The organism is Massilia agrisoli, assembly GCF_020831365.1.
In the GTDB taxonomy this organism is placed as follows: Bacteria; Pseudomonadota; Gammaproteobacteria; order Burkholderiales; family Burkholderiaceae_D; genus Telluria_A; species Telluria_A agrisoli.
This window is the reverse complement of sequence record NZ_JAJHPV010000013.1, coordinates 788,101-901,141: the sequence shown is the minus strand read 5'-3', so window position 1 is coordinate 901,141 and position 113,041 is coordinate 788,101. Positions and strand designations below refer to the sequence as shown.

Genomic DNA, 113,041 nt, shown 5'->3' with positions numbered 1-113,041 from the left:
GTGTTCTATAACGACCTCGCCGCGGCGTTTAGCTGGTTGCAGGAACCGGACCGCACATAAAAAAACCGCGCCGTGGCTTTTCGCCAGGGCGCGGTCATTCAGCCACGGCCGCTTAGGCCGTTTCCATCTCCGTCGCGGCAGGCTCCTCGAACACCAGTTCGCCATGATCCACGCGCACGCGGACCGTATCCTTGGGCCCGAACTTGCCAGCCAGGATAGCCTTCGACAAGGGGTTTTCGATCTGCTGCTGGATCGCCCGCTTGAGCGGACGGGCGCCATACACCGGATCGTAGCCCGCCTCCGCGATCTTCTGCAGCGCGGCGTCGTCGATATCGAGCGCCATCTCCATCTTGCCCAGGCGTTCTTCCAGGTGCTTGAGCTGGATTTTCGCAATCGCGCCGATGTTCTTCTCGTCGAGCGCGTGGAACACCACGATCTCGTCGATACGGTTGATGAACTCCGGGCGGAAGTGCGAACGCACCTCGGCCATCACCGCCAGCTTCACCACGCCCGGGTCGTCGCTGTCCATCGACTGGATCTTGTGCGACCCAAGGTTCGAGGTCATCACGATGACGGTATTCTTGAAGTCGACCGTGCGCCCCTGCCCGTCCGTCATGCGGCCGTCGTCGAGCACCTGCAGCAGCACGTTGAACACGTCGTGGTGGGCCTTCTCGACTTCATCGAGCAGGATCACGCTGTACGGCTTGCGGCGCACCGCTTCAGTCAGGTAGCCGCCTTCGTCGTAACCCACGTAGCCCGGCGGCGCACCGATCAGGCGGGCCACCGAATGCTTCTCCATGAATTCGCTCATGTCGATGCGGATCATCGATTCCTCGGTATCGAACAGGAAGTTGGCCAGCGCCTTGCACAGCTCCGTCTTGCCCACGCCCGTCGGCCCGAGGAACATGAAGGAACCGTACGGACGGTTCGGATCGGCCAGGCCGGCGCGCGAGCGGCGGATCGCATCGGCCACGGCGACAATCGCCTCGTCCTGGCCCACCACGCGTTCGTGCAGCTTCTCTTCGATGTGCAGCAGCTTGTCACGCTCGCCCTGCATCATGCGCGACACGGGAATGCCGGTCGCGCGCGACACCACTTCGGCGATTTCCTCGGCGCCGACCTGGGTGCGCAGCAGCTTGGGCTTGTTCTCCTGCTGTTCGCGGCCGGCCGACATCTCGGCCTGTTTCAGCTCGGCTTCCAGCTGCGGCAGGCGGCCGTACTGGAGTTCGGACATGCGGCCATAATCGCTCTGGCGCCGCGCCTCTTCCATCTGGTGGCGCACCAGCTCGATTTCTTCCTTGATGTGGGTGGTCCCCTGCACCATCGCCTTTTCCGACTTGAGCACTTCTTCGAAGTCGTTGTACTCGCGTTCCAGGCGCGCGATCTCTTCGTTGATCAGCTCCAGCCGGCGGAACGAGGCTTCGTCCTTTTCCTTCTTGACCGCCTCGCGCTCGATCTTCAGCTGGATGATGCGGCGTTCCAGCCTGTCCATCACCTCCGGCTTCGAGTCGATCTCGATCTTGATCTTGGAAGCGGCTTCGTCGATCAGGTCGATCGCCTTGTCGGGCAGGAAGCGGTCGGTGATGTAGCGGTGCGACAGCTCGGCCGCGGCGATGATGGCCGCGTCGGTGATCTCCACCTTGTGGTGCAGCTCGTACTTGTCCTGCAAACCACGCAGGATGGCGATGGTCGCCTCCACGCTCGGCTCGTCGACCATGATCTTCTGGAAGCGGCGCTCCAGCGCGGCGTCCTTCTCGATGTACTTGCGGTACTCGTCGAGCGTGGTGGCGCCGACGCAATGCAGCTCGCCGCGCGCCAGCGCAGGCTTGAGCATGTTGCCCGCGTCCATCGCACCCTCGGCCTTGCCGGCGCCGACCATCGTGTGCATCTCGTCGATGAACACGATCGTCTGGCCCTCGTCCTGCGCCAGTTCCTTGAGCACGGACTTGAGGCGTTCCTCGAACTCGCCGCGGTATTTGGCGCCTGCCAGCAGCGCGGCCATGTCGAGCGACAGCACCCGCTTGCCCTTGAGCGAATCGGGCACCTCGCCGTTGATGATGCGCTGGGCCAGGCCCTCAACAATGGCGGTCTTGCCGACACCCGGCTCGCCGATCAGCACCGGGTTGTTCTTGGTGCGCCGCTGCAGCACCTGGATCGCGCGGCGGATCTCGTCGTCGCGGCCGATCACCGGGTCGAGCTTGCCCATGCGGGCGCGTTCGGTCAGGTCGAGCGTGTACTTTTTAAGCGCCTCGCGCTGTCCCTCGGCGTCTGCCGACTGGACGCCCTCGCCGCCGCGCACGGCATTGATGGCCGTTTCCAGCGACTTGCGCGCCAGGCCGTTTTCGCGCGCCAGGCGGCCGGCGTCGGACTTGTCCTCGGTCAGCGCCAGCAGCACCATTTCGCTGGACACGAACTGGTCGCCGCGCTTTTGCGCTTCCTTGTCGGCCAGGTTCAGCATCGAGACGAACTCGCGCCCGACCTGGACTTCGCCGCCGGTGCCAGTGACTTTCGGCAAGCGCTCCAGCGCGCCTTTCAGCGCACTGGTCAGCCCGCCGACGTTGACGCCCGCGCGCTGCAACAGCGAACGCGCGCCGCCGTCGTCCTGGTTCAACAGGGCCGTCAACAGGTGTACCGGTTCTATGTATTGGTTATCGTTTCCGACCGCCAGGCTTTGCGCGTCCGCGAGCGCTTCCTGGAGCTTGGTCGTCAGTTTGTCTTGCCGCATGATGATGCTCCCGCTAGTATTTAACTTGAAAGCAAGGTTGGGCCAGGCAGATGCCTTTTCAAGATGGCATCACCAGCAAACATCATGAATGAAATTGCGGCAAGACGGCGCGAGCTTGGCCGCGGCGCGCCGCTCAGCCGGCGCTATCGAAGGCCTGCCTGGCCCAGGCGATCAGCTCGGCGTCGACCTCGGCTGCGTCGGTCAAGCGGACCTTGTAGTTGCACATGCCGCCCGGGGCCTGTTCCAGCAGCCGGTCGGTGGCCGGAACGCCCTTCATATTGAGGCCGAGCTCGAAGCGGGTATTGGTAGCCGGCCCCAGCATGGCGAACTGCTTCTTGCGGCGCAGGCTCAGGTAGCCCTTCTTGGGGGCGATCTCGAACTCGCCAAATTGCCCAATGGCATCCATCAGCCTGTCATGGATGGGCCGCAGCGCCGCCTTCGGGCCGGCGTAGATCGCGTCGAGCACCTCGCCTGCCTCCTTGCCGGCAGACTCGGCGGCCCCGCCGGAGCCCATTACGTGGTGCACGGTCGTGTTGGCGTCGCCGTGGCCCATGCCGAGTTCGCGCTTGAGGTAGTCGCGCAGCTCGCCGTGCCTGGACAGGCCGCTGGCGCGCAGGATGTCGCCCAGTTCGGCCAGGGTCTTGCCGCTGCGTTTCTCGATGTTGGCGAGCTGCGTCGCCACTGCCTTGTCCAAATCCGCCACGGTGATCTCCTTGTTGTTGGTTTAATTAGACAGCATCCGCCATGTCGCGAAGCCGGCCATGCAGCAGCCGATCGAACCGGCCAGGTGCAGGACTGAATGCGCCGCGGCCCAGCCATAGTCGCCGCGCTGGAGCAGCACCATGGCCTCGCCCGAAAACGTCGAAAACGTGGTCAGGCCGCCCAGGAAGCCGGTGACCGCAAACAACCGCCACTCCGGCGACAGGTGCGGGAACGAGGCGAAAAAGCCCATCAGCAGCCCGATCAGGTAGCCGCCGCCAAGGTTCGCCACCACGGTACCGACCGGCAGCTTGCCGTGCAGACCGGCCAGCCACAGCGACAGGCCCCAGCGCAGCCAGGCGCCGATGGCGGCGCCCAGCCCGACCGCCACCCAGCTCAAGCGCTGCCCCATTTCGCGCGGGCGCTGTCGTCGGACTCGCGCGCGTCGACCCAGCGTGCGCCGTCCGGCGTCTGTTCCTTCTTCCAGAACGGGGCGTCGGTCTTCAGGTAGTCGATGATGAACTCGCAGGCGTCGAAGGCCTCGCCGCGGTGGGCGGACGCGCAGGCGACCAGCACGATCTGCTCGAGCGGCTTGAGGGGGCCGACCCGGTGGATCACGCGCGCGCCAAGCAGCGGCCAGCGCGCGCCGGCCTGTTCGACGATCTTCGCCAGCGCCTGTTCGGTCATGCCCGGATAGTGTTCAAGCTCCATTTCGCTGACCCTGGACCCGTCGTTCATGTCGCGCACGGTGCCGACAAAGCTGACCACCGCGCCAATGCGCGGGTCCTGCGCGCGCAGCGACGCCAGTTCGGCGCTGACGTCGAAATCGTCCGCCTGGACGCTTACCTGTTTCATTGATGCTCCTTGCCGAAGATGCGTACAAACAGGTGTTCGATGCGCGAGGAGGTGCGCGCATCGGCCAGCGCGGGCATCGCGCACAACTGGAGGAACTGTGCCGATTGCGTCAGCGGCTTCTGCCCGGACTTGAGCGAGGTTTGCAGCACTTCGACCTGCAGTTTCAGGCGCTCGCGCGCGAATTCCGGGCCGCTGTCGACGCCGGTGGCGATTTCCAGCCGCAGGATCTCGTGCAGCAGCTGGTCGCGATTCCGTTCGAGCACGCGAATGTACTCCTCGCGCCTGCCCGATGCGGCAGCGCCGAGCGCCGCGCGCAGGCGTGCTTCCAGCGCTTTTTCGTAGTCGGCGCTCAAAGGCGCCATGCTGTCCCAGCGCGTCGTCCACTGGACGGCGTCGATGTCCTTGCCCTGCGCCAGCGCCGCCTCAAGCGCCTGGCACAAGCGCAGCTTCTCGCGCAGCGCATTGGCCTGCGCCAGCCCGGCATTGCGCTTGGCGATATCGGCATGGTGCTGCACCGACGCCACCGCCGCGTGATAGCGCTTCTCGACCCTGGCCTCGTTTGCGCGCGGCACCGGGCCGATGGCATGCCATTCGGTGGCCGCCTCGCGCAGCAGCTTGCCGGCGGCGCCAGGCTCGATGCCCTCGGCCGCCGCTTCCAGCCGGGCGCTGATGGCTTCCTTGGCTTGCTGGTGGGCGCGCCGTTCGGCGTCGGCTGCGTGCGCGCTTTCCTTTCGGCTTGCGAACACCGCGTCGCAGGCGGCGCGGAAACGCTGCCACAGGGCCTGCTCGGTCTTGCGTTCGAGCGGGAGCGCCTTGGCGTGCTCCTGCCAGCGTTCCTGCAGCGCGCGCAGCAAGTCGAGGGCGTGGCGGTCGTGCGGGTTGATGGCCCTGGCCTGCTCGATCAGCTCTTCGCGCCCTGCCGCTTCCATCTTGCGGCGCTCTTCCAGCGGTCCCTGGAGCACGTTCAGCGCATCGGCAAACTCCTGGTCGAGCCGCTTCTTTTCCTTGCGGTCGATGGCGCCGAGATGGCTCCACGCCAGCCGCAGGCGCTGCACGGTGCCGGCCACGTGCTTCCAGTCGGCGCTGTCGGCATCACCCAGGCGCCCCGCTTCGGCCACCGCTTCGGCAACCAGCGCCTGGGCCCTGGCCGCATTGGCGTGGCGTTCACCGGCCAGCTGCTTGAAGTGGGCGGCGGCAGGTGCATAGGCTACCGTGCAGGCGCTGTCGAAGCGTTCCCACAGGGTTTTCGGCGCGGCGCCGGACAAGGCGTCGAGCGCCTTCCAGCGTTCGCGCATGCTGCCGACCTTTTTGGCCAGTTCGGCCATCGCCAGGTTTTGCGACGGCAGCTGTTCGACTGCCTTGATCAGTTCTTCGCGCGAGACGTTGCCGCCCCAGCGTGCCCAGTCGGACAGGCGCTTGAATTCGGCGCGCGCGTGGGCCAGCCGTTCGGCCTGCGGCGGCGTCAGGCGCACGCCCTTGCTGTCCTTGAGGGCCTTGTCGCAATCGGCCGCGGCGGCCAGCGAACCATGCTGCAGCGCCGCTTCCAGCGCGGCGAGCGTAGCGAGGAACTCGTCGCTGGCGCCGGCTGCCGGCGGCGGCGGGCGCAGTTCCTTCACCTTCGGCACCGGCTGCGGCAGCGCGGCGAGCAGCGCGTCGAAGCGCTCCTGCAGCGATGGCGAAGCACCGTCCGGCATCGGGCCGAACTGCTGCCAGCTGCGGCGCATGCGCTCGGCGTCGAGCGACTCGCGCGGCGCGGCTTCCCATTCGTCCAGCGCCGCTTCGCGCGCGGCCAGCGCAGCCTGGCCTTTTTCGATTGCGCCGAGCGAGGCTTTGACGCGCGCGCGCTCGATCTCGAATTCATTGACCAGGCTGCGCGGCAGCGAGGCATGCTCCGGCGCGGCCAGCGCCTCGGCCTGGGCCTGCACCAGCTGGTCCAGCTGCGCCGCCATTTCAGGGGCCGCGAGGCCTTGGCCGGCGAGCTGGCGCAGCGCGCCGAGGCGGTCGATCATCGCGCGCTGCAGCGCTACCTGGGCTTCGAGCCGCTGGCCCAGCCGGGCGCGGACCTCGTCGAATTCGGGGGACAGTTCAGGGGCCGCGATCACCGACCAGCGGCGGTCCAGCTCGGCAACCTGGTTTGGGCTGAGCTTGTCATCGGCAACAAGCGCATTGGCCTGGCCGATGCAGGCGCGTCCGCGTTCGAGCTCGGCCTGGTGGTGGCGGATGGCATCGAGGCGCGACTGCATCAGTTTTGCGACACGGCGGTCGGTATTGCGGATCGCCGCGTGCACTCTTTCGAGTTGTTCGCGCGAATGGACAAACTCCGCCGCGGCCAGGCGCAGCTCGGAGAACTCGCTGTTCAGGATGAAATCGGCTGCCGCAACTTCGTCGCCGGCCAGGACCGGGATTTTTTCGGCTTGCAGGGCGCGCGGCGAAGGCTGGCCGGTGTCTGGCGACTGGTCAGGCTGACCCTTCTGCTCAGCCTGTTCGGCCGGGGCCGCGCCCGCTTTGTCGCCGGACCGCTTGAAAAGAAATTCAAACATGACGTCGCATCAATCATTCAAAACCACCATCATAGCAAGAACACAGCCCCGGGGCGCGGGACTGGCGGCGGTTTTGCGTTGGCGGCGCCCGTCCGCCGCCCTAGCCTGCGGCCCAGGCCGCCTGGCGGCGCTCAGCTGCGCGCAGCGAGGCGGCCGGCATGGCATCGGCCATGTCGCCGGGCCCGCCATCTCGCGCCGGCCGGCTCTCTTGGCGGTAGGCGTCGTGGGCCAGCATCTGGTTGGCGACCGCGAACCAGTCCTCGCCGGAAATCATGGTGCGCGCCAGCGAAAACAGTTCGTGCTCCTCACGGTCGAGCCGGGTAAGCATGGCGTCGCAGAACGCGCCGATGCCTTTGCAGAACTGGCGCACCGCCGCTTCGCTGTCGATTGGCCCCGCATTGACCCTGGCAACCACGTCGGCGATCGCATGGCCGGCGGCGTCGCTCAGCGCATCGAGCTCGTCAAGCAGGCTGTTGGCCTGCGCGGTGGCGCGGCGCATGGCGGGGATCAGGAAAATATCGATTTTGCGCCAGTGGCAGTTGTGGAACAGGCGCTGCAACGCGTCGCATGCATACGTGACCTGGCCCGGCGTCAATGCCGCCTGGTTCCGGAAATTAGTGGGCAGTAACTTTTGAAGGGACTGCAGGCTGACACGAACGCTGGCTTGCTCGACCGACAGGGCTACAAGGGTGTATGTCGCCGTTAACATTCGCTCTCCTCAGGAATCGTTCGCCGGCAAGGAAGCCGGCACGCAACAGCGCGCCTGGCGAACCTGGCAGGGTGATTGTGTTTTGGAACGGCTGGACGAAGTGTATTTATGAATTCTGTTTTCGTCAGCCCGGAAGAACAAGTGTAAAGATCATCGACAACCCCGGTTTGATCTTGCGCAAGCCCGGGGTCATTGACGAAGCCTCGATTTGAGCGGCCTGGCAAGCATCGCGCGCGCCGGCCAGCGAGGTCAAGCCGCCTGCGGCTGGTCGCCCGCGCGCTCGCCGAGCGCCTGCGCCAGCACAGCCGCAAAAGCCTCCGGCAAGGCCTGGGTCACCCGGATCTCCGGGCAGCCATGCCAGCGCGCGCAGCGCAGCACCGCTGCCGCCACATCCGCGGCGAAGCGCTCGCTGATCCGCACGCCCGGCTCCAGCGCCACCGACTTAAGCTCGAACACCCCTTGGCGCCGGTGCGCCTTGGCGTCGATGCGCCCCGCCAGCACGCCGCGGCGCAGGATCGGCAGCGTGAAGTAGCCATAGCGCCGCTTGTCGGCCGGCGTATAGCATTCGAGCCGGTAGTCGAAATTGAACAGTTCGAGCGCGCGCCTGCGGTCCCACACGATCGGGTCGAACGGCGACAGCAGGGTCGTCACGGTCGGCGCCAGCAGCCCGGCCCCCGCGCGTTCGGCCAGCGCGCGGTGATCTGGGTGGATATAGACCGGCTCGTCCCAGCCGGCCACGCGGGCGCGCAGCAGCAGGCCTTCGTCCACCAGCGCATCCGGGTCGACATGGGGGCGGCGGGTGCGGTGGTAGTCCGGAATCCACGCGGCCTTGCAGGCCCCGATGGCTTTGACCGCGCGCAGCGCAAACTCGCGCCGGGTGTCCGCCATCGTGGGCATCTGGCTGTCGTCCCAGGCCGGGTGCACGCGTTCGGCCAGGTCGTACACCCGCTGGAAGTTGTGGCGCCGCGCGATCATCAGCGCGCCGGAGGTAAACAGCACCTCCAGCGAGCGCTTTTCGGGTTTCCACTCCCACCATCCGCCGGCCTTGCCGTCGCTGCGTTCAAAATCGGACGACCGGGTCGGCCCATGCTTGCGGATATGCGACAGCACCTGCTCGACCTCGCCGGCGCGCTCGCGCATCCAGGTCTCGGAGTACTTCCAGCCCATCGCGGCCGGATCGATCATCCGGTGCCGGTACAGGCGGTAGTCCTCGATCGGCACAAAGCACGCCTCATGCGCCCAGTACTCGAACAGCAAGCCTTCGGCCAGGTGCTGTTCCAGCCAGGCCGGGTCATAGTCGCCCAGCCGGCTCCACAGCACCAGGTAGGGGCTGCGCGCCACCACGCTGATGGTGTCGATCTGCAGCACGCCCATCCGGCGGATCGCCTCGATGACGTCCGCTTTGGACGCCTTGCGGCGGCGCGGCTGCAGCATGCCCTGTGCTGCCAGGTGGAGCGCGCGGGCGGCGGCGGGAGTCAGGTTCAGGTCACTCATCATTTCATTTTAGTTACTTGTAAACCCGTTTTACTTAATGCAGGGAATTATTTTTCTTCGTACCCAACAAAAGCGCAAAGTTTGAGGGCAGAATGTACGCAAGGGACGATCAGTTCACGAACCAGCAAGTTTAATCGTCTAAGGGGAAACTTGAGCACCTCATTCAGACTGTTTCGCCGCTGGGCCGCGCCGCGGCTTGGCGCCAGCCTGCTTCCCGTCTTTGCCATCCTGTTGCTGGCGGGGATGTGGGGCGCCATGCTCTACCAGGTTGAGCTGGAGCGACAGGTCGCGCACAGCAAGGCCGTCGGGCAGAGCCAGGCGCAGGCACGCGCGCTCTCTGATTACGTCGGCAACATCCTGCGCCAGGCCGGGCACGCCACCCATGTCTTCAAGCTGAGCTACGAGCAGACGGGCGGCGCTTATCCGCTTGCCGAATTTGCCACGCGCGGCGGCCTGCTTGACAGCGTGCTGCCGGTCAAACTGGCGATCCCGATGGCCGTGTACGACGCCAGCGGCAAGCTGGCCGACAGCCTGAATGCGCCCATGCCCACCAGCGCCGCCAGCACGCCCTATTTCCCCATCCTTGCACGCAGCGCGCGCGATGTGAATATCGTGACCTCGGCGCGCACCAGCCCGCACGGCAGCGCGTGGCAGATCCAGGTGGCGCGGCGCCTGTCGCGCCCTGACGGCAGCTTTGCCGGCGTGGTAGTGATGGTGATCGAGCCCTCGCTGTTCGTCGACGACTACGACCGCCTCGACATCGACGAGCGCTCCGCCGTCGTGCTGGTCAGCCGCGCTGCCGGCCTGTCGGCGGGACGCCTGGGCGAGTCGCTGTTTACCAGCGACACCCTGGAATTCAATCCGGTCGGGCCGCGCGGACGCCGGCTGGCCGAAGTCATCCCCGACGAAACGCTCGATGAGGTGCCGCGCATCTACGCCGCCAGCGAGCTGGGACGCGACGCGCTGGTCGCCGTGGTGGGCATCCCGCGCGACGTGGCGCTGGCCAGCTTCGAGCGCCAGCGCCTGGTCTACCTGGCCATTGCGCTGGCCGGCGGCGCGCTGATTATCGGTGTGTCGGTGATGCTGATGAAGCAAAGCGCGCGCCTGCGCGCCAGCATGTGCGCCGCCCGCGAAGCCCAGGCCATGCTGCGCGGCGCCGTTCACGGCAGTCTCGACGCCTTCATGCTGCTCAGGGCCGCGCGCGGCGAGGATGGCCAGGTGGTGGACTTCAGCATCGCCGACATCAATGAAATCGGCGCGGCGATACTGAAGCGCCCGCGTGAGCAGCTCATCGGCGAAAAGGCGTTTGCGCTGCTGCCGCGGCTCGCCAAAACCGGCTTGTTCGACAATTACGTCAAGGCGCTGGAGACCGGCCAGTCGCACTCCGAGGAATTCGAGATCCGCCTGGACGGCGAGGCGCCGATCTGGATTCATCACCAGGTGGTGCCGATCGAAGGCGGCGTGGCGGTGACCTCGCGCGACATCACGGAGCGCAAGCGCGAGGAAATCGAGATTCGCAGCAGCCGCAACTTCCTGCAATCGCTGATCAACAACCTGCCGCTCCTCATTTACGTCAAGAGCGCGCGCCTTGATAACTTCGGCCAGATCCTGATCTGGAACCAGGCCGCCGAGACGGTCACCGGCTACCGTCCCGACCAGGTGATCGGCAAGCGCGACGCCGAGGCCTTCCCGTCCGGGTTCGGGCTGACCACGCCGGCCGAAGACCTGGCCATGCTGGACACGCCAATGGTGGTCGACCTGCCGGAAAAGCCGGTGAGCCGTCCGGACGGCACCGTGCGCTACCTGCACACGATGTCGGTGCCGCTGTTCGACGCCGACGGCCATCTCGAATACATCCTGTGCATCGCCGAAGACGTGACGCGCCGCCGCGAGCAGGACCAGAACCTGCGCGAGGCGCTTGCCGCCCACCGCGAAAGCGAGGCGCGCCTGCGCACCATCGCCGACGCCCTGCCGGCCATGATTGCCTACATCGACGCCAGCGAGACCTACCGCTTCCACAACGCCGCGTTCCTGCGCGACTTCCTCGGCGGGCGCGACATGGTCGGCGCGACGGTTCGCGCCACCATTGGCGAACAGCGCTACCGCGTGCTCGAACCCTATATCAGGCGCGCGCTGGTCGGCGAGACCGTCGTGTTCGAAGAGGTCGACGAAAGCGGAGGACGCGACATCGCCTACCAGATCACCTATATTCCGCAAACCGGCGCTGACGGGCACACCATCGTCGGCTTCCACGTGATGAGGCAGGACATCACCTCGCACAAGCGCGAGAAGAAGCAGCTGATGATGCTGTCGCAGATCGACGCGCTGACCGGCCTGACCAACCGCGCCGGGTTCTTCCAGAAGCTCGATGCGGCGATGCAGAACAGTACCGCGAAAGGCGCGCTGATGGCCGTCATGTACATGGACATCGACCACTTCAAGCCGGTCAACGACACCTACGGCCACAACACCGGCGACGCGCTGCTCAAGGCGTTTTCGGGACGGCTGACGCACACGGTGCGCGCCAGCGACACCGTGGCGCGCCTGGGCGGCGACGAATTCACCATCGTCATGGAAAACCTGTCGCGCAACGAAGACGCCTCGGCCATCGCCGCCAAGATCGTCAGCGCGATGCAAAAGCCGTTCAAGCTGGGCGAGGTCAGCGTGTCGGTATCGACCAGCATCGGGCTGGCCTTCTTCCAGGGCGGCCTGCTGGAGCCGGAAGAACTGCTGAAACAGGCGGACATGCTGCTGTACCAGGCCAAGCAGGCGGGCCGCAACACCTTCCGCGCCGCGATCTGATCCCTGTCGTGGCGGCCGGACGGCCGGGTGCGCTATAGTAAGCGATTGAATTTCACCCAAGCGTATCCGATGCGGCTGTTGCATACCTCCGACTGGCATCTGGGCCAGGCCCTCCACAACTACGAACGCAGCTACGAGCACCAGCGCTTCCTCGACTGGCTGCTCGACACGATCGTGTCGGAGCAGGCCGACGCCCTCCTGATCGCCGGAGACATTTTTGACACCGCCAATCCGTCGGCCAGCGCCCAGAAGCAGCTTTACCGCTTCCTGCGGCAGGCGCGCGAGCGCGCCCCGCAGCTGGACATCGTCGTCATCGCAGGCAACCACGACTCGCCGGGCCGGCTGGAGGCGCCGGCGCCGCTGCTGGAAGCGCACGGCACCAGCGTTATCGGCAATGTCATCCGCAACGGGGACGGCGCCATCGAGCTCGATCGCCTGCTGGTGCCCTTGCATGGAAAGGACGGCGCCGTCGCGGCGTGGTGCCTCGCCGTGCCGTTCCTGCGCCCCGGCGACGTGCCGCGCAGCGAGGCGCTGGAAGAAGGCCTCGATCCTTACCTGCATGGCATCGGGCTGCTGTATGAACAGGCGTTCGCGCTGGCGCGCGCCAGGTGCGCGAACGGCGAAGCGATCGTCGCCATGGGCCACTGCCACATGGTCAACGGCGAATCGTCCAACGATTCCGAACGCCGCATCGTCATCGGCGGCACCGAAGCGCTGCCCGCCGGGATTTTCGACCCGGCGATCGCCTACGCCGCCCTCGGCCACCTGCACCTTGCCCAGCGCGTCGGGCAGAAAGAGCACATCCGTTATTGCGGCAGCCCGCTGCCGCTGTCGTTCGCCGAAACCGGCTACAAGCACCAGGTGCTGCGGGTCGACCTGGCCGGCGGCAACGCGGCCGAGGTCACGCCGCTGATGGTGCCGCGCGCCGTGGAGCTGCTGCGCGTGCCGCCGCAGCCCGCGCCGCTGGAAGAAGCGATTGCCGCGCTCGAAGCGCTGGAACTGGCCGACCTGCCGCATGAACTGCAACCCTTCCTTGAGGTCCGCGTGCTGCTCGACGCCCCGGAACCCGGCCTGCGCGGGCGCATCGAAGCGGCGCTCGCCGGCAAGCCGGTGCGGCTGGCGAAAATCGAGCCGACCCGCAAGCGCGATCCGTCCAGCGCCGACACCGCCGCCCTTTCGCTTGAGCAGCTGGCCGAGCTCCAGCCGGACGACATCTTCCGCCGCCTGTACCTGCAGCAGTACGGCGAAGAAGCGCACCCCGAACACCTGAGCGCATTCGCCGAACTGATGCTGGCCGCGCCTGCTGAGGCGGGCAAACCATGAGGATACTGAAGATCAGCGGCCGCAACCTCGCATCGCTGGCGGGTGAGTTCTGCGTCGACTTCGAGCAGGAGCCGCTCGCCTCGTCCGGCCTGTTTGCGATCAGCGGACCGACCGGCGCCGGCAAAAGCACCCTGCTCGACGCCATGTGCCTGGCGCTGTACGACGCCACGCCGCGCCTGCTCAAGCGCAAGAGCGCCAGCCTGCTGCCGGATGTCGGCGACGACACGGTGTCGGTGCACGACCCGCGCACCCTGCTGCGCCGCGGCGCCACCGACGCATGGGCCGAGGTCGACTTCGTCGGCAACGACGCCCTGCGTTACCGGGCGCGCTGGAGCGTCAAGCGCTCGCGCAACAAGGTCGCGGGGCCGCTGCAGAAGTCCTCGATGTCCCTGCACCAGCTGCCGGAGCTGGCGCCGCTGGGCAAAACCAATACCGAAGTGCTGTCCGAAATCGCGCAGCGGGTCGGCCTGTCGTTCGAACAGTTCACACGCGCGGTACTGCTGGCGCAAAACGAGTTCTCCGCCTTCCTCAAAACCGAGGAAAACGAACGCGGCGAGCTGCTGGAGACGCTGACCGGCAGCGCGATTTACAGCGCCATCTCCAGGCGTGCCTTCGAACGCTTCAAGGCGGAACAGGCGGCGTCGCAGCGGCTGGCGGCGCGCCTTGCGGACCAGACGCCGCTGCCTGCGGAGGCGCGCGCCGAACTCGATGCCCAGGCCGCGGCGGCCGACGCAGCCTTATCCCAGGCCGACGTCCGCAAAGCCGCACTGGAACAGCAGCTGCGCTGGCAGGAGGAGCTGGACAAGCTGGCCGGGCAGATCGGGCAGGCCGAGGCGTCGCTGGCGGAAAGCGTGCAATCCGTCGATGCCGCCAATGGCAGGAAGCGCCACCTGGCAGCCATCGAGGCGGTCCAGCCGGCCCGTCCGCTGGTCGCGGAGCGCGCCCGCCTTGCGGCGGAACGCGCCAACGTGCAGGCCTCTCTTACGGCCTGCGACGACGCGCTGGCGGCGGCCGTGGCCGCGCAGGAGCAGGCGGCGAAGGCACTGGCGGACATCAACAGCCGTGTACAAGCGGCGGAACAGGCGCAGCGCGCCGCAGGTCCGCAACTCGATGCCGCCAAGCGCCTTGACGCCACGATGTCGGCGCTGGCCCCCGCGCATTCGGCGGCCAGCGCAGCCCGCACAGCAGCGGCCAGCGAACTGAATGCGGCAACTGCCGCGGCGGCGCAGGCAGCAACGGCGCTCAATGCCAACCGCATTGCCCATCAGTCGGCAGGCGCCTGGCTTGAAGCGCACCGGCGCCTTGAACCACTCGCTGCGCAGTGGCCGCGCTGGGACAAGCTGTTTGCCCAGGCCAGCAAGGACATCGGGCGCGAACGCAGCCTTGCGGCCGAACTGGTGCAAGCGGACGCTGCGCTGCAGTCCGCCCGCGCCGCCGAGCAGGCCGCCGCAGTTGCGCTGTCCGAATCCGGCGCGCGTTTGCAGGCGCTGGAAGCGGCAAGGCAGCAGGCCATTGCTGCGCTCACCACGTTCAACGCGCGCGGTTTGCGCGCCGCCCGCCAGGCACTCGACCAGCGGCGCGACAGCCTGGCCGCGGGCGAAAAAGCGTGGACCGGTCTGGACGCGCTGCGCCTGCGTTTGAACCAGGCCACCGCCCGTGCGAGCGAACTGGCCCAGGCCACGGCAAGCGCGCAAGCCTTGCTCGCGGCGGCCACGGCTGACGCGGTGGCCATCGACGCGGCCCGTGTGCAGGCCGAGCGTTCGCACCATGCCGCCCAGCTGGCATGCGCCGGCAGTGTTGAGGACTTGCGCGAGACGCTTGAAGACGGCGAGCCCTGCCCTGTCTGCGGCAGCGCCGACCACCCATACCAGAACCAGGATGCAAGCCTGCGGGCGATGCTGGCAAGCCTGGACGCCGAAGTGATCCGCTGCCGCGCGGTGGCGGCCGAGAACCTGTCGGCACAAAGCGCGCAGCGCGCGATCATCGCGGCCAATGAGCAGCAGTCGGCCGCGTGCTTGCGCGAGCAGGCGGCGCTGGAGCCGGCGCTGGAACAGGCGCAAGCGCTGTGGGCATCAAGTCCGCTGGCTGCCGAAGTTCCGGATGAAGGACAGCGCAGCGAATGGTTCGCCGCGCAGATGGAGATCACGCGCGCAAGTTCGCGCGAGCTGGACGCGCAGGAGCAGGCGGAACGCGCCGCCGCCGATGCGCGCGACAAGGCCCAGGCCGCATGCGACCTGGGCGCGGCGGAACGCGACCGCTTGCAGGAAGCTGCCAGCACGTCGCGCGCCACGGCTGCGCAAGCCAGCGCCAATCACGCCTCGGTGGCGGAGCGCCATGCCCATGCGGCGGCCAGCCTGGCTGCGATCCTGGACGAACTGGACGACGTGATCGGCCCTTCGCCGTGGCGCGATGCGTGGCTGACGGACCCGGAAGGCTTCCGCGCCCACCGCGCCGGCGAAGCCGCGCAATGGAACGAACAAGCCGCCAGGCACGCGGCGCTGACGGTATCGATTTCAACGCAGACGGTCGAACACGCCGCCTTGCAGATGCGCTGCAGCCAGTGCGACCAGCTATCGAGCGAGGCGCAGGCGGCGTTCGAGCGCATCGACCGTGAACTGGACGGCAAGCGGCGCGAGCGCATGACGCTGTGGGACGGCAAGCCGGTGGCGGACGTCGAGGCGGCGCTGCTGCTGGCCATCGACAACGCACGCGCCCAGCTGGCAAGCCAGCAGGCTGCGCGCGAGCACGCCGCGCACGCGGAAACCCGTGCGCGTGAATCGCTGGCCCACAACAAGGAGCGGCTTGCCGCGATCGAGGCGCAGGCCACCGCTGCCGACGCCCGGCTCCATGCCTGGCTGGCGGGATTCGGCGAACAGCATCCGGGGCTCGACCCGGTCGATGGCGAAACGGTGGACAAGCTGCTCGCGCTCGCCCCGTCGTGGATCGCGCAGGAGCGCGCCGCCCTGGCCGCGCTGGAGACGGCGGCAGCCACTGCCGCCACCGTGCTGGCGGAACGGCGCGCGCGCCGTGAGCTGCACCTGCAAAGCCCGCTGGCTGGATCGTCCGGGCCCGCGGCGGCGCTGGCGCAGGCACTGGCGGCGCTGGAAGCCGAGCGCAAGGCCGCGCACGACGCCGCCACCGCATTCAGGCTGCAGGTGGCGCAGGATGAAGTCCGCCGCGAGAGCGCGAAATCGGTCATGGCCGACATCGAAGCGCAGCAGGCCGTGGAGCGGCGCTGGGGGCAGATGAACGAGTTGATCGGTTCAGCCGACGGCAAGAAATTCCGCAACTACGCCCAGCAGTTCACGCTTGACGTGCTGCTCGGTTACGCCAACAGCCACCTGTCGCACCTGGCGCGCCGCTACCGGCTCGAACGGGTGCTGACCAGCGGCGGCCCGTCGCTCAGCCTGCTGGTGCGCGACCAGGACATGGGCGGTGAAATCCGCTCCGTCAATTCGCTGTCCGGCGGCGAATCGTTCCTGGTGTCGCTGGCCCTCGCGCTGGGACTGGCGTCGCTGTCGTCGAACCGGGTGCGGGTCGAGTCGCTGTTTATCGACGAAGGCTTCGGCAGCCTCGACAGCGACACCCTGCGCGTCGCGATGGATGCCCTCGACGGCCTGCACGCCACCGGCCGCAAGGTCGGCGTGATCTCGCACGTTCAGGAGATGACCGAACGGATCTCGACAAAAATCCTGGTCCAGCCGTCAGGCGGCGGCACCAGCAGCGTCACGGTGCAGTGAGGCGCTCAGCGTTTATGGCAGGGCGGCACGGTGCGCACAAGCTCCCAACCCAGCTCGCGGCGGATCTGGGAAGGATCGGGAGGCGGCCGGCGGCGCTGCACTTCGGCGCGCAGCCACTCCCTGACGCTTTCCTTGGTGGGTTGCTTGTGCTTGTTCATGCTTGCCTGCTCCTGGAACGGCCACATGTGGCCTGCCCCGTAAACGCGGCGGCGCTGGTTCAGTTGACTGCCGTTCGCTGATTCAATGTGGGGTTCGCCATCGCCGTCCACAAGTTGGGCGGCGCGGCCCGGTGATAAAATGCGCGCTTTCCTGAACCTGCCTGAGCCACATCATGTCCAAGCCTGCCCGCGTGCTGACCTTCAAGTGCGACAAATGCACGAAGCCAGTCAAAGTTTTCCTGCAAAAAGTTTCCGCCTGCTCACACATCCAGCCTTACCAGGGCTTGTGCGCGTGCGGCGAGCTGAAGCGCCACGCGACCGGCAACCCGGACGCGGTCGCTTCCTACCTCCAGTCCAGCGATGGAAACTGGTCGCATCATCACTGACCTTCGATTGCCCTTCATGAACCCACACTCCCCTGCCCGCATCCACTGGACCGAATCCGACCAGGAGCGCTCGGCATTGTGGCGTTCCGAAAGCGGCATGCCAGCGCCAAAAAAGGTCGTCATCGCCGACGACAAGACACCGGCCGACGTGGCCTACCGCCTGGCCTGCGAAGGCACCGCGCTGCTGTGGCGCGGCGACTTCCAGAACGCGCGCCAGCTGCTGCAGGCGCTCGCGCGCCGCGCCGACCACAAGGGCGGCAAGCCGAAGCGCAGCAAGGAACCGAAGGCCGCGCCAACGCTGGCCGAATCCTTCCACCTGCACCGCCAGGCCCAGTCGCAGCGCGCGCGCACCCTCGCCATGCTGCTGATTCCGTTCGACGCCGACTACACGATCCCGCTGCGCCGCGCGCCCGACGTCAAGCTGGCGTGCAACGAAGCCTACGGCCGCGGCGAGGAGCCGTTCGTGGCGTCGCTGCGCGAACTGCTGGGCGTGATCGGCGCGCATGAATGGCGCAAGAACGGCGTCGACATTCCGGCGCTGGGCGCGCGCATCCATCCGCACTACGGCGTGTTCTCGCCGATCCGCGGCGAGTACGTGCAGCTGGTGGCCGACGCCCCGCTGCCTGCGGGCGCAACGCGCGCCTTCGACATCGGCGCCGGTACCGGCGTACTGGCGGCAGTGCTGGCGCAGCGCGGCATCAAGCAGGTCATCGCCACCGACATGGACCAGCGCGCGCTCAGCTGCGCGCGCGAAAACATCCAGCGCCTGGAGCTGCAGGAGCAGGTCCAGGTCGTGCAGGCCGACCTGTTCCCGGAAGGCCGCGCACCGCTGGTGGTATGTAATCCGCCGTGGCTGCCGGGCCGTCCCAGCTCATCGATCGAATACGCGATCTACGATCCCGAGAGCCGCATGCTGCGAGGTTTCCTTAGCGGGCTGGCCGCGCACCTGGAACCAGGCGGCGAAGGCTGGCTGATCCTGTCGGACCTGGCCGAGCACCTCGGCCTGCGCCCGCGCGAACAACTGCTGGGCTGGATCGAAGCGGCCGGTCTGAAAGTCCTCGGCCGCATCGACGTGCGCCCTACCCACCCGCGCGCCAGCGATGCCAGCGATCCGCTGCATGCGGCGCGCGCCGCTGAGGTAACGTCACTGTGGCGCCTCGCGGCGGCTTAAAAACACCAGGTCAAGATTGTTCATTGCTTCATCCCCCAATAGTCTGTACAATTCGCAGTGCGGGGTGGAGCAGTCTGGCAGCTCGTCGGGCTCATAACCCGAAGGTCACAGGTTCAAATCCTGTCCCCGCAACCAAATACCACTACAAAGCCCGACTCCCGCAGCCGGGCTTTTGTTTTTAAGAATGGGAATGGCTGCCTTAAGCCGTTCCAGCACCAGGCGTCGCGGTCAACGCGCGTGGTGGCAAGAGGTCGACATGAGAGACAAAAAAGATAATGCGACGTTTGACCTGCCGGGTTTCGAGGCAGCGCTCCCGCTGGTAGCGTCCACGATTGAAGTCAAGCGCGCGAGTGCACCGCGCCAGCGCAAATCCTCCCTCAAGCAAGAACAGCTCGAACTGCTCGATGAAACCGACGCCAGCGGCCTGCCCGTCTGGCGCCGCGACGACAATCTCGACCTGACCGGCCTGCCCATCTGGGCCTCGGCCTGACCATGATTTAAGCGGCCCACCGCCGCATGCGCTTACCCCTCGGCCCGGTCGCCTGATAAACTGGGCCTGTTCCCTATTTGCCGGCCAGCCCACATGAATCCAAACGCCTTTGCCACCCTGCCCCTGACGCCGACCTTCCTGGCCAACCTCGACACGCTCGGTTACCACGAAATGACGCCGATCCAGGCGCAAAGCCTGCCGCCGGTGCTGGAAGGCCGCGACCTGATCGCGCAGGCCAAGACCGGCAGCGGCAAGACCGCGGCCTTCGGCATCGGCATCCTGCACAAGCTCAATCCCGCATGGTTCGCGGTGCAGGGACTGGTGCTGTGCCCGACGCGCGAACTGGCCGACCAGGTGGCGAACGAACTGCGTCGCCTGGCGCGCGGCGAAGGCAATATCAAAGTGCTGACCCTGACCGGCGGCGCGCCGATGCGCCCGCAGATCGCGTCGCTCGAACACGGCGCCCACATCGTGGTCGGCACGCCCGGCCGCATCCGCGACCACCTCGGGCGCGGCACCATCAACCTGTCGCACGTGCAGACCCTGGTGCTCGACGAAGCGGACCGCATGACCGACATGGGCTTCTACGACGAAATCGCCGGCATCGTCAGCGCCTGCCCGCAGCGCCGCCAGACCTTGCTTTTCTCGGCGACCTACCCGGACGACATCCGCCGCGCCACCGAGCCGTTTCTAATCGATCCGGTCGAGATCAAGGTCGAAGCGCAGCATACCGGCGATGCGATCGAGCAGCGCTTCTATGAGGTCGGCTTCGATGAGCGCGACCACGCCGTCGGCCGCCTGTTGAAGCACTTCCAGCCGGCGTCCACCCTGGCCTTCTGCAACACCAAGGTGCACTGCCAGGAACTGGCCGACGAACTGCGTTCGCAAGGCTTCTCGGCGCTTGCGCTGTATGGCGACCTGGAACAGCGAGAACGCGACGAGATCCTGGTGCTGTTCGCCAATCGAAGCTGCTCGGTGCTGGTGGCAACTGACGTGGCCGCGCGCGGCCTCGACATCGCCAACCTTGGCGCGGTGATCAACGTCGACGTCTCGAAGGACACCGAGGTGCACATCCACCGCGTGGGCCGTACCGGCCGCGCCGGCGAATCTGGCCTGGCGCTGTCGCTGTGCGCGCCGAACGAAAAAAAGTGGGTGCGCCTGATCGAGGAATACCAGGGCGCGCCGGTCGAATGGCACGACCTGAAGGAGCTCGAGGACGAAGGCCGCGAAGCGGCGCCCGCCCCCATGGTCACGCTGGTCATCCACGGCGGCAAAAAGGACAAGCTGCGGCCCGGCGACGTGCTGGGCGCCCTGACCGGCGACGCCAAGCTGACCAAGGAACAGGTCGGCAAAATCAACGTCACCGAGTTCCAGACCTACGTCGCAATCGACCGCCATGTGGCCGAACTGGCATTCAAGCGCCTCAACGCCGGCAACAAGCTCGGCCCCGACTTCGGCAGCTTCAAGGGCCGCAGCTTCAAGATGCGCTTTATCGAGGCTTGATCACCTGGTAAGGCGCGCGGCGGGAGGCGGACGGCTGGTCCACGTCCGGCTCGCCCGCGCCGCCGGCTTCGAGCTTGACGACGCTGGTTGGGTACGCAAAATCGATTCCCGCAGCGCCGAACTGCTCGAACACTTTCAGGAAAATCGACTGCTGGGTGTCCATGAACACCATGTAATCGGCAGTCTTGATGTGATACACCACATCAAAATCCAGCGACGACGCCCCAAAGCGCGCAAAGTGCGCGCGGTCGAACGTGGCGTTGGGCTCCGCTTCGACAATCGCCTTTAGCATGCCTGGAATCGACTGCAACTGTTCGCGCGTTGTGTCATAGGTGACGCCAATGGAAAATGTCGCGCGCCGCGACACCATGCGCTGCTGGTTGTGGATGCGGCTTTTCAGCAGTTCTGCGTTGGAGAACACAATCTGCTCGCCGCTCAGGCTGCGCAGGCGCGTGGTCTTCACGCCGATATATTCCACCGTTCCCTGCGCATCGCCCACGATGATGGTGTCGCCCACGACAAACGGCTTGTCGAGAACGATCGACAGCGAGGCGAACAAGTCCCCGAGCACATTCTGCACCGCCAGCGCGACAGCGATACCGCCCACGCCAAGGCTGGCTACCAGGGTCGTGATGTTTACGCCGAGGTTGTCGAGCACCATGAGCGCGACCACCACCCACAGCACCATACGGGCCATGAAAAACAGTGTCCCGACCGACGACACGCCGCCATGGTTGCCAAGCAGGCCATGCTTGTCCTGCGAATGGTTGCGCCATGCGCGGATGCCGGCGTCGCCCCACATCGCCGCCTGGAACAGGAAGCCCGCCACCGCCAAGCGCGAGAGGATGAGCGCGGTCTTTGCCGGCAACGCGAGGGACAGGCTGCCGATGTACAGGGCCGCCAACAGGATGAATACAAAATACGTTGAGCCCAGCACCTCAAGCAAGATATCGTCGATCTTGGTCTCGGTGTGCTGCGCCAGCTTTCCCAGCCGGCATTTGATGAAATAGCGCAGTGCGTAAAGCGTCAGTGCTACTGCCGCTGCAATGCCAGCGGCCACAATCCAATCAGAAATGGTGTTGCCATAAAATACATCGTTCATGCGTCCTCCGTGCTTCAGCGCCTAAAGTTCAGTCCGTCCCTGGTCAATCTTTTAGTGTGAGAGAACTTTCTGTGGCTTTCTGTCCCACAGCGCACAGTTGAGTGCGTTTCGCTAATGCATACGGAAACCAAATCTGGCATTATTGCCGCACATAAACATTCTCTAGCGATAGAGTGGCCAAATGAGCAAGATTGCGGATTCCCCAGCAAACAGCGACGCGGGCGCACCCGATGCCCTTACCCAGGCGTTCCTGCGCGGCGCCGGCATTACCGCCGATGCGATGCCGTCGTCATTGACCCCGGAGCAGATGGAACTCGTCGGCAAGCTGCTGGCCGCGTCGCTGCAAGGTGCGATCGACCAGTTGGCCTTGCGCTCCCTGGTCAAGCAGGAAGCCAAGGCGGACCTCACGATGGTCGTGGTCCGCAATAATAATCCGCTCAAGTTTTTCCCCGACAGCCCGACCGTCATCACGCAAATGCTGCGCAAGAAAATGCCCGGCTTTATGGAACCGCTTGAATCGATCGAAGAAGCCGGCCACGCGCTGCGCGGGCACCAGCTTGGCGTGGTCGCCGGCTGCCGCGCCACCGTGGACAGTGTGGTCAAGCGGCTGTCCCCGGCAAATTTCGAATCCGCAGCAGCGGGCGGCATGCTCGATGCACTGGTTCCATCGCGCCGTCCGGCCGCGCAGTGGCACGAATACGTGCGCCAGTACAGCATGCTGGCTGGCGAGGTGAAAGACCAGTTCAAGGGCGCCTTCGGCCCCGCCTTCCTGGAAGCGTACGAACAGGAAGTCGACCGCTTCGACAAGGAAGCCTCGCATGGCTGACCGCGCGCCGGTGGCCCTGTCATGGGCCAGCATCAGCGCGCTCGGCATGCGCGAATCGAACCAGGACGCCATTGGCGACGCCCGCAAAGGCGGCGTGGCCTGCTTTGTCGTGGCTGACGGCGCAGGCGGGCACGCGGGCGGCGAAGTCGCCTCGCGCATCGCGGTCGAAACAATGATCGGCACGTTTGTGGCCGCACCGGCGTTCGGCGCGGCCGCCCTGCTTTCACGCGTGGAGCAGGCCAACGCCAGCGTGGCGCGCGACAAGCAGCATGCCTCCGAACGGCAGGACATGAGCACCACCCTCGCCGCCCTGCTGATCGACGAACAGGCGGCGCGCGCGGTGTGGGCGCATCTCGGCGACACCCGTATCTACCTGTTCCGCGACGGCCGCCTGCTTTACGTGAGCAAGGACCACAGCCTGACGCAGCAGCTGATCGAAGCCGGCTACGCCAGCACCGGCCAGCTGCGCACCCACCCGCAGCGGAACATCTTGTACGCTGCCCTTGGCGCAGGCGGAGATACGCCGCCCGTCGTCAGCGATGAAATCGGCGTGCAGCCCGGCGACGCCTTCCTGGTCTGCACTGACGGCCTGTGGGAATGGGTGGTCGAAGACGACATGGAACGCAGCCTGCGCGCCTCTGGCGGCCCGGAAGACTGGCTGGCGGCGCTGTGCGCCACCGCGCAGACCCACGCCACCGCCTCGCGCAAGGTACGCGACAACTATTCCGCCTACGCAGTGATGCTGGGCGCGGCCGGATGATGACCGCTGCCGACAAACTGGCAGGCTCCGAGAACTGCCTGCCTATCGGCACGCGGCTGGCCGACTTCGAGATCACCGGCGTGCTGGGCGAAGGCGGCTTCGGCATCGTCTACATGGCGTTCGACCATTCGCTCCAGCGCAGCGTCGCCATCAAGGAATACATGCCCGGGCCGCTGGCCTCGCGCGCCCACGACCACAGCGTGACGGTGCGCGCCGAGCGCCACCAGGACACCTTCGACCTCGGCCTGAAAAGTTTCATCAACGAAGCGCGCTTCCTGGCCCAGTTCGACCATCCGTCGCTGGTCAAGGTGTACCGCTTCTGGGAGCAGAACCAGACCGCCTACACGGCGATGCAGTATTACGAAGGCCGCACGATCAAGGACATCGTCGCCAACAGCCCGGAGGTGGTGACCGAAGCGTGGTGCATGCGCGTACTCAAGCAGATCCTCGGCGCGCTCGAGACGCTGTACACGATGCAGCTGCTGCACCGCGACGTCTCGCCCGACAACATCATCGTGCAGGACAACGGCGACGCCGTGCTGCTCGACTTCGGCTCGGCGCGCCAGATCATCGGCGACATGACGCGCGGCCTGACCGTCATCCTCAAGCCGGGCTACGCGCCGATCGAACAGTATGCGGGCGACGCGTCGCTGCCACAGGGACCGTTCACCGACATCTACGCGCTGGCCGCGGTCATGTACTTCGCCATCGTCAGGGAAGCGCCGCCGACGTCGATCGCGCGGATGATCAAGGACCCGATGACGCCGCTGGCGGGCCGCGGCCTGCCGGGCTTCGGCGAAGGCTTCCTGTGCGCGCTGGACAGCGCGCTGGCCGTGCCGGCCCAGGAGCGTCCGCAGACCATCGACGCTTTCCGCGCCCTGCTCGGCATCCACGAGCCCGGCATGCCGCGGCCACGGCCCGCTGGCCCCACCCAGCGCATCGCCACGGTCGACCATGTGCCGCGCCTGGCGCCGCTGGCCTCGGCCACGCCGCTGGTCGGCACGCCCCTGAAAATCATCAAGGCGCCACGCGCGCCTTTCCCGCGCTGGATGATCGCCACGCTGGTTGCCGGGGTGCTGCTGCCGGCCGCGCTGCTCTACACGCTCCCTGGCGGCGATGATGCCGTGATCGTCGCGCAGCCCGCTTCGCCTGCGCCTGCGCCTTCCGCTGCAGTCGTCGCGCCGCCGCTGGCTGTCGAGGCGCCAGCGCCAGACCTTGAAGCGCAGGCGTGGGACAAGCTCAAAGACTCTTCTGGCACGACGGCTGCCGCCCTCGAGGCCTTCCTGCGCGAGTATCCGCAGGGACGCTACGTTACGCCAGCGCGCAAGCGCCTGGCCGAGCTGGCCGCGCCTGCAGCCGAAGCCAGGCCGGCGCCGCCAAAGCCGGAGACCGCCAGCTACAAGTTAAGCGTCAAGCCGTGGGGCACCGTGTACGTGGATGGCAAGGAGCGCGGCGTCAGCCCGCCGCTGAAGAAGCTGACCTTGACCGCCGGCGTGCACATGGTGAAGGTCGCCAATCCTGGCTTCCCTGACCACGTGACCCGCATCGTCGTCAAAAAAGGCCAGCCAGGCACGATTGCGCACGATTTCACGGCAAAGTCGAAATAACCTAGAATCGCCGAATGAATCCACTACTTAAACTGATATCCGCAGGCTGCGTCGCGGCCTCCCTGGCCGGCTGCGCCGGCACGCAAGTCGCACCGAAGCCGGCGCCCGCCCCTGCGCAACCGGCGCCGCCGAGCGCCGACCAGGTCGCGCTCCAGGAAGGCATCGAGCTGTATAACAAGGGCGATTTCAATGGCGCCATCAAGCGCCTTGGCGCCGCCGAGATCAGCGCGGGCGGCAGCAAGGCGCGCCAGCTTGAAGCGCTGAAGTACCAGGCCTTCAGCTACTGCGTCACGTCGCGCAAGACCCTGTGCGGCAAGCAGTTCGAAAAAGCCCTCAAGCTCGATCCATCGTTCGACCTGGCGCCGGGTGAACATGGGCATCCGCTGTGGGGCCCCGTTTTCACGCGCCTTAAAAAAGCCAAATAAGCCTTACACGCTGGCCTTTGCTGCGAAGCGCGGCGCCTTGCGGTGCAAGGTCGCCTGCTCGTATGCGTATGCCATCCTGATCAGGGCCGCCTCGGTCCAGGCGCCTGCCACGAACGACAGTCCCACCGGCAGGCCGCGCACATAGCCCGCGGGCACAGTGACGTGCGGGTAGCCCGCCACCGCGGCCGGCGACGAGAAGCTGCCGCCGTAATGGTCGCCATTGATGTAGTCTGTCAGCCACGCCGGGCCGCCCGTTGGCGCCACCAGCGCATCGAGTTTGTGCTCCGCGATGACCTTGTCGATCCCCTCCTCGCGCGAGTAGCGCAGACTGTTCGCCAGCGCGTCGCGGTACTCCTTGCTGTCCAGGCCCGCCTTGGCGTTCGACGCCACCAGGTGCTCCTGCTCGAAGTAAGGCATCTCCTTGTCGCGGCGCTTGAGGTTAAACGCGATGACGTCGGCCATGTTCTTGACCGGCGCATGCGGCGCGTATTCCTTCAGGTAGGCCGCGAGGCCGGGCTTGAATTCGTACAGCAGCACTTCCATTTCACTGTCGTCGTACTTGTTCGTGTTCGGCACCGTCACGTCGACCAGGGTCGCGCCTTGCGCCTTCAGCACCTCGAGCGACTTCTCGATCACGGCGTCGACTTCCTTGTTACGGCCGAAGAAGTTACGCGCTACGCCCAGGCGCATGCCTTTAAGGCCGTCGGTGACCAGCGCCGCCTGGTAGTCCGCGGCCTTGCTGGCTTTGGTGGCCGGGTCGCGTTCGTCCGCGCCCGCCATCGCGGCCAGCAGCAGCGCCGCGTCGGCGACCGTGCGCGTCATCGGGCCGGCGGTATCCTGCGAATGGGCGATCGGGATAATGCCGCTGCGGCTGACCAGGCCGAGCGTCGGCTTGATGCCGACCAGGCCGCAGGTCGACGATGGCGACACGATCGAGCCATCGGTCTCGGTGCCGACCGCCAGGGTTGCAAGGCTGGCCGCCATTGCCGCGCCCGAGCCGGAACTGGAGCCGCTGGTATTGCGGTCCAGCGCGTACGGATTTTTGGTCTGGCCGCCGCGCGCGCTCCAGCCGCTGGTCGAATGCGAGGAGCGCATGTTGGCCCACTCGCTCAGGTTGGTCTTGCCGATGATGACGGCGCCCGCAGCGCGCAGCTGCGCGGCGACGTGCGAGTCGCGCACGGCGCGCACGCCGTCCAGCGCCAGCGAGCCGGCGGTTGTGCACATCTTGTCGCCGGTGGCGATGTTGTCCTTCAGGAGGACAGGAATGCCGTGCAGCGGGCCGCGCACCTTGCCGGCCTTGCGCTCGCCGTCCATTTGCGCGGCGATACCGAGTGCGTCGGGATTGAGTTCGATGACCGAATTGATGCGCGGGCCGGCCTTGTCGATGGCCTTGATCCGCGCGAGGTATTGCTTGACCAGCGAGTGCGAGCTCAGCTTACCTGCGCGCATTGCCGCCTGCTGTTCGAGTACCCCTGCTTCCAGGATGCTGCCTGCTGGCCCGGCCGCCGCGGCCCCGCTGTATGCCACGCCAGCCACTGCCCCGCCCGCCAATCCAAGCCGTACAAAATCCCTGCGATCCATGCTGTCCCCGATGTTGTTTTTAAAAATATTGCTGAGGATAGCATGACCGATATCCAGATTAGGCGGACAGAAAAAGGTAGGCACCCGGTCGGCGGAAAAACGGCCGGTACGGCGGAACACGCATTGCATTCCATTCGAGTATCTGGCCCCGACACTTGCCATTAGAGCAACCGATGCCGTACACTGAACCGAGAGGAACGGCCGCTATCGGCCAAAAGCCGACATTGTTACCTTTGAATTGCTTTGCTCAAGGTTGGTATGAAACAGCTACTTCCACATATTCAGATTGGACTGTACGAGCAGAGCCGATGTGTCCTTGTCGTCGACGACTATGAGCTTTTCGACTTCATTTCGGATTATCTCGGCGATGAATGCGATTTACCACATGAGTCTCAATCGTGGAAAGCACGACCAGGCGGAGAAATTATCACCATGTATTTTCCGCTTTCGGTAGCTTCCGCAGCAGTAGAGCAATGTCTGTTGAAGCTATCTCCTACAGAAATCGAACGTATCTACAGCCTCAACAATTAGATTGGCTCATTCTGCTACGTCCGCAATGGGTCGATAGCAGTCATTGCTGACTGGCCCCTTTATCGACGAGCTGTCGTTAGCAATCGTAAGAAAATGATGTGAAGTTGTGATGAGGATAGTTCTCGCTCGATCAGCGTTAGCCCCTCTTGGCTTCGGCCAGAGAATTGAGTGTTCGCCATGAGCGGCGAGCAAACATTGAGTGTGCGTATGGGTTCCCGCTTTCGCGCGAACGACGCGTGGTGAAGCACCGGCGACACTGAGACGTCAGGCGGGTTCCCCATGCGAAAAAAAAGCACGGCAGGCAGTGCCTGGCGTGCTTTCTTTAACAGCGGGTTCGCGATTAGTTGCGGACGACGCGCTTGTACTCGTTGGTACGGGTGTCGATCTCGATCACGTCGTCCTGGCTGACGAACAGCGGTACCTGGACGGTGTGGCGGTGTGCTTCGATCGCGTTTTCGATCTTGGCTTCTTTCAGGACGTTGCCCGAAGTGTTGCCCTTGACCGCTGGCTCCGAGTAAACAACCTGGCGTGCGATGGTGGTTGGCAGTTCAACCGAGATTGCCTTGCCGTCGTAGAAGACAGCTTCGCATTCCATGCCGTCTTTCAGGTAGTGCAGTGCGTCGCCGAGGTTTTCTTCTTCGATTTCATACTGCTCGTAGTCTGCGTCCATGAAGACGTACAGTGGATCAGCGAAGTACGAATAGGTCACTGGCTTCTTGTCGAGAACAACGACGTCGAACTTGTCGTCGCCGCGGAACACGTTTTCCAGCGGGCTGTTGGTCAGAAGATTCTTCATCTTCCACTTGTACGTGAAGCCGGTGCGGCTCGAACCGTTAACGTCGGAGCGCAGGACGATGAATGGCTTGGCGTCAACCATGATGATGTTGCCGACGCGAATTTCTTTTGCTGGTTTCATAGGAATCTACTAAAAAGTGGGTTGCACTAAAATCATCTGTCGCCTCCAGGCCAACATCGCCCCAAGCTCACGTTTGATCGAATTAAATTTCGTTAGAAAATAACCGGGCATTATACCCGAATTTATTGCGTAGCTGAACGAAGAGAGCGGGCAAAGTTCAGCATGTTGTGCGCAAGGTCCCCCAGCGCGGCCATTTCGCTGCGCCATTCGGCCGCGCGCTGTTCGATGCGCGGCATGTCGGCCTCCAGCGCCTGCCACAAGCCGCTCCAGCCGCCCTGCCCTGCGCCAGCCTCTACGGCGCGGTTCCAGGCAAGCGAGAACTGCACCAAGCTGTCGATGCCGGCCGCATAGCGCTGCAGGAAGGCGCGCAATTTTACATGGTGCAGGTTTTCATCCTGCGGGTAGATATGCCAGACAAATGGCTTGCCGGCCCATTGCGCGCGCACGAAGGAATCCTCGCCACGCACGAAGTTGACGTCGCATGCCCACAACAGCTTGTCGTAATCCGGTTGCGCCACAAACGGCAGCACACGCACGGTCAACGCGCCGCGCGTGTTGACGGCGCCGGGCGCGGGGCTGGCGCAAAGGAAATCGCGCACCGCTTCAGGGGCGACGCCTTCCGGCACCAGGCAGGTCACCGGCGACTTGCTGGCCTGCCACGCGTCAAACAGGCCAGCCACTGGCGCGCCTGGATAGCAGAACAGCGACACCGTGGTGGCGGCCATGTCGGCGGCGGTGACGCCAAGGCCGGCCAGGAAATCACTGACGGCGGCGGGATCGGACTGGAACTGGCGGCGCTGTTCGTCAAGCGCCGCCTCGCCTAACAGCCCCCCAGTCTTGCTGGTGAATCCAGGGAAGAAGAAATGCTTGGTCAGCGGCAGGCGCGGATGCATCGACGGCAGGGTGTGGCAGCCCTCCACCCATTCCTCTGCGGTAAGGCCTTCGAGGTTCAGCCACACCGGCCGAGGCTCGCACCGGGCCATCGCGTCGATGTAGCCGGGCGGGATGTCGCAGGCGAAAAATTCGATGACGATGTCGGCCACGTCGGCTGGCGCGAACACGTCGTCCTGCCCTCGCCAGTGCCGCACGGTGATGCCTTCGACCACCTGGATACCGGTATCGATTGCCACAGCGGGACAGATGCGTCGGAAACTCTCCAGGTTGTCGACCCAAAGAGTAACGTCAACCGCGTGCTCGCGCTGCAGCTGGCGCGACAGGCGCCAGCAAATGCCGATGTCGCCATAGTTGTCGACAACTTTGCAGAAGATGGCGAGGGAGCTGCTTTGAACGGGGCTGGATACGGGGCTGGAAACCATGTGGGCACTATCTGGCGCGTGGCCGGTCGAAGGCCGTTATTTTACCCGGTTTCGCGTTTTCAATCGCGCAGGAAACCAACCGCTACTTATCCATAAAAGGCCACCGAGATTACCTAAACTTCGGTGTTAGCAGCCTGTCCAATCCGTACCAGCGCGGTCGTAGTTCTTTCGTGCAACCGAGGGTTGCCGCCAGATGGATATGGCTATCCACTTGCGCCCGCACTGGCCACAAGCGCGCCTTGGCAGCCGTTCCTTACCGGCTGGGCAAAGTGCTAAATACGTGGTGCAGTGGACTGCCTTTGCGCCCGTAGGGAACCCGCCGTCCCGGCAAGAATCAAGAAGCACGATCGGGCATGCGGGGGGACATTGTCATCCGCTCGCCGACCAATAAGGGAGCAGGTCATGCATGAATTTCAAAACGTAGCGTACGGTGCAGGTGGACAATTGGCGCCACAGGGGTTCCTCGGTGGCATGTTTGGTGCACCACTGGGCGGCGCAATCGGCCGCGGCATTGGTGGATTGCTGGGTAACGCCGGCCTGGGCAGCCAGATCGGGCAAATCGCTGGCGGCATTGGCGGCTCGCTACTGCCATTTGGCGCCGATCCGGTGTCGCAGGCTTACGCCCAGCAGGCACAGCAACAACAACTGATGCAACAGCTTCAACAGCAGCAACCCCAGATGGGCCAGCAGTTTTCCCCGCAAGGCTGGTTCGGCAACATCCTCGGACAAGTAGGCGCCCCACTCGGCGGCGCGATCGGCGGCATGTTCGGCAATGCTGGCGTGGGCCAGCAAATCGGCAGCGTGGCCGGCCAGCTGGGCCGCATGCTTCCCTTCAGCGCCGACCCGGTCGCCGCGGCATACGCACAGCAGCTTCAACAGGCACAGCAACAGCAGCAGCTGTCGCCGCAGGGCTGGATCGGCAACCTGATCGGCCAGGTCGGGCAACCGCTGGGTGGCGCGATCGGCAGCCTGTTCGGCCAGCAAGGCGTCGGCAGCCAGATCGGCAATGTCGCCGGCCAGCTGGGTCGCCTGTTGCCGTTCGGCGCGGAGGCCCAGGGTGGCATCGTGCCGCCACATCTCCAGCTGCACCAGCAGCTGCAGCAGCAAATCCAGCAACTGCAACAGCAACTGATGCAACAGCAGCAGCAATACCAGCAGCAACTGGCGCAGCTGATGGGCCAGCAACAACAAGGTCAGCAAGGCCAGCAAGGGCAGTTCGGTCCGCAGGGCTGGTTTGGCAACCTGATCGGCCAGGTCGGTCGTCCGCTGGGGGGCGCCATTGGCGGCATGTTCGGTAACGCCAGCCTCGGCAGTTCGATTGGCGGCGCTGCTGGCCAGCTCGGGCAGATGCTGCCGTTCGGTACCGATCCGATCACGGCAGCCTACGCACAGCAGGCCCAGTTAGCCCAGCAGCAGGGCATGCCGCAGTACTCGTCACAGCAAACGCTGCATTAATACTGGCCGAAGGCCAGTCAACCCGCTCCCGCCCGCAACGGCGGGAGTCGGCCACGAAGGAGAGTCGCATGCCCGCACCACAAGCCGCGCCCGGGCTGGGCCGGTACATTATCCGCGCAAGGGAAACCCCCGCCGCGCTGGCCGCTTTCATCGAAACCATACGGGGCGATCCGGACATCGCACTGGTCGACACCATTGGCCCGCCGGGCCAGGTGCATACCGCGGTGATCGAAATCGCGCCCAGCAAGGCGCTGCAATTCGAGCGCCGTTTTATCCATTCAAACGAACTGATCGTTGAACGGGACCAGCCGCTGTCGATGTCCGACTAGCGCGTCGCCGCTGCGAACCGAAAGGAAAACACATGCCAAAGAATCCCGATGGCGGACAGGCAGGTCCGCTTGACATCAATCCGGCGCCGGAAGACTCGGCGGCGTCGTCCAGCGAACGGCGCGCGGCAGGCGCAGGCGGCCGTGGCGGCAGCGAGCCGCGCCGCGGCCAGGCCACTGGCGAAGCCGCAGGCGGCGCCACCGCGCCAGAGGAAATGGCCGGCGCCCCGGCCACGCCGCAAGGACGCGCGATCCACGAGCGCAAGAAGCAATTCCTGATCGCCCCACGCCAGCCGCAAGGGCTCGAAACGCTGGCCTTTGCGCCGCTGTCGCTCTCGACCGTCGAGCAGGCGCTGCGTTCGAGCCCCGACATCGAGATCCTCGATACCGTCGGACCCAGGAGCGCCGTCGGCGCGCTGGCCGAAGGCATGGCTGGCGGCCAGGGCGTGCTCGTTGCGCGCATGACTGACCAGAAGGCGGGCGTGCTGCTGCAACAGGGGCAAGGCCGCCTGGTCGTCGAGCGCGACCAGTACCTGAACCTGATGGACCCCGCCTTCCGTCCGCCTGTCATGGTCAGCAACGTGCTGCCGACCACCGGCCCGGCACTGGAGGCCAGCGTGATCGTGGTCAGCAAGGATGGCACGCCGCTTCCCGAGGCCGAAGTATCGCTGTTCGGCAGCCTGCTGCCAGCCACCGGCGTAACCGACGCCAATGGCCATTCAAGGCTGACCTTGTACGGCGAATCGCAAGGCTCAATCCGCGGGCTGTACGTCAAGCCGCGCGCCGACTTCTGGAGCTTCTACCAGCGCGACCCCGACATCACGCTGGACGAGCCCAACGTCGTCGTCATGCGCATGCTGTCCGAATGGCCTTCGCTGACGGGCTTCCCGCGCACCAAAGTGTTCGGCTGGGGCCAGAAAGCGATGCGCCTCGACCAGTTGCCTTCCAACTACCGCGGCCAGGGCATCCGCATTGCCGTCATCGATTCGGGTGCGGCCACAACGCACGAAGGCCTGTCGCGCATCCGCGCTGGCTTTGACATCGTCAACAAAAAAACCAATCCCAACACCTGGAACGAGGACACGCTTGGCCACGGCTCCCACTGCGCCGGGGTGATCGGCGCCGCCGACCTGGCGTTCGGCGTGCGCGGCTTTGCGCCGGATGGCGAAATCCACGCCTGCAAGCTGTTCCCCGGTGGCCAGGTCAGCCAGTTGATCGACGCCCTCGAATACTGTATCGAGCACCAGATCGATGTCGTTAACCTCAGCCTGGGCGGCGCCGAACCATCGGAAGCGCTGGAGCAGCAGATATTGCGCGCCAAGCGGGCCGGCATTGCCTGCATTGTCGCGGCGGGCAACTCGGGCGGCGCGGTGCAATACCCTGCTTCGTCGCCCAACGTGCTCGCTGTTGCGGCGATCGGCAAACTCGATGAATTCCCGCCCGACAGCTATCACGCCGAAACGCTGACCCAGAATGTCGATGCCAATGGCTATTTTTCAGCCAAATTCAGCTGCTTCGGACCGCAAATTGCAGTCTGCGGTCCTGGCGTCGCGATCGCCTCGACCGTACCGCCAAATAACTACGCGGCGTGGGACGGCACCTCGATGGCGGCACCCCACATTACCGGCCTGGCGGCACTGGTGCTGGCACACCATCCGGATTTCCAGGGTGCGGGACGGACCCGCAGCGCGGAACGGGTCGAACACTTGTTCAAGACGATCAAAATGAGTGCGCGGCGCGTCAGCCTTGGCGACCAGTTCCAGACCGGACTGGGCTTACCGGATGCGCTCGTTGCCGTGGGGCTGCAACCGCAGCCAGCACAGGCGCCGGTGCAACAGGCCCTCGGCGGCGGACTGATATCGTCCCTGTTGCCGCAGCAGGCGCTGGGCGGGGCCATCGGCGGCATTGGTGGCATCGGTGGGCGCGGTGGCCAGCTGGAGCTATATGGCATGGATCCGGCGCTGGCTGCATTCGCCGCCATGAGCAGCGCTAACTATCCACAACAGCTGCAACGCTTCGGCCAGTTTGCCGGCATGCCATTCGCTGTTGGCACGCCCGGCTATCGCGGAGTCTGGTAGCGAGCCTGCCAATCGGCAGCAGCTAGCGCAAGAAAGCAAAAAGCCGCCCAAAAGGCGGCTTTTTGCATGACTGGCGTCCCCAGGGGGATTCGAACCCCCGTACTCACCGTGAAAGGGTGATGTCCTAGGCCTCTAGACGATGGGGACCTTGAACGGTGCTGCAATACTACTCTCACAAATTCAAAAGCCGCCCAAGGCGGCTCTTGAAAACAACTGGCGTCCCCAGGGGGATTCGAACCCCCGTACTCACCGTGAAAGGGTGATGTCCTAGGCCTCTAGACGATGGGGACAGAAATCTGTCCTGGATGATTCTATCATCCTGACCTGCCTGGCACCGCACCAATAAAAAACCCTGACGAGTCAGGGCGTTTAGCGGTACCAAACTCCAACTACTTTACTACTCGAATCCTGGCGTCCCCAGGGGGATTCGAACCCCCGTACTCACCGTGAAAGGGTGATGTCCTAGGCCTCTAGACGATGGGGACCTTGAACTGCACTAATGTACTACTTTCTTCAACGTGGTGGAGGTAAGCGGGATCGAACCGCTGACCTCTTGCATGCCATGCAAGCGCTCTCCCAGCTGAGCTATACCCCCGTACCGGTGAAGAAGCAAAATTATAGCGTACCGTCGTGCAATATGCAAATAGCTCTGCGAAAAAAAATCAAAGATATTTGTTCACGCGCGCCAGTACCGCATCGCGGCCGACGATCTGCAGCACCGCATCGATTGCAGGCGTCTGCAACTGGCCCGTGATGACCAGGCGCAGTGGCATGGCGATCTGCGGCATCTTCAGTCCGTGGGCGGCCAACACTTCCTTGATCATGGCTGCGATCGCTTCCTTGGTCCACTCCACTGTCGCCACCCGTTCTGCAAACTGGGCCAGGGCCGGCTTGACGGCATCGGTCAGGTGCTGCGTCATCAAGGCTGGGTCCGGCTTAGGATCGCGGAAGAACAGCATGGCCGCGTCGGCCAGCTCGTTAATGGTATTGACCCTTTCCTTCATCAGGCCCAGCACGGCCGGCAAGTCAGGGCCGCCCTCGAACTTGGCGCCCTCCGCTTCCATGACGGGGCGCGCAAGGCGCGCCAGGCGCTCATTGTCGGCCTGCTTGATATAGTGGTTGTTCAGCCATGCCAGCTTCTCGTTGTTGAACTGCGCCGCCGAGCGGGTCAGGTGGTCGAGGTTGAACCACTCGCAGAACTGCTCCATCGAGAACACTTCGTCGTCGCCATGGCTCCAGCCCAGGCGCGCCAGGTAGTTCAGCATCGCTTCCGGCAGGTAGCCCTGGGCCGGGTAATCCATCACGCTGACCGCGCCGTGGCGCTTGGAAAGCTTTTCTCCGTCAGCGCCCAGGATCATCGGCAGGTGGCCATACAGCGGCAACGGCGCACCGATGGCGCGCAAGATATTAATCTGGCGCGGGGTGTTGTTGACGTGGTCGTCGCCGCGCAGCACGTGGGTGATCTGCATGTCCCAGTCATCGACTGCGACGCAGAAGTTATAAGTCGGCGTACCGTCAGGACGCGCGATCACCAGGTCATCGAGCTCCTTGTTGCCGATCGTGATGGTGCCTTTGACCACATCGTCCCAGCTCACTTCGCCATCGAGCGGGTTCTTGAAGCGCACTACCGGCTTGCGGTCGGCTGGCACTGGCGGCAAGGTCTTGCCTGCTTCAGGACGCCAGGTACCGTCGTAGCGCGGCTTCTCGCCCGCGGCGCGCATGCGCTCGCGCATCGCCTCGACTTCCTCCGGCGACGAATAGCAAAGGTACGCGGTGCCCGCTTCGAGCATCTGTGCGACAACTTCGCGGTAACGGTCCATGCGCTGCATCTGGTAGAACGGGCCTTCGTCATGATCGAGGCCCAGCCACTTCATGCCGTCGAGAATGGCCTGCACCGCCTCCGGCGTCGAACGCTCCAGGTCGGTATCTTCAATGCGCAAAATAAACGTACCACCGAAGTGGCGCGCGAACGCCCACGAATACAGGGCGGTGCGGGCGCCGCCGAGGTGGAGGTAGCCGGTTGGGCTTGGAGCAAAACGGGTGCGGACGACGGTCATGGCGATAGATGTGCTGGAGATAAAGACGGCTATTTTACAGGGTCGCGCCGCCAGCGCACCAGACGCAGACGGTTCATGGCCCGTCTGCCCGCACATGCTTTCTATGGCTCAGCTTGCTTATGTGAGCGCCCTCAACACTTGCCGCCACGCGCTGCGGATACTCGAAAGCAGGCAGTCCCAGCGGCGATGCCGGCAAGGCATGCGCAACGAGCAATGACAGACGAGCGAACACATCATGGATCGGCGAACCTTCATCAAGATTGGTACCGGGGCCGCAGTGGGCGGCATGTTGGGCGCATGCGGAGGCGGTGGCGGTCCATCGCCCCAAGCCACCCCAGAGCCGCCGCGAAAGCGAACAGTGGTCGCGTGGAACGAAACGGCACTGCAGGCGATACGCACGCAGCGTCCGGGAGCGCCGATGGCTGCGCGTTCCCTGTCGATCGTGCACACCGCGATGTATGACGCCTGGGCCGCCTTCGACGCTACCGCCCTTGGCACGCGCTACCGCGGCAACCTGCGCCGGCCGGCGACCGAACACACGGCCCAAAACAAATCCGCCGCGATCAGCTTTGCCGCCTACGCCGCGTTGCTGGACCAGTTCCCCGCGCAAAAAGCCTTGTTCGATGCGCGCATGTCCGCGCTTGGCCTGAACCCTGCACAGGCAAGGCACGATGCCGGAACGCCGGAGGACATCGGCACCATTGCCGCACTCAGCGTCGTTGCCGACTGCCACCACGACGGCGCCAACCAGCTGGGCGACCTGTCGCCAAGCGGCCTGCCCTACGCCGACTACACCGGTTACGCGCCGCAGAATCCGGCCATGCTTGTTTTGCAGCCAACCCCGCTGGCGGCCATCCCCGCGCCGGGCCGCTGGCAACCCCTGACCTTCCGCGATGCAAGCGGAGTGCTTGTCACGCCCGGCTTTGCGGCCGCATGCTGGCCGCGTGTTGCACCGTTCGCGCTGCGCACGGCAAACCAGTACCGGCCGGGCCCGCCTGCCGCTGTCGGCAGTGCCGAATATGCCGAACAGGCGCGCTACCTGCTGGAGGTCCAGCTTGCGCTGACCGAGCGGCAGAAAGCCATGACCGAATACTGGGCTGGCGGCACGACCGGCGAGTTGCCGGCATCGTACTGGTGCCAGTTCGCGCAGTTTGTATCCGCGCGCGACGGCCACTGCGACGACGAGGATGTGAAGCTGTTCTTTGCGTTGGCGAATGCCACTTTCGACGCCGGAATCGCCGCGTGGGACGCGAAAGTCCATTACGATTCCGAACGCCCGATCACGGCGCTGCGTTACCTGATGAACGGCGAGCAGATCCAGGGCTACGGTCCGGCAGGCCCGGCCGAAGGCCTGAGGATCATCGATGGGGCGGCCTGGATGCCTTACCAGGCCGCGAGCTTCCCTACCCCGCCGTTCGCCGACCATGTATCAGGCCACAGCACCTTCAGCGCGGCGTCCGCGGAAGTCCTCAGGCGATTCACCGGGAGCGACGCCTTCAACCACGCGGTAACGGTCAAGGCCGGCAGCATGCGGTACGAGCCGGGCCTGCCGTCGAACGATGTCACGCTGCACTGGAGCACCTTCAGCGACGCGGCCGATGAGGCCGGCATCTCGCGCATTTACGGCGGCATCCACTTCGTCAATGCCGACTCGGCCGGGCGCTCGCTCGGCAGGCAGGTGGGCGCGCTGGCCTTTGACAGGGCGCGCCAGTACTGGACGGGCGTCGCCTGAATGCGCGAGTCAGGTCGACGACAGCACAAAAGTATTGCCGTCCGGGTCGCGCAGCTTGGCAAAAGTGCCCCAAGGTTGCGTGGTCGGCGGCTCGACGAACTCGACGCCACGTTGCGACAACTGGCGGTAAGTCGCCTCGACATTGTCGCAGCCGAGCGCGCCATTGAAGAAAGTGCCGATGCGGTCTTCGTGTCCGTCCGGGGTGAACAGCACGACGCGGGTCGGCGAGTGGGCAATGCGCAGCTCGATCCAGCGCTGCCCCGGCCCCATCGGCTGGTCGGTGGCGACGACGAAACCCATCTGCTCGGTATAGAACTTCAGGGCACGGTCCTGGTCGCTAACCGGGATACCGACAAACTTAACCATCGAGATCATGCTGCACTCCGTAATGAATGAGGCAGCCATTCTAAGTTGCCGCAGGCGGCAGCAGTAGTACTCTCTGCTATAGTAGTTAGCACCATGGACGCCGACCGATTCGATCCTTATATATTAGATGTGCTGATGCCCGACCTGGTCGGCCATGACCGCAGCCCTGCCGCCTTTGTGGTGTACCTTTACCTGCTGGCGGCCGCTACGCGCGCGAAACGCGATACGGTTGCGGCCAGCCTGCAGACCATGGCCAGCGAAACCGGCCTGTCCAAATCGGCCGTGCAGATCGCGCTGCGCCACCTGAAACGGCGCGGCCTGCTCGATGCCACTGTGGAAGCGACGGTGACGAATCCGGTGCGGCGGGTATTGCAGCCGTGGATACGTTGAGGCGATAGCAGACTCGGCATGGGTTCCCGCTTTCGCGGGAACGACGTTTAGTTGCCGTCATTCCCGCGAAAGCGGGAATCCTTGCGCACCAGCATACCGCCCGGTTGAAACGCGGACGCAGACGGTGCAAACTAAAAGCATGGTCACCGCAACCTTCCGCTTCTACGAAGAGCTCAACGATTTCCTGCCGCCGGACCGGCGGCGCAAGGATTTCACCACGCCGTGCGCGCGGGCGGCAACCACCAAACACATGATCGAAGCGATCGGCGTGCCGCACACGGAAGTCGAGCTTATCCTGGTCAATGGCGAGTCGAGCGGCTTCGGCCGCCTGCTCGAAGAAGGCGACCGCGTCTCCGTCTACCCCAAGTTCGAGTCGCTCGACGTCAGCGAACTGCTGCGCGTGCGCGAGCACCCCTTGCGCGAGCTGCGCTTCGTGGCCGATGCGCACCTGGGCGGCCTCGCCCGCTTCCTGCGCATGGCCGGCTTCGACACGCTGTACGACAACAACTATATGGATGGGGATATCGAAAAGACTTCGATCAGCGAGAACCGCATCGTGCTGACGCGCGACCGCGAACTGCTCAAGCGCCGCGGCATTACCCACGGCTGCTACGTGCATGCGATCCGGTCGGAGGAACAGTTTCGGGAAATCGTCAGGCGGCTTGACCTGGCGGGCAGCATCAAGCCCTTTACCTTGTGCCTGAAGTGCAATGCGCCGTTACGCCAGGTCGACAAGGCCGAGGTCATCGACCGCCTGCCGCCCAGCGTGCGCCAGCATCACCAGGAATTTTGCATGTGCGGCATCTGCCAGGGCATCTTCTGGAAAGGTTCGCACTGGCAGCGCATGAGCGCGGTGCTGGCCACAGCATCCGCGCCGCCCGGCATCAATCGTTCTTGATGACGATGCGAGGGAACTTGCTGGTCATGTCCTTGGCCTTCTCGGCCACCTTCACGGCCACCTTGCGCGCGATCTCTTTATAAACAGTCGCCACTGGGCCATCCGGCTCGGCCACCACGGTCGGGCGGCCCGAGTCGGTCTGCTCGCGGATCGCCAGCGTCAGCGGCAGCGCGCCCAGGAATTCGACGCCAAAGTCGGCACACATCTTTTCGCCGCCGCCATGGCCAAAGATTGCCTCGGCATGGCCGCAGTTCGAGCAGATATGGGTACTCATGTTTTCCACCACGCCAAGGATCGGAATGCCGACCTTCTCGAACATCTTCAGGCCCTTGCGCGCGTCGAGCAGGGCGATGTCTTGCGGGGTCGTCACGATGACGGCGCCGGTGACAGGCACTTTCTGCGACAAGGTCAGCTGGATGTCGCCGGTGCCCGGCGGCATGTCGACGATCAGGTAATCAAGGTCGCGCCAGTTGGTTTGCTCGAGCAACTGCGTCAAGGCCTGCACGACCATCGGGCCGCGCCACACCATCGGCTCGTCCGGATCGATCATGAAGCCGATCGAGGACACCTGCAGGCCGTGGTTTTCCAGCGGCTCCATGGTTTTGCCGTCCTTCGACTCGGGCCGGCCGGTGATGCCCAGCATCATCGGCTGCGAGGGGCCATAGATGTCCGCGTCCAGCACGCCCACGACCGCGCCTTCGGCCGCCAGTGCCAGCGCCAGGTTGACGGCAGTGGTCGACTTGCCGACGCCGCCCTTGCCCGACGCCACGGCAATGATGTTCTTAACGTTAGGCATCAGCTTCACGCCGCGCTGGACGGTATGGGGAATAATCTTGGAATAGACATTGGCGCTGACTGTTCCTGCGCCCGGGATGACCTGCAAGGCGGCGGTAACCGCGGTGCGGATGGCCTCGATCTGGCTGCGCGCCGGATAGCCCAGCTCGACGTCGAGCGAGATGTTGCTGCCGTCGACCTTGATGTTCTTGACGGATTTGGAGGTGACGAAGTCCTTCTGGGTATTCGGATCGATAACGGCGGATAACCGTGCCTTGACGTCTTCTGCAGTAATGCTCATTGTGAATCTCCGTGGATGATCCGATAAGTTTAGCGCAAATCGCCACGTCCGACCTTGCAAAAACGGCAAACCTTGGCATTCCCCTATGCGCAGGAAGGTCATCCGCTGTTAAAATGCATCCCTTCATCTACCAACAAGTGCACTTCCACCATGACACGCAAGCTGTTCGTCACCACCGCCCTGCCCTACGCTAATGCTGCCTTCCACATCGGCCACATGATGGAATACATCCAGGCCGACATCTGGGTGCGGTTCCAGCGAATGCAGGCCGACGGCGGAAAACAGCGCGAGGTGCACTTCGTCTGCGCGGACGACACCCACGGCACGCCAATCATGATCGCGGCCGAAAAGGAAGGCATCACCCCGCAGGAATTCGTCGCCAAGATCGCCGCTGGCCGCCAGCAATACCTGGACGGTTTCCACATCGCCTTCGACAACTGGTACTCCACCGATTCGCCGGAAAACGTCGAGCTGTCGCAGGGCATCTACCGCAAGCTGCGCGATGCCGGCCTGATCGTCACCAAGACGGTCGACCGCTTCTTCGACCCGGTCAAGGGCATGTTCCTGGCCGACCGCAACATCAAGGGCGAGTGCCCGAAGTGCGGCGCCAAGGACCAGTACGGCGACAACTGCGAAGTCTGCGGCGCCGCCTACCAGCCGACCGAACTGGTCAATCCGTTCTCGGTGTTCACCGGCTCCACGCCCATCCTGAAGCCGTCCGAACAGTACTTCTTCGCGCTGTCCGATCCGCGCTGCTACACCTTCCTCAAGGAATGGCTGAACACCCCGGGCCGCCTGCAGTCGGAGATGGTCAACAAGGTTTCCGAATGGCTGGGCGAAGCCGGCGAAAAGCTGGCCGACTGGGATATTTCGCGCGACGCGCCCTACTTCGGCATCCCGATTCCTGACGCGCCGGGCAAGTTTTTCTATGTCTGGCTGGACGCGCCGGTCGGCTACCTGGCCAGCCTGAAGAACTACTGCGCCAAGAGAGGCATCGACTTCGACGCGCTGCTGAACGACCCGGCCACCGAGCAGGTCCACTTCATCGGCAAGGACATCGTCTCCTTCCACCTGCTGTTCTGGCCGGCGATGCTGAACTTCGCCCAGCACCCGATCATCGACAAGCTGAAGGTCAACGTGCATGGCCACCTGACCGTGAACAACGAAAAAATGTCCAAGTCGCGCGGCACCGGCATTTCGCCGCTGCGCTACCTGGACCTGAAGATGAACCCGGAATGGCTGCGCTACTACATTGCCTTCAAGCTGAACTCGAAGGTCGAAGACCTCGACTTCAACGGTGAAGACTTCGTCGCCCGCGTCAACAGCGACCTGATCGGCAAGTACGTCAACATCGCCAGCCGTTGCGCCGGCTTCATCGCCAAGAAATTCGACGGCAAGCTGGCCAGCACGCTGTCGCCGGAAGCCCAGCAATGGATCAGCCGCGCGTTGACCCATGACGGCGCCGAGCGCCAGGCCAGCATCGCCAACCATTTCGAGAACCGCGAGTTCGGCAAGGCGCTGCGCGAGATCATGGAAATCGCCGACATCACCAACCAGTATGTCGACGAAAACAAGCCGTGGATCCTGGCCAAGGACGAAGGCAAGCTCGCCGAATTGCACGACGTCTGCACCGCGGCGCTGATCCTGTTCCGCCAGCTGACCATCCTGCTGTCGCCAGTGTTGCCGCAGGTTGCCGCCCGCGTATCCGAGTTCCTGAACGACGACAAGATCAGCTGGGCTGACACCACCGGCGAAGCGGTCTACAGCACCATGCTCGGCCGCACCATCGGCGCCTACAGCCACCTGATGACCCGCGTTGACGCCAAGATGGTTGAGGATCTATTCGACAAGCCGGCCGCGCCCGCGATCGCCGCCCCGGCAGCAGCACCGGCCGCCGCAGCCGAACCTGCCGCCCCGGCGGTCCGCAACCCTGGCGTGGAAGCACTGGCGCCCGAAATCAAGATCGACGACTTCACCAAGGTCGACCTGCGCATCGCAAAGATCGTCAACTGCGAACATGTGGACGGCTCCGACAAGCTGCTGCGCCTGACGCTCGACGTCGGCGAAGGCCGCCTGCGCAACGTCTTCTCCGGCATCAAGGCCGCTTACAAACCGGAAGAACTGGTCGGCAAGCTGACCGTGATGGTGGCCAACCTCGCGCCGCGCAAGATGAAGTTTGGCGTGTCCGAAGGCATGGTCCTGTGCGCATCGAGCGACGACGAGAAAACCAATCCAGGCCTGTACCTGCTGGAACCATGGCCAGGCGCGCAGCCGGGCATGCGTATCAGCTAAGCCTGTTTTACCTGTTGTACTGAGCCGGCAGAACCCAGGTTCGCCTGTCCTAAAATCATTTTTAAAGTGATCAAAAACCTTATGACCCAACTGACTTCCTTGAGGCATATTCCTCACGCCAACCTGTATCGCAAGGGCGACGTATTCGTCCTGTTCGGCGAACTGTTCGGCCGCGGCTACGTCAATGGCCTGATCGACGAAGCCCGTGCCGCCGGCATGACGATCGTCGGCATCACGGTCGGCCGCCGCGACGAAGAAGGCAAGCTGCGCGCCCTCACGAGTGAAGAGCACGCGGAAGCAGAGGAAAAGCTGGGCGGACGCATCATCAATGTGCCGCTGATGGCCGGTTTCGACATGGACGCGCCGGAAGGCGAAAAGAACCCGACCGAACTGCTGTCGGGCATCACCCTCAAGAGCTGGCAGGAAGACAAGCTGGACTGGGACGCGATCGAACGCTGCCGCGAAGCCGGCGTCAAGCGCTTCACCAGCTCGGTGGCCCAGGTCATGCAGGAAATCGACAAGCTGATCCCGGACGGCGCGAACGCTTTCTTCGCGCACACGATGGCTGGCGGCATTCCGAAGATCAAGGCCTTCCTGGCCATTGCCAACCGCATCTACAAAGGCCGCGGCGAACGCTTCATGTCCTCGCGCGCCCTGCTCGACAGCGACCTGGGCAAGCTGATCCTGATGAACTTCGACGAAGTCACCGCCAACACGCTGCAGCACCTGATCACCGGCAGCGCCGCGATCCGCGAACGCCTCGAGCGCGCGGGCGGCCAGGTGCGCTACACGGCCTACGGCTACCACGGCACCGAGATCCTGATCGGCGACCAGTACCAGTGGCAGACCTACACCAACTACACCCAGGGCTACGCCAAGATGCGCCTGGAAAGCGTGGCCAAGGCTGCATGGCAGCAAGGCGTATCCGCAACGGTGTTCAACTGCCCGGAAATCCGCACCAACTCCTCCGACATTTTCGTCGGCGTCGAGCTGTCGCTGTTCCCGCTGTTGAAAGCACTGAAGAAAGAAGGCGGCGGCGCCTGGGCCGACCAGCAATGGAAGACCTGCGAAAGCCTGCTGGAAGACGGCGTGTCGCTCGACACCCTGCTCGAGATGATCGAAAAGTACAACAACGACCCGACCAGCACCCACTTCCGCAACTTTGACGCCTGGCCGATGGACAACACGCCGGAACTGGCGGACGTGATGATCGGCACCTCGGAAGACATCACCAAGCTGCACAAGGACCGCAAGGAACTGATCACCGACCACCTCAGCTCGCTGGTACTGGAAGGCGCCGGCCCGCTGATGTTCCATGGCGCCGCAGAAAAGATCGGCCCGGTATTGTGGCTGAACCACGACATCATCGCCAAGCAGCTGAACGCGCTGCATCCGGACTAAGCCGATCGTTCCTCGTAGGGCGGAAGAGCGAAGCGTCATCCGCCGATGTGTGCGCCAACGCGACGCAAACATCGGCGGATGACGCTACGCTTTTCCGCCCTACAATGACATCCGTTAAAATAGCCGGGTTTGCCCACCTCTTGCATTGCAAAAAAATGAAACTCTCCAAACAATTCAGCCTGTACGAATCCGACCACACCAAGTTCATCAATGAACTGAAGGCCAAGAACCCAGGCATCGAAGAAGGCCAGCGCGAAGGCCGTGCCCTGCTGTGGGACAAGGCGCCGATCACGCTCAACGAGCAGGAACGCCGCGCCGAATCGCGCGTCAAACAGCAGCCTTACGTGTACCAGAACAAGCTCTGACAGAACCGACCATGTCGCCAGACGCGGCAGCCGGCGATCTCGCCGACACCGTCGCTGAACCGGACGCCGGCGCCGCCGCCGTGCCGGAGCAGGAAGCTGTACCCGACGCGGCCGTAGCGCGCCTGTACGGCGAGCCGCTGCTGCGCATGCCGACCGACCTGTTCATCCCGCCGGACGCGCTGGAAATCTTCCTCGACGCCTTCGAAGGCCCGCTCGACCTGCTGCTGTACCTGATCCGCAAGCAAAACTTCAACATCCTCGACATACCGATGGCGCAGGTCACCCTGCAATACCTGAAGTACGTCGACCAGATCCGCCTGCACAACCTGGAACTGGCGGCCGAGTACCTGCTGATGGCGGCCATGCTCATCGAGATCAAGTCGCGCATGCTGCTACCGCAGCGCAAGGCCGAAGGCGATGAAGAAGCCGGCGACCCCCGTGCCGAACTGGTGCGCCGCCTGCTGGAATATGAACAGATCAAGCTGGCCGCCTACGACCTCAATGCCGTGCCCCAGCTCGACCGCGACTTCATCCGTCCGCAGCTGTTCGTCGAGCAAAGCTCGGTGCCGGTGTTTCCCGATGTCGACGTCGGCGACCTGCAGCGTGCCTGGATGGACGTGCTCAAGCGCGCCAAGCTGACCCAGCACCACCGGATCAGCCGCCAGGAACTGTCCGTGCGCGAACACATGTCATCGATCTTGCGCCAGCTGCAATCGGCCCGGTTTGTCGAATTTGCCGACCTGTTCGACGGCCAGGGCAGCGTGCCGATCGTGGTGGTGCACTTCGTCGCCATGCTCGAACTGGCCAAGGAAACGCTGATTGAAATTACCCAGGCCGAACCTTTCGCCCCCATCTATGTACGCCTGGCCTATTCGCCGGCGTAAGGCTGCACCCATTACTGCTTTTAGGATTTGCATTCAATGAAAATCGTCTCCACCATCGAAGAACTGCGCGACCAGCTCAGCGGGCAACTGCGCACGGCGTTCGTGCCGACCATGGGCAACCTGCACGAAGGCCACCTGTCGCTGATGCGGCTGGCGCGCAAGCACGGCGACCCGGTGGTTGCCTCCATCTTCGTCAACCGCCTGCAATTTGGCCCTAACGAAGACTTCGACAAATACCCGCGCACCTTCCAGGCCGACGTGGAAAAACTGGAGAAGGAAGGCGTGTACGTGCTGTTCGCGCCGACCGAAAAGGAACTCTACCCGGAGCCGCAGGAATTCCGGGTCAGCCCGCCTGAAGGCCTGGGCAACACGCTGGAAGGCGAGTTCCGCCCCGGCTTCTTCACTGGCGTCTCGACGGTGGTGCTCAAGCTGTTCTCCTGCGTGCAGCCGAAGGTTGCCGTGTTCGGCAAGAAGGACTACCAGCAGCTGATGATCGTTCGCAACATGGCACGCCAGTTCGCGCTGCCGACGCAGATCATCGCCGCCGAAACCTGGCGTGCCGACGACGGGCTCGCGCTCTCCTCGCGCAACATGTACCTGAACGAATCCGAGCGCGCCGAAGCGCCGGCGCTGTACCGTGCGCTGACATCGGTGGCGGACGAAGTTCGCTCCGGCCACCTCGACATCTTCGAGCTCGAGCACAAAGCGATGGCCGAACTGGGCGCGCGCGGCTGGAAGCCGGACTACATCTCGATCCGCAAGCAGATGGACCTGCAACCGCCCTCGGCTGGCGACCTTGCGCAAGGCGCGCCGCTGGTGGTCCTGGCAGCAGCAAAACTTGGCACTACCCGCCTGATCGACAACCTCGAGATCTAAGCTCCGGCAACATTGCCAAAATCGGGGTCAGACCACCGTTTTTTTGAAATATTCCACCTAGCCGGTGGTCTGACCCCGATTTGGGAAATTTTGCCAAAAATCGGGGTCAGACCACCGGTTTTTTGGAATATTCCATTTAACTGGTGGTCTGACCCCGATTTGGGAAATTTTTCAACGTCGGGGTGTGTCCCCGGGGCCGGACCCCGAACGTAAAACCGGAGCATGGTAGCTCCGGTTTTTTTTGTTTTGAGGACTGCTTTTAAGCTGTGACGTTTTGCGCCCAGGCTAAGGCCTGGAGGTGCATCTTGTTTACGTCCTCGGGGCTGATGGCCAGCGAGGCGGCCAGCGAGGAGACCAGGTTCGAGTTGAGCTCGCATGCCTCGGCCAGCGCCAGGTACGGGCCGTACATGCCGCCACGCGTGAGCAGCGCGCGCACGACTTCGTCCGGCAGCTGGATGGTTTCCAGCACTTCTTTCATCGGCAGGCCCAGCAGGCGGTCGAGCAGCGAGAACATGCCGCAGACGAACAGGTTCTCCCCTTCCCCACGCCCCAGGATCTTTTGCCCCAGCAGCTCCGCCAGGCGGCCGCGCACCACCGCCGTTTCCATCAGCACCGGCGAGTAGCCGCTGGTGCTCGCCGTCGCCAGCAGCAGCGTCAGCCAGCGGTACAGCGGCGCGTAGCCGAGCATCGTGATGGCCTGGCGCAGCGACTGGATCTCGCGCCCTGCGCCAAAGCCAGCAGTGTTGATGAAACGGAGCAGCTTGTACGAGAGCGCCGGATCGCGCTTGAGCACGCCTTCGATCTTGGGGATGTCTTCGTTGTTCTGCACCATCTGCATCAGTTGCAGGATGATGGTCTGCGCCGGGTTCATGCCCTTGACCGGGATGCCAGGACGCGGCGTCAGGTGCAGCTTGCCGACAAAGGCGTCAAGGCCGAGCGCGGCGCAGGCGTCGAAGTCGGCCCAGGTCGTGACCGGGCGCCCGACCATCCGCACCGATGCCTGCTTGAGCGCGGCGTAGGTGCGCGCTTGGGCGGCCACGTCGGCGCCGGAGAAGCGGACTTCGACATACGAGGCGCTGCGGGCAATGGTGCCGCGCAGGTTGAGCAGGTCGCCGTCGCGCAGCGAGATGCCGACGCCGCCCGCGCGCAGGCCTTGCACGGCTGCCAGCGTATCGGGGTCGTCCAGGTCCGACGCCTTGAGCGTCAGCACCGTGCGTTCCGGCGGCATCTGGTGCAGCGCGTCGGTCGACAGCATGCCGGGTACGGCGTCGAGGAACAGGATCTTGTCGCGCAGCAGCCAGCCGTCGTCCTCATCGTTGACGTGCTCGGCCACAAAGCCGATCAGCGATTCGAGTTCGGCGTCGCTCGGCGTTTCGCCGGCATGGTGTTGCCACGAGAGTTCATAGCCGATCACCCGCTGCTTCGGATCGAGCAGCGGTTCACGGACGATAAAGTTAGTTTGATGCATGTGTTGGTTCGCCGGTGATGCTAATGGTCGGGCGAGGCGGACCGGGTCCGCGCTGCGCTTAGAAGCCGAGGCTGTCCAGCAGGTCGTCCACCTGGCCCTGGTTGGAGACCACGTCCTGGCCGGCAGGATTGATCTGCGGGCCGTTCAGCAGGCCGTTGTCGAACTCGCGCTTGACTTCGGCAGGCGCGAAATCGACCAGCAGCTGCACCAGTTGCTGTTCCAGGTTCTGGGCGATGGTCGTCACGCGCGTGATCACCTGCCCGGTCAGGTCCTGGAAATCCTGGGCCATCATGATGTCCATCAGGTGTCCCTTGGTGCCGTTGGCAGCAAGCTTGGATTGCTCGAGCTGGGCTATGGTCTGGCTGGCCAGTTCGCGCCATGCCGGGTCGCCGCCTGGCGTGGCCAGCAGCGCCTGCCACGAAGCGCCGAGGCTGGTGGCGCTGGTGGAAATGCTGTCTTGCAGCGGTCCGGCTGCGTCGGTGGCGTTCAGGACTTTCTGGGCGGCCTGTTCGGACAGGCGGGCAACGTAGTCGAGGCGGTCGCGCGCGTCCGGGATGTCGGACGCGGCTTTTTCGATCAGCTTGTCGAGGCCAAGGCCGCGCAGGCTTTCGTGCAGCGCGCGCGTCATGTGGCCGATCCGGCTCATGAATTCGTCATGCGCGCCAGCATCGCCTTCCGTGGCGCCGATCTGGTCGATCGCGCCCACGGCGTTGTGCTCAGCCATCTTAAGCCCCGACTTTTTCGAGTTTCTCGAAGATCTTGTTCAGCTTTTCATCCAGGGTCGCAGCGGTGAACGGCTTGACGACATAGCCGTTGGCGCCGGCCTGCGCAGCGGCGATGATGTTTTCCTTCTTGGCTTCGGCCGTTACCATCAGCACAGGCAGCTTGGCGAGTGCGGGGTCGGCACGAATGTTTTGCAGCATGGTCAGGCCGTCCATGTTCGGCATGTTCCAGTCCGAAACGACGAAGTCGAATTGCTCGCTGCGCAGCTTGGCCAGCGCCATGACGCCGTCTTCAGCCTCATCGACATTGGCGTAACCCAGTTCCTTCAACAGGTTGCGCACGATACGGCGCATCGTCGAGAAATCGTCTACCACTAAAAACTTCATCTTTGGATCAGCCATGAATTACTCCGTTGATTCTTTTACTGTGTGTTGATGGGCACCTACGCATGCAGGCCTTAGGATAGCATTTTTGTTGCTCTACGGCGATCAAACTGGGTGCAAAAAAGAGCGAATCGGATCAAACGCGCAACGCCCGGCTGCCGTGCGTTGCCAGATAATTAAGGACCATGCCCGGCAAGGCTTGTAACGGGCCAACTTCATGCGTGCCGCCGAGGGCAATCGCTTCGCGCGGCATGCCGAACACCACGCACGATGCCTCGTCCTGGGCGAAGTTGTACGAACCGGCATTCTTCATTTCCAGCATGCCGGCCGCGCCGTCCTTGCCCATGCCGGTCAGGATCACGCCGACGGCGTTCTTGCCGGCCGACTGGGCGGCCGAACGGAACAGCACATCGACCGACGGCCGGTGGCGGTTGACCGGGTCGGTCTGCTCGATCCTGGTGACGTAGTTGGCGCCCGAGCGGCCCAGCAGCAGGTGCGAGTGGCCCGGCGCAATGTAGGCGTGGCCGGGCAGGATACGCTCGTCGCCGGCCGCCTCGCGCACGCTGATCTTGCACAGCGAATCGAGGCGCCGCGCGAACGAGGACGTGAAGCCTTCCGGCATGTGCTGGGCGATCAGGATGCCCGGGCAGTCCGACGGCATCTGCATCAAAAACTCGCGGATCGCTTCGGTGCCGCCGGTCGAGGCGCCGATGATGATCAGCTTTTCGGACGAGGTCAGCGGGTTGCGCAGCGCCGGCAGCGCACCGCCGCTTCGCTCGCCGGTCGGCACGGTGCGCGCGCTGATGCGCGCCTTGGCCGCGGCGCGGATCTTGTCCGCAATCAGGTCGGTGTATTCGCGCATGCCGGTCTGGATCGAAATCTTAGGTTTGGTAACGAAATCGACGGCGCCCAGTTCCAGCGCACGCATCGTGATTTCCGAGCCGCGCTCGGTCAGCGACGACACCATTACCACCGGCATCGGGCGCAGGCGCATCAGCTTTTCCAGGAAGTCGAGGCCGTCCATCTTGGGCATCTCGACGTCGAGGGTCAGCACGTCCGGGTTGGTCTGCTTGATCAGCTCGCGCGCGACCAGCGGATCGGGCGCCACGCCGACTACTTCCATGTCGGGCTGGCTGCCGATGATTTCTTTCATGACGCTGCGGATCAGCGCCGAATCGTCCACGATCAGTACCTTGATCTTCATAAGGGCTTTCAGTATTAGAACAGGTCGATCTCGCCACCAACCGGCTGGACCTTGAGCCTGCTGGCGTAGTCGAGTTCGCGGCGGGCCAGCGTGTCGTTATGGGTTTGCATCAGTTTCTTGACCAGCACCTTGCCGGTGCGCGGGAAAAAGTACACCTTGCGCGGGTAGATGTCGTTCAGGTCTTCGGCCAGCACCCGGATGCCCTCGGTCTTGAGGAACTTCATCACGAAGTCCGCATTGCGCTCGCCGACGTTAATCGCGGTAAAGCCGCGCAGCACGGCGCCGCCACCGAACACCTTGGCTTCGAGGTTTTCGCGCCGGGCCCCGGCCTTGAGCAGGTCGTTGATCAGCACCTCCATCGCGTAGGTGCCGTAGCGCATCGATGCGGAGACCGGGTTGTTGACGTCGCCGCCGCCGTCCGGAAGCATGAAGTGGTTCATGCCGCCCAGCCCGCTGACCCGGTCGCGGATGCAGGCCGACACGCAGGAACCCAGGACGGTGACGATGAGCATGTCCTTGCCCGTGTAGTAGTACTCGCCCGGAAGGATCTTCGCGGCGTCGCAGTCAAACGTCCTGTCGTAGTAGACGTTGGTTGCGAATTGTTCTCTCGGTTCGATTGCCATGGTTGTTTCTCATTTCACTGCTGCTATCGGGAAGCGGCGCGAGCGTCGAGCTCGTACACCGTTTTGCCACGCAATTTCAAGGATTCCGATACGTACAGGAAATTCTCCGAGTGGCCGGCGAACAGCAAGGCGTCCGGCTTCATCAGCGGTACAAAGCGCGCCAGGATCTTGCGCTGGGTTGCTTTGTCAAAATAGATCATGACATTACGGCAGAAGATGACATCGAACTGCCCGCTCAAAGGCCAGCCGTCGGCCAGCAGGTTGAGCTGCTTGAAGGAGACCAGGTTGCGCAGTTCCGGACGCACCCGCACCATGCCCTCCTGGGCGCCTTTGCCGCGCAAGAAAAATTTCTTCAGGCGCTCGGGCTCCAGCTTGCCGATGCGGTCCAGCGCATACACGCCGTTGGCGCCTACCTGCAGCACATTGGTGTCGATGTCGGTGGCGATGATCTGCACCGGCGGGCTCAATGTGCCGAATGCTTCGCACACCGTCATCGCGATCGAATACGGTTCCTCGCCGGTCGAACTGGCCGAGCACCAGATCGTGATGGGCCTGTCGCGCACCTTCTTCACATGCTCGGCCAGCAGCGGGAAGTGATGCGCCTCGCGGAAGAACGAGGTCAGGTTGGTGGTCAGTGCGTTGGTGAAGGACTGCCACTCCTCGCCCAGGTGGCCGCCCTCGAGGTCGTCGAGGTAGCGGGTGAATGAACCGATGCCGGTCGCGCGCAGGCGCCGCGCCAGGCGGCTGTAGACCATCTCCTGCTTGCTGTCGGCGAGCGAAATGCCGGCACGCTGGTAGATCAGTGCGCGGACACGCTCGAAGTCACCCTTGGTGAACGTGAATTCCTTGACCGTTTCCGGTTTTGTTGGCGGCACTTTGATAACCTCATGTTCTTTTACAGGACCGCTGTTGCGGACGCCGCTGACTGCACCTGCGCGCTCCTGCGCTTAAAACTCTTCCCAGTCGTCGCCGCCTGCAGCTGCCGCCACCTTCTTCGGCGCCGCCGCCACAGCCGGTTCGACACGCGGCGCCGCCACCGCGGGGCGCGCCGGCGCAGACCCCCGCGCCACCGGTGCAGGCGCAGGCGCTTTACGTACCGGCACCGGCGCCGGCGCGGCGTGCACCGCGCGCTGGTCGTCGCCGTTGAGCTTGAAGATGCTCACTGCCGCGGCCAGCCGCTGCGACTGTTCCTGCATGCTCTCGGCCGCAGCCGCCGCTTGTTCCACCAGCGCCGCGTTCTGCTGGGTCATCTCGTCCATCTGGGTGATGGCCTGGTTGATTTCTTCGATGCCGTGGCTTTGCTCCGCCGTGGCCGCGGTGATCTCGCCCATGATGTCGGCCACCTGGCGAATCGACGTGACCACCAGGTCCATGGTCTGGCCGGCTTCGTCCACCAGCCGGCTGCCGGTATCGACCTTGTCGACCGAGTCGCCGATCAGTTCCTTGATCTCCTTGGCCGCGCCGGCCGAACGCTGCGCCAGGTTGCGCACTTCGGACGCCACTACCGCGAAGCCGCGGCCCTGCTCGCCGGCGCGCGCCGCTTCCACCGCCGCGTTCAGCGCGAGGATGTTGGTCTGGAAGGCGATGCCGTCGATGACACCGATAATGTCGACGATCTTGCGCGAACTTTCCTTGATCGAGCCCATGGTGTCGACGACCTGGGCAACCACGCTACCGCCCTTCTCGGCCACCGACGATGCCGACACCGCCAACTGGTTGGCCTGGCGCGCATTGTCGGCGTTCTGCTTGACGGTGCTGGTCAGCTCTTCCATCGAGCTGGCCGTCTCCTCCAGCGAGCTGGCCTGGGTTTCGGTCCGGGCCGACAGGTCGGCATTGCCCGCTGCGATTTCCTGCGACGCGACGGTGATCGTCTCGCTGCCGGTGCGCACGTCGCCGACGGTGCGGGCCAGGCTTTCGTTCATGTCTTTCAGCGCCTGCAGCAGTTCGGTCACTTCGTCCTTGCCGCTGACGCGCACCTGCGAGGTCAGTTCGCCCGCCGCCACTTTCTGGGCGACGGCAACCGCATTGGCCAGCGGCCGGGTGATCGAACGGGTCGTCAGGATCGAGCCGACGGTGCCGATCGCCACTGCCAGCGCGCCCAGCGCGAACAGCATGATGTTCAGGCGGCGGTCGCCCTGCTCGGCACTGGCGATGAATTCACGGCGGTCCGCCTGCTGCATCTCGACCAGCTTGTTCATCGCTTCCAGCGCCTGCTGGTTGAGCGGGTCGATGCGCTCGGCCAGCACCTTGGCGGCGCCTTCGGTGTCGAACGCCATGACCAGCGCGGTCGCTTCCTTGAAGGCCGCATCGACCTTGCCCTCGATGCCTGCCAGCTCGGCCAGCACGGCCTTGCCGCCCTCATTCAGTCCCGCCGCTTCGAGCGCGCTGCGCGCCTCGTCGTAGCGTTTGTCCTGCGCCTTGACCCGCGCGTCTTCCTTCTGCATCAGCTCAACGTTCGCCTGCAGGCCGATGTTACGCATGGCGATGCCGGTTTCCAGCATCGCGCTTTTCATCGTAGCGATATGTCGGTTGATCGCATTGGCCTGTTCCAGGCCAGCCATCAGCCGACTCTTGTTGCTGGCACTGATGGCGGCGGACGCCACTATCATCGCCACCATGATCAGCAGGATGCTGCCGAAGCCCATCGCCAGGCGGGTGCCGATCTTGAAAGCGCGCAGGTTCATTTTCAATGGTCCTCGTGGGTGTTTTTAAGCAGCCAGCTTTTCGATCAGGCCCATTTCGCCCGACGACATCAGCTTGTCGATGTCGACCAGGATCAGCATGCGCTCGTCGATGGTGCCCAGCCCGATCATGTAGTCCGAGTTGAAGGCGCTGCCCATTTCCGGCGCTGGCTTGACCTGGTCCGGGGTCAGGGTGGTGACGTCGGACACGCTGTCGACCACCATGCCCATGATGCGCCCGCCGATGTTCAGGATGATCACAACGGTGAACTGGTCGTACACCGGGGTGCCGAGGTTGAACTTGATGCGCATGTCGACCACCGGGATGATGATGCCGCGCAGGTTGATGACGCCCTTGATGAATTCCGGCGCGTTGGCGATGCGGGTCACCGCTTCGTAGCCGCGGATCTCCTGCACTTTCAGGATGTCGATGCCATATTCTTCCGAGCCGAGCGTAAAGGCCAGGAACTCGTTGCCTGCGCCATCCTTGGCGTCGCCGGTTTTCAGGTTGTTCTGGTTGATGGACATGATGGATTCCTATTCTGGGTAATCGCGAAAAAATTAAGAGAAAATGGTGTCGTCGGCCAGCTGGCGCGACGAGCGGATCAGCGCCGAGACATCGAGGATCAGCGACACGCCGCCGTCGCCCAAAATGGTGGCGCCGGAAATGCCGGTCACCTTGCGGTAGTTCGATTCAAGGTTCTTGACCACGACCTGCTGCTGGCCGACCAGGTCGTCCACGAACAGCGCCGCCTTGCGTCCTTCGGACTCGAGGATGACGACGATGCCCTCGCACGGATTGGTAAAGCGCGGCGCAATGTCAAACATCTGGTACAGCGGGATCAACGGCAGGTACTCGCCGCGCACCTTGATCACGCGCCCGCGCCCGGCGATCTCCTTGATGTCGTCCTGCGCAGGCTGCAGCGATTCGACCACGAAGCCGAGCGGCAGGATGTAGACTTCCTCGCCGCAGCGGATCGACATGCCGTCCAAAATCGCCAGCGTCAACGGCAGCGAGATCGAGATCGTGGTGCCGAAGCCGCGCGCCGAGCGGATGTCGACGCTGCCGCCCATCGCGGCGATATTGCGCTTGACGACATCCATGCCGACCCCGCGGCCGGAGACGTCGGTCACCGCTTCGGCGGTCGAGAAACCGGGCGCGAAAATCAGCTGCCAGACTTCGGAGTCGCTCATGGCGTCGGACACGGCCAGGCCGTTCTCGGCGGCCTTGGCCAGGATCCGTTCGCGGTTCAGGCCACCGCCGTCGTCCGCTACTTCAATCATGATATTGCCGCCCTGGTGGGCAGCCGACAGGAACAGGCGCCCGGTGTCGGTCTTGCCTGCGGCGCGGCGCACTTCCGGCATTTCGATGCCGTGGTCGATGCTGTTGCGCACCAGGTGGGTCAGCGGGTCGACGATCCGTTCGATCAGGCCCTTGTCCAGCTCCGTGGCGGCGCCATTGGTGATGAAGTCGACCTTCTTGCCAAGCTTGCCGGCCAGGTCGCGCACCATGCGCGGGAAGCGCGAGAACACGAAGTCCATCGGCATCATCCGGATCGACATCACCGCTTCCTGCAGGTCGCGGGTGTTGCGGGTCAGCTGGCTGACAGAGTTCAGCAGGCGCTCGTGCACCATCGGGTCGAGCGAATCGCTGCGCTGCTCGATCATCGCCTGGGTGATCACCAGTTCGCCGATCAGGTTGATCAGCTGGTCGACCTTTTCGATCGACACGCGGATCGACGAGGATTCGGCGCCATGCGCTACCGCCTTGTCGTCCTTCTTTACCACTTGCTTCTTCTCGGCGGCAGCCTCCGGGTCGGCGCCCTCGCCGGCTGCCTGCACCGCCCTGGCGGCGCTGTTGGCCGAGGCGGCGGCGCGAATCTGCTCGATCGGCTGGAAGAAGCCGTAACCGCGTTCGTCGTCGCTCAGCTCCGGACCGGCCGCTTCAGGCGCTTCGTCCATGTCGAAGAAACCGTAGCCCTGGTCTTGCTCGACCTTGGCGCGCGCGGCGTCTTCGATCGCGCGTTGCTCCGGCGTGAGCGCCGGCGCTTCAAAAATCTTCAGGTCGTCCGGGTCCAGCACGAATGAACAAATGGCGATGATGTCATCCAGGCTTTCGTGCGTGGTCACCATGATCGCCGTGCAGCCGCCGGCAAGCGGCGCCACCGATACGCGGCCCATCAGGCCGACTTCCGCCACCAGCGCATCGACGTCGCGCTGCTCGACCTTCGGCAGCTCGATGCGGAAGCGGCGCGCGCCATCGCCCACCGCCGACCTGGTGGCCGCGGTGGCGACCGCGAACGAAGCGACGACAGAGCCCGACGCGGCAACTGCCACGTCACCCTGCGACAGCTCCTGCAGCATCATGCGCACGTTGGCAACCGCGTCCTGATCGACCGCCGCGCCATTGCGGTGGCCGTCCAGCTGCATCTTGAGGATGTCCTTGGCCTGCAGGAATGCATCGACGTGCTCGGCGGTGAGCGGCATTTCGCCCTTGCGGATGCGGTCCAGCAGCGACTCAAGTATGTGCGTCACTTCGGTTATGTCGTTCAGGCCGAACGTCGACGCGCCGCCCTTGACCGAGTGGGCCGTGCGGAATACCGCATTCAGGTCCTCGGCGTCGGGCGCGTCGATATCGACGGCCAGCAGCAGGCGTTCCATTTCAGCCAGCAGCTCCTCGGCTTCATCGAAGAAGACCTGGAAAAACTGACTAATATCGATGGTCATGATGGAACTCCATGAATTTCGCGATGCATCATTGCTCGTGCTCCCAGCCTTTGATCAGCCGATGACTTTTTTGACGACTTCAATCAGGCGTTGCGGATCGAACGGCTTGACCAGCCAGCCGTTGGCGCCGGCCGCGCGGCCCTTGGACTTCATCTCGTCGGACGACTCGGTGGTCAGCATCAGGATCGGGGTCTTCTGGTACTCAGGCAGCTCGCGCAGCAGCTTGATCAGCGCGAGGCCGTCCATGCGCGGCATGTTCTGGTCGGTCAGGACCAGGTCGACGGTCTGCAGCTTTGCCTTTTCCAGGCCGTCCTGGCCATCGACCGCCTCGACTACGTTGTAGCCAGCGGCCTTCAGGCTGAAGGCGACCATCTGGCGCAGCGAACTGGAATCGTCGACTGCGAGAATTGTTTTTGCCATCTTTGTGCTCCTGCTTTTTTTAAAGTCAAGGCGCTGTGCGCCCTGCGGTGGTTAAACGTACGGGACTAGAACAGCTCAATGTCGCCGCTTTCCAGATGCTGCTGATTGACTGCTTTCCTTAAGGCGCTGCGCAGCTCGAGCGACTGGATCGCGAGCGCCATGCTGACCTTGCCGAGCAGGTCGACGATTTCCTCGCTGCCGGTCTCGGGCAGGATATGTTCGCCATGGGCGCCGACGGTGTCGAGGAATTCGCGCAGCCCGGTCACGCGCTTGAGCGTGCGGTCGAGCAGCTGGCTGGTCATGTCCTGGAACTGCATGCTGGTGATCGCGGCATTCACATGCAGCCCGATCTCGCCCGACATGCCGCCCAGCCGTTCGCTGTCCTCGGCGCTCGGGGTCTCGCCCGCCAGCAGCCGGTTGATGGTGCCCTGGCGGTCGCCCACCGCGGTGTGGATCGCCATGAAGCTGGTGGTCAGCTTTTCGATCGCCTCCTCCAGCAGCAGCTCGGTCTGGCGCAGGTCGGTTTCAACCTCGGTCAGGTGGCGGCGGCCGTGATCGGACACGCCCGACAGCAGGCGCTTGACATGCGATCCGAGGATTTTTTTTCTTGCCATTGACTTCTCCAGTTCCCTATCCCGACCGTCATTGCGCTGCGCGGGGCGCCGGCGCTGCCGCGGCCAGCGCCCCCGCTTCAGTCTCGACTTCGATCGAGGCGCTGTCGCGCATGACGGCTTCTTCTGTTTTCTTGTTCATGACGATGATGCTGATGCGCCGGTTGATCGGGTTGAACGGATCGAGCTTGTCGAGGTGGGCGGCCGAGGCCAGTCCCACCACGCGCAGGATCTTGTCATCCGACAGGCCGCCCATCACCAGCTCGCGCCGCGAGGCGTTGGCGCGGTCGGCCGACAGTTCCCAGTTGCTGTAGCCGGCGTCGCTCATGTAGGGCGTCGAATCGGTGTGGCCCGACAGGCCGACCTTGTTGGGCACTTCGTTGAGCACGATGGCGATCACGTGCAAAATCTCGCGGGTGTACGGCTGCAGCTCGGCCTTGGCCAGCTCGAACATCGGCCGGTGCTTTTCGTCGACCACCTGGATGCGCAGGCCTTCGCTGGTGATGTCGAGCAACAGCTGATTCTTGTATTTCTTGAGCAGCGGGTTGGCTTCGATGGTCGCCTCGATCTTGCCCTTGAGCTTGCGCAGGCGTACCGCTTCCTCGCGCTCGAGCACGGCCTTGGCCGCTTTCAGGTCGTAGGTCTTCTTTTCCGGGATGGTCTCGCCCTTCTTGACCTGGCCGGTGCGGCGGGTCATGTCGGTGCCGCCGCCCTGGATCACCGACGAGCTGTCGCCGCTGCCGGAGCCGCCCGACATCGCCACCTTCAGCGGGGTCTGGAAGTATTCGGAGATGCCGTTGAGGTCGCCCTTGGTGGTCGAGCCCAGCAGCCACATCAGCAGGAAGAAGGCCATCATCGCCGTCACGAAGTCGGCGTAGGCGATCTTCCACGCGCCGCCATGGTGGCCGCCCGCGGTTTTCTTGATGCGCTTGACGATAATCGGGCGCAGGCCTTCATCCGCCATAAGGGCTCCGGGTGGTGTTAGTTACACTTGGCATGGTCGGTATCGCGAATCGACGCTTACTTCGTCTTCGACTTCTTGATGTGGTCTTCCAGCTCGGCAAAGGTCGGACGTTCGGTCGAGTACAACACCTTGCGGCCGAATTCGACCGCCAGCGCCGGCGCGTAGCCGTTCAGGCTTGCCAACAGCGTCACCTTGACGCACTGGAACATCTTGGCGTCTTCTTCCAGCTTCTGCTCAAGCAGGCCAGCGAGCGGGGTGACAAAGCCGTACGCCAGCAAAATGCCGAGGAAGGTACCGACCAGCGCCTTGGCGATCAGGATGCCCAGTTCGGCCGGAGGGATGCCCACCGATTCCATCGTGTGGACCACGCCCATCACCGCCGCGACGATACCGAAGGCCGGCAGGCCGTCGCCGATCTTGGCGATCACGTGGTGCGGCACCGCGCCTTCATGGTGGTGGGTCTCGATCTCGTTGTCCATCAGGTTTTCGATCTGGAAGGCGTCCATGTTCCCCGACACCATCAGGCGCAGGTAGTCGGTCATGAATTCGACGATATGGTGGTCGGCCAGCACGCCCGGGTATTTCGAGAACAGCGGGCTCTCTTCCGGGCTGTCGATGTCGCTTTCGATCGACATCAGGCCTTCCTTGCGCACTTTCGACAGCACGTCGAACAGCAGGGACATCAGCTCCATGTACAGGGCCTTGGTGTGGCGCGACCCCTTGAACACGGTCGGCAGCGCCTTCATCGTCGCCTTGATCGCCTTGCCATTGTTGCCAACAAAGAAAGCGCCAACGGCGGCGCCGCCGATCATCAACAGCTCGATCGGCTGGAACAGCGAGGCAAGATGGCCTCCCGCCAGGGCGAAGCCGCCAAACACCGATCCGAGGACGATGACGTATCCGATAATGACTAACAACAGGTACTCCCGAGGTGGATTTTTTGTTCTGGAAGATGCGATGGGGCGTGAAGCGGGTCAGCGTGACGCGGTCAGCATTCAACTCAATTATTTACGTACGGAATCACAATAACTTGAGAATGACCACCGGGCAAGTAAAAAGGCCCGGTTTGTCTCTTAAAAGTGCCATACGAAAACATTTGGCCCACGGCCAATTGGCGTAATGGTAAGGTCCGGCGCTTTTTCAGTTATCAAAAATTCATAACTGACCAGCATCGCGCCCGGCCGCATCTCCGCGCTGGCCTTGCGCCACAGCGCGCCCATTGCCGCCGGGGACAGGTAGGCGAACACCAGGTCGTAATCGCCGAAGTCGAGCTGTTCGTAGTCGCCGCGGATGAAATGGGCGCTGCTGCCGAGCGCGGCGGCGCGGATGCGGCTGGCCAGCCATGGCAGCGGGGCCAGCTCGATGCCCGTGAAGCGCGACTCCGGACGGCGCCGCGCCATGTCCAGCACCAGGCCACCCAGGCCGCTGCCGATGTCGATCATCGACACCGCGCGGCCCTTGGGCAGCAAGGCGGCGACCTCGTCCCAGGCGCGCTTGCCCGACGGGTAATACGGCACCTGGGTGCGGAAGGTGGACCAATACAAAGTGAGCAAAAAGACAAAAGCCGCGAGGAACAGCAGCGGCGGCAGCTCCAGCATCAAGGCGCCGTACAGCGCCAGCGGGAAGGCGAACTGGATTGCGCACCACCAGCGCGCCAGCCCGCGCCACCACGTCAGGGCGGCGGCCAGCAGGCCATGGACGAAGGCGGCGCCCAGGTAGGACACCGGGACGCCGGCGCGCGCCAGCAGCCAGATTACCGCCAGCGCGGGCGCGAAGGCGCCGGCCTGGATCAAGAGCGCCTGCAGCGCGGGAGTGCGCCAGATGCGCAAAAGGGCAAGGCTCATGCCCTGCCCTTCGGCTGGAATGCGGAAATAAGGGAGATCACGCGGCCAGCAGCGCCTCGGCTTCGCGGGACTTCTTGGTCTTGCCGGCGCGCGAAGGCATATGGCACAGGCCGCACAAGTAACCCTGGTTCAGGTCGAGGCAGTTGACGACAAACTTGCCCTGGCATTTGTCGCAAGGGGCGACGGCCAGCATCTTGCTCTGGAAGAAACGCACCAGGGTCCAGGCGCGGGTCAGCGACAGGACTGGCTCGGCGCCGGCTTCCGGCGGCATTTGTTCGAGGTACAGCTTGTAGGCCTTCATCACCGCCTGGATGCCGGTGGCGCCGGCGTGTTCAACCAGGAATTTGTGGATGTTGATGAACAGCGAGGAATGGATGTTCGGCTGCCAGGTCAGGAACCAGTCTGCCGAAAATGGCAGCATACCCTTCGGCGGCGATACACCCTTGAGTTCTTTATACAGCTTGAGCAGGCGCTCACGGGACAGCGAGACTTCGGTTTCGAGCAACTGGAGGCGGGCGCCGAGCTGGATCAGTTCGATCGCAAGCTGGATTTCCTGGGCTTCGGACACAACGCTTTTCTTGGTCATTACTCTACTCCCTGATTTACTGGCGACGACAATAACTTAGGCGATTTCTTCGACTGGCTGGCCGGCCATCAGGATGGCGGCGTGCGACTGGGCCAGCGAACGGTCCTTATTGTAGTTAGTCAGCATCGACAGGATGGCGCCGTCGTCGAAGCGGAAGCGGGCCAGCATCATGTTGCCGCCAGCGAGCTTGAGGATCTGGGCGTTGCTCATCGCTTCGATCAGGTCGGCGATTTCAGCGGAGATGCCGAGACGGAAGATGGCGGTGACCTTGTCCGCACGGATCATCTGCTGCGCGAGCATCAGGTAGCTCAGGTTTGCATCACGAATTTCCGCCATCATGTCGTTCGCCGTCATTTCCATCTCCTTGAATCCGATTTTCCGTGGTCCGCTGTGCGAACCGCCGTGTTTGTATTGCCGATGAGATAGATTCTGGACTCACGGCAACAAATCGTGAATAGGTGGGAGCCTGTATTTTGGGTGAGGGAATGACGAAGTCGATCCGTAGGTGTTCGTCTGACAGACGCCCTCGAATCGTGGTCGCGCCCCTATGAAACAGGGGCGGAAAGATGGGTTGCTTGACGGCCTGGAAGCTGCACTTTGCGGCGCGGACTTTTCGTCGTCTTGTACCGTTTACGTCAAACTTTTTTAGAACTTTAGGGTCAACCTGAACTTTTTTTGATATTTCTTAAAAAACTTCTGGCGCCCCGTGTCTGAGTCATTAACGTCAGCAATTCTGGGAACTTTAGGGTCTTGAGCAAATATTTTTGAAATTTCTTCAAAAAACCTGCGGAGTCCCGGTCGTCTGAACCTGTTACGGCTGAGTTTGGCCAAACTTGAGGGTCAAGCCGACATTTATTTCATTTTCTTACATTTGTTCTGGGAATTTGACAATTGCGATACGGAACCCGCATGAATCGTACTGGAATGGGTATCACTTTGCTGGCGATGACGAGGCGTTTCTTGATACACTCGCTCCACTTTGCATTTGAACAAGGCGATCCATGATCACCAAGCAAGACTGCGTCGCCCGCGACGCCCAAGACGCCCTCGCCCCGCTGCGCGAGCAGTTCGACCTGCCAGACGGCGTGATCTATTTAGACGGCAATTCGCTGGGCGCCCGGCCGAAGGCGGCGCTGGCCCGCGCGCAGGAAGTGATCGCCCGCGAATGGGGCCACGACCTGATCCGCAGCTGGAACAGCGCCGGCTGGTTCGACATGCCGCGCCGCCTCGGCGACCGTCTCGCCCCCCTCATTGGCGGCAAGGCCGGCGAAGTCGTGGTCACCGATACCACCTCGCTCAACCTGTTCAAGGCGCTGGCGGCGGCCGTGCACCTGCAGGCCCAGGGCCCGAACGCTGCCCGCAAGGTCATCGTGACAGAGCGCAGCAACTTCCCGACCGATATCTATATGGCCCAGGGCCTGGCCAGCTGGCTCGAGCGCGGCTACAGCGTGCGCCTGGTCGATTCCGTCGACGAGCTCCCGGCGGCGGTCGACGCCGACTGCGCGGTGCTGATGCTCACCCATGTTAACTACCGTACCGGCTACCAGCACGACATGGCCGCCATCACGGCGCACGCCCATGCCCAGGGGGCGGTAACCGTATGGGACCTGGCCCACTCGGCCGGCGCGGTGCCGGTCGACCTGAACGGCGCCAACGCCGACTTCGCCGTGGGCTGCACCTATAAGTACCTCAACGGCGGCCCCGGCTCCCCTGCCTTCATCTGGGTGCCGGCGCGCCACCAGGCCAGCTTCACCCAGCCTTTGTCGGGCTGGTGGGGCCATGCCGCGCCGTTTGCGATGGCGCCCGACTTCGCGCCCTGCGACGGCATCGGGCGCGCGCTGTGCGGCACCCAGCCGGTGGTGTCGCTGGCAATGGTCGAATGCGGGCTGGAGGTGTTCGAGCAGGCCGGCATGAACGCGATCCGCGCCAAGTCGCTGGCCCTGACCGACCTGTTCATCGCGCTGGTCGAACAACGCTGCGGCGCCCACCCGCTCGGCCTCGTCACCCCGCGCGAGCATGCGCGGCGCGGCAGCCAGGTCAGCTTCACCCATCCGCACGGCTATGCGGTGATGGCCGCGCTGATCGGGCGCGGCGTCATCGGCGACTACCGCGAACCTGCCATCATGCGCTTTGGCTTCACGCCGCTGTACACCAGCTTCGCCGACGTCTGGGATGCGGTCGAGATCCTGCGCGACGTGCTTGACTGCGAGGCGTACGATATCCATGCCAGCCGTGGCGCCGTCACCTGACCTGCAAACGAAAAGAACCTGCCATGTCCAATGAAGAGAAAAAGTGCCCGGTATCGTGGCACGGTGCCAAGATGGATTTCACCGAAGCGATGAGCTACGGCGACTACCTCGGGCTTGACCAGCTCCTGTCGGCCCAGCATCCGCGCTCGCCCAACCACAATGAAATGCTGTTCATCGTCCAGCACCAGACCAGTGAGCTGTGGCTCAAGCTGATGCTGCACGAAATGCAGGCGGTACGCACCAGCCTGCGCGCCAACGAGCTGCCGCCGGCCTTCAAGATGCTGGCGCGCGTGGCCCGCATCATGGACCAGCTGGTGCACGCGTGGGACGTGCTGGCCACCCTCACCCCGCCCGAATACACGGCGATCCGCCCTTACCTGGGTGCCTCGTCCGGCTTCCAGTCGCACCAGTACCGCGAGCTTGAGTTCATCCTCGGGAACAAGAACCCGTCGCTGCTGGCGGTGCACACCAAGGCCACCCAGGCCTACGAGGTGCTGGAACGCGAGCTGCACGCCCCTTCCGTCTACGACGAATCGATCATGTTGCTGGCGCGCAGCGGCTTTGCCATCGCCCCTGGACGGCTCGAGCGCGACTGGACCACGCCCACCGAAGCCGATGAATCGGTCAAGGCGGCCTGGCTGGGCGTGTACCAGGACCCGGACAAGTACTGGGCCTTGTACGAGCTGGCCGAGAAGCTGGTCGACCTCGAGACGGCCTTCCGCTTCTGGCGCTTCCGCCACGTCACGACGGTCGAGCGCATCATCGGCTTCAAGACCGGCACCGGCGGCACCGCCGGCGTCAGCTACCTGCGCAAGATGCTCGACGTGGTGCTGTTCCCCGAGCTGTTTGCGCTGCGCACGGCCCTGTAACCCCACTCAGGGCACCGGGTCCAGGCGCACTGCCTGGCACGCGCCCGCCCTGCAACCGGTGCCCGCGATCTGCTGCTTTTCATTGATGGCGCGCGCATCGGTGATGGTCCAGGCCTCGGCCGGCTCGATCAGGGTTTCGATGGCGACCATTTTGCCCATCTGCCAGAGAAAACCCTGGTTGGATCCGGCGCCCGACGCAAAACCAACCACCTGGTTGCGGTTATTGATGTCGTAGGCCACCGCGTAGCCACCGCCGAGGTGTCCAATATCCAGCATGACGCCCTTGAACCAGATGAACGCGTTCCGGTCATGGAAACCGGTGCCGGTTTCGGCAGTGCCCACGACCTTGCCGTGGTCATTGATGCCGAAAGCCTCGCTGACGTGGCCGCCGAAGGTGCCGATGTCGACCAGGGCGTTCCCCTTGGTGACGAATCCGTGTATGGGCGGCTCGGGCTGGCCGAATTCGCCTACGCTCGAGGTTCCGGCAACCGCTTCATGCGCATTGATCGCGTGGCCAAAACTATACAGCTCTATTGTCGAGGGCAAGGTGCCGAGGTTTTGCATCACGCCGCCGGATAAGCGGAAAGCACGCGGACTGCCATCGGCAATTCCCGCATAGCCGGTGATGTCGCCGTCGTTGTTGATCGCCCTCGCGCCAGCTGCCGGGCCGCCGAGCGTACCGAGGTCATTCATCATGCCGCCACTGTAGGCGAACGCGCGGCGCACGCTGGCCGCGTTGTCCGCCTCCCCGACCACCACGCCGGAATCGTTGATTCCCCATGCGATGCTGTCTGGTCCGCCGAAATCGCCAATGCCGACGATCGATTGGTCAACGCAACATTGTTTTATAGAAATTCTGACAACATCGCAGTTCAAGAATAGGCAAGCTCATCCGGGGCACCCTGCGCGGTCTCAGACATACCGCGAACGCCGCAACGCTACGCTGCGTTTCGGGATTGCCACGTACAATGGCCTTGACGACACCGAAACTGCGGAGGTTGCATGGAATGCGATGTGCTCATCCTTGCCGGGCTCTGGAACTCCGGGCCCGACCACTGGCAAACCCACTGGGAGCGCAAGCATCCCGAGTGGAAGCGCGCGCCGCACCGCGACTGGAACAACCCCGAATGCGACGAATGGGTGGCCGAGGTGGACGCTGCCATCGCCGGCTGCGAGGGGGCGCCGATATTAGTGGCGCACAGCCTGGGATGCGTGACGGTCGCCAAATGGGCGGCTTCGGGCTCACCCTTGAACATCGCCGGGGCTTTTTTGGTCGCGCCGAGCGATGTCGACGCGCCGAGCTACCCGGCAGAAGCGCAGGGGTTCCAGCCGATGCCGATGGAGAAGCTGCCGTTCCCGAGCATCGTGGTCGCCAGCTCAAACGATCAATACGTGACGCTGGAACGCGCGCGCGCATTTGCCGCTGCGTGGGGCAGCAAGTTTGTCGAGATCGGTGAAGCGGGACATATCAACGGCGCCAGCGGATACGGCGAGTGGCCCGAGGGTGAGCGGATGTTGATGGAGTTTTGCGGGCAGATATAACCGTCGTTCCCGCGCAAGCGGGAAACCCAGACGTCGCGAAAGTTCCTGGCTCAGTATGAATTCCCGCCTGCGCGGGAACGACGGGAGTTTTAGTTGCTGGTCGCCAGCAGCATTTCGTTCAAGCGCTTCACAAACGACGCCGGATCGGACAGCGAACCGCCTTCAGCCAGCATCGCCTGGTCGAACATGATGTGCGACCAGTCCGCGAACCGGCTGCTGTCCGCGTCTTCATGCTTCAGGCGCGTCACCAACGGGTGGTTCGGGTTGATCTCGAGGATAGGCTTCGATTCAGGCGCGTTCTGGCCTGCCGCCTTCAGCATGCGCAGCAGGTTCCCCGACAGCTCGTTCTCGTCCGCCACCAGGCAGGCCGGCGAGTCGGTCAGGCGGAAGGTCACCCGCACATCCTTGGCCTTGTCGCCCAGCGCCGCCTTCATCTTCTCGACCAGCTCCTTGTACGAGTTCTCGGTCTCTTCATGTTCCTTCTTCTCGGCTTCATCTTCCAGGCCGCCCAGGTCGAGGCCGCCCTTCGCCACCGACACCAGCTCCTTGCCTTCGAACTCGGTCAGGAACGACAGCATCCACTCGTCCACGCGGTCGGTCAGCAGCAGCACTTCGACGCCCTTCTTGCGGAAGATCTCGAGGTGCGGGCTGTTCTTGGCAGCGGTGAAGCTCTCGCCGGTGACGTAGTAGATCTTGTCCTGGCCTTCCTTCATGCGCGCGAGATAGTCGGCCAGCGAGACGGTCTGGTCGGCGTTGTCGTTGGTGGTGGAGGCAAAGCGCAGCAGCTTGGCGATGCGGTCCTTGTTGGTCGCGTCTTCGCCGATGCCTTCCTTGAGCACCTGGCCGAACTCGGTCCAGAAGGTGGTATACTTGTCCTTCTTTTCCTGCTCGTCGGCGTTAGCCAGTTCTTCCAGCATGCCCAGCACGCGCTTGGTCGAACCTTCGCGGATCACCTTCACGTCGCGCGACTCCTGCAGGATCTCGCGCGAGACGTTCAGCGGCAGGTCGTTCGAGTCGATCACGCCTTTAATGAAGCGCAGGTAGGCCGGCATCAGCTGCTCGGCGTCGTCCATGATGAAGACGCGTTTGACGTACAGCTTGATGCCGCCGCGCTTGTTGCGGTCCCACAGGTCGAACGGCGCGTGGCTCGGCACGTACAGCAGCTGGGTGTATTCGCTGCGGCCTTCGACCCGGTTATGGGTCAGGGTCAGCGGGTCCTGGAAGTCGTGCGACACGTGCTTGTAGAACTCGTTGTACTGCTCCGGCGTGATGTCGGCCTTGTTGCGGGCCCAAAGCGCGCTGGCCTGGTTGACGGTCTCGAATTCGTCCTTGACGACGGTTTCCTTCTTCTCCGCGTCCCACTCGTCCTTCTGCATCAGGATTGGCAGCGAGATGTGGTCGGAGTACTTGCGGATGATCGACTTGAGCTTCCAGCTCGAGAGCAGCTCGTCCTCGCCTTCGCGCAGGTGCAGGATGATGTCGGTGCCGCGCGAAGCTTTCTCGATCTGCTCGACGCTGTAATCGCCCTCGCCGCCCGACTCCCAGCGCACACCTTCATTGGCGTACACGCCGGCGCGGCGGGTTTCGACGGTGATCTTGTCGGCCACGATGAAGCCCGAGTAGAAGCCGACGCCGAACTGGCCGATCAGGGCCGCGTCGGCCTGCTGGTCGCCGGACAGCTTGCCGAAGAATTCCTTGGTTCCCGACTTGGCGATGGTACCGAGGTGCGAGATGACTTCGTCGCGGTTCATGCCGATGCCGTTGTCGGAGATGGTAATGGTCCGCGCCGCCTTGTCGAAGGTGACCTTGATCTTCAGTTCATGGTCGTTGCCGTACAGGGCGTCGTTATTGATCGCTTCGAAGCGCAGCTTGTCGGCCGCGTCGGAGGCATTCGAGATCAGCTCGCGCAGGAAAATTTCCTTGTTCGAGTACAGCGAGTGGATCATCAGTTGCAGCAGCTGTTTTACTTCAGCCTGGAAGCCAAGGGTCTCTTTTTCGGCAATTGCCATATTATTCCTCGTATGAAACAAGTGGGTTGAACGGATTGCAGGGATGTGGGGACGTGTTTGCTAACTTCAAGTGCAAGTCCAGGGGACAAACCAATCGAGCGCGCCGTAGCAGCGCGGCCGATGAGTTGATCACTATAGTTTCGCACACCTAAGGTGCGCCAGCCTTCTGCGGCATGCGGATAATAATCGACATATGCGCCACGGCGCACCTCGGAGGCCAGCATGAGACTGCCTGCTCCCCGCAGCGCGGCCCTGCCATTGTTGCTGCGGTTCTGCCGCTTCGCCGCAACCGCGAAATTGCGGTCCATGCAGCGCAGTTGCATGCTGCTGCTCGCGTTGCCGTTTGCTGCCTTGGCCGATCCGGTCACCGTCACAACGCATTCCACTGGCACCAGCCATACTAACGACACGGTCCTGAACACGCTTGGGTTGAACCCGTCAACGACCACGGAACCACTACCTTACGAGCTGACGCTCCGTTCGACGTTCGACAGGGATACGACGACCCCGAGGCCGGGGTTCTGGGCGTGGAACGACGCCAGCGAGGTCGTTATCGACTTTCGTATTGGAGACCAGGCCTACCACTACGATGGCACCGCCAAAAGCAACGCCAATCTCTCTGCCCAGTCAGTCAACGTGGAAGAATATGGTCACGGCGTCTGGTTCGAAACGCCTTATCTGGTTTGGGGGTTCCATCACCAGTTGCTCGGCCCGACCGGCAGCATGGGATTTGAGGCGCCGCTGGCACCGCTCTACGCCGATGACAGCGATGGCGTGCACGGTTACTTCGCCGTCAGCGTCGATCCCACAGCGCCCGAGGTGGGTTCGTTCAGTATCGAAGGACGCACTGCCACGATTTCCGTCCACGTGGCGCCGGTGCCCGAGCCGGCATCGTTTGCCCTGCTGGCGGCCGGACTGTCGATGCTGGGCCTGCTCCGGCGCAGCGGCCGCAACACACGGGTACGATGCGATGGTGCGGCACCTTGAGGGCTTCACGGCCCGGACACCACCAGATCTCTGATTGCCGGTACACATGTAACCCCAGACGAAGTCGGCAAAAGCTTAGGCAAGCGCATCGTGCCCGACGTACAATACTGCCTTGTCTATTTTTACCGAAACCGGGAACAACATGTCCGTCTACGCAAAACTCAAAGAACTGAACATCACCCTTGCCCCACCGGCCGCGCCAGCCGCCGCCTACGTCATGTACGTACAGTCGGGCAACCTGGTTTTCCTCTCGGGCCACATTGCCAAGAACGCCGACGGCTCGGTCAACGCAGGCAAGCTGGGCCAGGACGTGTCCCTGGAACAGGGCCAGGCAGCGGCGCGCTCCATCGCGATCGACCTGGTCGGCACCCTGCAGGAAGCCTGCGGCGGCGACCTGACCCGCGTCAAGCGCATCGTCAAGCTGATGAGCCTGGTTAATTCCACCCCCGATTTCACCGACCAGCACCTGGTGACCAACGGCGCCTCCGAACTGCTGGGCGAACTGTTCGGCGACGCCGGCAAGCACGCCCGTTCGGCCTTCGGCGTGGCCCAAGTGCCGCGCGGCGCCTGCGTCGAGATCGAAATGATCGTCGAAATCGCCGGCTAAGCAAGATCCGGGCGGCACTTACCCAGTGCCGCCTTTCCTGAGAACGCTTACCCAGCGTGCTCTATAATGGCCAGGCCGACCTCCGGCCCTTCCCTGTGAGACCAGCATGAAAATTGAAAATCCAAACCCGATCGAATGGCGCTTCTCGGAGCGCGCCAGCCAGCTGCAAAGCTCGTTCATCCGCGAAATCCTGAAGATCACCCAGCGCCCTGAGATCATCTCGTTCGCCGGCGGCCTGCCTTCGCCTGCCACCTTCCCGGTCGAGCACATGAAGGCAGCCTACGACAAGGTGCTGTCGACCACCGGCAAGGTGGCGCTGCAGTACGGCCCGACCGACGGTTACGCGCCCCTGCGCGAATGGATTGCCAATTCGCTGTCGACCGACAACTGCAAGATCGTGCCTGAACAGGTATTGATGACCTCCGGCTCGCAGCAGGCGCTCGACCTGCTGGGCAAGGTGCTGATCGACGAAGGCAGCCGCGTGCTGGTCGAAACCCCAAGCTACCTGGGCGCGCTGCAGGCGTTCTCGGTGTACCGCCCTGAATTCAAATCGGTCGCCACCGATGACCACGGCCTGGTGCCGTCGTCGATCGACGCGGTCGCCGAAGGTGCGCGCATGCTGTACGCGCTGCCGAACTTCCAGAACCCGACCGGCCGCAGCCTGTCGATCGAGCGCCGCGTCGAACTGGTCGAAACCTGCGCCCGCCTCGGCATCCCGCTGATCGAGGACGATCCGTATGGCTCGCTGAGCTACAAGGGCGAACCGTTCCCGAAAATGCTGAACATGAACCCGGACGGCGTCATCTACATGGGCTCCTTCTCGAAGGTGCTCACGCCAGGCATCCGCCTCGGCTACGTGGTGGCCCCGCTGCCGCTGGTGCGCCGCCTTGAGCTGGCCAAGCAGGCCGCCGACCTGCACACCGCCCAGCTGACCCAGATGGTGGTGCACGAAGTGGTCAAGGACGGCTTCCTCGAGACCCACATCCCGAGCATCCGCACGCTGTACGCGAACCAGTGCCAGGTGATGCTGGACGCGATGGCCGAGCAGTTCCCGGCCGGCGTGCAGTGGACCCGACCTGAAGGCGGCATGTTTATCTGGGTGACGCTGCCTAAGCACATCGACGCGATGGCCCTGCTGGACCAGGCGATCGCCGCCAAGGTGGCCTTCGTGCCGGGCGCGCCGTTCTATGCCAACGATCCGGAAACCAACACCCTGCGCCTGTCGTTCGTCACCGTGCCGCCGGAGCGCATCCGCGAAGGCATTGCGATCCTCGGCAAGCTGATCGCTGCACAAATGTAAGCAGTCTGGCCAGCGCCGAACGCCGGCAAATACTGCTGGTGAGCAACACATCGCTTCTTATGGTTGCGCACCTACAACAAGTCCTCCTACGGGAGGATTTGTCGTTTACACAGGGCAGAGGCGCTGCGATGTTGGCATCGGACTAACCTGTGGGAAACAATTCTTGCCTGTAGAGATAACGCAGCGTTATTATCCGATAGCTTAATTTTTCTCCCAGGCCAAGGCCAAGCATGCCGCTCCCAGCAACAATCGCCAGAGCTCCACGCCGCGACGCGGCGATCCTGATCGTCGACGACGCGCCGGCCAACCTCGGCATGCTGCGCAAGATGATGACGCAGCAGGGCTACCAGACCTTCGTCGCCAACTCCGGCGAGCGGGCGCTCAGCATTGCGCGGCGCGTCCATCCCGACCTGATCCTGCTCGACGTCGTCATGCCCGGCATGGATGGCCTGGAAACGTGCCGCCAGCTCAAGCAGCACCCAGGCACCCAGCGCATCCCGGTGATCTTCATGAGCGCGCGCTCCGAGACTGACGACGTGGTCGCCGGCTTCGACACCGGCGCGGTCGACTACATCAGCAAACCCCTGCGGATGGCCGAGGTATGCGCGCGCGTGCGCGCCCAGCTCCAGATCCGCAACACCAGCGACAGCCAGCACGAACAGGCGCAGCGCCTGCGCACCATCGTCGACAGCATGGCCGAAGGCCTGATGATCATCGAGGGCACGGGACGCATCCAGTACGCCAACCCGGCCTGCGGACGCTATCTCGGCTGCTCGCCCGAAACGCTGGAGCAAAAGACCCTGTGCGACCTGCTGGCCCCGCAGGTAGCGCAGGAATACCTCGACTACTTCGCCCGCTGTGCCAGCGAGCCCGGATTCGAACCCCAGCCGGGCGCGCGCGAAGTGGTGGTCCGCCAATGCGACGGAACCCTGCGCGCGATGGACCTGACGCTGGCGCCGATGGCCATGCACGAGACGCTGTTCATCGGCCTGCTGCATGACATCACCCACCACAAGCAGTCGGAAACCGCGCTGCAGCGCGCCGCCCTGCTCGACCCGCTGACCAAGATCGCCAACCGCCGCCACTTCGACACCTTCCTCGACATGGAATGGCAGCGCGCCATCCGCAGCGGCGAGCCGCTGTCGCTGGTGGTAATCGACGTCGACCACTTCAAGCTGTACAACGACAGCTTCGGCCACGCGGCAGGCGACCTGGCGCTGCAACAGGTCGCCGCCGTGCTGCAGGACCATGCGCCGCGCGCCACCGACCTGGCGGCCCGCTACGGCGGCGAAGAGTTCGTGCTGCTGTTCGCCGAAACCTCGCCGGCCGACGCCGCCGCGCTGGCCGAGGCCATCCGCGCCGCGGTCGAAGCGCTGCACCTGCCGCATCCGCGCTCGGCCACCTCAAGCTGGATCACCTGCAGTATCGGCGTGGCGACCATGATGCCCACCCAGCTCGACCACGTCGAAAAACTGTTCGTCGCCGCCGACCGCGCCATGTATGCAGCCAAGGAGGCGGGCCGCAACAGCGTCCGGCAGGTCGATGCCGGCAGTTCGGCCTGGGAAGCGGTCAAGGCGCTGGTGATGCGTTGAACGGAGCCGGGCCTGCAAGCGGCTCCTGTTGGCAACAAGGACAACATAACGGCGCTATAATAAAGACCGCCAATTCGCCCTATCCCAACTGGTACCGCTGTGAATCCACACCTCGACAAGCTGCATCCCTACCCGTTTGAAAAGCTGCGCCAGCTGTTCGCTGGGGTCACGCCCAACCCGGCATTGAGCCCGATCAGCCTGGGCATCGGCGAACCAAAGCATCCCACGCCCGCCTTCATCCAGAAAGCCCTGACGCACAGCGTGCAGGGACTGGCCAATTACCCAAGCACCCACGGCACCGACGCGCTGCGCGCCGCTGTCGCCAGCTGGATCGAACGCCGCTACGGCGTTGAGCTCGACGGCGCCTCCCAGGTATTGCCAGTCAACGGCTCGCGCGAGGCGCTGTTCGGCATCGCGCACTGCGTGGTCGATCCGTCCAAGCCCGGTGCGCTGGTGATGTGCCCGAACCCGTTCTACCAGATCTATGAAGGGGCGGCCTACCTGGCCGGCGCCCAGCCGTACTTTGTCAACTCCGACCCGGCGCGCAATTTCGGCTGCGACTACGGCAGCGTGCCTGACGAGGTATGGGCGCGCGTGCAGCTGATGTACATCTGCTCGCCGGGCAACCCAACCGGCGCCACGGTCTCGCTCGACGACTGGAAGCAGGTATTCGCGCTGGCCGACCGCCACGGCTTCGTCATCGCCTCCGACGAATGCTATTCCGAGATCTACCACGGCAGCGCAGCCCCGCTGGGCGCGCTCGAAGCGGCGCATGCACTCGGGCGCAGCGGCGGCGACGACCCATACGCCAACCTGATCGTCTTTTCCAGCCTGTCGAAGCGCTCCAACGTGCCCGGCATGCGCTCGGGCTTCGTGGCCGGCAGCCCGGCCATCATCAAGAAATTCCTGCTGTACCGCACCTACTGCGGCGGCGCCATGTCGCCGCCGGTGCAGGCAGCGTCGATTGCGGCGTGGGGCGATGAAGTGCACGTGGTCGAAAACCGCGCCAAGTACCGCGAAAAATTCAACCTCGTCACGCCGATGCTGAACGATGCGATCGACGTCGGCCTGCCCGACGCCGGCTTTTACCTGTGGGCCGACGTCGGCGCCAGCGGCCTGACCGACACCGAATTCGCCCAGCGCCTGTACGCCGAATATAATGTCACCGTCCTCCCGGGCAGCTACCTCGCGCGCGAAGCGCACGGCGTCAACCCGGGCCAGGGTCGGATCCGCATGGCGCTGGTCGCCGAAGTCGACGAATGCCTCGAAGCGGCCCAGCGGATCGTCCAGTTCTGCAATGCCCTATAAGTACTCACCTACCACCACACCATGACCCAACAACTCCAGACCATCATCGACACCGCCTGGGAACAGCGCGCCGACATCACCCCAGCCAACGGCAGCGCCGAACTGCGCGACGCGGTCGCCCACGTCATTGCCGGCCTTGACGACGGCACCCTGCGCGTGGCGCAAAAAACCGGCGCCGACTGGGTTGTGAACCAGTGGATCAAGAAGGCCGTGCTGCTCTCGTTCCGTCTCGAGAACAACAGCGTGATGACCAGCGACGGCACCATGCAGTTTTACGACAAGGTACCGACCAAGTTCGCCAACTACAGCGCCGACGACTTCGCGCGCGGTGGCTTCCGCGTAGTGCCGCCAGCGGTGGCGCGCCGCGGCAGCTTCATCGCCAAGAACGTCGTGCTGATGCCTTCCTACGTCAACATCGGCGCCTACGTCGATGAAGGCGCGATGGTCGACACCTGGGCCACGGTCGGCTCGTGCGCGCAGATCGGCAAGAACGTCCACCTGTCGGGCGGCGTCGGCATCGGCGGCGTGCTCGAACCGATGCAAGCCAATCCGACGATCATCGAAGACAACTGCTTCATCGGCGCGCGTTCGGAGATCGTCGAAGGCGTGATCGTCGAAGAGAACTCGGTGATTTCGATGGGCGTGTACATTGGCCAGTCGACCAAGATCTACGACCGCGCCACCGGCGAGGTAAGCTACGGCCGCGTACCGGCCGGCTCGGTCGTCGTCTCGGGCAACCTGCCATCGGAAGACGGCAAGTACAGCCTGTACTGCGCGGTGATCGTCAAGCGCGTCGACGCCAAGACCCGCGCCAAGACCGGCATCAACGAACTGCTGCGCGGCATCTAAGCCATTTCCTAAGCCGGGGGTTTGTTCCTGCGTTGCCCGAATCGGGGTCAGACCCCAATGTTCAAATAGTTTTCCGGCGATCGCCCTAACAAAATCGGGGTCAGACCCCGTTTTCAGGCAATGTTGCCGGAATTGGGGTCTGACCCCAATGTTCAAATAGTTTTCCGGCGATCGCCCTAACAAAATCGGGGTCAGACCCCGTTTTCAGGCAATGTTGCCGGAATTGGGGTCTGACCCCGATGTTCAAATAGTTACGGCTGAAATGGCCGAATAAAACTGGGGTCTGACCCCGAACCTGGAGGCGATGATGGCAATGGACCGTTTGTTTCAACTGATGAAGGAGAAGAACGCGTCGGATATGTTCTTCGCGGTAAATTCACCAGTTCATATCAAGATCAACGGCAACCTGATTCCGATTAACCAGCAGAAGCTGGAGCCGGAGAATATCGTCTCGCTGCTGGCCGAAATCGCTACCCCGGAACAGATGCGGGAGCTCGAGCGCGACAACGAACTCAATATGGGTATCTCGGTCGCCAACCTGGGCCGCTTCCGCCTGTCCGCCTTCCGCCAGCGCGGTTCGATCTCGGCGGTGTTCCGCTTTGTGCCTGCGAATATCCCTGCCCTGGGCGACCTCGGCTTGCCGCCTGTGCTGGCCGACCTGATCATGGAAAAGCGCGGCCTGCTGCTGCTGGTCGGCGCCACCGGTTCGGGCAAGTCGACCACCATCGCGTCCATGCTCGACCATCGCAACGAGCTGCGCGCAGGCCATATCCTTACGCTCGAAGATCCGATCGAGTACCTGTTCAAGAATAAGAAATCGATCGTCAACCAGCGCGAAATCGGCAGCGATGCCGAGAGCTTCCAGGTGGCGCTGCGTAATTCGATGCGCCAGGCGCCGGATTGCATCCTGATCGGCGAAATCCGCGACAAGGAAACCATGGCCGCCGCCCTCGCCTACGCGCAGTCCGGCCACCTGGTGCTGGCCACCCTGCACGCGAATAACAGCTATAACGCGCTCAACCGCATCATCAGCTTCTACCCGATCGAGAACCGGCCGGCGCTGCTGCAGGACTTGTCCTCGGCCGTGAAGGCGATCGTGTCGCAGCGCCTGGTGCGCTCTGCGGCCGGCGGCACCCGCCAGGCAGCGGTCGAAATCATGGTCAACACGCGCTACGTGTCCGACCTGATCGAGAAAGGCGAGATCGGCCAGATCAAGGAAGCGATGGACAAGAGCCTGTCGCCCGGCTCGCAGTCGTTCGAGACCGCCCTGCTCCAGCTGGTGCAGAGCGGCCTGGTGACGCAGGACGAGGCGCTGGCCAACGCGGACTCCGCCACCAACCTGCTTTGGCTGCTCAACAATGGCCCTGACAGCAAGGGCCCCGACGCCGCGCCGGAGACCAAGCCCGCCGACGACGCCCCCTCCTTCACCGAGTTCACCCTCAACAGCTAAGTCGGGCCACCCTGCCCCCTCAGCTGCCCGGTTGATGGCGAGCCGCCGCGCGTCACCCATACGTAGGTGCTGAACGGTACCGGGGTAAAGTCCAGCCGCAGCGAGCGGTCGCGCGTCACGAACGCAATCGACCCGACCGGCATGATCTCCACCTTTCCGGTGCTGGGCATGCTGGCAAAGTAGCGCCTGCCCTCGCGGCTGATCTTCAGCGTTTCGCCGTTCGACAGCGGATAGGCGCCGTACACCTCCAGCATCTCGTGCGACGCCAGGTAGTAGTTATCGCGCTCGCGCCGCGCATCGCTGCTGGGCCGCAGCGCAGGCCCTGCGCGGCTCGGCAGCGGCTGCATGATGGCGCCGCCAGTCTGCATGCCCATCTGTGCCAGCGCCGCGCCGGCGTCCAGCGCCAGCAGGCCGGCCAGCGCCGCGTGAATTAAGACTCGCATGATTCCCTCCTGCGTGGTAAGGAAGCGGGCGCTCGGCCCCATGCTCGTTTGACCAGCGCTGCGATGGCCAGTTCAAGAGAAACGACAATCCGGGCAGACTGTTTAGTGCATATGTTATGCTCCCGCCATCCCCCATGCGACCACAGGCCTGCCGGCACCACGCCCGGCAGCCATGCGCCGCCCATGCATACATGAATAAGATGAACAAGACTCTCTACGGTATCCCCAACTGCGACACGGTCAAGAAGGCCCGCACATGGCTGGCCGACAATGGCCAGCAGTTCGATTTCCACGACTTCAAGAAGCAGGGCCTGGAGCGCGCCACCGTCGCAGCCTGGCTCGAACAGCTTGACTGGGAAGTGCTGGTCAACCGCAAGGGCACGACCTGGCGCAAGCTGAGCGACGAGCGCCGCGCCGCCGTCACCAGCAAGGCCGATGCGCTTGAGCTGATGCTGGAACACCCGTCCGTGATCAAGCGCCCGGTGCTGGCCGCCGCAGGCCGGCTGTCCGTCGGCTTCTCCGATGCCCAGTACCGCCAGATCTTCCCGTCCGCACCATGACGCCTTCACGCACCCTCGCGCTGACCGAAGAGCTGATCGCCCTGTCGTCGATTACGCCTGACGACAAGGGCTGCCAGCGCCGCCTTGCCGGCCTCCTTGCGCCGCTGGGCTTTACCTGCGAGACCATCGAGTCGAACGGCGTGACCAACCTGTGGGCGCGCAAGGGCACGGCGTCGCCGGTATTCGTGTTCGCCGGCCATACCGACGTGGTCCCCACCGGTCCGGTCGACCAGTGGCATTCGCAGCCTTTCACGCCGACCCACCGCGACGGCAAGCTGTATGGCCGCGGCGCCGCCGACATGAAGACCTCGATCGCCGCCATGGTCGTCGCCTGCGAAGAATTCACCGCGGCGCACCCGGACCACAAGGGCTCGATCGCCTTCCTGATTACCAGCGACGAGGAAGGCCCGGCCACCGACGGCACCGTCGTGGTCTGCCAGCGCCTGGAAGAACGCGGCGAGACGATCGATTACTGCCTGGTCGGCGAGCCGACCTCCGCCCACATCCTCGGCGACATGATCAAGAACGGCCGCCGCGGTTCGCTGTCGGGCAAACTGGCCATCAAGGGCGTCCAGGGCCATATCGCCTACCCGCAGCACGCCCGCAACCCGATCCACCAGGCCGCGCCGGCGCTGGCCGAGCTGGCGGCCGAGCAGTGGGACGAAGGGAACGAGTACTACCTGCCGACCTCGTGGCAGGTGTCGAACATCCATGCCGGCACCGGCGCCAATAACGTCATCCCGGGCGAGCTGACCCTGGAGTTCAACTTCCGCTTCTCCACCGCCAGCACGGCCGAAGGACTCGAAGCGCGGGTGCATGCGATCCTCGACAAGCACAACCTCGAATACGACCTGCAGTGGACCTTGTCGGGCCTGCCCTTCCTGACCCCGCGCGGCACGCTGTCCGATGCGGTGGCCAGCGCCATCGCGCTTGAAACCGGCGTGCATACCGAATTGTCGACCACCGGCGGGACCTCCGATGGCCGCTTCATCGCTCGGATCTGCCCGCAAGTGATAGAATTCGGCCCTCCGAACGCCAGCATCCACAAGATTGACGAGCACATCGAGCTGCGTTTCGTCGATCCGCTGAAGAACATCTACCGCCGCACGCTGGAAAACCTGCTGGCGTAAGCTCGCCCAACCGAGAGAACAGGCCATGACCAATACCACCCTCTTCACCACGCCGCGCGACCTGCTGCGCTATGCCGTCACCCGCTTCAATGGCGCCAGGCTGTTCTTTGGCCACGGCAGCGCCGAAGCGCTCGACGAAGCCGCCTACCTGATCCTGCACACGCTCAAGCTCCCGCTCGACAAGCTCGAACCCTTCCTCGACGCGCGCCTGCTGCCCGACGAGGTGCTGCAGGTGCTGGCCGTGATCGAACGCCGCGCCACCGAGCGCGTGCCTGCGGCCTACATCACCAACGAGGCGTGGCTTGGCACCTATCCGTTCTATGTCGATGAGCGCGTGATCGTGCCGCGCTCCTTCATCGCCGAACTGGTGCCGCAGTCGTTCAGCCCATGGGTCGAAGACCCGTTCGCGGTCGAGAACATCCTGGAACTGTGCACCGGGTCCGGCTGCCTGTCGATCATGATGGCCGACGCTTTCCCGAACGCGGTAGTCGATGCGGTCGATATCTCGACCGACGCGCTGGCCGTCGCCGAGCTCAATATCCGCGAGTACAAGCTCGAAGGCCGGGTCAACCCGATCGTCTCGGACCTGTACGAGAACGTGCCCTTCAAGAAGTACAACCTGATCGTCACCAATCCGCCATACGTGAATTCGCAATCGATGGCGTCGCTGCCGGAGGAATACCTGCGCGAGCCGCAGATTGCGCTGGACGGCGGCGCGGACGGCATGGACCTGGTCCGCAAGATCATCGCCGGCGCGGCCGAGCGCCTGACGCCGGACGGCATCCTGATGGTCGAGATCGGCAATGAGCGCGATTACGCCGAAGCCGCGTTCGGACACCTGGGGCTGACCTGGGTGACGACCAGCGCTGGCGACGATATGGTGTTCCTGCTCACGGCCGAACAGCTTCAAAACGCATAGATATAAAACGGCGGATGCGCGTTGCTTATCCGCCCTACGAACACCACGATACGTAGGGCGGATAAGCGTAAGGCTCGGCGCCCCCGCACATCCGCCATGTACACCTTTAAAGAACCTCAATGATCCGCTTCATCAACGTAAGCCTCATGCGCGGCACCAAGCCGCTGCTCGACGGCGTCGACCTCACCCTCAACCCCGGCGACAAGATCGGCCTGATCGGCGCCAACGGCGCCGGCAAATCCAGCCTGTTCGCGATGCTGCGCGGCGAGCTGCACCCGGACCAGGGCGAGATCGACTTCCCGGCCAAATGGCGCATGGCCTACGTGGCCCAGGAGACTCCGCCGCTGGAACGCGCCGCGCTGGACTACGCCATCGACGGCGACGTCAACCTGCGCCGCCTGCAGTCCGAACTCGAACGCCTCGAATCCGAGCCTGAAACCAGCGACAACGGCATCGCCATCGGCGAGATCTACAGCGCGCTGGCCGATGCCGACGCCTACACCGTGCAGTCGCGCGGCGAGCAGCTGCTGCTTGGCCTGGGCTTCTCGATGGAGCAGATGCAGCAGCCGGTGGCCTCGTTCTCGGGCGGCTGGCGCATGCGCCTGAACCTGGCGCAGGCGCTGATGTGCCCTTCCGAACTGCTGCTGCTCGATGAACCGACCAACCACCTCGACCTCGATGCGATCATCTGGCTGGAAGACTGGCTCAAACGCTATCCCGGCACCCTGATCATCATTTCGCACGACCGCGACTTCCTCGACGAAATCGTCAACGTCGTCGTGCACATCGACGAGCGCAAGCTGAAACGCTACTCCGGTAACTACTCCGGCTTCGAGCGCCAGCGCGCGGCCCAGATGATCCTGGCCGCCGGCGCCCTCGAAAAGCAAATGCGCCAGCGCGCCCACCTCGAGTCGTTCGTCAACCGCTTCAAGGCGCAGGCTTCGAAAGCGCGCCAGGCCCAGAGCCGCATGAAGGCGCTGGCCAAGATGGAAGAGCTGGCGCCGCTGCGCGCCGCCGCCGAATTCTCGTTCGAGTTCCGCGAGCCCTTGTCCGCGCCGAATCCGCTGCTGGTGATGGAAGATGTCAATGCGGGCTACCCCATCCTCGACGGCCACGGCGACAAGGTGGGCGACAAGACCATCGTCTCGAACATCAAGTTCTCGCTGCAGATCGGCCAGCGCATCGGCCTGCTGGGCGTGAACGGCGCCGGCAAGTCGACCCTGATCAAGACCATCGCGGGCGAGCTCGAACCGCTGACCGGCGAGGCCACCATCGGCAAGGGCCTGTCGATCGGCTATTTTGCCCAGCACCAGGTCGAGATGCTGCGGCACGACGAGTCGCCGCTGTGGCACCTCGCGAAAATCGCGCCGACGGTGCGCGAGCAGGAGCTGCGCAACTTCCTGGGCGGCTTTAACTTCCCGGGCACCATGGTCACCAGCCCGATCCGCCCGTTCTCGGGCGGCGAGAAAGCGCGCCTGGCGCTGGCCCTGATCGTGTGGCAGCGCCCTAACCTGCTGCTGCTCGATGAACCAACCAACCACCTCGACCTCGAAACGCGCGAGGCGCTGACGATGGCGCTGGCGCAGTTCGAAGGCACGCTGGTCGTGGTATCGCACGACCGCCACCTGCTGCGCGCCACCACCGACCAGTTCATCATCGTCGCCGACGGCAAGCTGCAGCCGTTCGACGGCGACCTCGACGACTACAAGGACTGGCTGTTCCAGACCAAGCTTGGCAAGGGCACCAGCGTGCTGCCTGCTGCGGGCAAGGAGAACAAGACCGCGTATCCTGCCGCCTCGCCGGTGGCGCCTGCCGCCGCGCCTGCGGTCAGCAGCAAGGACCAGAAGCGCCAGGATGCCGAGCAGCGCCAGCGCCTGGCCACCTTGCGCAAGCCGATCGAGAACAAGCTGAAACGCCTGGAAGAGCAGATCGCGAAACGCACCGAGCAGAAGACCGAAGTCGATGCGAAGCTGGCGGAACCGGCGATCTATGAAGCGGCCAACAAGGCCACGCTGAAGACGCTGTTGGCGGACCAGTCCTTCTACACGAAGGACCTGGCGCAGCTGGAAGCGGAGTGGCTGGAACTGCAGGAACAGCTGGAAGCAATCGCCGCGTAAATCCAGGGCGGCGCGGCAGGCTTATGCAGCCTGCTGCGCGCCTCCTGGTTCGGCGGCGGCGTTGCGCTTGATCGACATCAGCTTGTCGATGTCCACCAAAATCAGGCGCCGGCCGTCGACCTCTCCCAATCCCACGAAATAATCGCAGCCTGCGTCAAACGCGCCTGGTTCAACCGGCAGCGGCGAGATCTGGGCGGGTGACAGCTTGACCACGTCGGTCACGCCATCGACCACCATGCCCATGACGCAGTTTGACAGCTGCAGGATGATCACGTCCGTCTGCGCCAGCGGCCGCGCGCCTTCGCTGAAGGCCACGCGCATGTCGACGATCGGCATGATCACGCCGCGCGACACCGCCACCCCTTCGACGATCTCGCCGCTGGACGCAAAGCGCTCGAGCGACTTCAGGCTGCGCAGCTCCTGCACCTTGCGAAAATCCAGCCCGTACTCAAGACCGCCGAGCCGGAAGCTCAGGAATTCGATCTGGCCGTTGCCGGTCGAGGAAGGTTCACGGGTGTGCATGGCGGTCCTTTCGTTTCTGCGGGGGCAGCAAGGTAACGAAGTCCTATAGTAAGGGCAGTCCGTCCTACGTTCGTTGACTGTAGTCAACCTCCGCTGTTGCCCGTTTCGCCTGTGAACAAAGGGCTGGCGCACCGGCCAGTCCCTCTAGGAAAAGGACTACCCCTTCATCAGTCGACGTTACGGCCGCGCGCTTTCAGGGCCGCCCGCACCCCGCGGCCATAGGCCGGGTCGGCCTTGTCGAAATGCCCCAGCTGGCGCTGCAGGATCGACTCGTCCACATGGACCAGCGCACCGGCCAGGTTATTGAACAGGTTATCCTTTTCCTGCGCCGGCAGCAGGCGGAACAGGTTGCCCGGCTGGGTGTAGTCGTCCTCCGTGCCGCGGCCGTCGAAGCGCCCGGCGCCGCCGGCCAGCGCCAGCTCAGGTTCGCCGTGCCCCATGCCGCCGCCATGCTGGCCGGCCGGGTTCACCGCCGCATAGTTCTGCGCGGCGCCGCCATGGCCGAACGCCATCGCGCCGTCACGCTGCTGGTTGTGGAACGGGCAGCGCGGGGAGTTCACCGGCAGGTGCTGGTGATTGGTGCCGACCCGGTACAGCGCCGCGTCGTGGTACGAGAACAGGCGCCCCTGCAGCATCTTGTCCGGCGAATAGCCCATGCCAGGCACCACGTTCGCCGGCGAAAACGCCGCCTGCTCGACTTCGGCGTGGTAATTGACCGGGTTGCGGTTCAGTTCAAGCAAGCCCACCGGATGCAGCGGGAAGTCGCGGTGCGGCCAGACCTTGGTCAGGTCGAACGGATTCCATCCGGTGCGCGCGCCCCAGTCGGCCAGCTGCTCCTCGCTCGCTACCTGCACGCTGACATCCCACTGGGGGAACTCGCCGCGCCCGATGGCGTCGAACAGGTCGCGCTGGGCCGAGTCAGGGTCGATGCCGCCCAGGCGCACCGCGTCGGCGGCGTCCAGGTTGCGGATGCCCTGGCGTGTTTTCAGGTGCCATTTGACGTACACCCGCTCGCCATCGGCGTTGACCAGGCTGAAGGTATGGCTGCCGAAACCGTCCATGTGGCGGTAGCCGTCCGGCGTGCCGCGGTCCGAGAACAGGATCGTCACCTGGTGCAGGCTCTCTGGCGCCTGGCTCCAGAAGTCGAACATCATGTTGGCCGACTTGAGGTTCGAGCGCGGGCAGCGCTTTTGCGTGTGGATGAAGTCCGGGAACTTGATCGGATCCTTGATGAAGAACACCGGCGTGTTATTCCCGACCAGGTCCCAGTTGCCTTCCTCAGTGTAGAAGCGCACCGCGAAGCCGCGCGGATCGCGCTCGCTGTCCGCGCTCCCGCGCTCGCCGCCGACGGTGGAAAAACGCACAAAGGTCTCGGTCCGCTTGCCCACCGCGGCAAACAGCTTGGCCTTGGAGAAGTGGCGGATGTCGTGGGTGACGGTGAAGGCGCCGTAGGCGCCCGAGCCCTTGGCATGGACCACGCGCTCGGGAATGCGCTCGCGGTTGAAGTGCTGCAGCTTCTCGATCAGGTGGAAGTCTTGCAGCAGCAAGGGGCCGCGCGGGCCCGCGCTCAGCGAGTTCTGGTCGTCTTCAACGGGAATGCCCGATGCGGTGGTGTGGCGTGGTGGCTGGCTCATTCGATGTCCTTGGCTGTCGTTGGATCAATGAACTCATCTTAACTACGGCCCGGCAGAAGGAAAAGCTAATTGATTTTATCGAACTAATAGATTTTTATAATGCAACATTGAGTCCGGTACGGTTAACAAAGCAACCGACCGGCAACGCGCATGGCGTGTACTATTCGACAAAAATGACCCGTGGCGATCGCCGCCACTGCCCTACGATAAGGCCGACGATGAAAAGTGAAGTCCTTCCCGGCGCCAGCCCGCTGCCCAACATGGATGCGCCTGCCGCAGCAAAGTCGGCGGGGCTGCGCTATGTCAGCGATACCCGGCCGGGGATCACCCGCAACGGCAGTCCCGGCGCCTTCCATTATGTCGATGCCGACGGCGGTACCGTGAAGGACGAGGCCACCCTCGCCCGCATCAAGTCGCTGGTGATCCCGCCCGCATGGACCGACGTGTGGATCTGCGCGCAGGCCAACGGCCACCTGCAGGCTACCGGCCGCGATGCGAAAGGCCGCAAGCAGTACCGCTACCACCCGCGCTGGCGCCACCTGCGCGATGAGGTCAAGTACGAACGGATGCTCAACTTCGGCAAGGCGCTGCCGGCCATCCGCCGCCATGTCGACGCCGCGCTCAAGCTGCACGGCCTGCCGCGCGAGAAGATGCTGGCCACCGTTGTCTACCTGCTGGAACTGACGATGATGAGGATCGGGAACGAGGAATACGCGCGCACCAACAAGTCGTTCGGCCTGACCACGCTGCGCAACCGCCATGTGCACATCGACGGCAAGGCGGTCGAGTTCCGCTTCCGCGGCAAGAGCGGCGTTTTCCATAACGTCAAAGTGGAAGACCGGCGCCTCGCGCGCATCATCCAGCGTACCCGCGAGCTGCCCGGCCAGGAACTGTTCCAGTACATCGATGAAAACGGCGAGCCGCATACGATCGACTCGGCCGACGTCAACGAGTACCTGCGCGAGATCACGGGCGAGGACTATACCGCCAAGGATTTCCGCACATGGTCTGGCACCGTGCTGGCGGCGCTGGCCTTGCAGGAGTTCGAGAAGTTCGACTCGGAAGCGCAGGCCAAGAAGAACATCGTGCGCGCGATCGAATCGGTGGCGGAAAAGCTGGGCAACACGCCGTCGATCTGCCGCAAATGCTATGTGCACCCGGCGATCATCGACGCTTACCTGGAAGGCACGGTGCTCGAAGCGCTGCGCACCCGCACCGAGCAGGAACTGGTGGGCGAGCTGCACGACCTCCAGCCGGAGGAGGCGGCGGTGCTGGCCTTGCTCCAGCAGCGCCTGCAGCGCGAGGACGCGCAGCCGGCCAAGCCGAAAAAGCGCGCCAGCCGAAAAAAGTAAGGGCGCCGGCGCTTACTGCGCGCCGCTGTCCCATTCGACCAAGCCGACGCTGCCCGAGAAGATGCGTTCGCCCTGCGGCACGCCGGAGCGCAGCATGGCCTTGATCTCTTTCGGCGCCAGGTTGTATTTACTGTCGCCGTCGGGGTGGTAGCTGAGGGTGCGGATCGTGGTATCGCCAGTCAGCATGCTGACCCTGACCGAGTTCCCGCCCGCGCTGGCGCGGCGCTGCTGCTGCAGCTGCTCCAGCAGGGCCATCCCCGCCTGGTGCTCGCCCTCGGTCGTCTTGATGTCTTCCGACAGCTTGCCGATCGCCTTGAGCACCGGTCCTACCGCCGCACCCATCTTCTGGAACTGCGGCGCCTGGTCGGCGGTCAGGGTCAGCTCGCCCTTGCGCACGCGGGTCGCCAGCTGCATGTACTGGCGCACGTCCGCCTGCGAGGTCAGCGCCTGCATTTCTTCCTTGCGCTGCGCGGCGAGCTGCGCAAACGTGGCGACACGCTCGCCAATCTGCCCGATCACTTCGTCGATGCGCTTGCAGTCCGGCTGCAGCACGAACACCAGCATCTCGCTCTGCTTGCGCGCGCCGGCCGATTCGATCTCGATGCGGCGCGCGGCGACCGCGCAGCCTTCGGCCTGGTTGATGAAGATGTCGTCGGCGATGATCTCGCAGTTCACCGCGTGTTCGACGAACACCCGGGTGCCCGAGATAATGCAGCTCTCGGCGCGCTGGAGCCTGACGTCGCCCAGGGTGGCCTGGATGATGGCGGCCGACGCCACGCCCTTGACCGTAATGTCGCCGAGGGCGTTGTGGGCCGAACCGCCCACCAGGTTGCTGTTCAACAGGATGGTGCCGCCGCGCGAGACAATATTGCCGAACACGTCGGCGTGCACGGTGATGCCCTCGCCTTCAATGACCCGTTTCTCCTGGACTTCGCCGAATTCCTCGTAATCGCCCTCGAGCTGGAGGTTGCCGGTGGTGCGCGCGCTGACGCCGTCGCGGCTGACGATCTTGTCGCCCACCGAGACCTGGCTGGTTTCGCGGTCCACATTCAAAAAGCCCGCCTGCAGCGCCACCAGGAATTCGCCTTCGCCGGTCGCTTCAACCACCGTGCCGGGTCCGGCCATCGATTGCAGGTCGATATCCTTGGGGATTGCCGGCTCCAGCACGCGGCCCGCCAGGTCGAAGCCGTTCTCGCCATCCGAACGCGGAACCTTCTTGAGCAAGCGCGCTCCCTGCTGGATCTGCGGGAAGCGGTTCTGGAACGCCATCAGGTCAAGCTTGCCATTGGCGAGCTGGCGCGGCGCGTCGCTGCGGTGCAGGTCATCGCAGACTTCAATCACATGGGCGTCGACGCCATTCAGCGCTTCGCACTGCCCGGCCACGATGGTGCGCTCGGACTTTGTCGATGCAATCGCGGCCTTCACCGCGTTCATGTCTATGCCAAAGCGGATCCCCTTGATCCACATGTCGGCGACAAATTCGCCCGGGTCGAGGCGCGCCAGGACGCCCGCGCCTTCGGGATCGGCGGGGTCGGTCATGTAGGCCGGTTCAAAGTAGTATTCGGCCCTGCCGCCGCTGATCTTGACCGCCTTGTAGACGGCGCGCCGTTCGGCAGCAAAAGGCGCGACGCCCGCCGCGATGCGCAGCAAATCGTCCGGCCGCTGGCGCGCCGGCCCATGGCCGTACAGCGCCTTGATGAAGGCGGGATAATCGATGTCGGTAAAATAGCGGCCGGTGCTGAAAACATTGTCGACGGCGGCCACAAGGGCGGTCTTGGCAGTCGCAGGATTGGCGTAGATGCCGTCCGCACGGGCCAGCAGGCCTGGTCCAAGGTCGCCAGTGCCCGTCCCCGCATCCGCGGATGCCAGCGCAAGCTCTGCTGCAGAAGACTCGATCGACACGCGTTACCCCAGGCTTTAAACTACATTGCAATAATGTAAATATTCTTACCGTCGAGGTAAGATTTTTCGCAAGAGTAGCACGTTGTCTACCGTTGTGAACATATTGGCAATGAGAAAGTTGGCAATTGTCCCAAAAAAAATACAATTGCCGGTAAGAAGCTTAGCGGCGTGGGGATTTCGGGTACAGGTCCATGCCCGCTTCATTGATCTGGCGGCGCAGGTCGCGGCGTTCGTCCGGGGTCAGGCGGCCGCCGCGGCGGAACGATTCCGCATTTTGCTGGTTTTGCTCCTGCTGCATTTGCAGCTGGCGGCGCTGTTCTTCCGCGCGTGCCTCGAAAGTGCGCGCGTCGAACTGGCGCGCCCGTTCCTGGCGGTCTGGCGGCGGCGCCTGGCGCTCGGCGCGCTGGGCCTGGATGGCGCGCTGCGCATCGCTGTTGCCCGGGCCGGCATGGGCAGCGGACATGGCAGCGCCGGCCAGCAGCATGCCGGCGGCGAACCGGCGGACGAACGAATACCGGCCGAAAAATTGGGCGCTTGATACCGCGTCGATTTTGTTGTGCAGGTTATTCATAGGTTCCTCTTCCGCGATGCCATTTAAACAGATAAGCTTCATTTCGCTTAGGGCCAGTGTATGGCCAATCGCAGGGGGGTGTAAGCCGAATTGGGTAAGGTTTGTAACACTTTGTAATGCCTTGCATGCAGAGCGCATGTATAAAGCGATATGACGTTACCATAGCGACATGAATATGACAAATTTGACAGCCATATGAATCCACAATCGACATCAAACAACGGCAACAATACAACGGCAGCTACCGGTGGTGGCCACACCGCTAAAATTATGGTAGTGGACGATGACGTTCGCCTGCGCGACCTGCTGCGCCGCTACCTGACGGAGCAAGGCTTCTCGGTCGTCACCGCGGAAAGCGCGACGGCAATGAACAAGCTGTGGCTGCGCGAGCGTTACGACCTGCTGGTGCTCGACCTGATGCTTCCTGGTGAAGACGGCCTGTCAATCTGCCGCCGCCTGCGCGGCGCCGGCGACCAGACCCCAATCATCATGCTGACGGCGAAAGGCGAAGACGTCGACCGCATCGTCGGCCTCGAAATGGGCGCAGACGATTACCTGCCCAAGCCATTCAACCCGCGCGAGCTGGTGGCCCGCATCGGCGCTGTCCTGCGCCGCAAGGGCCCCGACGAAATCCCGGGCGCGCCATCCGAAACGCCACAAACCTTCGAGTTCGGCCAGTTCGTGCTCGACCTGGGCACCCGCACCCTGAAGAAGAACGGCGAGACGGTGCCGCTGACCACCGGTGAATTCTCGGTGCTCAAGGTGTTCGCCCGCCACGCGCGCCAGCCGCTGTCGCGCGAGAAGCTGATGGAACTGGCGCGCGGCCGCGAGTACGAAGTGTTCGACCGCAGCCTGGACGTCCAGATCTCGCGCCTGCGCAAGCTGATCGAACCGGATCCTTCCAGCCCGCTGTACATCCAGACTGTATGGGGCCTCGGCTACGTATTCATTCCTGAAGGCCAGCCGCGCTAGTGTTCTTACGTGACGAGACAAGGCCAGGCACGCCGCGCATGGGATGGTTACGGAGCGGTTTGTTCTGGCGCACCTTCCTCCTCCTGAGCATCCTGACCACGGTGTCGATGGCATCGTGGATCGGCATGATCAGCACGATCCAGCGCGGCGCGAAGGTCGAGCAGACGGCGCAGCTGGTCATCTCGGTGGTGACCATCACCCATGCCGCCCTCACCCACTCCGCGCCCGAACTGCGCCGCGAACTGCTGTTCGAGCTGGTGTCCAACGAAGGCATCCGCATCTTCACGCTGGAAGACTCCGACGTGGTCGACCCGCCGCCGGACAATCCCCTGATGCCGGAGATCGCAAAGATCGTGCGCGAAAAGCTGGGCGCCGACACCCAGTTCTCCAGCAGCGTCAACGGCGTGGCCGGTTTCTGGATCAGCTTTAACATCGACGACGACAAATACTGGCTGATGCTCGAACGCGAGCGCCTGTCCGGGCTGACCGGGGTGCAGTGGCTCGGCTGGGCCAGCGTGGTCGGCGTGCTGTCGCTGCTCGGCGCGGCGTTGATCTCAAGCCTCGTCAACCTGCCGCTGGCGCGCCTGACCGCTGCCGCGCGCGACATCGCCATTGGCAGGCGCCCGGCGCCGCTGCCGGAAAAAGGATCGAAGGAGATCATCGAGGCCAACCGCAGCTTCAACCAGATGGTCGAAGACCTGCAGCAGGTCGAATCCGACCGCGCCGTGATCCTGGCCGGCATTTCGCACGACCTGCGCACGCCGCTGGCGCGCATGCAGCTCGAACTCGAAATGGCGCAGCTGGGCGCCGAGGCGCGCGAAGGCATGCAGTCCGATATCGCACAGATGGACGCCATCATCGGCCAGTTCCTCGACTACGCCAAGCCAACCGAGGCCGCCACCTTTGTCCCGATCGACATCAGCGGGCTGCTCGAAGACGCCGCCCGCGCCGCGGAACGGATGCCCGGCGTGAAGGTCACTACCGACATCGAGCAGGACGTGCTGGTAAGCGGCAATGCCACCGACCTGCGCCGCGTGATTAACAACCTGATCGAGAACGCGCGCCGCTACGGCCAGACCCCGGGCGCCGGCGTCACCGAAATCGACATCTCGTGCCGCATCAAGCCGACCGGCATGGGCAAGCGCGCCGCGATCGAGGTGCAGGACCATGGCCCAGGCGTGCCGGACGACCAGATCGAACAGCTGCTCAAGCCTTTCACGCGGATGGACAGCGCGCGCGGCCAGGCCAATGGCGCGGGCCTGGGCCTGGCGATCGTCGAACGCGTGGTATCGCGCCACAACGCCGAACTCCACGTCAGCAACCGCGAAGGCGGCGGCCTGAAAATCCAGATCCTGATGCCGCTGGCCGAGTGATCTTTGGCGGCGCGGCCGGTTTATACTACCGGTTTCGCCGCCAACCAATCGCCACAGCCATGCTCACTTACGCCGACATCGAACAAGCCGCGGAACGCATCCGCGGCGCCGCCCACCGCACGCCCGTACTGACGTCGCGCACCGCCGACCAGCGCAGCGGCGCGCAGCTGTTCTTCAAATGCGAGAACTTCCAGCGCATGGGCGCCTTCAAGTTCCGCGGCGCCTACAACGCCATCTCGCGCTTTACCGAAGACCAGCGCCGCGCGGGCGTGCTGACCTTTTCGTCGGGTAACCACGCGCAGGCGATCGCGCTGTCGGCCAGCCTGCTGGGCATCCGCTCGGCCATCATCATGCCGCACGATGCGCCGCAACTGAAGGTCGAGGCGACCAAGGCCTATGGCGGTGAAGTCATCGTCTACGACCGCTACAAGGAAAACCGCGAGGAGATCGGCGAGCGCCTCGCCAAAGAGCGCGGCATGACGCTGATTCCGCCATACGACCACCCGGACGTCATCGCCGGCCAGGGTACGGCGGCCAAGGAACTGTTCGAGGAAGCGGGCCAGCTTGACGTGCTGCTGGTGTGCCTTGGCGGCGGTGGCCTGCTGGCCGGGTCCGCGCTGGCCGCGGCTGCGCTCTCCCCCGGCTGCAAGGTGATCGGCGTCGAGCCGGAGCTGGGCAACGATGGCCAGCAGTCGCTGCGCAAGGGCGAGGTGGTGCACATCGCCGTGCCCGACACGATCGCCGACGGCGCCAAGGTGACCCACGTGGGCAAGCATAATTTTGAAGTGATCAAGCGCCAGGTCGACGACATCATGACGGTGTCCGATGCGCTGCTGGTGGAGACGATGAAGTTTTTCGCCGAGCGCATGAAGATGATCGTCGAGCCGACCGGCTGCCTTGGCGCGGCCGCGGCCCTGCACGGCATTGTGCCGGTCGAGGGCAAGAAGGTCGGGATCCTGATCAGCGGCGGCAATGTCGACCTGGCGGCGTTCGCACGCTTCGTCAGCGCATGAAGCTGATCCAGGCGCGCGGCCTGCCAGCGCCAGCAGGCCATTACTCCCAGGCGGTCGAGGCCAACGGCCTGGTTTTCCTGTCCGGCGTCCTGCCCCAGCAGGGCGTGGTCGATCCGAATATCGACACCTTCCAGGACCAGTGCGAATCGGTCTTCGGTCAATGCGAGAAGATTTTGCAGGCCGCCGGGTGCGGGTTCCAGGACGTGGTCCAGTGCACGGTGTACGTGGTGGGCATAGCCAACTGGCCGGAGTTTAACGCCATCTATGCGCGCGTGTTCGGCGCGCACAAGCCGGCGCGCGCGGTCGTTCCGGTGCCGGAACTGCACTTCGGGTACAGCGTCGAAGTGCAGATGACCGCCGCGCTGCCGGCCGCCTAGTTTTCCTTGCGTACCAGTTCGGCCTTGAAGCGCGGCTTGGCGTCGCGCTCCAGGTAATACGACATCGACTTGCCATCCGGTGCCAGCGTCACTGTCCATACATTGGTCGACGCGGCCGGGATCAGGCGGGCCGTATAGGCATCGGCCTCGAACGACTGTGCGTTGTCGTTGCCTTTGTCGTTCGCCATCCCGCCATACATGGTTTGCTCGTCCGGCGTGCCATCCTCATGGCGATGGTCGTGCTTGAGCTCCAGGCCCGCCGCGGTCTTCCTGAAGACCCAGGTACGCGAGCGGTCGGCACCGACGATGAACGGCACGCGCACTTCGTCCGCCGTGCAGGAAGCGATGTGGGCCACCAGCTTCTTGCCCGCGAAGGCATCTCCCGGATCGCGCGGGAACACCGAGGCGCCTTCAAACGTGGCGCCGCACATGACCGCCAGGCGTGCGAAGAATTCCGCCTTCGGATCGTGCTTGCCGGCTGCATCAGCGCAGGCTGGAATGGCGGCGGCAAGCGCGCCCAGTACGGCGGCGTATCCCAAAAATCTCATGGCTGCTCCTGTTGTTGAAGTGAGCAGCACGATAGGCCGGGCCCCGCCCGGCTGTCAACGACTTATTCTTTCGACGCCTGCTCGATCGCCTGGCGCACCTCGTTGGCGTCGGCCGGCCTGACCACGCGCGCCATCTCCTTGCCGTCCTTGATCACGACTACCGTCGGCCACAGCTTGACGCGGAAGGAACGGCCAAGCGGACGCCCTGGGCCATCTTCGACCTTGATGTGCTGGACTGAGGGATTGGCCGACAAGGCCGACGTGATGTGCTGCTCGGCCGCGCGGCAGTAGCCGCACCAGCCGGTGCCGAATTCGAGTGCGACCGTGCCGGGAAGCGCGTCGATCGCGCTGCGTTCCGGCTGCGTGGTTTCATATGCCTTACCCATGCTGGCTCCTTTCAACGCTGTTCGGGGCGCCGTGCGCCGTGTCGTTCAAGTATGCCACGCAGGCTGCGGCCACGCGCGCACCGGTCGGCTACAAGGCGGCCGCCGGGGCCTCGCTGCAGGCCACATCCCAGGCGTTCAGTTCGGCGCCGCGCTTCTTGATCCAGACCTGCGCGCGCGCCGACCGGTCGCTGTCGAACACCAGGGCATGCAGCTCCTCCTTGCCGTGCGGGGGCGCGCTGACATCGATAGCGCTCAGGCGAAAGCGCAGCGCGCGGTGCGGCGCGCAGCTGGTATTCCCCGCAAACAGCAGGCGCGCCCGCACCAGCAGCACGCCGTGCTGGTCGATCAGGGGCGCGAGGTCGGCATCGGGAATACGCTGTTTGAGTTCAATCAGCCGGTTAGGCTTGCCGCACGGGGCGCGGTCGAGCCACGCCAGGCGCTTTTCGGCGGCGACGCTCCAGCGCTGGTTTGCCGCTGCGCGCGGGTTGTAGGCATAGCGCGTCTGCGTCATGCGGCACAGCGCGCCCGCTGAGCGGTACGAGGCGCCGTCGACACTGGCCTCGATTCGCCACGGGGCTTTGCGCGACGCGCGCACGACGTCGAAAACCGGCGCGCGGGCCTGCTGCGAGATGCCGCTGTAGAAGGCCTTGAACGAGGCCGCCTCCTGTGCGGTGGGCTCGCGCCGCTCCGGGGGCGCTTCCTGGGCGGAGGCGGGCATGGAAAACAGGAAGGCTAGCGCTAGCGCGGCGGGGAGCATGGATCGCAGGTGTGGCCGCGCGGGCGGCCCGGAATGATCAAGCGCCCAGTATGACGCTTAGCTGCTCCGGGAACAAGCCGGGGTCCGGCCTGCCGGGCGGCGCCGCGCGAACGACATGCCAATAATGCCCAGGGCCCCCAACGCCATCGTCCCCGGCTCAGGCATTTCGATCGGATCAGGGTCCGGGTCCGGATCCGGGTCCGGGTCCGGATCCGGCCCGCCGCCAGCAAGCTCGACAACAAAGTTGTCCAGCGTGAACCCGTCATTACCCGTCAGGCTACCCAGGCCAGTGAACACGAAGGTATCGACCACCGTGCCCGGCAGCGTGAAGGTCTGGAAGTCGTTTAAGCCGCCGGGCCCATCGACCAACTGGTCGAGCACCAGCGAACCGCCGGTGACCATTGCGCCGTCGGCAAAGCCCTGGAAGGTGATCACGGAAGCGCCGTCGGCCAGAAACGGAAACGAAAACAATTCGGCGGCGTCGACACTGGTCAACCTGAAGTCGCCGCCAGCAGCGAGGCTGACGGTTACCTGGTCCGCGTAACCGAGCAAAACCCCGGCAGCCATCAGCGTGCGCGTTCCGTTCGAAGCGCAGGGAGGAGCGCAGCGGACACCGTTAGTGACGTAAATGGCCCCAGCATTATTGGCGTCAAAGCGAAACCCGCCGCTGACGATGCTGGTGCCTTCAGTGCCCTCCGCGACATCTTCGAAATCGATGACAGCAGCCTGGGCATTGAACACCAGCGCCGCACATAAGACGGGAATGAGCTTGATGATGCTGTTCATGTGATGTTCCTGTTGTTGTTATTCAAGCGAACAAGAATCTAAGCAAGATTTGCGCCCGGAAGTTTTTTAACAAGAAATCAAGGACTTACGATGAAAGTAACTCGACAGCAAATCCAATGTGTAAAGTGTTGCGATTTCGCAAAGACTATTTCCGTGCCTGCTGTACAGGGTCGAGCACGTCGCCGAGCCGCTGCGCAAGAAAATCCACCAGCGCCCCCACCCGTGGCGCCAGAGCGCCTTGCTTGTAGAACACCGCCCACACAGGTTCGGACCACGCCAGCGTCACGTCTTCCAGCACGGGCAGGAGCGCCCCGCTGCGCACATCCTTCCCGATCAAAAAGTCAGCCAGGCGAGCGATGCCGGCGCCAGCCAGCACCAGGTGGCGCAGGGTCTCGCCGCTGGACGCAGCCACCGCCGGGGTCACCGGCAGGCCATCCAAGCCGCCATGCGCCAGCGGCCAGACGTTGAGCGAAGCGGGTGCGGTGAATCCCAGCAGCCGGTGCTGCAGGAGCTGTGCCGCCGAGGACGGCATGCCATGGCGCGCAACATAGTCGGGCGAAGCGACCAGGCGCACCCGGCTCTGCCCCAGCTGGCGCGCGTTCAGGGTCGAATCGGCCAGGGTGCCGATACGGATGGCCAGGTCGGCCCGCTCTTCGATCAGGTCGATGAAGGTTTCGCCGCTGACCAGCTCCAGGCGGATCAAAGGGTGTGCGTCGAGGAAGCTCGCCACCAACGGCGCCAGCAGGTGATCGAGTACCGGCGTGGCCGCATTGACCCGCACCAGCCCCGAGGGCTGCGACCGGCGCGCCGCGACCTGGGCTTCGGTGTCCTCCAGGTCCGCGATCACTTTGCGGGCGCGTTCGAGCAGCCATTCGCCCTCTTCCGTGAGGTCGAGCCGCCGGGTGGTGCGCAAAATCAGGGTCGTGCCCAGCTGCGCTTCGAGCCGCGAGATAGTCCTGCTGACGCCCGACGGCGTCTGCCCCAGCTGCTCCGCTGCGGCGGAAAACGAACCTTTATCTATTACCGCAGCGAAGGCAATCAGGGCATCAACGCTCAGCATTTGTGACTCCGGGTCAAAAGTGTATTGTACGGCAAGCGATTTTTCCTTTCCCGGCATGCATGCACACTGCCCCATCGTTCACGTATCACCAGGAGAAAAAAATGCCACTCGCACTCTGGGCGCTGACACTCAGCGCCTTCGCCATCGGAACCACCGAATTCGTCATCGTGGGGCTGATCCCGACCATCGCCGCCAGCCTTGGCGTATCGGTGCCATCCGCCGGGCTGCTGGTCAGCCTGTACGCGCTGGGCGTCGCCGTGGGCGCGCCTGTCCTGACGGCCCTCACCGGCCGCATCCCGCGAAAGCAGCTGCTGCTTGGCCTGATGGCCCTGTTCACCGCAGGGAACCTGCTGGCCTGGCTCGCGCCAAACTACGAGTCGCTGATGGCGGCACGGGTACTGACCGGCCTCGCCCACGGCGTGTTCTTCTCGATCGGCTCGACCATCGCCACCGGACTGGTAGCGCGTGAAAAGGCAGCCAGCGCAATCGCCCTGATGTTCACGGGGCTGACGGTGGCGCTGGTCACGGGCGTCCCGCTTGGCACCTTTATCGGCCAGGCTTTCGGCTGGCAGGCCACCTTCCTCGCCGTGTCGCTGCTGGGCGTGGTCGCCATCGCCGGCAGCTGGCTGCTGGTGCCGTCGACTATCCCGAACAGCAAGCCATCTTCGGTAATGGCGCAGCTGGCGGTGCTGAAAAAGCCGCGCCTGTTGCTGGTGTACGCCATTACGGCGCTTGGCTACGGCGGTTCGTTCATCGCCTTTACCTACCTTGCCCCGATCTTGCAAGAGGTAGCCGGTTTCGCGCCCTCGAGCGTCGGCCTGGTGATGCTGGTGTACGGCGTCTCGGTCGCCATCGGGAATATCTGGGGCGGCAAGCTGGCCGACCGGCATGGCCCGATCCGCGCGCTGCAGGTCGTGTTTGCGTTGCTGGCACTGGTGCTGCTGGTGTTGACCTTCACCGCGGCCAATCCATGGCTGGTGGTGGCGACGGTGCTGGCCTGGGGTGCGGTCGCCTTCGGCAATGTGCCAGGCCTGCAGGTGTATGTGGTGCAGCGTGCCGAACGTGACGCACCGCATGCGGTGGACGTGGCCTCGGGCCTGAACATCGCCGCCTTCAACGTCGGCATCGCGCTCGGCGCCTGGGGCGGCGGCTTGATCGTCACCCACCTCGGCCTGATGGCCACGCCATGGATCGGCGCACTGGTTGTCATCGGTGCGCTCGGCCTGACCACGCTGGCCGGCTGGCTGGACCGCCGCGACGGCATCAGCGCAAAAGCCAGCGGGCCCCGCCCGGCGGTAGCCCACTAAGGCGTGGCTTCATCCAGTTCAGGGTAATGGCGGAAGATGCCCTCCTGGTTGAAGGGGATGCGGCGCGGGGACGCGAGATAGCGTTCGATGTTCCCGCGCCCCGCCACCCGCCCGTGCAGCTTATGCAGCGCCGGGTAGTCGGCTTCGATGCGCGCCATCGCATGTGGAAAAGCGTATCGCAAGCCTTCGATCAGCTGGAACATCGACAGGTCGACGTAGGACACGCGCGCTCCCAGCAAAAAGCTGCCGCGCCGGCCAGGCTGCGCCAGGATCCGTTCAAAGTACCCGAAAAATTTCGGCAGGCGGTTGGCGATAAATTCCGTTGAACGCCGCTTCGCTTCCTTCCTCTGGTCCTCGTAATACAGCGACACGCCAACCGGATGGTGCGTGTCGTGCACCTCGTTGACCAAATCCGCAATGGTGAGCTGCAACTGGTGCGCCCACAGCCGGCCCTCCTCCCTGCGTGGCGCCAGGCCATGGCGGGAACCCAGGTACAGCAGGATGTTCGCGGTCTGCCCGATCGTCATCTCGCCCAACTTGAGGAACGGCGGCGCGAACGACGGGTGGACTTCGTCTTCGAGCGCCGCAAGCAGTTTCTGCATGCCGCCTTCACCGCGCGCCACGTCGACATAAGGCACGCCCGCATCCTCCAGCGCGAGCCGCACGAACTCGCCGCGTCCTTGTATCGAAGGCCAGTAATACAGCTGGTATTCCATGCCGATCCCTCCCCTTTCCACCCCCAAGAATTGTATCAACCTGGCTAGACAATCATGCTACTCTTTCTTCGGGCACGACGCCCGCCAAAACGACCAGAGGGAAAAAAATGCTAAAAAAACTCGCTATCGCCGTTATCGTCATCCTGGCTGTCATCCTCGGCATGGCCGCCATGCAGCCCGACACATTCACCGTTACCCGCAGCATCACCATCCAGGCGCCGCCTGAAAAAATCATCCCGCTGGTGAACGACTTCCGCAACTGGCAGAGCTGGTCGCCGTGGGAAAAACTGGACCCCGCGATGCAGCGCACGTTCAGCGGCGCGGCCAGCGGTACGGGTGCCGTGTACGCGTGGAAAGGCAACAGCGACGTTGGCGAGGGCCGCATGGAAATCACCGGACAGGAACTGCCATTCAAGGTGACGATCAAGCTCGACTTCGTGGAGCCGCTGCCATCGTCGAATGTCACCGAATTTGCGCTGGTCCCAAGGGGCACCCTGACCACGGTCAACTGGACCATGACAGGCCCGATGCTGTTCGTTACAAAAATCATGAGCGTCTTCACCAGCATGGACAAGATGATCGGCAGGGACTTCGAGAAGGGCCTGGCGCAGATGAAGACGGTGGCAGAGAAATAAGCCGGCGACCATGCTGCATCCTGCGCGCGTTCGTATCACCGGGCTGCTGCTTGCGCTCGGCCTGAATGCCGCGTTTTTCGCGATGTTCGTGTGGCAGGCGCGGCCCCAAATGGCTGACCTGCCCGACCCTTCGCGGATGGCGCTGGTGTGGGCGAGGCCTGTCGTGGAGGCGCCTGCGCCAGTGACGGCAGCGCCGCTCGCAGCTGGCGCGCCGCCAGCCAGGCAAGCCAGGCGCCCGAAGCGGCCCGCGATCCTTGCCATAAGCGAGCCAGCCGTAACCGCCGCAACCGAAGCGATCGTCGAATCCGACTCGGCCGATCCCTTTGAAGAACCTGGCAGCGCAACCGCAACGTCGTTCGACAAGGCCGTGATCGGCAAAGCCATCAAGGTTGCGATGACCGAGCGCAAGGCGCTGGAACACACCCAAAAGTTCGTCAAGTCAGGCCCCGGGCCTAACCAGTACGAGCAATTCGCCTCCGACGTCGAAGCAGCAACGATCCCCTACTGTTACAAGGGCGATGCGATGAAGCACACGCCTCCGGTAATTGAAGTGGGATCGCTCAAGATTCCGCTCGGCGGCGTGCTCGCCCTACCTTTTTTCGCCAAGGCAGTCGCCACTGGAAAATGCCGGGTGAAATAGCCGCCTGCGCAGCAGGGAATGCCACATTCGGCGATAATCGAAGGCTGATCCATCGCTCAATTGAGGTGCACCTTGCTTAACTTCGACTTCTACAACCCCACCCGAATCCTGTTCGGCGAAGGCCAGATTGCGTCCCTGTCGACGCTGGTCCCAGCCGGCGCGCGCGTGATGATGCTCTACGGCGGCGGCAGCATCCGCCAGAACGGCGTGTACGACGAAGTGATGGCTGCGCTGGCTGGCCACAGCGTCACCGAGTTCGGCGGCATCGAACCCAACCCAAGCTACGAAACGCTGATGCGCGCCATCGAACAGGTCAAGGCAGGCAAGATCGACTTCCTGCTGGCGGTTGGCGGCGGCTCGGTTATCGACGGCACCAAGTTCGTCGCGGCCGGCGCCATGCTCGATGAAGACCCATGGTCGATCTTCGACAAGCGCAGCGCCAACATCGTCGACGCCCTGCCGTTCGGCACCGTGCTGACACTGCCGGCGACCGGTTCCGAAATGAACAGCGGCGGCGTCGTGACGCGCAAGTCGACGCAGGAAAAGCGCTCCTTCATGAGCCGCAAGGTATTCCCGCAGTTCTCCATCCTCGACCCGGCCAAGACCTTCACGCTTCCCGTGCGCCAGGTCGGCAATGGCGTGGTTGACGCGTTCGCGCACATCATGGAGCAGTATCTCACCTACCCGGTCAACGCCAAGGTACAGGACCGCTTTGCCGAAGGCCTGCTGCTGACGCTGATCGAAGAAGGCCCGAAGGCGCTGTCCGATCCGCAGGACTACGAGGTGCGCGCCAACGTAATGTGGTGCGCCACCCTTGCGCTGAACGGCCTGATCGGCGTAGGCGTGCCGCAAGACTGGGCCACGCACATGGTCGGCCACGAGCTGACCGCGCTGTACCACCTCGACCATGCGCAAACGCTGGCGGTCATCTTGCCGAACATGCTGCGCGCGCGCCGCGAAGAAAAGCGCGCCAAGCTGCTGCAGTATGCCGAGCGCGTGTGGGGCCTGTCCGGCGGCGACGAAGATACCCGCATCGAGGCGGCCATCGCGCGAACCGAACAGTTCTTCGCATCGATGGGCGTGGGCACCCGGCTTGCCGATTACGGCCTCGGCGCGGACTGCGTCGAGCCGGTGATCAAGGCGCTTGAAGCGCACCGCATGACCCGCCTGGGCGAACACCGCAACGTCACCACCGACGTGTCGCGCAAGGTACTGGAAATGAGCCTGTAACGGTAATACCGTTTTCGCGAACTTCGTGTTCGTGATAAAATCGACATTCGCTAGGGGTCCTGGAACGCAAGTTCCGGGTGAGAGATACCCTTCGTACCTGATCTGGATAATGCCAGCGAAGGAAAGCGCAAAGTCTGTTCCCTCCTTTGTATGCTCCCCCCGTTGGCTCCGGCTTTTTAAAGCTTCGCGCAGCATTTGCTGCGCGTAAAACGAGCACACTCATGTCTACACCTCAATTGAAGCACTCTGCGATCGCGCTTGCGCTGCTGCAGGCATTCGCCATTTCCGCCCACGCCCAGGAGACCATGCCCGAGGTCGTCATCACGGGCCAATCGGTCGCCACCGACCGCGCCGCCATTGGCGGGTTCTCCGATGCGCCACTGCTGTATACGCCGGCATCGATCACCGCGATCAGCCGCGAACAGATGCAGGACCTGGGCATCCGCAACACCACGGACGCCGCCAAATTCGACGCCAGCATCAGCGACTCGTACAACGCCGTCGGCTACGCAGAACAGTTCTCGATCCGCGGCTTCGCGCTCGACAACACCTCCAGCTACCGCAAGGACGGCATGGCGATCCCGGCCGATACCCAGATCCCGCTCGAGAACAAGGAGCGCATCGAAGTGCTCAAGGGCCTGGCTGGCCTGCAGGCCGGCGTCGCTGCGCCGGGCGGCATCGTCAACTACGTGACCAAGCGCCCGACCGACAAGCCGCTGCGCTCCGCCACCGTCGAAATGAAGGAACGCGGCTCGGTGTACGGCGCCATCGACCTCGGCGGCCGGTCGGAAGACAAGCGCTTCGGCTACCGCATCAACGCGGCCGGCGAGCGCCTGCGCTCGTACGTCAAGGGCGCGGACGGCGAGCGCGAATTCATCTCGGGCGCGTTCGACTGGCAGATTTCGCCGCAGGCGCTGCTCCAGCTCGACATGGACTACCAGTACAAGTCGCAAATCACCGCGCCGGGCTACCAGCTGATCCGCAACGAATCGCTGCCCACCGGCGTATCGGCCAAGACGCTGCTGAACGCGCAGCCGTGGACCAAGCCGGTTGAGACCAAGAGCTCCAACGTGGGCCTGCGCTTCGAATACCTGTTCGACAACGACTGGCGCGCCAGCGTCGCCATGAACAAGCACAAGTTCCAGCGCGACGACTACACTGCCTTCCCTTACGGTTGCAGCAATGAGGGCGAAGGCTTCTATCCGGGCTACTGCTCGAACGGCGACTACGACGTCTACGACTACCAGAGCGTGGGCGAATCGAAATCCCCGTTCAGCGCGCAGGCGCTACTGCAGGGTAAATTCGCAACCGGCGCGGTCGGCCACGATCTTACCGTGGGCAGTTCCTTCTTCCGCCGCAGCGACCGTTTCGGCGACTACGTCTATGACTACGCCGGCTACTCCAATATCTACCAGAACCTGATCGTAGCGCCAGCGCCGGGTAACCCGACGACGGGCCCGGTGTTCGAGCGCCGCAGGGAAAATGAGCGTTCCGTGTTCGCGCAGGATGTCCTGTCGCTGTCGCAGAAGTTCAAGCTGCACGCCGGCCTGCGCCATGTGCAGGTCAAGCGCACCGAGTTTGGCGTCGAGCCGAGCGACACCAGCTTCACGCTGCCGAATGTGGCCCTGGTCTATAACCCGACCCAGGACTGGACCGTGTACGGTTCGATGGCGCATGGCCTGGAGCACGGCGGCGTCGCGCCGATCGAAACCACCAACGCCAACCGCGCGCTCGACCCTGGCCGCTCGAAGCAGCTGGAGTTCGGCGTCAAGGCCGCGATGAACAACAGGCTGAATGTATCGGCTGCCGTATTCCAGGTGACCAAGGGACTGGAGTTCACCCAGGCGAACGAGGACGGCACGGCGACCTTCGTGCGCGCGGGCGAAGCGCAGCACCGCGGCGTGGAACTGGGCGTGCAGGGCAAGGCGGCGCAGAACTTGCAGTATTCGCTGTCGCTGGCGGCGCTCGATACCGAGCAATCGGGTACCGGCCAGCCGGGCATGGATGGCAAGCGCGTGACCAATGTACCGAAGTTTAAGTCGACCGCGTTTGTCGAGTATGAGGTGCCTGGCGTGGATGGCCTGGCGGTCAACGGCGTGTGGCAGTATGCGGGACGCAAGGCCTTCGACGTCGACAACCGCACTTTTGTCCCGGGGTATCACACGCTTGACCTGGGCGCGGCGTACGAAACCCGCGTGATGGGTACCAAGACCATCTTGCGCGCCGGTGTGCAGAATGTCACCGACAAGTTCTACTGGCGCGATGTGACGCCTGCGCTGGGCGGCTACCTGCTGCCGGGCGCGCCGCGTACGTTCCGGGTGTCGGCGCAGTTTGACTTTTAAGTGAGGTAGTTCGGCGGATGCGGGCTACGCCCTTATCCGCCCTACCCGTCACGCGCCCGCCGCCACCTTCAGGAAGCGGTCTACCTGCAGCACCCGTTCGGGCAGGCTGCCGGTGACCAGCATGAATCGGATTTCGCGTTCGTCCAGCGTTTGGATGACTTCTTCATGCACCGCCTGGCGCACTTCTTCCGACTCGCGCTGCAAGCCGTCCGGCAGCCATGGACTGTCAGGCGCGGTCACCAGCGTGAACGCGTAGTCATGCGACAGTTCTAAATCCCCAAGCTCCTCATCCACCCTGCCCCAGTAATGGCGGCTGTAGATCGCGGTCATCAGGGGCGTGGTGTCGCAGAACAGGAAACGCCGGGCCTGCCGGGCGGCGGCGTGTTCGCGTTCGCGCTGCGTGCGCGCGATCTCGTACTGCTCGTGCTCCTGCGGGACCCGGCCTTTGGTGTCGACGAACTCGCGCAGGTATTCAGGCACCCAGACGGTGTCGAAGTGGATGGCCAGCGCCGCGGCCAGGGTGGATTTTCCAGACGATTCGGCGCCAAGAATCGCTACGCGCAATACGCCGGTCATGCTTTTACCTCCTGTTGCGCGATCCTGCTCCAGGTGCGCAGCCCGATCCATGCCAGCACGATGAACACCGCATACAGGATCGCCGTCAGCATCAGGCCCTTGTAAACATACAGGCCGACGTAAAGCACGTCCACCGCAATCCAGACGTGCCAGTTCTCGACCTTCTTGCGCGACAGGAGCACCTGCCCCACCAGGCTGCCAGCCGTCAGGAAGCCGTCGATGTGCGGCACGTCGGTGTTGGTCCATGTGCGCAGGAACAGCGCGATCAGGGCGAAGCCAACCAGCCATGCGCCGATGGCGTACCAGCGCGAAGCCGCACTCAGGCGCGTAACGACCAGCCCCTGGTGGCGCGCGCCACCATACAGCCACTGGTACCAGCCCCAGACCGACACGACGATAAACACGACCTGCAGCGCCATGTCGCCGTACAGGCGCGCGCCGAAGAACACCACGCCGTAGGTGGCCGAGGACAGGATCGAAAACAGCCAGGCCCAGTGGGTCTGGCGGATGTTGAGCACCACGGTGATCACTGCGAGTACGAAAGAAATCAGTTCAAGCGGCGTGGTGGCAAAACCAAGCAAGGGAATAGGATCGTTCATCAGGGGGGGGCGAAGTGCTAGTGCAATTGCAGAGTGCGGGCTCGTCGTCCCCGCGAAAGCGGGGACCCAGCATGGATTCCCGCTTTCGCGGGAATGACGAGATAATGGTTACTTCGCCGGATATTTGATCTTCATTTCCTTGAGCAGGTTGTCGGCATGGTCGACTTCCTTCATCACCCACAGCATGTAGCGGATGTCGACGTGGATCGCGCGGGTGATCGCGCTGTCGAAGTACCAGTCCTTGGTGATCGACTCATAGGTCGAATCGAAGTTCAGGCCAACCAGTTCGCCGCGCTTGTTCATCACAGCCGAACCCGAATTGCCGCCGGTGGTGTCGGCGCTCGACAGGAAGTTGACCGGCACTGTGCCCAGCACCGGGTCCTTGAACACGCCAAAGCGCTGTTCCTTGACCGCGGCCAGCAGGTTCTTCGGCGCGATGAACGGATCGGCGCCGGTGTGCTTCTCGACGATGCCCTGCACGGTCGTGAACGGACCCTTTACCAGGCCGTCGCGCGGCATGTACGGCGACACGGTGCCGTAGGTGACGCGCAAGGTGGAGTTGGCGTCCGGGTAGACCGGCTTGCCCTGCGACTTCTTCCACGCGATCACCGCCGACATGTACTGAGGGATCACGCGTTCGAGATTGCCGTCGATTTCCTTGCGGCGGTTCTCGATCGACATCGCCACATCATGCATCTTCACGGCCAGCTGGATGAAGGCGTCATCCGATGCCTTGAAGGCGGCCGGGTCCTTGCTCATCCAGGCCAGCCGCTGTGCGGTGTCGCCCAGTTTGGTCTGCTTGTACAGCGCGCCCACTGCGTCGGGCGCCGGCAGCAGCGCGTCGAGGCCTTGCGGGTGGGTCTTGGCAGCCAGCTTGGCGTAGCGCTGCAGCGACGCGGCGAAACGCGCTTCGTCCACCGACGGCACGAAGGATTGCTCCAGGCGGGTCAGGCGCGCCTTGATGAACGACAGGTCGCGTTCCTGGTAGCCGCTTTCGCGCTGGGCGTTTGGCTTTTGCTGTTCCAGCGCCAGGCGGTACAGGGTGCGCGCACTTTTCAGCAGGTCGCTGTTGGCGGCCACCGAGTACGCAAACTCCTCTTCCGACAGCGCCATGTCCGCGGCGATCACCGCGTCGAGGTCCGCCAGCAGCGTCTTCGATGCGCCCTTCTGGTTGGCCGGCTGGTTGAACCAGGCGCGGAACTCGGCGTCCTGCACGTCCTTGATGGCGGCGATGTCCTTGCGCGCGAAACCGTCGAGCAGGCCCTGGGTTTTCTTCAGCACGTTGTTGATGCTCTTGACCACGCTGGCGTAGCGCACGTCGTACTGTGCGTTGCCCTTGGTGGCAGCGGCGATGACGGCCAGGTCGGCCTGCATGTCGGCTACGCGCAGCGGGAAGTTGGCGTCGCGCGCGAAGCGGATTTCGGCAGGCAGCTTGTAGCGGCTGGTGCGGCCAGGGTAACCGGCCAGCAGGATCGGGTCGCCGTTCTTCAGGCCTTCGGCCGACACCACCAGGAAGTCCTTCGACTTGTAGGGCACGTTGTCCGGCGACGGATCGGCCGGGCGGCCGTCCTTGCCCACATAGGCGCGCAGGAACGAGAAGTCGCCGGTCTGGCGCGGCCATTCGAAGTTGTCGACGTCGCCGCCGAAGTTACCGACCATGTCCGACGGTGCGTACACCAGGCGCACGTCGCGGATCATCAGCTGGCGGATGCGGTAGTACTCGAGGCCCCGGTGGAAGCTCGGCACCGAGCAGCGGTAGGCCTTGTCGGTTTCGCATTCGGCGATCAGCGCCTTGACGCGGCTGTCGACGAGTTCATTGCGCTCGCGGCCGGACAAGGTCGGCGCCAGGTCCTTAAGCACGCGGTCGGTCACGTTTTCGACCTTTTCGGTCACGTACACCAGCGTATTCGGGCCGCCCGGCAGTTCTTCGGCGCGGGTCTTGGCCAGGAAGCCGTTGACGATGTAGTTCTTTTCCGGGGTCGCATTGCGCTGGATCGCACCGTAGGCGCAGTGGTGGTTGGTGACCACCAGGCCGTCCGGCGATACGAACGACGCCGAGCAGCCGCCCAGCGAGACAATTGCGCTCATCGGGTGCTTGGTCAGGTCGGTCAGCTTTTCGGCCGGGATGGTGATGCCGATGCGTTTGAGTTCGGATTTAAGCTGCGGCAGCTGGTGTGGCTGCCACTGGCCTTCGTCGGCGTGGGCGGCCGCGAAGACGCCGAGCAGAGCGACAGGCAATGCGATGGATTTGAACAAGATATACCCCAGTTATAGAAAGCAAGCGGGGAGTATATCGCTGTTGCAATTGACTGGAAATGATTTTGTACGCCCGCCAATATCAGCGTATTGACGGGCCAGCCCTCATGCCGGGGCGCAAAAGCCGCTCAGTCGTCGCCCGGCCCTTCGCCCGGCATCGTGTCGGCCATCAGCCGCAGGTCTTCCGCAGTCAGGTCTTCCGGCTTGCGTTCGTCGCGGTCGGCTTCAGCAGGCTTTCGGGATGCTTCGGCGCCGGGTTTCGCAGCTGGCGCCGGCGTGGCGCTGCTTACCGGTTGTTCAGGCTGTTTTGGCTTGTCGTCGTTCATGCTGCCTCCAAAAAGTGGTTTGACACGGGGCCGGTGCAGCGGTTCACGCCTTTGCCGGCGTCTTTTTTGCCTTCGATTGACGCTTGGGCGCCAGCATGGTGCCGGTACAGCCCGGCGAACCGCAGTTGCAGGCGAACTGGCGCTTGACCGCTGCCGTGTGGCGTTCTTCGTAGACCAGCGCGTAGTTGTAGTTAAGCTCTTCGCCGCGCGTGATGTCGCGCAGGGCGTAGATGAATACCCTGCCCTCGTCTTCCTGCGCCTCGCAGTTCGGCTCGCACGCGTGGTTGATGAAACGCGCGTCGTTGCCCTCGCTGCCGCCATCGATGACGCGGCCGTCGGCCAGCGAGAAGAAGAAGGTATGGTTGACCGGGCCGTGCGCCTGTTCGGCGCGCAGGTTGGCTTCGTCCCAGTCGATGCGTTCGCCCATGTACTCGTCGATCAGCTCTCCCTCGCGGATGTTCCGGCGCGCGAATACGCCGTTGCCGTGGATGTTGGAGCGCCTCACGATGTATGGGAGGCTGGCTGGCTTGGTCTTCGTGGTCATGTGGGATCGGAAAAAAGGTTGGAGCTGCTTTGATATGCATTACACCACATCGGCAGCGGCATGACACACACGGTTCGCTATTGAACTTGTATGATTGTCGGCGCAACGCCCATTCCGTTTCGCCGAAGCCCTACCGACATAAAAGGACACCGCATGAACCGACCGCGCCGCATCGCTGCATCCCTGCTTTTCCTGATGATTTCAACCGGCGCGGGAGCTGCATCCGCCCAGGTGTACCCGGCCGCCCATGTGCCCGCTGCGTTCACCGACAGCGGCCGCACCGCGCGCGTCGCGGCCCTGCTGCCGGAGGTCGACAAGATGTACGCCGACCTGGCCGCCGCCCAGCATCTCCCGGGGCTGGTGTACGGCGTGGTCATGGACGGGAAGCTGGTGCACGTGCGCGCAATCGGCCATGCCAACGTCGAACGCAAGATCGCCGCCACTCCAGCCACCCCGTTCCGCATCGCGTCGATGACCAAGAGCTTTGCGGCGATGGCCGCGCTGCACCTGCGCGACGCCGGCAAGCTGCGGCTCGACGACCCGGTCGCCAGCTACCTGCCCGAACTGAAAGGCGTTCGCCTGCCGACGGCCGATTCGCCCGCGCTGACGCTTCGCCAACTGATGACGATGACGACAGGCCTGCCTGAAGATAATCCCTGGGGCGACCGCCAGATGGCCGTCGATAACGCGGCGCTGGCCAAACTTGTCGCCGGCGGACTGTCGTTCTCGAACGCGCCCGGCGTCGGCTTCGAGTACAGCAACCTGGGCTACATCCTGCTCGGGAAGGTGGTCACCAAGGTGTCGGGCATGCGCTTCCAGGACTACATCACCAGGCACATCCTGCACCCGCTGGGGATGAACCACACGGTCTGGGAGTATGCCGACATCCCGCGCGACCAGTTCGCGCTGGGCTACCGCTGGGATAAAGGCAGCTGGATTCCGGAACCGGTGCTGGGCGACGGCGACGGCGCCGCCATGGGCGGCCTGATTACGACAATGGACGATTTCGCGCGCTATGTCGCGTTCCACCTGGAGGCCTGGCCGGCGCGCGACGGCGCCGACAACGGGCCGCTGAAACGCGCGACGGTGCGCGAAATGCACCAGCCGCAGGTGTTTGCCGGGTTCTCGCCCAAGGCACTGCTATCGGATGAGAAGACCCTCAATCCGCGTGTCGGTTTTTACGGCTATGGCCTTACCTGGACGCGCGACAGCCAGAATGTCGTCACCGTTGGCCATTCGGGCGGCTTGCCGGGCTACGGCAGCCAGTACCGTTTTGCGCCCGACCATGGCATCGGGGTGATGGCGTTCACCAACCTGCGCTATGGCCCGGTGTACAACCCCACCTCAAAAGTGCTGGCCCTGTTGATCGAGAAGGGAAAGCTGCCCGTCCGTGCGGTGCTGCCGTCGCCAGTGCTGCTGGAGCGCCAGCGGCAGGTGGCGCAGCTGATCCAGTCGTGGGATGAGAAGCTGGGAGCGGCCATCGTGGCCGAGAACTTCTTCATGGACCGCTCGCGCGAGGACTGGATCGCGGCCGCGCGCACGCAACTGGCGCCGATCGGCACGATCCGTTCGATCGGACCGGTCAAACCCGAAAACCAGCTGCGCGGCCGCTTCGACGTGGTCGGCGAGAACGGCACGCGGGAAGTCTTTTTCACGCTGACGCCCGAACGCGAACCGAAGCTGCAGGAGCTTCAGATCACAGAGCCAAAAAAGTAAGGTCAGCCGCGCTCGCCCGGTTTCTTGCCCAGCCCTGCGCCGCCAACACCTTCGTCGATGGCGTGGCCCGAGCCCAGCCCGGGGCTGCCGGCTGGCGCTTCACCCGGGTCAAGGCCCGGCACGGGATCGTCGCCGGCGACTTTGTTCTCGTCGCCGGGTTTGACTGTGTCGGGCATGTGGCTTGGAATAGGCGGCTGCATCTTGCGGCGGTCCGGATCCTGTTCGTTCATGACGGTCTCCCTGGTGCGTTAGCTTAAAAAACCATGCTATCCGCACCGGTCCGGCACGTCCGTTAGGTGGCTAACGCCGGGGCATCAATCATGGCGTACCGCACAGGCAGTGCGTGACCGCCGAAAACGGCTTGCGCCCCTCGGTCAGGTCGGCCAGCCAGGCCATGTCGCGCGCCGCTTCCGCTACCGCGCCGTTCGGGAAGCCCACGGGCGCCAGGCCCAGTTTCACCTCGATATTGACCGCCTGCGCCGCCGTGGCCCCGAACATCTGCAGGAAGCGCTCGAAGCGCGAACTGTCCTGTTCAATGTACGCGATGCGGTAATCGCCCGCCAGGTTGGCGCGGCGCGCGGCCGACTTGATCGCGTCGCCGTAGCTGCCCAGGGTGTCGACCAGGCCGTGTTCCTTGGCCTGCTGGCCGGTCCATACCCTGCCCTGCCCGACTTCGTCGATCTTGGCCGGCGTGGTCTTGCGCGCCTGCGCGGCCTTGGCTGTGAACTCGCTGTAGATATGGTTGATGCTGCTCTGGACCAGTTGCCCGAAACGCGGGTCGAGCGGGCGCAGCGGGTTGTAGGCGTCGGCCAGCCAGGTGGTGCGTACGCCGGCGGTGTGGATGCCCATCTTCTCGACCACCTTTTCCGCGGTCGGCAAAATGGCGAACACGCCGATCGACCCGGTGATGGTGGTCGGGTCGGCGATCACCTCGTCGGCGGCCATCGAAATCCAGTAGCCGCCCGACGCGGCCACGCTGCCCATCGACACCACGACCGGCTTGCCGGCGGCGCGGGCCAGTTCAAGTTCGCGCCGGATCAGCTCCGAGCCATAGGCGCTGCCGCCCGGCGAATCGACGCGCAACACGATGGCCTTGATCTGGTCGTCTTCGCGGGCGCGGCGCACCAGGTTGGCGGTCGACAGGCCGCCAATGGCGCCCGGGCTGGCATTACCGTCGGTGATGTCGCCGGAAGCGACAATCACGCCAACGCCGTCGCCGAACAGCTTCGGACGCTGGCGCGCCAGGTATTCATTGAACGAGACCTGGCGGAAGCTCTTGTGCTCAAGGTCAGGCGCGCCGCGCTTCATCATCAGGTCGCGCACTTCGTCGCGGGTCTTGAGCGCGTCGACCATCTTGGTCTGCAGCGCCAGCTTGCCGGTGTTGCCGCCGACCTGCTCCATCAGCTCAGGCAGGGTTTCGATGGTCTTGGCAATCGAACCGGCCGGCAGCTTGCGGTTTTTCTCGACGTTGCCGGTGTAGTTGGCCCACAGCGCGTTGTACAGCACAGCATCCTGCTGGGCTGCCGCGTCGGACGGGCCATTGCCGATAAACGGCTCGGCGAAGCTCTTGTAGGTGCCGACCTTCATCAGGTTGACGGTGACGCCAACCTTGTCGAGCGCGTCGCGGTAGTAGTTGCGGTAGCGGCCCATGCCCTCGATGAGGACCATGCCCATCGGGTGCAGGTAGACCTCGCTGGCGTGCGAGGCGATACGGTACTGGCGCTGGTCATAGCTGCCGCCCCACGCCACCACCGGCTTGCCGGCCGCCTTGACCCGTTCGACCGCCAGGCCGACCTCGCCGAGCATGGCCTGGCCGCCGCCTTCAAGCTCGTCGAGCATCAGCACCACGCTGCTGATGTTGGGATCCTTGGCGGCCGAATCGAGCACCGTCAGGACGTCGCGCAGCTGCACGGTGCGGCGCACGTCGCCGCGCGCGTTGGCCACCAGCGCGTCGCGCAAGGTGCCGCTGTGCTGTTCGACCAGCCTGCCCTTGAGGTCGAGCACCAGCGCCGTCTTGCTGGCAATTGGCCTCGCGCCGCCGAAAAACAGCGTCCAGATCAGGAAAATGACCAGCAACAGGAACAACAGGTTGAAGAACGTGCGCCGGGTGGCGTCGAGCGTACTCCAGAACATGCCGAAACCGCGGCGCAGGTAGTACATGGGCTTGAAAGACATCGATACTCCAGCTCTTGAAATTTGCATTGAACCCCGGCGCTCACTGTACGTGAAAACCGGGTTTCATTGTCAAAAACATTACGCAGCGACTGCGGCCGGATCGCGCCTTTCCTTGCTGGAAATAGCATACAACCCGGCAAACACCAATATGCCATTAATCATCAGCAGTTCAAGCCCAAGGCGGTAACTTCCTAGCAGGTGGGCCTGATTAAACTCAATCAGTCCGCACAGGATAGGCGCACCGATGGTAATCGCAGGCACCCAGCGGTCGTTCAGGCGGCGCGTCGTCAGCAGGCCGAATGCGAACAGGCCCAGCAGCGGGCCATAGGTATAACTGGCCAGTTTCAGGATCACGACGATCATGCTCGGGCTGTCGGCCCACTTGAAGCCCATCACCAGCAGCAGGAACAGGAAGGCGAAGCCCAGGTGGACGCGCTGGCGCCATTTGACTTTGTCCGCTTCGGACAGGTCATCGCGGCGCTTCAGGCCCAGCAGGTCGATACAGAAGCTGGAGGTCAGCGCGGTGATGGCGCCGTCGGCGCTCGGGAACAGCGCCGACACCAGCGCCACCAGGAAGATGATCTGCACGGCGGCAGGCAGGTGGCCCATGACGACGGCCGGGAAGATCTTGTCGCCGGTGGCGGTGACGCCGGCCAGCGGCGCGTACAGGTACAGCAGGCCGCCGAGGAACAGGAACATCGACAGCACGATCACCAAAATCAGGGTCAGGCTCAGCAGGTTCTTCTGCGAATCTTTCAGGGTCTTTACCGAGATGGTCTTCTGCATCATCTCCTGGTCCATGCCCGTCATGGTCAGCACGATGAAGGCGCCGGCGATGATCTGCTTGAGGAAGAAGTTAGGGCTGTCGACGTCGGTGGTGAAGATGGTCGACAGGCCGCGGGCATCCATTGCCGCGAGGCTCTGGCCGACGGTCATGTCGAGCTGGGTCAGCAGGTAGACCACGCAGGCAACCAGGCCGATCAGCATGCAGCTGGTCTGCAGGGTGTCGGTCCAGACGATGGTCTTGACGCCGCCTTCATAGGTGTACATCAGGATCATGCCGAGGATAACCAGGGTGGTCAGCCAGAATGGCACGCCCAGGCTGTCGAGGATGATCGCCTGCAGGATATTGACGACCAGGTAGAGGCGCGCGGTAGCGCCCAGCAGTCGCGACAGGATAAAGAACGAGGCGCCGCTCTGGTAGGCGCGGCGGCCGAGGCGCACGTCGAGGTAATGGTAGATCGAGGTCAGCTTGAGGCGGTAGTACAGCGGCAGCAGGATGTAGGCGACGGCGATGTAGCCGATCACGTAGCCGATCAGGATCTGGCCGTAGCCGAAGGCGTCGATGCCGACGTTGCCCGGCACGCTGATGAAGGTGGCGCCGGACAAGGTGGTGCCGACCATGCCGAACGCAACCAGCATCCAGTTGCTGCTCTTGTTACCGATGTAGAAGGAATCGTTGTTGGCGTTGCGGGAAGTGGCCCAGGCCACGCCCATCAGCAAGGCAAAATAGGCGATCAGGATAACGAAAAGCAAAACCGGTGACATAGGTGGTCCAGTGCAAAGTGACGATGAGTTCGCCAGCAATATACACCGATACCGCCGGGCAGACGAGCCTTACGGCAGGGGCCGCTGCACCAAAATGCGACGTCAATTACCTGGGTGTCTTGGGGGATAACTTCGAGGAATGGCAGGTCGCGGTAGGGCGGAAGAGCGCAGCGTCATCCGCCGAATACGCGCCGCATCGACGCACGCGACCGGCGGATGACGCTGCGCTCTTCCGCCCTACGAAGCTTTGGCGACGGTTCGCCTACGTACCCTGCCCCATCACCCGCTGGAACGGACCGATACAAGTGTCCATCGACTCCGTCGCGCACATCAAAAACAAGGCCCCGGACGGATGGAAGCGGATGAAATTGGTCGCGCTGGTGCCGACCTTCATCACCTGCCCCATGCAGTCTTCCTTGCCGTTGTCCTTCACGATGGTATCGACCAGCCTGTAAAAGCCCTTCTCGCTGGGCTCGGCCGGAATGGTGAATTCGCTTTCCGACACCTCGGCCGCGCTGGTGACGAGGGTGGTGCCGTCGCCCCTGAAGCGGTAGGTTTCAGAGCAGCTTCCGTCAGGCAACGTGAGCTTCCAGATGCCGAGGATAGGATGGTTTGGCGCAGGTGCGGGCGGAGCCGCGAACGCGAGTGGACCCGCGAGGGAGAGGGACAGCAGCAATCCGGTAAGCATGCGCATGGTGAACTCCTTCACACAACGGTTCGGGCTCGGACAACTGGTTAGACACAGGGACTGGACCTCAGTTTGCACCATTTCTGCGGAATATACCGCCGGGTTGACGCGCGGGCCGTCTCTCCCCGCGCGTCAACCCGGCTCAGGTCATGCGTTTTCCGGCGCGGCCTTCGGTTTCGCGGGGCGGCGGCTGCGGGAAGCAGTCTTGCGCGCCGGTTTCGCTGGCTTGGCTTCGTCTGGCGCTGCAGGAGCAGCTTCGGCTGGCGCCTCAACGACAACCGGCGCTTCAGGCGCTTCCACCGCCACTTCGGACTTCTTGGCCGCCGCCTTGCGGGTCCGCGCAGGCTGGATCTTCTTCTTCGCCGGAGCCTTTGCTGGCGCCGCTTCAGGTTCAGCTTCCACTGCCACAGGTTCGGCAGCCGCCTCGGCCACGGCTTCGACCAGCATCTCGGGAGCCTCAGGCGCTTCAGGCGCTTCGGCCGGCATCTCTGCCACCGGCGCCTGCTTGCGTCCACGGCCGCCACGGCGGCGCGATTCCTTGGCCGGCGTCGCTTCTTCGATCAGCTCGACCACTTCCTGTGCGACAGACGCGTTTTCCGCAGCCGAAGCCGCGGCAGTGGCGGCGCTGCTGCGGTAGACATAGGCGCCCGATTTCTCGTCACGTCCAAATTCCAGCATGCCGCGGTTCTGCGCTTCTTCCAGCAGGTTGCCGAAGGTGCGGAAGCCGTAGAAGGTTTCGTTGAAGTCCGGACGGCGGCGCTTGAGGGTGTCCTTCAGCAGCGATGCCCAGATCTTGCCGCTGTCGCCGCGCTCCGAGACCAGCGCGTCGAACATCTCGACCACCAGTTCGATCGCCTGCGCCTTGCGCGCTTCGGTTTCTTCCTTGCGGCGGTTGCCTTCGTCGGGCGACTTGCTGCGCGCGGCCGGCTGCGTCTTGCGCTCGTCGCGCTTGGCGGCGGCGCGGCGCACTTCGCGCACCAGGTCGTCGTAGAAGATGAATTCGTCGCAGTTTGCGACCAGCAGGTCCGAGGTCGATTGCTTGACGCCGACGCCGATCACCTTCTTGGCGTTTTCGCGCAGCTTGGAGACGAGGGGCGAAAAGTCGGAGTCGCCACTGATGATGACAAAGGTGTCGACGTGGGATTTGGTGTAGCAGAGGTCGAGCGCGTCGACGACCAGGCGGATGTCCGCCGAGTTCTTGCCGGACTGGCGCACGTGCGGGATTTCGATCATCTCGAAATTTGCCTCGTGCATGGCGCTCTTGAAGCCCTTGTAGCGGTCCCAGTCGCAGTACGCTTTCTTGACGACGATGCTGCCCTTGAGCAGGAGCCGTTCGAGTACCGGCTTGATGTCGAATTTCTCGTAGTTGGCGTCACGCACGCCGAGTGCGACGTTTTCGAAGTCGCAGAACACAGCCATGCTGATGTTGTCTGAGGATGAAGCCATATATATTGTTCTCTATGTTTATCGGGCAATGCCAGCGCGATTATACGCAACAAAACAAGAAGCGGAGTTCGTCACGGCACGCGGCTCTCGCGCCTGGCGCGCTCGATGTAGCTGTCCACATCTTCCTGCAGCAGCAGCCCCTGGTCGCGCAGGCTGCGCGCGGCCAGCGCCACCGCCTTCGCGTACTCGATGCGGCTCGGATAGCGCTGGGATATCGCACGGCGCGGGTCGCCCGCGCGCGGCGTCGCCGCGAACGGCAGCGACATGCCGTTTGGCCCGCACAGCGGCGCGGGGTTCGCGCGGCCACGCCGAAGGTTCCAGCCCGCGTGCGTGGCCAGCGGCACTTCGATGTCGGGAAGGCGGATGCCGGCGATGTCATGTCCGTCCACGTCGACCATCGGCACAAACAGCGGGTACGGCCCTGCTGGCATAAGCCCTTCAGGATAGTTCACGCCAAGCTTGCGCAGGTCCGGGAAGCCGACGGAATCGCGGTCGGCCTCGGTCAGCATGGCGTCGTCGATCCGTGGAAAACGGCTCGGAGGCGGCGCCTTGCCGTCGCGCGCCCATGTCACAAGGTGGTCGAGCATCACGCGAACGACAGGCGACTGCTGCGCGGGATTATTCGGATGCTGGCACTCGCCCTGCACCGCGCGATCAGCGTAAAAGCGCTGTGTCGAGGACATCAGGTAGGCGCGCACGTCGTCGGGCAGGTCGACATCACGCGACGTGCCGCCAGTGGCGACCAGCGAGGCGCGCGACTGCCAGAAATCGGTGCTGCTATCGAGGTGGATGAGCTTCGGGCAGGTGGCCGTGGCGGTACAGCGCGCGAAGATGCCGCCGGATTTACCGCTGACCGGATCGGTCGCCATGCCGTAGGTGAAGGGGAATTCGTCGCCCCCGCCCGCCATCATCACCAGGACGCCGTCAAAGACCTTATGGCCCATCGGCGAAAGGTTGAATCCGTCCCTGATCATATCCCGCAGCATGCGGCCGCCCTGCCCTGCGCCGACCGCCAGCGTTGCATC

103 protein-coding genes, 5 tRNA genes and 1 riboswitch (2 of these 109 running past the window's edge) are annotated in these 113,041 nt (G+C 64.0%); of the genes, 49 read left to right on the top strand and 59 right to left on the bottom strand.

The annotated features are described in order from the left end of the window. On the top strand, nucleotides 1-60 hold the 3' end of the coding sequence (locus tag LMJ30_RS13155) for a hypothetical protein (protein ID WP_229432783.1). It extends 309 nt beyond the left edge of the window; only the last 60 of its 369 coding nucleotides appear in the window; its start codon lies off the left edge, out of view; it ends in the stop codon at nucleotides 58-60. A 52-nt stretch (nucleotides 61-112) separates the two neighbouring features. Here the strand turns inward: LMJ30_RS13155 and clpB are convergent, their stop codons facing one another. The 7 genes from clpB to LMJ30_RS13120 form a co-directional block, all read right to left on the bottom strand. Further along, nucleotides 113-2,725 carry an ATP-dependent chaperone ClpB gene (gene clpB / locus LMJ30_RS13150; RefSeq protein WP_229432782.1) on the bottom strand — a complete coding sequence of 871 codons (2,613 nt, stop codon included), beginning with the start codon at nucleotides 2,723-2,725 and terminating at the stop codon, nucleotides 113-115. Nucleotides 2,726-2,858: 133 nt separating this feature from the next. Then, entirely contained in the window at nucleotides 2,859-3,428 is a 570-nt protein-coding gene (locus LMJ30_RS13145; protein WP_229432781.1) for a DUF5655 domain-containing protein, read from the bottom strand. 21 nt (nucleotides 3,429-3,449) lie between these two features. Continuing rightward, a complete protein-coding gene (gene crcB, locus LMJ30_RS13140) occupies nucleotides 3,450-3,824 on the bottom strand; it encodes a fluoride efflux transporter CrcB (protein WP_229432780.1) in 375 nt (124 codons plus the stop codon). Continuing rightward, nucleotides 3,821-4,279, bottom strand: coding sequence for a molybdopterin synthase catalytic subunit MoaE (moaE, locus tag LMJ30_RS13135; protein WP_229432779.1), 459 nt, complete (start codon nucleotides 4,277-4,279; stop codon nucleotides 3,821-3,823). The genes crcB and moaE overlap by 4 nt, the downstream gene beginning before the upstream one ends. Continuing rightward, entirely contained in the window at nucleotides 4,276-6,819 is a 2,544-nt protein-coding gene (locus tag LMJ30_RS13130; protein ID WP_229432778.1) for a DUF349 domain-containing protein, read from the bottom strand. Before LMJ30_RS13130 ends, moaE begins: the two co-directional genes overlap by 4 nt. 100 nt (nucleotides 6,820-6,919) lie before the next feature. Continuing rightward, on the bottom strand, nucleotides 6,920-7,528 hold the full coding sequence (locus LMJ30_RS13125) for a hypothetical protein (RefSeq protein ID WP_229432777.1): 609 nt from the start codon (nucleotides 7,526-7,528) through the stop codon (nucleotides 6,920-6,922). Nucleotides 7,529-7,777: 249 nt separating this feature from the next. Further along, nucleotides 7,778-9,022, bottom strand: coding sequence for a winged helix-turn-helix domain-containing protein (locus tag LMJ30_RS13120; RefSeq protein ID WP_229433013.1), 1,245 nt, complete (start codon nucleotides 9,020-9,022; stop codon nucleotides 7,778-7,780). A 150-nt stretch (nucleotides 9,023-9,172) separates the two neighbouring features. On the opposite strand from LMJ30_RS13120, the gene LMJ30_RS13115 reads away from it, so the two are divergent. The 3 genes from LMJ30_RS13115 (at nucleotide 9,173) to LMJ30_RS13105 (ending at nucleotide 16,887) form a co-directional block, all read left to right on the top strand. Continuing rightward, entirely contained in the window at nucleotides 9,173-11,824 is a 2,652-nt protein-coding gene (locus LMJ30_RS13115) for a diguanylate cyclase domain-containing protein (RefSeq protein WP_229432776.1), read from the top strand. A gap of 69 nt (nucleotides 11,825-11,893) precedes the next feature. Beyond that, nucleotides 11,894-13,147: an exonuclease SbcCD subunit D C-terminal domain-containing protein gene (locus LMJ30_RS13110; protein WP_229432775.1), complete on the top strand. Its 1,254-nt coding sequence runs from the start codon at nucleotides 11,894-11,896 to the stop codon at nucleotides 13,145-13,147. Beyond that, nucleotides 13,144-16,887 carry an AAA family ATPase gene (locus LMJ30_RS13105; RefSeq protein WP_229432774.1) on the top strand — a complete coding sequence of 1,248 codons (3,744 nt, stop codon included), beginning with the start codon at nucleotides 13,144-13,146 and terminating at the stop codon, nucleotides 16,885-16,887. Before LMJ30_RS13110 ends, LMJ30_RS13105 begins: the two co-directional genes overlap by 4 nt. A gap of 5 nt (nucleotides 16,888-16,892) precedes the next feature. Here the strand turns inward: LMJ30_RS13105 and LMJ30_RS13100 are convergent, their stop codons facing one another. Next, nucleotides 16,893-17,045, bottom strand: coding sequence for a hypothetical protein (locus LMJ30_RS13100; protein ID WP_229432773.1), 153 nt, complete (start codon nucleotides 17,043-17,045; stop codon nucleotides 16,893-16,895). A gap of 173 nt (nucleotides 17,046-17,218) precedes the next feature. Here LMJ30_RS13100 and LMJ30_RS13095 point away from each other — a divergent pair, with 173 nt between their 5' ends. From LMJ30_RS13095 to dbpA, 5 genes are all read left to right on the top strand, one after another. Further along, nucleotides 17,219-17,431, top strand: coding sequence for a hypothetical protein (locus LMJ30_RS13095; RefSeq protein ID WP_229432772.1), 213 nt, complete (start codon nucleotides 17,219-17,221; stop codon nucleotides 17,429-17,431). A gap of 16 nt (nucleotides 17,432-17,447) precedes the next feature. Then, the gene (locus LMJ30_RS13090) at nucleotides 17,448-18,602 is read left to right on the top strand and encodes a methyltransferase (protein WP_229432771.1); all 1,155 of its coding nucleotides are present in this window, start codon (nucleotides 17,448-17,450) and stop codon (nucleotides 18,600-18,602) included. 58 nt (nucleotides 18,603-18,660) lie between these two features. Next, nucleotides 18,661-18,737: transfer RNA gene (locus LMJ30_RS13085), tRNA-Met, on the top strand. A 121-nt stretch (nucleotides 18,738-18,858) separates the two neighbouring features. Then, nucleotides 18,859-19,092, top strand: coding sequence for a hypothetical protein (locus LMJ30_RS13080; protein ID WP_229432770.1), 234 nt, complete (start codon nucleotides 18,859-18,861; stop codon nucleotides 19,090-19,092). A 93-nt stretch (nucleotides 19,093-19,185) separates the two neighbouring features. Then, complete coding sequence (gene dbpA, locus LMJ30_RS13075; RefSeq protein WP_229432769.1) at nucleotides 19,186-20,595, top strand: ATP-dependent RNA helicase DbpA; 1,410 nt, start codon at nucleotides 19,186-19,188, stop codon at nucleotides 20,593-20,595. Here dbpA and LMJ30_RS13070 read toward each other — a convergent pair. Next, complete coding sequence (locus LMJ30_RS13070; RefSeq protein ID WP_229432768.1) at nucleotides 20,582-21,697, bottom strand: mechanosensitive ion channel family protein; 1,116 nt, start codon at nucleotides 21,695-21,697, stop codon at nucleotides 20,582-20,584. The two genes, dbpA and LMJ30_RS13070, sit on opposite strands and share 14 nt — an antisense overlap. Nucleotides 21,698-21,878: 181 nt before the next feature. Between LMJ30_RS13070 and tagH the strand changes: the two genes are divergently transcribed. From tagH to LMJ30_RS13050, 4 genes are read left to right on the top strand one after another with little or no spacing between them, the layout of a single operon-like run. Beyond that, on the top strand, nucleotides 21,879-22,523 hold the full coding sequence (gene tagH, locus LMJ30_RS13065) for a type VI secretion system-associated FHA domain protein TagH (protein WP_229432767.1): 645 nt from the start codon (nucleotides 21,879-21,881) through the stop codon (nucleotides 22,521-22,523). Continuing rightward, nucleotides 22,516-23,283 (top strand): PP2C family protein-serine/threonine phosphatase, encoded by a 768-nt coding sequence (locus LMJ30_RS13060; RefSeq protein ID WP_229432766.1) that lies wholly within the window; start codon nucleotides 22,516-22,518, stop codon nucleotides 23,281-23,283. The genes tagH and LMJ30_RS13060 overlap by 8 nt, the downstream gene beginning before the upstream one ends. Next, nucleotides 23,280-24,890, top strand: a complete 1,611-nt coding sequence (locus LMJ30_RS13055) for a serine/threonine-protein kinase (RefSeq protein WP_229432765.1) — start codon at nucleotides 23,280-23,282, stop codon at nucleotides 24,888-24,890. The genes LMJ30_RS13060 and LMJ30_RS13055 overlap by 4 nt, the downstream gene beginning before the upstream one ends. 14 nt (nucleotides 24,891-24,904) lie before the next feature. Then, nucleotides 24,905-25,315 carry a TssQ family T6SS-associated lipoprotein gene (locus tag LMJ30_RS13050; RefSeq protein WP_229432764.1) on the top strand — a complete coding sequence of 137 codons (411 nt, stop codon included), beginning with the start codon at nucleotides 24,905-24,907 and terminating at the stop codon, nucleotides 25,313-25,315. Between the two features lie 3 nt (nucleotides 25,316-25,318). Here the strand turns inward: LMJ30_RS13050 and LMJ30_RS13045 are convergent, their stop codons facing one another. From LMJ30_RS13045 to earP, 3 genes are all read right to left on the bottom strand, one after another. Continuing rightward, complete coding sequence (locus LMJ30_RS13045; RefSeq protein WP_229432763.1) at nucleotides 25,319-26,896, bottom strand: amidase; 1,578 nt, start codon at nucleotides 26,894-26,896, stop codon at nucleotides 25,319-25,321. An 871-nt stretch (nucleotides 26,897-27,767) separates the two neighbouring features. Then, the gene (locus LMJ30_RS13040; protein WP_131421655.1) at nucleotides 27,768-28,343 is read right to left on the bottom strand and encodes an elongation factor P; all 576 of its coding nucleotides are present in this window, start codon (nucleotides 28,341-28,343) and stop codon (nucleotides 27,768-27,770) included. 122 nt (nucleotides 28,344-28,465) lie between these two features. Continuing rightward, nucleotides 28,466-29,659, bottom strand: coding sequence for an elongation factor P maturation arginine rhamnosyltransferase EarP (gene earP, locus LMJ30_RS13035; RefSeq protein WP_229432762.1), 1,194 nt, complete (start codon nucleotides 29,657-29,659; stop codon nucleotides 28,466-28,468). Nucleotides 29,660-30,061: 402 nt separating this feature from the next. Between earP and LMJ30_RS13030 the strand changes: the two genes are divergently transcribed. From LMJ30_RS13030 to LMJ30_RS13020, 3 genes are all read left to right on the top strand, one after another. Further along, nucleotides 30,062-31,114, top strand: a complete 1,053-nt coding sequence (locus LMJ30_RS13030) for a hypothetical protein (RefSeq protein WP_229432761.1) — start codon at nucleotides 30,062-30,064, stop codon at nucleotides 31,112-31,114. A gap of 68 nt (nucleotides 31,115-31,182) precedes the next feature. Further along, nucleotides 31,183-31,443 carry a hypothetical protein gene (locus LMJ30_RS13025; RefSeq protein ID WP_229432760.1) on the top strand — a complete coding sequence of 87 codons (261 nt, stop codon included), beginning with the start codon at nucleotides 31,183-31,185 and terminating at the stop codon, nucleotides 31,441-31,443. Nucleotides 31,444-31,475: 32 nt separating this feature from the next. After that, nucleotides 31,476-33,518, top strand: coding sequence for a S8 family serine peptidase (locus tag LMJ30_RS13020; protein WP_229432759.1), 2,043 nt, complete (start codon nucleotides 31,476-31,478; stop codon nucleotides 33,516-33,518). Nucleotides 33,519-33,589: 71 nt separating this feature from the next. Here LMJ30_RS13020 and LMJ30_RS13015 read toward each other — a convergent pair. From LMJ30_RS13015 to gltX, 5 genes are all read right to left on the bottom strand, one after another. After that, nucleotides 33,590-33,665 (bottom strand) — tRNA-Glu (locus LMJ30_RS13015). A gap of 67 nt (nucleotides 33,666-33,732) precedes the next feature. After that, nucleotides 33,733-33,808: transfer RNA gene (locus LMJ30_RS13010), tRNA-Glu, on the bottom strand. Between the two features lie 119 nt (nucleotides 33,809-33,927). Beyond that, nucleotides 33,928-34,003: transfer RNA gene (locus LMJ30_RS13005), tRNA-Glu, on the bottom strand. A 34-nt stretch (nucleotides 34,004-34,037) separates the two neighbouring features. After that, a tRNA-Ala gene (locus tag LMJ30_RS13000) sits at nucleotides 34,038-34,113 on the bottom strand. A 67-nt stretch (nucleotides 34,114-34,180) separates the two neighbouring features. Further along, the gene (gltX, locus tag LMJ30_RS12995; protein ID WP_229432758.1) at nucleotides 34,181-35,575 is read right to left on the bottom strand and encodes a glutamate--tRNA ligase; all 1,395 of its coding nucleotides are present in this window, start codon (nucleotides 35,573-35,575) and stop codon (nucleotides 34,181-34,183) included. Between the two features lie 418 nt (nucleotides 35,576-35,993). Between gltX and LMJ30_RS12990 the strand changes: the two genes are divergently transcribed. Then, nucleotides 35,994-37,307 (top strand): vanadium-dependent haloperoxidase, encoded by a 1,314-nt coding sequence (locus tag LMJ30_RS12990; protein WP_229432757.1) that lies wholly within the window; start codon nucleotides 35,994-35,996, stop codon nucleotides 37,305-37,307. A gap of 9 nt (nucleotides 37,308-37,316) precedes the next feature. Here LMJ30_RS12990 and LMJ30_RS12985 read toward each other — a convergent pair whose 3' ends face one another. Further along, entirely contained in the window at nucleotides 37,317-37,682 is a 366-nt protein-coding gene (locus LMJ30_RS12985; RefSeq protein ID WP_229432756.1) for a VOC family protein, read from the bottom strand. Between the two features lie 84 nt (nucleotides 37,683-37,766). Here LMJ30_RS12985 and LMJ30_RS12980 point away from each other — a divergent pair, with 84 nt between their 5' ends. Together LMJ30_RS12980 and LMJ30_RS12975 are read left to right on the top strand one after the other, a co-directional pair. Further along, the gene (locus LMJ30_RS12980) at nucleotides 37,767-38,063 is read left to right on the top strand and encodes a helix-turn-helix domain-containing protein (RefSeq protein ID WP_229432755.1); all 297 of its coding nucleotides are present in this window, start codon (nucleotides 37,767-37,769) and stop codon (nucleotides 38,061-38,063) included. A 139-nt stretch (nucleotides 38,064-38,202) separates the two neighbouring features. Next, nucleotides 38,203-38,961, top strand: a complete 759-nt coding sequence (locus LMJ30_RS12975) for a Mut7-C RNAse domain-containing protein (RefSeq protein WP_229433012.1) — start codon at nucleotides 38,203-38,205, stop codon at nucleotides 38,959-38,961. Here LMJ30_RS12975 and apbC read toward each other — a convergent pair. After that, entirely contained in the window at nucleotides 38,948-40,036 is a 1,089-nt protein-coding gene (gene apbC, locus LMJ30_RS12970; RefSeq protein ID WP_229432754.1) for an iron-sulfur cluster carrier protein ApbC, read from the bottom strand. The genes LMJ30_RS12975 and apbC overlap by 14 nt on opposite strands. 150 nt (nucleotides 40,037-40,186) lie before the next feature. Here apbC and metG point away from each other — a divergent pair, with 150 nt between their 5' ends. The 5 genes from metG (at nucleotide 40,187) to panC (ending at nucleotide 45,854) form a co-directional block, all read left to right on the top strand. After that, nucleotides 40,187-42,328, top strand: coding sequence for a methionine--tRNA ligase (gene metG / locus LMJ30_RS12965; RefSeq protein ID WP_229432753.1), 2,142 nt, complete (start codon nucleotides 40,187-40,189; stop codon nucleotides 42,326-42,328). 81 nt (nucleotides 42,329-42,409) lie between these two features. Next, a complete protein-coding gene (locus LMJ30_RS12960) occupies nucleotides 42,410-43,729 on the top strand; it encodes an enoyl ACP reductase FabMG family protein (protein ID WP_229432752.1) in 1,320 nt (439 codons plus the stop codon). Between the two features lie 155 nt (nucleotides 43,730-43,884). Continuing rightward, nucleotides 43,885-44,094 carry a DUF3460 family protein gene (locus tag LMJ30_RS12955; protein ID WP_229432751.1) on the top strand — a complete coding sequence of 70 codons (210 nt, stop codon included), beginning with the start codon at nucleotides 43,885-43,887 and terminating at the stop codon, nucleotides 44,092-44,094. Between the two features lie 11 nt (nucleotides 44,095-44,105). Beyond that, nucleotides 44,106-44,978 carry a segregation and condensation protein A gene (locus tag LMJ30_RS12950; RefSeq protein WP_229432750.1) on the top strand — a complete coding sequence of 291 codons (873 nt, stop codon included), beginning with the start codon at nucleotides 44,106-44,108 and terminating at the stop codon, nucleotides 44,976-44,978. Between the two features lie 36 nt (nucleotides 44,979-45,014). Then, on the top strand, nucleotides 45,015-45,854 hold the full coding sequence (gene panC / locus LMJ30_RS12945; RefSeq protein ID WP_229432749.1) for a pantoate--beta-alanine ligase: 840 nt from the start codon (nucleotides 45,015-45,017) through the stop codon (nucleotides 45,852-45,854). A gap of 259 nt (nucleotides 45,855-46,113) precedes the next feature. On the opposite strand, the gene LMJ30_RS12940 is transcribed toward panC, so the two are convergent. The 16 genes from LMJ30_RS12940 to flhD all read right to left on the bottom strand — a co-directional run bounded on the left by LMJ30_RS12940 (nucleotide 46,114) and on the right by flhD (nucleotide 60,442). Beyond that, entirely contained in the window at nucleotides 46,114-47,322 is a 1,209-nt protein-coding gene (locus LMJ30_RS12940; protein ID WP_229432748.1) for an EAL and HDOD domain-containing protein, read from the bottom strand. 58 nt (nucleotides 47,323-47,380) lie between these two features. Then, the gene (cheZ, locus tag LMJ30_RS12935; RefSeq protein ID WP_267869628.1) at nucleotides 47,381-48,046 is read right to left on the bottom strand and encodes a protein phosphatase CheZ; all 666 of its coding nucleotides are present in this window, start codon (nucleotides 48,044-48,046) and stop codon (nucleotides 47,381-47,383) included. Between the two features lies 1 nt (nucleotide 48,047). Continuing rightward, nucleotides 48,048-48,446, bottom strand: a complete 399-nt coding sequence (gene cheY / locus LMJ30_RS12930; protein WP_223468650.1) for a chemotaxis response regulator CheY — start codon at nucleotides 48,444-48,446, stop codon at nucleotides 48,048-48,050. 118 nt (nucleotides 48,447-48,564) lie between these two features. Then, a complete protein-coding gene (locus tag LMJ30_RS12925; RefSeq protein WP_229432747.1) occupies nucleotides 48,565-49,632 on the bottom strand; it encodes a protein-glutamate methylesterase/protein-glutamine glutaminase in 1,068 nt (355 codons plus the stop codon). Between the two features lie 14 nt (nucleotides 49,633-49,646). Further along, the gene (gene cheD, locus LMJ30_RS12920; RefSeq protein WP_229432746.1) at nucleotides 49,647-50,255 is read right to left on the bottom strand and encodes a chemoreceptor glutamine deamidase CheD; all 609 of its coding nucleotides are present in this window, start codon (nucleotides 50,253-50,255) and stop codon (nucleotides 49,647-49,649) included. Nucleotides 50,256-50,278: 23 nt separating this feature from the next. Beyond that, nucleotides 50,279-51,130 carry a CheR family methyltransferase gene (locus LMJ30_RS12915; protein WP_229432745.1) on the bottom strand — a complete coding sequence of 284 codons (852 nt, stop codon included), beginning with the start codon at nucleotides 51,128-51,130 and terminating at the stop codon, nucleotides 50,279-50,281. A gap of 72 nt (nucleotides 51,131-51,202) precedes the next feature. Continuing rightward, nucleotides 51,203-52,939, bottom strand: a complete 1,737-nt coding sequence (locus tag LMJ30_RS12910; protein ID WP_229432744.1) for a methyl-accepting chemotaxis protein — start codon at nucleotides 52,937-52,939, stop codon at nucleotides 51,203-51,205. A gap of 24 nt (nucleotides 52,940-52,963) precedes the next feature. Beyond that, nucleotides 52,964-53,464 (bottom strand): chemotaxis protein CheW, encoded by a 501-nt coding sequence (locus LMJ30_RS12905; RefSeq protein WP_229432743.1) that lies wholly within the window; start codon nucleotides 53,462-53,464, stop codon nucleotides 52,964-52,966. Between the two features lie 33 nt (nucleotides 53,465-53,497). Further along, on the bottom strand, nucleotides 53,498-55,663 hold the full coding sequence (gene cheA, locus LMJ30_RS12900) for a chemotaxis protein CheA (RefSeq protein ID WP_229432742.1): 2,166 nt from the start codon (nucleotides 55,661-55,663) through the stop codon (nucleotides 53,498-53,500). 54 nt (nucleotides 55,664-55,717) lie between these two features. After that, the gene (locus LMJ30_RS12895; protein WP_229432741.1) at nucleotides 55,718-56,083 is read right to left on the bottom strand and encodes a response regulator; all 366 of its coding nucleotides are present in this window, start codon (nucleotides 56,081-56,083) and stop codon (nucleotides 55,718-55,720) included. A 65-nt stretch (nucleotides 56,084-56,148) separates the two neighbouring features. Beyond that, the gene (locus LMJ30_RS12890; RefSeq protein WP_229432740.1) at nucleotides 56,149-56,697 is read right to left on the bottom strand and encodes a chemotaxis protein; all 549 of its coding nucleotides are present in this window, start codon (nucleotides 56,695-56,697) and stop codon (nucleotides 56,149-56,151) included. A gap of 28 nt (nucleotides 56,698-56,725) precedes the next feature. Beyond that, nucleotides 56,726-57,658, bottom strand: coding sequence for a flagellar motor protein MotB (gene motB / locus LMJ30_RS12885; protein WP_229432739.1), 933 nt, complete (start codon nucleotides 57,656-57,658; stop codon nucleotides 56,726-56,728). A gap of 56 nt (nucleotides 57,659-57,714) precedes the next feature. Then, nucleotides 57,715-58,575: a flagellar motor stator protein MotA gene (gene motA / locus LMJ30_RS12880; RefSeq protein WP_229432738.1), complete on the bottom strand. Its 861-nt coding sequence runs from the start codon at nucleotides 58,573-58,575 to the stop codon at nucleotides 57,715-57,717. A 156-nt stretch (nucleotides 58,576-58,731) separates the two neighbouring features. Continuing rightward, entirely contained in the window at nucleotides 58,732-59,502 is a 771-nt protein-coding gene (locus LMJ30_RS12875; RefSeq protein WP_229432737.1) for a class I SAM-dependent methyltransferase, read from the bottom strand. A gap of 37 nt (nucleotides 59,503-59,539) precedes the next feature. Further along, a complete protein-coding gene (gene flhC, locus LMJ30_RS12870; protein ID WP_229432736.1) occupies nucleotides 59,540-60,088 on the bottom strand; it encodes a flagellar transcriptional regulator FlhC in 549 nt (182 codons plus the stop codon). A 36-nt stretch (nucleotides 60,089-60,124) separates the two neighbouring features. Then, a complete protein-coding gene (gene flhD / locus LMJ30_RS12865) occupies nucleotides 60,125-60,442 on the bottom strand; it encodes a flagellar transcriptional regulator FlhD (protein WP_169463426.1) in 318 nt (105 codons plus the stop codon). A gap of 647 nt (nucleotides 60,443-61,089) precedes the next feature. Between flhD and kynU the strand changes: the two genes are divergently transcribed. Together kynU and kynA are read left to right on the top strand one after the other, a co-directional pair. Then, nucleotides 61,090-62,337, top strand: a complete 1,248-nt coding sequence (gene kynU / locus LMJ30_RS12860) for a kynureninase (RefSeq protein ID WP_229432735.1) — start codon at nucleotides 61,090-61,092, stop codon at nucleotides 62,335-62,337. 23 nt (nucleotides 62,338-62,360) lie between these two features. Further along, entirely contained in the window at nucleotides 62,361-63,206 is an 846-nt protein-coding gene (gene kynA / locus LMJ30_RS12855; RefSeq protein WP_229432734.1) for a tryptophan 2,3-dioxygenase, read from the top strand. Between the two features lie 6 nt (nucleotides 63,207-63,212). Here kynA and LMJ30_RS12850 read toward each other — a convergent pair whose 3' ends face one another. Further along, nucleotides 63,213-64,082, bottom strand: coding sequence for a hypothetical protein (locus tag LMJ30_RS12850; RefSeq protein WP_267869627.1), 870 nt, complete (start codon nucleotides 64,080-64,082; stop codon nucleotides 63,213-63,215). A gap of 126 nt (nucleotides 64,083-64,208) precedes the next feature. Between LMJ30_RS12850 and LMJ30_RS12845 the strand changes: the two genes are divergently transcribed. Beyond that, nucleotides 64,209-64,748, top strand: a complete 540-nt coding sequence (locus tag LMJ30_RS12845) for an RBBP9/YdeN family alpha/beta hydrolase (RefSeq protein WP_229432732.1) — start codon at nucleotides 64,209-64,211, stop codon at nucleotides 64,746-64,748. Nucleotides 64,749-64,837: 89 nt separating this feature from the next. On the opposite strand, the gene htpG is transcribed toward LMJ30_RS12845, so the two are convergent. Next, nucleotides 64,838-66,757, bottom strand: coding sequence for a molecular chaperone HtpG (htpG, locus tag LMJ30_RS12840; RefSeq protein WP_229432731.1), 1,920 nt, complete (start codon nucleotides 66,755-66,757; stop codon nucleotides 64,838-64,840). A gap of 222 nt (nucleotides 66,758-66,979) precedes the next feature. On the opposite strand from htpG, the gene LMJ30_RS12835 reads away from it, so the two are divergent. From LMJ30_RS12835 to LMJ30_RS12805, 7 genes are all read left to right on the top strand, one after another. Beyond that, nucleotides 66,980-67,744 carry a PEP-CTERM sorting domain-containing protein gene (locus LMJ30_RS12835; protein WP_229432730.1) on the top strand — a complete coding sequence of 255 codons (765 nt, stop codon included), beginning with the start codon at nucleotides 66,980-66,982 and terminating at the stop codon, nucleotides 67,742-67,744. A 142-nt stretch (nucleotides 67,745-67,886) separates the two neighbouring features. Continuing rightward, a complete protein-coding gene (locus tag LMJ30_RS12830) occupies nucleotides 67,887-68,351 on the top strand; it encodes a RidA family protein (RefSeq protein WP_229432729.1) in 465 nt (154 codons plus the stop codon). A 106-nt stretch (nucleotides 68,352-68,457) separates the two neighbouring features. Then, nucleotides 68,458-69,651 (top strand): aminotransferase-like domain-containing protein, encoded by a 1,194-nt coding sequence (locus LMJ30_RS12825; protein ID WP_229432728.1) that lies wholly within the window; start codon nucleotides 68,458-68,460, stop codon nucleotides 69,649-69,651. 230 nt (nucleotides 69,652-69,881) lie between these two features. Beyond that, the gene (locus LMJ30_RS12820; protein ID WP_229432727.1) at nucleotides 69,882-71,243 is read left to right on the top strand and encodes a diguanylate cyclase domain-containing protein; all 1,362 of its coding nucleotides are present in this window, start codon (nucleotides 69,882-69,884) and stop codon (nucleotides 71,241-71,243) included. A 99-nt stretch (nucleotides 71,244-71,342) separates the two neighbouring features. Further along, entirely contained in the window at nucleotides 71,343-72,551 is a 1,209-nt protein-coding gene (dapC, locus tag LMJ30_RS12815) for a succinyldiaminopimelate transaminase (protein ID WP_229432726.1), read from the top strand. 21 nt (nucleotides 72,552-72,572) lie between these two features. Continuing rightward, on the top strand, nucleotides 72,573-73,400 hold the full coding sequence (gene dapD / locus LMJ30_RS12810; protein WP_229432725.1) for a 2,3,4,5-tetrahydropyridine-2,6-dicarboxylate N-succinyltransferase: 828 nt from the start codon (nucleotides 72,573-72,575) through the stop codon (nucleotides 73,398-73,400). A 307-nt stretch (nucleotides 73,401-73,707) separates the two neighbouring features. Beyond that, complete coding sequence (locus LMJ30_RS12805) at nucleotides 73,708-74,850, top strand: PilT/PilU family type 4a pilus ATPase (protein ID WP_229432724.1); 1,143 nt, start codon at nucleotides 73,708-73,710, stop codon at nucleotides 74,848-74,850. Here the strand turns inward: LMJ30_RS12805 and LMJ30_RS12800 are convergent. Then, nucleotides 74,847-75,293: a hypothetical protein gene (locus LMJ30_RS12800; protein ID WP_229432723.1), complete on the bottom strand. Its 447-nt coding sequence runs from the start codon at nucleotides 75,291-75,293 to the stop codon at nucleotides 74,847-74,849. The genes LMJ30_RS12805 and LMJ30_RS12800 overlap by 4 nt on opposite strands. Before the next feature lie 200 nt (nucleotides 75,294-75,493). On the opposite strand from LMJ30_RS12800, the gene LMJ30_RS12795 reads away from it, so the two are divergent. From LMJ30_RS12795 to LMJ30_RS12780, 4 genes are all read left to right on the top strand, one after another. Further along, nucleotides 75,494-75,853, top strand: a complete 360-nt coding sequence (locus LMJ30_RS12795) for an ArsC family reductase (RefSeq protein WP_229432722.1) — start codon at nucleotides 75,494-75,496, stop codon at nucleotides 75,851-75,853. Next, nucleotides 75,850-76,983 carry a succinyl-diaminopimelate desuccinylase gene (gene dapE / locus LMJ30_RS12790; RefSeq protein ID WP_229432721.1) on the top strand — a complete coding sequence of 378 codons (1,134 nt, stop codon included), beginning with the start codon at nucleotides 75,850-75,852 and terminating at the stop codon, nucleotides 76,981-76,983. The genes LMJ30_RS12795 and dapE overlap by 4 nt, the downstream gene beginning before the upstream one ends. Before the next feature lie 25 nt (nucleotides 76,984-77,008). Further along, entirely contained in the window at nucleotides 77,009-77,902 is an 894-nt protein-coding gene (prmB, locus tag LMJ30_RS12785; protein ID WP_229432720.1) for a 50S ribosomal protein L3 N(5)-glutamine methyltransferase, read from the top strand. A 119-nt stretch (nucleotides 77,903-78,021) separates the two neighbouring features. Further along, the gene (locus LMJ30_RS12780; RefSeq protein WP_229432719.1) at nucleotides 78,022-80,019 is read left to right on the top strand and encodes an ATP-binding cassette domain-containing protein; all 1,998 of its coding nucleotides are present in this window, start codon (nucleotides 78,022-78,024) and stop codon (nucleotides 80,017-80,019) included. Nucleotides 80,020-80,040: 21 nt separating this feature from the next. On the opposite strand, the gene LMJ30_RS12775 is transcribed toward LMJ30_RS12780, so the two are convergent. Beyond that, nucleotides 80,041-80,541, bottom strand: coding sequence for a chemotaxis protein CheW (locus tag LMJ30_RS12775; protein ID WP_229432718.1), 501 nt, complete (start codon nucleotides 80,539-80,541; stop codon nucleotides 80,041-80,043). Between the two features lie 167 nt (nucleotides 80,542-80,708). Continuing rightward, complete coding sequence (locus tag LMJ30_RS12770) at nucleotides 80,709-82,175, bottom strand: catalase (protein ID WP_229432717.1); 1,467 nt, start codon at nucleotides 82,173-82,175, stop codon at nucleotides 80,709-80,711. 218 nt (nucleotides 82,176-82,393) lie between these two features. Here LMJ30_RS12770 and LMJ30_RS12765 point away from each other — a divergent pair, with 218 nt between their 5' ends. After that, complete coding sequence (locus LMJ30_RS12765; RefSeq protein WP_229432716.1) at nucleotides 82,394-83,527, top strand: DNA topoisomerase IB; 1,134 nt, start codon at nucleotides 82,394-82,396, stop codon at nucleotides 83,525-83,527. 12 nt (nucleotides 83,528-83,539) lie between these two features. Here LMJ30_RS12765 and LMJ30_RS12760 read toward each other — a convergent pair whose 3' ends face one another. Both LMJ30_RS12760 and LMJ30_RS12755 read right to left on the bottom strand, forming a co-directional pair. Beyond that, nucleotides 83,540-85,429 carry a flagellar assembly protein A gene (locus tag LMJ30_RS12760; protein WP_229432715.1) on the bottom strand — a complete coding sequence of 630 codons (1,890 nt, stop codon included), beginning with the start codon at nucleotides 85,427-85,429 and terminating at the stop codon, nucleotides 83,540-83,542. A gap of 160 nt (nucleotides 85,430-85,589) precedes the next feature. Further along, complete coding sequence (locus tag LMJ30_RS12755; RefSeq protein ID WP_229432714.1) at nucleotides 85,590-86,000, bottom strand: hypothetical protein; 411 nt, start codon at nucleotides 85,998-86,000, stop codon at nucleotides 85,590-85,592. A 270-nt stretch (nucleotides 86,001-86,270) separates the two neighbouring features. Here LMJ30_RS12755 and ompR point away from each other — a divergent pair, with 270 nt between their 5' ends. From ompR to LMJ30_RS12735, 4 genes are read left to right on the top strand one after another with little or no spacing between them, the layout of a single operon-like run. Continuing rightward, entirely contained in the window at nucleotides 86,271-86,972 is a 702-nt protein-coding gene (ompR, locus tag LMJ30_RS12750; protein WP_229432713.1) for an osmolarity response regulator transcription factor OmpR, read from the top strand. A gap of 38 nt (nucleotides 86,973-87,010) precedes the next feature. After that, nucleotides 87,011-88,345, top strand: a complete 1,335-nt coding sequence (locus tag LMJ30_RS12745; RefSeq protein ID WP_229432712.1) for a sensor histidine kinase family protein — start codon at nucleotides 87,011-87,013, stop codon at nucleotides 88,343-88,345. 59 nt (nucleotides 88,346-88,404) lie between these two features. Beyond that, complete coding sequence (locus LMJ30_RS12740) at nucleotides 88,405-89,358, top strand: threo-3-hydroxy-L-aspartate ammonia-lyase (protein WP_229432711.1); 954 nt, start codon at nucleotides 88,405-88,407, stop codon at nucleotides 89,356-89,358. Continuing rightward, entirely contained in the window at nucleotides 89,355-89,735 is a 381-nt protein-coding gene (locus LMJ30_RS12735) for a RidA family protein (RefSeq protein ID WP_229432710.1), read from the top strand. Before LMJ30_RS12740 ends, LMJ30_RS12735 begins: the two co-directional genes overlap by 4 nt. Here the strand turns inward: LMJ30_RS12735 and LMJ30_RS12730 are convergent. The 5 genes from LMJ30_RS12730 to LMJ30_RS12710 all read right to left on the bottom strand — a co-directional run bounded on the left by LMJ30_RS12730 (nucleotide 89,732) and on the right by LMJ30_RS12710 (nucleotide 93,272). Further along, on the bottom strand, nucleotides 89,732-90,283 hold the full coding sequence (locus LMJ30_RS12730) for a hypothetical protein (protein WP_229432709.1): 552 nt from the start codon (nucleotides 90,281-90,283) through the stop codon (nucleotides 89,732-89,734). The genes LMJ30_RS12735 and LMJ30_RS12730 overlap by 4 nt on opposite strands. A 62-nt stretch (nucleotides 90,284-90,345) precedes the next feature. After that, nucleotides 90,346-90,669: a thioredoxin family protein gene (locus LMJ30_RS12725; protein ID WP_229432708.1), complete on the bottom strand. Its 324-nt coding sequence runs from the start codon at nucleotides 90,667-90,669 to the stop codon at nucleotides 90,346-90,348. An 88-nt stretch (nucleotides 90,670-90,757) separates the two neighbouring features. Continuing rightward, entirely contained in the window at nucleotides 90,758-91,387 is a 630-nt protein-coding gene (locus LMJ30_RS12720; RefSeq protein ID WP_229432707.1) for a hypothetical protein, read from the bottom strand. A 96-nt stretch (nucleotides 91,388-91,483) separates the two neighbouring features. Beyond that, on the bottom strand, nucleotides 91,484-92,212 hold the full coding sequence (locus LMJ30_RS12715; RefSeq protein ID WP_229432706.1) for a PEP-CTERM sorting domain-containing protein: 729 nt from the start codon (nucleotides 92,210-92,212) through the stop codon (nucleotides 91,484-91,486). 145 nt (nucleotides 92,213-92,357) lie between these two features. Further along, the gene (locus LMJ30_RS12710) at nucleotides 92,358-93,272 is read right to left on the bottom strand and encodes a LysR family transcriptional regulator (RefSeq protein ID WP_229432705.1); all 915 of its coding nucleotides are present in this window, start codon (nucleotides 93,270-93,272) and stop codon (nucleotides 92,358-92,360) included. Nucleotides 93,273-93,373: 101 nt separating this feature from the next. Here LMJ30_RS12710 and LMJ30_RS12705 point away from each other — a divergent pair, with 101 nt between their 5' ends. Further along, a complete protein-coding gene (locus LMJ30_RS12705; protein ID WP_229432704.1) occupies nucleotides 93,374-94,579 on the top strand; it encodes an MFS transporter in 1,206 nt (401 codons plus the stop codon). On the opposite strand, the gene LMJ30_RS12700 is transcribed toward LMJ30_RS12705, so the two are convergent. Beyond that, a complete protein-coding gene (locus tag LMJ30_RS12700; RefSeq protein ID WP_229432703.1) occupies nucleotides 94,576-95,295 on the bottom strand; it encodes a glutathione S-transferase in 720 nt (239 codons plus the stop codon). The genes LMJ30_RS12705 and LMJ30_RS12700 overlap by 4 nt on opposite strands. A gap of 107 nt (nucleotides 95,296-95,402) precedes the next feature. Between LMJ30_RS12700 and LMJ30_RS12695 the strand changes: the two genes are divergently transcribed. The 4 genes from LMJ30_RS12695 (at nucleotide 95,403) to LMJ30_RS12680 (ending at nucleotide 100,142) form a co-directional block, all read left to right on the top strand. Beyond that, nucleotides 95,403-95,930, top strand: coding sequence for an SRPBCC family protein (locus LMJ30_RS12695; RefSeq protein ID WP_229432702.1), 528 nt, complete (start codon nucleotides 95,403-95,405; stop codon nucleotides 95,928-95,930). A gap of 10 nt (nucleotides 95,931-95,940) precedes the next feature. Next, nucleotides 95,941-96,570 carry a hypothetical protein gene (locus tag LMJ30_RS12690; RefSeq protein WP_229432701.1) on the top strand — a complete coding sequence of 210 codons (630 nt, stop codon included), beginning with the start codon at nucleotides 95,941-95,943 and terminating at the stop codon, nucleotides 96,568-96,570. Between the two features lie 72 nt (nucleotides 96,571-96,642). Next, nucleotides 96,643-97,800 carry an iron-containing alcohol dehydrogenase gene (locus LMJ30_RS12685; RefSeq protein WP_229432700.1) on the top strand — a complete coding sequence of 386 codons (1,158 nt, stop codon included), beginning with the start codon at nucleotides 96,643-96,645 and terminating at the stop codon, nucleotides 97,798-97,800. 42 nt (nucleotides 97,801-97,842) lie between these two features. Continuing rightward, nucleotides 97,843-97,941, top strand: a riboswitch (TPP riboswitch). Nucleotides 97,942-98,021: 80 nt separating this feature from the next. After that, the gene (locus LMJ30_RS12680; RefSeq protein ID WP_229432699.1) at nucleotides 98,022-100,142 is read left to right on the top strand and encodes a TonB-dependent siderophore receptor; all 2,121 of its coding nucleotides are present in this window, start codon (nucleotides 98,022-98,024) and stop codon (nucleotides 100,140-100,142) included. A 48-nt stretch (nucleotides 100,143-100,190) separates the two neighbouring features. Here LMJ30_RS12680 and LMJ30_RS12675 read toward each other — a convergent pair whose 3' ends face one another. The 5 genes from LMJ30_RS12675 to LMJ30_RS12655 form a co-directional block, all read right to left on the bottom strand. Then, nucleotides 100,191-100,718 (bottom strand): AAA family ATPase, encoded by a 528-nt coding sequence (locus LMJ30_RS12675; RefSeq protein ID WP_229432698.1) that lies wholly within the window; start codon nucleotides 100,716-100,718, stop codon nucleotides 100,191-100,193. Next, nucleotides 100,715-101,317 carry a nicotinamide riboside transporter PnuC gene (gene pnuC / locus LMJ30_RS12670; protein WP_229432697.1) on the bottom strand — a complete coding sequence of 201 codons (603 nt, stop codon included), beginning with the start codon at nucleotides 101,315-101,317 and terminating at the stop codon, nucleotides 100,715-100,717. Before pnuC ends, LMJ30_RS12675 begins: the two co-directional genes overlap by 4 nt. Before the next feature lie 108 nt (nucleotides 101,318-101,425). Continuing rightward, nucleotides 101,426-103,573, bottom strand: a complete 2,148-nt coding sequence (locus LMJ30_RS12665; protein WP_229432696.1) for a S46 family peptidase — start codon at nucleotides 103,571-103,573, stop codon at nucleotides 101,426-101,428. Between the two features lie 128 nt (nucleotides 103,574-103,701). Further along, nucleotides 103,702-103,899: a hypothetical protein gene (locus LMJ30_RS12660; RefSeq protein ID WP_229432695.1), complete on the bottom strand. Its 198-nt coding sequence runs from the start codon at nucleotides 103,897-103,899 to the stop codon at nucleotides 103,702-103,704. Nucleotides 103,900-103,942: 43 nt separating this feature from the next. Next, nucleotides 103,943-104,443, bottom strand: coding sequence for an SET domain-containing protein (locus LMJ30_RS12655; RefSeq protein WP_229432694.1), 501 nt, complete (start codon nucleotides 104,441-104,443; stop codon nucleotides 103,943-103,945). A gap of 153 nt (nucleotides 104,444-104,596) precedes the next feature. On the opposite strand from LMJ30_RS12655, the gene LMJ30_RS12650 reads away from it, so the two are divergent. After that, nucleotides 104,597-106,159 carry a serine hydrolase domain-containing protein gene (locus tag LMJ30_RS12650; protein WP_229432693.1) on the top strand — a complete coding sequence of 521 codons (1,563 nt, stop codon included), beginning with the start codon at nucleotides 104,597-104,599 and terminating at the stop codon, nucleotides 106,157-106,159. 2 nt (nucleotides 106,160-106,161) lie between these two features. Here the strand turns inward: LMJ30_RS12650 and LMJ30_RS12645 are convergent, their stop codons facing one another. The 6 genes from LMJ30_RS12645 to LMJ30_RS12620 all read right to left on the bottom strand — a co-directional run. Next, nucleotides 106,162-106,389, bottom strand: a complete 228-nt coding sequence (locus LMJ30_RS12645) for a hypothetical protein (RefSeq protein WP_229432692.1) — start codon at nucleotides 106,387-106,389, stop codon at nucleotides 106,162-106,164. Between the two features lie 88 nt (nucleotides 106,390-106,477). Beyond that, nucleotides 106,478-108,334, bottom strand: a complete 1,857-nt coding sequence (sppA, locus tag LMJ30_RS12640) for a signal peptide peptidase SppA (protein ID WP_229432691.1) — start codon at nucleotides 108,332-108,334, stop codon at nucleotides 106,478-106,480. 78 nt (nucleotides 108,335-108,412) lie between these two features. Next, on the bottom strand, nucleotides 108,413-109,882 hold the full coding sequence (locus tag LMJ30_RS12635) for a sodium:solute symporter (protein ID WP_229432690.1): 1,470 nt from the start codon (nucleotides 109,880-109,882) through the stop codon (nucleotides 108,413-108,415). A gap of 262 nt (nucleotides 109,883-110,144) precedes the next feature. After that, entirely contained in the window at nucleotides 110,145-110,576 is a 432-nt protein-coding gene (locus tag LMJ30_RS12630) for a hypothetical protein (protein ID WP_229432689.1), read from the bottom strand. Nucleotides 110,577-110,717: 141 nt separating this feature from the next. Further along, the gene (locus tag LMJ30_RS12625; RefSeq protein WP_229432688.1) at nucleotides 110,718-112,016 is read right to left on the bottom strand and encodes an NYN domain-containing protein; all 1,299 of its coding nucleotides are present in this window, start codon (nucleotides 112,014-112,016) and stop codon (nucleotides 110,718-110,720) included. Nucleotides 112,017-112,087: 71 nt separating this feature from the next. Next, nucleotides 112,088-113,041: the 3' portion of an alpha/beta hydrolase domain-containing protein gene (locus tag LMJ30_RS12620; protein WP_229432687.1), read on the bottom strand. Its footprint extends 444 nt past the window's final position; only the last 954 of its 1,398 coding nucleotides appear in the window; the start codon falls outside the window, past its right edge; the stop codon is at nucleotides 112,088-112,090.

Coding starts and splice junctions, on each gene's coding strand:
- LMJ30_RS12975 (WP_229433012.1), top strand. CDS start 38,203: ATGGTCACCGCAACCTTCCGCTTCTACGAAGAGCTCAACGATTTCCTG.
- moaE (WP_229432779.1), bottom strand. CDS start 4,279: ATGAAACAGGTAAGCGTCCAGGCGGACGATTTCGACGTCAGCGCCGAA.
- apbC (WP_229432754.1), bottom strand. CDS start 40,036: ATGAGCATTACTGCAGAAGACGTCAAGGCACGGTTATCCGCCGTTATC.
- LMJ30_RS12780 (WP_229432719.1), top strand. CDS start 78,022: ATGATCCGCTTCATCAACGTAAGCCTCATGCGCGGCACCAAGCCGCTG.
- gltX (WP_229432758.1), bottom strand. CDS start 35,575: ATGACCGTCGTCCGCACCCGTTTTGCTCCAAGCCCAACCGGCTACCTC.
- LMJ30_RS12890 (WP_229432740.1), bottom strand. CDS start 56,697: ATGGCAAGAAAAAAAATCCTCGGATCGCATGTCAAGCGCCTGCTGTCG.
- dbpA (WP_229432769.1), top strand. CDS start 19,186: ATGAATCCAAACGCCTTTGCCACCCTGCCCCTGACGCCGACCTTCCTG.
- LMJ30_RS12755 (WP_229432714.1), bottom strand. CDS start 86,000: ATGAATAACCTGCACAACAAAATCGACGCGGTATCAAGCGCCCAATTT.
- LMJ30_RS13120 (WP_229433013.1), bottom strand. CDS start 9,022: ATGAGTGACCTGAACCTGACTCCCGCCGCCGCCCGCGCGCTCCACCTG.
- LMJ30_RS13080 (WP_229432770.1), top strand. CDS start 18,859: ATGAGAGACAAAAAAGATAATGCGACGTTTGACCTGCCGGGTTTCGAG.
- LMJ30_RS12655 (WP_229432694.1), bottom strand. CDS start 104,443: ATGACCACGAAGACCAAGCCAGCCAGCCTCCCATACATCGTGAGGCGC.
- LMJ30_RS12805 (WP_229432724.1), top strand. CDS start 73,708: ATGGCAATGGACCGTTTGTTTCAACTGATGAAGGAGAAGAACGCGTCG.
- dapE (WP_229432721.1), top strand. CDS start 75,850: ATGACGCCTTCACGCACCCTCGCGCTGACCGAAGAGCTGATCGCCCTG.
- htpG (WP_229432731.1), bottom strand. CDS start 66,757: ATGGCAATTGCCGAAAAAGAGACCCTTGGCTTCCAGGCTGAAGTAAAA.
- LMJ30_RS12735 (WP_229432710.1), top strand. CDS start 89,355: ATGAAGCTGATCCAGGCGCGCGGCCTGCCAGCGCCAGCAGGCCATTAC.
- LMJ30_RS13095 (WP_229432772.1), top strand. CDS start 17,219: ATGTCCAAGCCTGCCCGCGTGCTGACCTTCAAGTGCGACAAATGCACG.
- clpB (WP_229432782.1), bottom strand. CDS start 2,725: ATGCGGCAAGACAAACTGACGACCAAGCTCCAGGAAGCGCTCGCGGAC.
- LMJ30_RS12635 (WP_229432690.1), bottom strand. CDS start 109,882: ATGTCACCGGTTTTGCTTTTCGTTATCCTGATCGCCTATTTTGCCTTG.
- dapD (WP_229432725.1), top strand. CDS start 72,573: ATGACCCAACAACTCCAGACCATCATCGACACCGCCTGGGAACAGCGC.
- LMJ30_RS12765 (WP_229432716.1), top strand. CDS start 82,394: ATGAAAAGTGAAGTCCTTCCCGGCGCCAGCCCGCTGCCCAACATGGAT.
- flhD (WP_169463426.1), bottom strand. CDS start 60,442: ATGACGGCGAACGACATGATGGCGGAAATTCGTGATGCAAACCTGAGC.
- LMJ30_RS12730 (WP_229432709.1), bottom strand. CDS start 90,283: ATGAGATTTTTGGGATACGCCGCCGTACTGGGCGCGCTTGCCGCCGCC.
- LMJ30_RS12720 (WP_229432707.1), bottom strand. CDS start 91,387: ATGCCCGCCTCCGCCCAGGAAGCGCCCCCGGAGCGGCGCGAGCCCACC.
- LMJ30_RS12895 (WP_229432741.1), bottom strand. CDS start 56,083: ATGGCAAAAACAATTCTCGCAGTCGACGATTCCAGTTCGCTGCGCCAG.
- LMJ30_RS12955 (WP_229432751.1), top strand. CDS start 43,885: ATGAAACTCTCCAAACAATTCAGCCTGTACGAATCCGACCACACCAAG.
- LMJ30_RS12830 (WP_229432729.1), top strand. CDS start 67,887: ATGTCCGTCTACGCAAAACTCAAAGAACTGAACATCACCCTTGCCCCA.
- LMJ30_RS12625 (WP_229432688.1), bottom strand. CDS start 112,016: ATGGCTTCATCCTCAGACAACATCAGCATGGCTGTGTTCTGCGACTTC.
- tagH (WP_229432767.1), top strand. CDS start 21,879: ATGAGCAAGATTGCGGATTCCCCAGCAAACAGCGACGCGGGCGCACCC.
- cheY (WP_223468650.1), bottom strand. CDS start 48,446: ATGGCTGATCCAAAGATGAAGTTTTTAGTGGTAGACGATTTCTCGACG.
- LMJ30_RS12690 (WP_229432701.1), top strand. CDS start 95,941: ATGCTGCATCCTGCGCGCGTTCGTATCACCGGGCTGCTGCTTGCGCTC.
- LMJ30_RS12630 (WP_229432689.1), bottom strand. CDS start 110,576: ATGCGCATGCTTACCGGATTGCTGCTGTCCCTCTCCCTCGCGGGTCCA.
- LMJ30_RS12985 (WP_229432756.1), bottom strand. CDS start 37,682: ATGATCTCGATGGTTAAGTTTGTCGGTATCCCGGTTAGCGACCAGGAC.
- LMJ30_RS12650 (WP_229432693.1), top strand. CDS start 104,597: ATGAACCGACCGCGCCGCATCGCTGCATCCCTGCTTTTCCTGATGATT.
- LMJ30_RS13105 (WP_229432774.1), top strand. CDS start 13,144: ATGAGGATACTGAAGATCAGCGGCCGCAACCTCGCATCGCTGGCGGGT.
- LMJ30_RS12695 (WP_229432702.1), top strand. CDS start 95,403: ATGCTAAAAAAACTCGCTATCGCCGTTATCGTCATCCTGGCTGTCATC.
- LMJ30_RS12845 (WP_229432732.1), top strand. CDS start 64,209: ATGGAATGCGATGTGCTCATCCTTGCCGGGCTCTGGAACTCCGGGCCC.
- LMJ30_RS13110 (WP_229432775.1), top strand. CDS start 11,894: ATGCGGCTGTTGCATACCTCCGACTGGCATCTGGGCCAGGCCCTCCAC.
- LMJ30_RS13090 (WP_229432771.1), top strand. CDS start 17,448: ATGAACCCACACTCCCCTGCCCGCATCCACTGGACCGAATCCGACCAG.
- LMJ30_RS13060 (WP_229432766.1), top strand. CDS start 22,516: ATGGCTGACCGCGCGCCGGTGGCCCTGTCATGGGCCAGCATCAGCGCG.
- LMJ30_RS12660 (WP_229432695.1), bottom strand. CDS start 103,899: ATGAACGACGACAAGCCAAAACAGCCTGAACAACCGGTAAGCAGCGCC.
- kynA (WP_229432734.1), top strand. CDS start 62,361: ATGTCCAATGAAGAGAAAAAGTGCCCGGTATCGTGGCACGGTGCCAAG.
- cheA (WP_229432742.1), bottom strand. CDS start 55,663: ATGACCATCGATATTAGTCAGTTTTTCCAGGTCTTCTTCGATGAAGCC.
- LMJ30_RS12905 (WP_229432743.1), bottom strand. CDS start 53,464: ATGTCCATCAACCAGAACAACCTGAAAACCGGCGACGCCAAGGATGGC.
- LMJ30_RS12705 (WP_229432704.1), top strand. CDS start 93,374: ATGCCACTCGCACTCTGGGCGCTGACACTCAGCGCCTTCGCCATCGGA.
- LMJ30_RS12710 (WP_229432705.1), bottom strand. CDS start 93,272: ATGCTGAGCGTTGATGCCCTGATTGCCTTCGCTGCGGTAATAGATAAA.
- earP (WP_229432762.1), bottom strand. CDS start 29,659: ATGGTTTCCAGCCCCGTATCCAGCCCCGTTCAAAGCAGCTCCCTCGCC.
- metG (WP_229432753.1), top strand. CDS start 40,187: ATGACACGCAAGCTGTTCGTCACCACCGCCCTGCCCTACGCTAATGCT.
- LMJ30_RS12745 (WP_229432712.1), top strand. CDS start 87,011: ATGGGATGGTTACGGAGCGGTTTGTTCTGGCGCACCTTCCTCCTCCTG.
- LMJ30_RS12980 (WP_229432755.1), top strand. CDS start 37,767: ATGGACGCCGACCGATTCGATCCTTATATATTAGATGTGCTGATGCCC.
- LMJ30_RS13100 (WP_229432773.1), bottom strand. CDS start 17,045: ATGAACAAGCACAAGCAACCCACCAAGGAAAGCGTCAGGGAGTGGCTG.
- LMJ30_RS12820 (WP_229432727.1), top strand. CDS start 69,882: ATGCCGCTCCCAGCAACAATCGCCAGAGCTCCACGCCGCGACGCGGCG.
- LMJ30_RS12675 (WP_229432698.1), bottom strand. CDS start 100,718: ATGACCGGCGTATTGCGCGTAGCGATTCTTGGCGCCGAATCGTCTGGA.
- LMJ30_RS12925 (WP_229432747.1), bottom strand. CDS start 49,632: ATGAAGATCAAGGTACTGATCGTGGACGATTCGGCGCTGATCCGCAGC.
- LMJ30_RS12940 (WP_229432748.1), bottom strand. CDS start 47,322: ATGCATCAAACTAACTTTATCGTCCGTGAACCGCTGCTCGATCCGAAG.
- LMJ30_RS12725 (WP_229432708.1), bottom strand. CDS start 90,669: ATGGGTAAGGCATATGAAACCACGCAGCCGGAACGCAGCGCGATCGAC.
- LMJ30_RS13025 (WP_229432760.1), top strand. CDS start 31,183: ATGCCCGCACCACAAGCCGCGCCCGGGCTGGGCCGGTACATTATCCGC.
- cheD (WP_229432746.1), bottom strand. CDS start 50,255: ATGGCAATCGAACCGAGAGAACAATTCGCAACCAACGTCTACTACGAC.
- LMJ30_RS12875 (WP_229432737.1), bottom strand. CDS start 59,502: ATGAGCCTTGCCCTTTTGCGCATCTGGCGCACTCCCGCGCTGCAGGCG.
- cheZ (WP_267869628.1), bottom strand. CDS start 48,046: ATGGCTGAGCACAACGCCGTGGGCGCGATCGACCAGATCGGCGCCACG.
- LMJ30_RS13130 (WP_229432778.1), bottom strand. CDS start 6,819: ATGTTTGAATTTCTTTTCAAGCGGTCCGGCGACAAAGCGGGCGCGGCC.
- LMJ30_RS13020 (WP_229432759.1), top strand. CDS start 31,476: ATGCCAAAGAATCCCGATGGCGGACAGGCAGGTCCGCTTGACATCAAT.
- LMJ30_RS12960 (WP_229432752.1), top strand. CDS start 42,410: ATGACCCAACTGACTTCCTTGAGGCATATTCCTCACGCCAACCTGTAT.
- LMJ30_RS12700 (WP_229432703.1), bottom strand. CDS start 95,295: ATGGAATACCAGCTGTATTACTGGCCTTCGATACAAGGACGCGGCGAG.
- LMJ30_RS13040 (WP_131421655.1), bottom strand. CDS start 28,343: ATGAAACCAGCAAAAGAAATTCGCGTCGGCAACATCATCATGGTTGAC.
- LMJ30_RS12825 (WP_229432728.1), top strand. CDS start 68,458: ATGAAAATTGAAAATCCAAACCCGATCGAATGGCGCTTCTCGGAGCGC.
- LMJ30_RS12835 (WP_229432730.1), top strand. CDS start 66,980: ATGAGACTGCCTGCTCCCCGCAGCGCGGCCCTGCCATTGTTGCTGCGG.
- LMJ30_RS12775 (WP_229432718.1), bottom strand. CDS start 80,541: ATGCACACCCGTGAACCTTCCTCGACCGGCAACGGCCAGATCGAATTC.
- LMJ30_RS13030 (WP_229432761.1), top strand. CDS start 30,062: ATGCATGAATTTCAAAACGTAGCGTACGGTGCAGGTGGACAATTGGCG.
- LMJ30_RS12795 (WP_229432722.1), top strand. CDS start 75,494: ATGAACAAGACTCTCTACGGTATCCCCAACTGCGACACGGTCAAGAAG.
- sppA (WP_229432691.1), bottom strand. CDS start 108,334: ATGTCTTTCAAGCCCATGTACTACCTGCGCCGCGGTTTCGGCATGTTC.
- ompR (WP_229432713.1), top strand. CDS start 86,271: ATGGTAGTGGACGATGACGTTCGCCTGCGCGACCTGCTGCGCCGCTAC.
- flhC (WP_229432736.1), bottom strand. CDS start 60,088: ATGACCAAGAAAAGCGTTGTGTCCGAAGCCCAGGAAATCCAGCTTGCG.
- LMJ30_RS12950 (WP_229432750.1), top strand. CDS start 44,106: ATGTCGCCAGACGCGGCAGCCGGCGATCTCGCCGACACCGTCGCTGAA.
- pnuC (WP_229432697.1), bottom strand. CDS start 101,317: ATGAACGATCCTATTCCCTTGCTTGGTTTTGCCACCACGCCGCTTGAA.
- LMJ30_RS12645 (WP_229432692.1), bottom strand. CDS start 106,389: ATGAACGAACAGGATCCGGACCGCCGCAAGATGCAGCCGCCTATTCCA.
- LMJ30_RS12680 (WP_229432699.1), top strand. CDS start 98,022: ATGTCTACACCTCAATTGAAGCACTCTGCGATCGCGCTTGCGCTGCTG.
- LMJ30_RS13050 (WP_229432764.1), top strand. CDS start 24,905: ATGAATCCACTACTTAAACTGATATCCGCAGGCTGCGTCGCGGCCTCC.
- LMJ30_RS12715 (WP_229432706.1), bottom strand. CDS start 92,212: ATGAACAGCATCATCAAGCTCATTCCCGTCTTATGTGCGGCGCTGGTG.
- motB (WP_229432739.1), bottom strand. CDS start 57,658: ATGGCGGATGAAGGCCTGCGCCCGATTATCGTCAAGCGCATCAAGAAA.
- LMJ30_RS12800 (WP_229432723.1), bottom strand. CDS start 75,293: ATGCGAGTCTTAATTCACGCGGCGCTGGCCGGCCTGCTGGCGCTGGAC.
- prmB (WP_229432720.1), top strand. CDS start 77,009: ATGACCAATACCACCCTCTTCACCACGCCGCGCGACCTGCTGCGCTAT.
- kynU (WP_229432735.1), top strand. CDS start 61,090: ATGATCACCAAGCAAGACTGCGTCGCCCGCGACGCCCAAGACGCCCTC.
- LMJ30_RS12770 (WP_229432717.1), bottom strand. CDS start 82,175: ATGAGCCAGCCACCACGCCACACCACCGCATCGGGCATTCCCGTTGAA.
- LMJ30_RS12910 (WP_229432744.1), bottom strand. CDS start 52,939: ATGAACCTGCGCGCTTTCAAGATCGGCACCCGCCTGGCGATGGGCTTC.
- LMJ30_RS13070 (WP_229432768.1), bottom strand. CDS start 21,697: ATGAACGATGTATTTTATGGCAACACCATTTCTGATTGGATTGTGGCC.
- LMJ30_RS12740 (WP_229432711.1), top strand. CDS start 88,405: ATGCTCACTTACGCCGACATCGAACAAGCCGCGGAACGCATCCGCGGC.
- LMJ30_RS12990 (WP_229432757.1), top strand. CDS start 35,994: ATGGCTGCGCGTTCCCTGTCGATCGTGCACACCGCGATGTATGACGCC.
- panC (WP_229432749.1), top strand. CDS start 45,015: ATGAAAATCGTCTCCACCATCGAAGAACTGCGCGACCAGCTCAGCGGG.
- LMJ30_RS13055 (WP_229432765.1), top strand. CDS start 23,280: ATGATGACCGCTGCCGACAAACTGGCAGGCTCCGAGAACTGCCTGCCT.
- LMJ30_RS13045 (WP_229432763.1), bottom strand. CDS start 26,896: ATGGATCGCAGGGATTTTGTACGGCTTGGATTGGCGGGCGGGGCAGTG.
- LMJ30_RS13125 (WP_229432777.1), bottom strand. CDS start 7,528: ATGTTAACGGCGACATACACCCTTGTAGCCCTGTCGGTCGAGCAAGCC.